General features: G+C 56.2%; 100 protein-coding genes and 1 rRNA gene (1 of these 101 cut by a window edge). 68 read left to right on the forward strand and 33 right to left on the reverse strand.

Features of this window, described 5'->3' with window-relative positions:
- Positions 1 to 235: 235 nt before the first annotated feature.
- The 3 genes from rrf (at position 236) to SK62_RS04975 (ending at position 2,392) form a co-directional block, all read left to right on the forward strand.
- A 5S ribosomal RNA gene (gene rrf / locus SK62_RS04965) occupies positions 236 to 351 on the forward strand.
- Positions 352 to 480: 129 nt separating this feature from the next.
- Positions 481 to 933, forward strand: coding sequence for a DUF4385 domain-containing protein (locus tag SK62_RS04970; RefSeq protein ID WP_039270055.1), 453 nt, complete (start codon positions 481 to 483; stop codon positions 931 to 933).
- Positions 934 to 1,045: 112 nt separating this feature from the next.
- On the forward strand, positions 1,046 to 2,392 hold the full coding sequence (locus tag SK62_RS04975; RefSeq protein WP_047718868.1) for an MFS family transporter: 1,347 nt from the start codon (positions 1,046 to 1,048) through the stop codon (positions 2,390 to 2,392).
- Here the strand turns inward: SK62_RS04975 and SK62_RS04980 are convergent.
- The 5 genes from SK62_RS04980 to trxC form a co-directional block, all read right to left on the reverse strand.
- Positions 2,389 to 2,712: a YfiM family lipoprotein gene (locus tag SK62_RS04980; protein ID WP_003860739.1), complete on the reverse strand. Its 324-nt coding sequence runs from the start codon at positions 2,710 to 2,712 to the stop codon at positions 2,389 to 2,391. The two genes, SK62_RS04975 and SK62_RS04980, sit on opposite strands and share 4 nt — an antisense overlap.
- A gap of 45 nt (positions 2,713 to 2,757) precedes the next feature.
- Positions 2,758 to 4,113 carry a CDP-diacylglycerol--serine O-phosphatidyltransferase gene (pssA, locus tag SK62_RS04985; protein ID WP_026094276.1) on the reverse strand — a complete coding sequence of 452 codons (1,356 nt, stop codon included), beginning with the start codon at positions 4,111 to 4,113 and terminating at the stop codon, positions 2,758 to 2,760.
- Between the two features lie 109 nt (positions 4,114 to 4,222).
- Positions 4,223 to 6,886, reverse strand: coding sequence for a bifunctional acetate--CoA ligase family protein/GNAT family N-acetyltransferase (pat, locus tag SK62_RS04990; protein WP_017692865.1), 2,664 nt, complete (start codon positions 6,884 to 6,886; stop codon positions 4,223 to 4,225).
- Positions 6,887 to 6,921: 35 nt separating this feature from the next.
- A complete protein-coding gene (gene tapT / locus SK62_RS04995; protein ID WP_047718866.1) occupies positions 6,922 to 7,620 on the reverse strand; it encodes a tRNA-uridine aminocarboxypropyltransferase in 699 nt (232 codons plus the stop codon).
- 70 nt (positions 7,621 to 7,690) lie between these two features.
- A complete protein-coding gene (trxC, locus tag SK62_RS05000; protein ID WP_032649129.1) occupies positions 7,691 to 8,110 on the reverse strand; it encodes a thioredoxin TrxC in 420 nt (139 codons plus the stop codon).
- A 204-nt stretch (positions 8,111 to 8,314) separates the two neighbouring features.
- Here trxC and SK62_RS05005 point away from each other — a divergent pair, with 204 nt between their 5' ends.
- A complete protein-coding gene (locus SK62_RS05005) occupies positions 8,315 to 9,400 on the forward strand; it encodes a tRNA/rRNA methyltransferase (RefSeq protein WP_017383555.1) in 1,086 nt (361 codons plus the stop codon).
- Positions 9,401 to 9,439: 39 nt separating this feature from the next.
- On the opposite strand, the gene ung is transcribed toward SK62_RS05005, so the two are convergent.
- Positions 9,440 to 10,129 carry a uracil-DNA glycosylase gene (gene ung / locus SK62_RS05010; RefSeq protein WP_045347547.1) on the reverse strand — a complete coding sequence of 230 codons (690 nt, stop codon included), beginning with the start codon at positions 10,127 to 10,129 and terminating at the stop codon, positions 9,440 to 9,442.
- Positions 10,130 to 10,444: 315 nt separating this feature from the next.
- Between ung and grcA the strand changes: the two genes are divergently transcribed.
- Positions 10,445 to 10,828 (forward strand): autonomous glycyl radical cofactor GrcA, encoded by a 384-nt coding sequence (gene grcA / locus SK62_RS05015; RefSeq protein ID WP_003860727.1) that lies wholly within the window; start codon positions 10,445 to 10,447, stop codon positions 10,826 to 10,828.
- 51 nt (positions 10,829 to 10,879) lie between these two features.
- Here grcA and srmB read toward each other — a convergent pair whose 3' ends face one another.
- Positions 10,880 to 12,208 carry an ATP-dependent RNA helicase SrmB gene (gene srmB / locus SK62_RS05020; protein WP_017383554.1) on the reverse strand — a complete coding sequence of 443 codons (1,329 nt, stop codon included), beginning with the start codon at positions 12,206 to 12,208 and terminating at the stop codon, positions 10,880 to 10,882.
- 132 nt (positions 12,209 to 12,340) lie between these two features.
- Between srmB and SK62_RS05025 the strand changes: the two genes are divergently transcribed.
- Entirely contained in the window at positions 12,341 to 13,078 is a 738-nt protein-coding gene (locus SK62_RS05025; RefSeq protein ID WP_032649123.1) for a tRNA(1)(Val) (adenine(37)-N(6))-methyltransferase TrmN, read from the forward strand.
- Here SK62_RS05025 and nadB read toward each other — a convergent pair.
- Entirely contained in the window at positions 13,063 to 14,682 is a 1,620-nt protein-coding gene (gene nadB / locus SK62_RS05030; RefSeq protein ID WP_017692868.1) for an L-aspartate oxidase, read from the reverse strand. The genes SK62_RS05025 and nadB overlap by 16 nt on opposite strands.
- A 425-nt stretch (positions 14,683 to 15,107) precedes the next feature.
- On the opposite strand from nadB, the gene rpoE reads away from it, so the two are divergent.
- The 11 genes from rpoE (at position 15,108) to acpS (ending at position 24,490) form a co-directional block, all read left to right on the forward strand.
- On the forward strand, positions 15,108 to 15,683 hold the full coding sequence (gene rpoE, locus SK62_RS05035; RefSeq protein ID WP_006176728.1) for an RNA polymerase sigma factor RpoE: 576 nt from the start codon (positions 15,108 to 15,110) through the stop codon (positions 15,681 to 15,683).
- Positions 15,684 to 15,714: 31 nt separating this feature from the next.
- A complete protein-coding gene (gene rseA, locus SK62_RS05040; protein WP_015572138.1) occupies positions 15,715 to 16,365 on the forward strand; it encodes an anti-sigma-E factor RseA in 651 nt (216 codons plus the stop codon).
- The gene (rseB, locus tag SK62_RS05045) at positions 16,365 to 17,318 is read left to right on the forward strand and encodes a sigma-E factor regulatory protein RseB (RefSeq protein ID WP_003860717.1); all 954 of its coding nucleotides are present in this window, start codon (positions 16,365 to 16,367) and stop codon (positions 17,316 to 17,318) included. Before rseA ends, rseB begins: the two co-directional genes overlap by 1 nt.
- The gene (rseC, locus tag SK62_RS05050; RefSeq protein WP_015572140.1) at positions 17,315 to 17,791 is read left to right on the forward strand and encodes a SoxR-reducing system protein RseC; all 477 of its coding nucleotides are present in this window, start codon (positions 17,315 to 17,317) and stop codon (positions 17,789 to 17,791) included. Before rseB ends, rseC begins: the two co-directional genes overlap by 4 nt.
- Positions 17,792 to 17,976: 185 nt before the next feature.
- The gene (gene lepA, locus SK62_RS05055) at positions 17,977 to 19,782 is read left to right on the forward strand and encodes a translation elongation factor 4 (RefSeq protein ID WP_003860714.1); all 1,806 of its coding nucleotides are present in this window, start codon (positions 17,977 to 17,979) and stop codon (positions 19,780 to 19,782) included.
- Between the two features lie 15 nt (positions 19,783 to 19,797).
- Positions 19,798 to 20,772, forward strand: coding sequence for a signal peptidase I (lepB, locus tag SK62_RS05060; RefSeq protein ID WP_006811565.1), 975 nt, complete (start codon positions 19,798 to 19,800; stop codon positions 20,770 to 20,772).
- A gap of 223 nt (positions 20,773 to 20,995) precedes the next feature.
- Positions 20,996 to 21,676, forward strand: coding sequence for a ribonuclease III (gene rnc / locus SK62_RS05065; RefSeq protein ID WP_003860711.1), 681 nt, complete (start codon positions 20,996 to 20,998; stop codon positions 21,674 to 21,676).
- Positions 21,673 to 22,578 carry a GTPase Era gene (era, locus tag SK62_RS05070; protein ID WP_003860709.1) on the forward strand — a complete coding sequence of 302 codons (906 nt, stop codon included), beginning with the start codon at positions 21,673 to 21,675 and terminating at the stop codon, positions 22,576 to 22,578. The genes rnc and era overlap by 4 nt, the downstream gene beginning before the upstream one ends.
- Positions 22,579 to 22,595: 17 nt before the next feature.
- Positions 22,596 to 23,303 (forward strand): DNA repair protein RecO, encoded by a 708-nt coding sequence (gene recO, locus SK62_RS05075; RefSeq protein ID WP_015572142.1) that lies wholly within the window; start codon positions 22,596 to 22,598, stop codon positions 23,301 to 23,303.
- A gap of 75 nt (positions 23,304 to 23,378) precedes the next feature.
- A complete protein-coding gene (gene pdxJ, locus SK62_RS05080) occupies positions 23,379 to 24,110 on the forward strand; it encodes a pyridoxine 5'-phosphate synthase (RefSeq protein ID WP_015572143.1) in 732 nt (243 codons plus the stop codon).
- A complete protein-coding gene (acpS, locus tag SK62_RS05085; protein WP_015572144.1) occupies positions 24,110 to 24,490 on the forward strand; it encodes a holo-ACP synthase in 381 nt (126 codons plus the stop codon). The genes pdxJ and acpS overlap by 1 nt, the downstream gene beginning before the upstream one ends.
- Here acpS and SK62_RS05090 read toward each other — a convergent pair.
- Positions 24,487 to 24,747 (reverse strand): YfhL family 4Fe-4S dicluster ferredoxin, encoded by a 261-nt coding sequence (locus SK62_RS05090; RefSeq protein ID WP_003860704.1) that lies wholly within the window; start codon positions 24,745 to 24,747, stop codon positions 24,487 to 24,489. The genes acpS and SK62_RS05090 overlap by 4 nt on opposite strands.
- 56 nt (positions 24,748 to 24,803) lie before the next feature.
- Positions 24,804 to 25,652, reverse strand: coding sequence for a MurR/RpiR family transcriptional regulator (locus tag SK62_RS05095; RefSeq protein WP_003860702.1), 849 nt, complete (start codon positions 25,650 to 25,652; stop codon positions 24,804 to 24,806).
- A gap of 118 nt (positions 25,653 to 25,770) precedes the next feature.
- On the opposite strand from SK62_RS05095, the gene murQ reads away from it, so the two are divergent.
- From murQ to tadA, 4 genes are read left to right on the forward strand one after another with little or no spacing between them, the layout of a single operon-like run.
- Positions 25,771 to 26,667 carry an N-acetylmuramic acid 6-phosphate etherase gene (gene murQ / locus SK62_RS05100; RefSeq protein ID WP_015572145.1) on the forward strand — a complete coding sequence of 299 codons (897 nt, stop codon included), beginning with the start codon at positions 25,771 to 25,773 and terminating at the stop codon, positions 26,665 to 26,667.
- Between the two features lie 9 nt (positions 26,668 to 26,676).
- Positions 26,677 to 28,041 (forward strand): PTS transporter subunit EIIC, encoded by a 1,365-nt coding sequence (locus SK62_RS05105; protein ID WP_015572146.1) that lies wholly within the window; start codon positions 26,677 to 26,679, stop codon positions 28,039 to 28,041.
- Positions 28,042 to 28,044: 3 nt separating this feature from the next.
- Complete coding sequence (gene yfhb, locus SK62_RS05110; RefSeq protein ID WP_017383550.1) at positions 28,045 to 28,680, forward strand: phosphatidylglycerophosphatase C; 636 nt, start codon at positions 28,045 to 28,047, stop codon at positions 28,678 to 28,680.
- A gap of 24 nt (positions 28,681 to 28,704) precedes the next feature.
- Entirely contained in the window at positions 28,705 to 29,244 is a 540-nt protein-coding gene (gene tadA / locus SK62_RS05115; protein ID WP_022649032.1) for a tRNA adenosine(34) deaminase TadA, read from the forward strand.
- Here tadA and mltF read toward each other — a convergent pair.
- Positions 29,132 to 30,682, reverse strand: coding sequence for a membrane-bound lytic murein transglycosylase MltF (mltF, locus tag SK62_RS05120; RefSeq protein ID WP_017383549.1), 1,551 nt, complete (start codon positions 30,680 to 30,682; stop codon positions 29,132 to 29,134). The two genes, tadA and mltF, sit on opposite strands and share 113 nt — an antisense overlap.
- 267 nt (positions 30,683 to 30,949) lie before the next feature.
- Between mltF and purL the strand changes: the two genes are divergently transcribed.
- From purL to glnB, 5 genes are all read left to right on the forward strand, one after another.
- The gene (purL, locus tag SK62_RS05125) at positions 30,950 to 34,837 is read left to right on the forward strand and encodes a phosphoribosylformylglycinamidine synthase (RefSeq protein WP_023295163.1); all 3,888 of its coding nucleotides are present in this window, start codon (positions 30,950 to 30,952) and stop codon (positions 34,835 to 34,837) included.
- A gap of 532 nt (positions 34,838 to 35,369) precedes the next feature.
- Positions 35,370 to 36,803 (forward strand): two component system sensor histidine kinase QseE/GlrK, encoded by a 1,434-nt coding sequence (gene qseE, locus SK62_RS05130; RefSeq protein WP_032672084.1) that lies wholly within the window; start codon positions 35,370 to 35,372, stop codon positions 36,801 to 36,803.
- Positions 36,800 to 37,552, forward strand: a complete 753-nt coding sequence (gene qseG / locus SK62_RS05135) for a two-component system QseEF-associated lipoprotein QseG (protein ID WP_015572149.1) — start codon at positions 36,800 to 36,802, stop codon at positions 37,550 to 37,552. Before qseE ends, qseG begins: the two co-directional genes overlap by 4 nt.
- Positions 37,549 to 38,886, forward strand: coding sequence for a two-component system response regulator GlrR (gene glrR / locus SK62_RS05140; protein ID WP_015572150.1), 1,338 nt, complete (start codon positions 37,549 to 37,551; stop codon positions 38,884 to 38,886). Before qseG ends, glrR begins: the two co-directional genes overlap by 4 nt.
- An 80-nt stretch (positions 38,887 to 38,966) precedes the next feature.
- Positions 38,967 to 39,305 (forward strand): nitrogen regulatory protein P-II, encoded by a 339-nt coding sequence (gene glnB, locus SK62_RS05145; protein ID WP_003860685.1) that lies wholly within the window; start codon positions 38,967 to 38,969, stop codon positions 39,303 to 39,305.
- 80 nt (positions 39,306 to 39,385) lie between these two features.
- Here glnB and hmpA read toward each other — a convergent pair whose 3' ends face one another.
- The gene (gene hmpA / locus SK62_RS05150) at positions 39,386 to 40,576 is read right to left on the reverse strand and encodes an NO-inducible flavohemoprotein (RefSeq protein ID WP_023304225.1); all 1,191 of its coding nucleotides are present in this window, start codon (positions 40,574 to 40,576) and stop codon (positions 39,386 to 39,388) included.
- Between the two features lie 304 nt (positions 40,577 to 40,880).
- Here hmpA and glyA point away from each other — a divergent pair, with 304 nt between their 5' ends.
- Positions 40,881 to 42,134 carry a serine hydroxymethyltransferase gene (gene glyA / locus SK62_RS05155; protein WP_003860678.1) on the forward strand — a complete coding sequence of 418 codons (1,254 nt, stop codon included), beginning with the start codon at positions 40,881 to 40,883 and terminating at the stop codon, positions 42,132 to 42,134.
- A 53-nt stretch (positions 42,135 to 42,187) separates the two neighbouring features.
- On the opposite strand, the gene SK62_RS05160 is transcribed toward glyA, so the two are convergent.
- The gene (locus tag SK62_RS05160; protein WP_015572152.1) at positions 42,188 to 42,610 is read right to left on the reverse strand and encodes a DoxX family protein; all 423 of its coding nucleotides are present in this window, start codon (positions 42,608 to 42,610) and stop codon (positions 42,188 to 42,190) included.
- A 172-nt stretch (positions 42,611 to 42,782) separates the two neighbouring features.
- Here SK62_RS05160 and SK62_RS05165 point away from each other — a divergent pair, with 172 nt between their 5' ends.
- A complete protein-coding gene (locus tag SK62_RS05165; protein WP_032669382.1) occupies positions 42,783 to 43,922 on the forward strand; it encodes a 3-phenylpropionate MFS transporter in 1,140 nt (379 codons plus the stop codon).
- On the opposite strand, the gene csiE is transcribed toward SK62_RS05165, so the two are convergent.
- Positions 43,923 to 45,200 carry a stationary phase inducible protein CsiE gene (gene csiE / locus SK62_RS05170; RefSeq protein WP_032649100.1) on the reverse strand — a complete coding sequence of 426 codons (1,278 nt, stop codon included), beginning with the start codon at positions 45,198 to 45,200 and terminating at the stop codon, positions 43,923 to 43,925.
- Between the two features lie 125 nt (positions 45,201 to 45,325).
- On the opposite strand from csiE, the gene SK62_RS05175 reads away from it, so the two are divergent.
- Positions 45,326 to 45,964: a DUF1007 family protein gene (locus tag SK62_RS05175; RefSeq protein ID WP_047050318.1), complete on the forward strand. Its 639-nt coding sequence runs from the start codon at positions 45,326 to 45,328 to the stop codon at positions 45,962 to 45,964.
- A complete protein-coding gene (locus tag SK62_RS05180) occupies positions 45,955 to 46,935 on the forward strand; it encodes a nickel/cobalt transporter (protein WP_047719326.1) in 981 nt (326 codons plus the stop codon). Before SK62_RS05175 ends, SK62_RS05180 begins: the two co-directional genes overlap by 10 nt.
- A 61-nt stretch (positions 46,936 to 46,996) precedes the next feature.
- Here the strand turns inward: SK62_RS05180 and suhB are convergent, their stop codons facing one another.
- Positions 46,997 to 47,800 carry an inositol-1-monophosphatase gene (suhB, locus tag SK62_RS05185; protein WP_003860668.1) on the reverse strand — a complete coding sequence of 268 codons (804 nt, stop codon included), beginning with the start codon at positions 47,798 to 47,800 and terminating at the stop codon, positions 46,997 to 46,999.
- A 132-nt stretch (positions 47,801 to 47,932) separates the two neighbouring features.
- Here suhB and trmJ point away from each other — a divergent pair, with 132 nt between their 5' ends.
- The 11 genes from trmJ to sseB all read left to right on the forward strand — a co-directional run bounded on the left by trmJ (position 47,933) and on the right by sseB (position 56,698).
- Positions 47,933 to 48,658: a tRNA (cytosine(32)/uridine(32)-2'-O)-methyltransferase TrmJ gene (trmJ, locus tag SK62_RS05190; protein ID WP_047719331.1), complete on the forward strand. Its 726-nt coding sequence runs from the start codon at positions 47,933 to 47,935 to the stop codon at positions 48,656 to 48,658.
- Between the two features lie 234 nt (positions 48,659 to 48,892).
- A complete protein-coding gene (gene iscR, locus SK62_RS05195) occupies positions 48,893 to 49,384 on the forward strand; it encodes a Fe-S cluster assembly transcriptional regulator IscR (protein ID WP_015572158.1) in 492 nt (163 codons plus the stop codon).
- A gap of 119 nt (positions 49,385 to 49,503) precedes the next feature.
- Entirely contained in the window at positions 49,504 to 50,718 is a 1,215-nt protein-coding gene (gene iscS, locus SK62_RS05200; protein WP_003860663.1) for a cysteine desulfurase, read from the forward strand.
- Between the two features lie 24 nt (positions 50,719 to 50,742).
- Positions 50,743 to 51,129, forward strand: a complete 387-nt coding sequence (gene iscU, locus SK62_RS05205; protein WP_003860661.1) for a Fe-S cluster assembly scaffold IscU — start codon at positions 50,743 to 50,745, stop codon at positions 51,127 to 51,129.
- Positions 51,130 to 51,142: 13 nt separating this feature from the next.
- The gene (gene iscA / locus SK62_RS05210; protein WP_003860659.1) at positions 51,143 to 51,466 is read left to right on the forward strand and encodes an iron-sulfur cluster assembly protein IscA; all 324 of its coding nucleotides are present in this window, start codon (positions 51,143 to 51,145) and stop codon (positions 51,464 to 51,466) included.
- Between the two features lie 76 nt (positions 51,467 to 51,542).
- On the forward strand, positions 51,543 to 52,058 hold the full coding sequence (gene hscB, locus SK62_RS05215; RefSeq protein ID WP_003860657.1) for a co-chaperone HscB: 516 nt from the start codon (positions 51,543 to 51,545) through the stop codon (positions 52,056 to 52,058).
- A gap of 14 nt (positions 52,059 to 52,072) precedes the next feature.
- Positions 52,073 to 53,923: a Fe-S protein assembly chaperone HscA gene (hscA, locus tag SK62_RS05220; RefSeq protein ID WP_047719325.1), complete on the forward strand. Its 1,851-nt coding sequence runs from the start codon at positions 52,073 to 52,075 to the stop codon at positions 53,921 to 53,923.
- Between the two features lies 1 nt (position 53,924).
- Positions 53,925 to 54,260, forward strand: coding sequence for an ISC system 2Fe-2S type ferredoxin (gene fdx, locus SK62_RS05225; protein WP_003860652.1), 336 nt, complete (start codon positions 53,925 to 53,927; stop codon positions 54,258 to 54,260).
- Between the two features lies 1 nt (position 54,261).
- Positions 54,262 to 54,462 carry a Fe-S cluster assembly protein IscX gene (gene iscX, locus SK62_RS05230; protein ID WP_003860650.1) on the forward strand — a complete coding sequence of 67 codons (201 nt, stop codon included), beginning with the start codon at positions 54,262 to 54,264 and terminating at the stop codon, positions 54,460 to 54,462.
- Between the two features lie 61 nt (positions 54,463 to 54,523).
- Complete coding sequence (gene pepB / locus SK62_RS05235; RefSeq protein WP_047719324.1) at positions 54,524 to 55,810, forward strand: aminopeptidase PepB; 1,287 nt, start codon at positions 54,524 to 54,526, stop codon at positions 55,808 to 55,810.
- A gap of 111 nt (positions 55,811 to 55,921) precedes the next feature.
- Complete coding sequence (sseB, locus tag SK62_RS05240) at positions 55,922 to 56,698, forward strand: enhanced serine sensitivity protein SseB (protein ID WP_023325069.1); 777 nt, start codon at positions 55,922 to 55,924, stop codon at positions 56,696 to 56,698.
- 17 nt (positions 56,699 to 56,715) lie between these two features.
- On the opposite strand, the gene SK62_RS05245 is transcribed toward sseB, so the two are convergent.
- The 4 genes from SK62_RS05245 to SK62_RS05260 all read right to left on the reverse strand — a co-directional run bounded on the left by SK62_RS05245 (position 56,716) and on the right by SK62_RS05260 (position 61,345).
- Complete coding sequence (locus tag SK62_RS05245) at positions 56,716 to 57,486, reverse strand: MurR/RpiR family transcriptional regulator (RefSeq protein WP_048249334.1); 771 nt, start codon at positions 57,484 to 57,486, stop codon at positions 56,716 to 56,718.
- Positions 57,486 to 58,331: a 3-mercaptopyruvate sulfurtransferase gene (sseA, locus tag SK62_RS05250; protein ID WP_017383536.1), complete on the reverse strand. Its 846-nt coding sequence runs from the start codon at positions 58,329 to 58,331 to the stop codon at positions 57,486 to 57,488. Before sseA ends, SK62_RS05245 begins: the two co-directional genes overlap by 1 nt.
- A gap of 89 nt (positions 58,332 to 58,420) precedes the next feature.
- A complete protein-coding gene (locus SK62_RS05255; protein WP_015572163.1) occupies positions 58,421 to 59,788 on the reverse strand; it encodes a 6-phospho-alpha-glucosidase in 1,368 nt (455 codons plus the stop codon).
- A gap of 12 nt (positions 59,789 to 59,800) precedes the next feature.
- Positions 59,801 to 61,345 (reverse strand): PTS transporter subunit EIIC, encoded by a 1,545-nt coding sequence (locus SK62_RS05260; protein ID WP_032671865.1) that lies wholly within the window; start codon positions 61,343 to 61,345, stop codon positions 59,801 to 59,803.
- A 286-nt stretch (positions 61,346 to 61,631) separates the two neighbouring features.
- Between SK62_RS05260 and SK62_RS05265 the strand changes: the two genes are divergently transcribed.
- The 17 genes from SK62_RS05265 (at position 61,632) to SK62_RS05345 (ending at position 85,942) form a co-directional block, all read left to right on the forward strand.
- The gene (locus tag SK62_RS05265) at positions 61,632 to 66,584 is read left to right on the forward strand and encodes an alpha-2-macroglobulin family protein (protein WP_045911321.1); all 4,953 of its coding nucleotides are present in this window, start codon (positions 61,632 to 61,634) and stop codon (positions 66,582 to 66,584) included.
- Position 66,585: 1 nt separating this feature from the next.
- Complete coding sequence (gene pbpC / locus SK62_RS05270; RefSeq protein ID WP_047719323.1) at positions 66,586 to 68,913, forward strand: peptidoglycan glycosyltransferase PbpC; 2,328 nt, start codon at positions 66,586 to 66,588, stop codon at positions 68,911 to 68,913.
- 87 nt (positions 68,914 to 69,000) lie between these two features.
- Positions 69,001 to 71,379 (forward strand): DMSO/selenate family reductase complex A subunit, encoded by a 2,379-nt coding sequence (locus SK62_RS05275; protein ID WP_047719322.1) that lies wholly within the window; start codon positions 69,001 to 69,003, stop codon positions 71,377 to 71,379.
- Complete coding sequence (locus tag SK62_RS05280) at positions 71,376 to 72,005, forward strand: DMSO/selenate family reductase complex B subunit (RefSeq protein WP_015572168.1); 630 nt, start codon at positions 71,376 to 71,378, stop codon at positions 72,003 to 72,005. Before SK62_RS05275 ends, SK62_RS05280 begins: the two co-directional genes overlap by 4 nt.
- Positions 71,998 to 72,777 (forward strand): dimethyl sulfoxide reductase anchor subunit family protein, encoded by a 780-nt coding sequence (locus SK62_RS05285; RefSeq protein WP_017692924.1) that lies wholly within the window; start codon positions 71,998 to 72,000, stop codon positions 72,775 to 72,777. Before SK62_RS05280 ends, SK62_RS05285 begins: the two co-directional genes overlap by 8 nt.
- A complete protein-coding gene (locus tag SK62_RS05290; RefSeq protein ID WP_047719321.1) occupies positions 72,777 to 73,652 on the forward strand; it encodes a 4Fe-4S binding protein in 876 nt (291 codons plus the stop codon). The genes SK62_RS05285 and SK62_RS05290 overlap by 1 nt, the downstream gene beginning before the upstream one ends.
- 124 nt (positions 73,653 to 73,776) lie before the next feature.
- Positions 73,777 to 74,208: a nucleoside-diphosphate kinase gene (gene ndk, locus SK62_RS05295; protein WP_003860625.1), complete on the forward strand. Its 432-nt coding sequence runs from the start codon at positions 73,777 to 73,779 to the stop codon at positions 74,206 to 74,208.
- Between the two features lie 147 nt (positions 74,209 to 74,355).
- Positions 74,356 to 75,522 (forward strand): dual-specificity RNA methyltransferase RlmN, encoded by a 1,167-nt coding sequence (locus SK62_RS05300; RefSeq protein WP_003860623.1) that lies wholly within the window; start codon positions 74,356 to 74,358, stop codon positions 75,520 to 75,522.
- Between the two features lie 291 nt (positions 75,523 to 75,813).
- A complete protein-coding gene (gene rodZ, locus SK62_RS05305) occupies positions 75,814 to 76,824 on the forward strand; it encodes a cytoskeleton protein RodZ (protein ID WP_032649072.1) in 1,011 nt (336 codons plus the stop codon).
- Positions 76,825 to 76,850: 26 nt separating this feature from the next.
- The gene (gene ispG, locus SK62_RS05310; RefSeq protein ID WP_017383528.1) at positions 76,851 to 77,969 is read left to right on the forward strand and encodes a flavodoxin-dependent (E)-4-hydroxy-3-methylbut-2-enyl-diphosphate synthase; all 1,119 of its coding nucleotides are present in this window, start codon (positions 76,851 to 76,853) and stop codon (positions 77,967 to 77,969) included.
- 81 nt (positions 77,970 to 78,050) lie between these two features.
- Entirely contained in the window at positions 78,051 to 79,325 is a 1,275-nt protein-coding gene (gene hisS, locus SK62_RS05315; protein WP_022649001.1) for a histidine--tRNA ligase, read from the forward strand.
- 13 nt (positions 79,326 to 79,338) lie between these two features.
- Positions 79,339 to 79,959, forward strand: coding sequence for a YfgM family protein (locus tag SK62_RS05320; RefSeq protein ID WP_017383526.1), 621 nt, complete (start codon positions 79,339 to 79,341; stop codon positions 79,957 to 79,959).
- A 10-nt stretch (positions 79,960 to 79,969) separates the two neighbouring features.
- Entirely contained in the window at positions 79,970 to 81,148 is a 1,179-nt protein-coding gene (gene bamB, locus SK62_RS05325) for an outer membrane protein assembly factor BamB (RefSeq protein WP_017383525.1), read from the forward strand.
- Positions 81,149 to 81,260: 112 nt separating this feature from the next.
- Positions 81,261 to 82,733 (forward strand): ribosome biogenesis GTPase Der, encoded by a 1,473-nt coding sequence (der, locus tag SK62_RS05330; RefSeq protein ID WP_022648998.1) that lies wholly within the window; start codon positions 81,261 to 81,263, stop codon positions 82,731 to 82,733.
- 299 nt (positions 82,734 to 83,032) lie between these two features.
- Positions 83,033 to 84,574 carry a peptide MFS transporter gene (locus SK62_RS05335; protein ID WP_047719320.1) on the forward strand — a complete coding sequence of 514 codons (1,542 nt, stop codon included), beginning with the start codon at positions 83,033 to 83,035 and terminating at the stop codon, positions 84,572 to 84,574.
- Positions 84,575 to 84,635: 61 nt separating this feature from the next.
- Complete coding sequence (locus SK62_RS05340; protein ID WP_047719319.1) at positions 84,636 to 85,670, forward strand: Gfo/Idh/MocA family oxidoreductase; 1,035 nt, start codon at positions 84,636 to 84,638, stop codon at positions 85,668 to 85,670.
- A gap of 50 nt (positions 85,671 to 85,720) precedes the next feature.
- On the forward strand, positions 85,721 to 85,942 hold the full coding sequence (locus SK62_RS05345) for a zinc ribbon domain-containing protein (protein ID WP_017692930.1): 222 nt from the start codon (positions 85,721 to 85,723) through the stop codon (positions 85,940 to 85,942).
- On the opposite strand, the gene SK62_RS05350 is transcribed toward SK62_RS05345, so the two are convergent.
- Genes SK62_RS05350 through xseA form a run of 3 tightly spaced genes read right to left on the reverse strand, consistent with a single transcriptional unit; the run spans position 85,939 to position 88,741 of the window.
- Positions 85,939 to 86,289: a protealysin inhibitor emfourin gene (locus SK62_RS05350; RefSeq protein ID WP_033487447.1), complete on the reverse strand. Its 351-nt coding sequence runs from the start codon at positions 86,287 to 86,289 to the stop codon at positions 85,939 to 85,941. The genes SK62_RS05345 and SK62_RS05350 overlap by 4 nt on opposite strands.
- A complete protein-coding gene (locus SK62_RS05355; RefSeq protein WP_017383522.1) occupies positions 86,290 to 87,309 on the reverse strand; it encodes a M4 family metallopeptidase in 1,020 nt (339 codons plus the stop codon). It abuts the gene before it with no gap.
- A 58-nt stretch (positions 87,310 to 87,367) separates the two neighbouring features.
- Positions 87,368 to 88,741 carry an exodeoxyribonuclease VII large subunit gene (gene xseA, locus SK62_RS05360; protein WP_017383521.1) on the reverse strand — a complete coding sequence of 458 codons (1,374 nt, stop codon included), beginning with the start codon at positions 88,739 to 88,741 and terminating at the stop codon, positions 87,368 to 87,370.
- Positions 88,742 to 88,900: 159 nt separating this feature from the next.
- Between xseA and guaB the strand changes: the two genes are divergently transcribed.
- On the forward strand, positions 88,901 to 90,367 hold the full coding sequence (gene guaB / locus SK62_RS05365; RefSeq protein WP_003860601.1) for an IMP dehydrogenase: 1,467 nt from the start codon (positions 88,901 to 88,903) through the stop codon (positions 90,365 to 90,367).
- A 67-nt stretch (positions 90,368 to 90,434) separates the two neighbouring features.
- Positions 90,435 to 92,012, forward strand: a complete 1,578-nt coding sequence (gene guaA / locus SK62_RS05370) for a glutamine-hydrolyzing GMP synthase (protein WP_006811514.1) — start codon at positions 90,435 to 90,437, stop codon at positions 92,010 to 92,012.
- Between the two features lie 101 nt (positions 92,013 to 92,113).
- Here guaA and SK62_RS05375 read toward each other — a convergent pair whose 3' ends face one another.
- Positions 92,114 to 92,467, reverse strand: coding sequence for a helix-turn-helix domain-containing protein (locus SK62_RS05375; protein WP_015572178.1), 354 nt, complete (start codon positions 92,465 to 92,467; stop codon positions 92,114 to 92,116).
- Positions 92,468 to 92,804: 337 nt separating this feature from the next.
- On the opposite strand from SK62_RS05375, the gene SK62_RS05380 reads away from it, so the two are divergent.
- Positions 92,805 to 93,980, forward strand: a complete 1,176-nt coding sequence (locus SK62_RS05380) for an efflux RND transporter periplasmic adaptor subunit (protein ID WP_023295135.1) — start codon at positions 92,805 to 92,807, stop codon at positions 93,978 to 93,980.
- 23 nt (positions 93,981 to 94,003) lie between these two features.
- Positions 94,004 to 97,156: a multidrug efflux RND transporter permease subunit OqxB gene (gene oqxB, locus SK62_RS05385; RefSeq protein WP_017692935.1), complete on the forward strand. Its 3,153-nt coding sequence runs from the start codon at positions 94,004 to 94,006 to the stop codon at positions 97,154 to 97,156.
- 66 nt (positions 97,157 to 97,222) lie between these two features.
- Here oqxB and SK62_RS05390 read toward each other — a convergent pair whose 3' ends face one another.
- The 3 genes from SK62_RS05390 to SK62_RS05400 all read right to left on the reverse strand — a co-directional run bounded on the left by SK62_RS05390 (position 97,223) and on the right by SK62_RS05400 (position 99,935).
- Positions 97,223 to 97,702, reverse strand: coding sequence for an RrF2 family transcriptional regulator (locus tag SK62_RS05390; protein WP_003860591.1), 480 nt, complete (start codon positions 97,700 to 97,702; stop codon positions 97,223 to 97,225).
- 167 nt (positions 97,703 to 97,869) lie between these two features.
- The gene (locus SK62_RS05395; protein WP_023295133.1) at positions 97,870 to 99,258 is read right to left on the reverse strand and encodes a sensor histidine kinase; all 1,389 of its coding nucleotides are present in this window, start codon (positions 99,256 to 99,258) and stop codon (positions 97,870 to 97,872) included.
- Positions 99,258 to 99,935 (reverse strand): response regulator, encoded by a 678-nt coding sequence (locus tag SK62_RS05400; protein ID WP_017383516.1) that lies wholly within the window; start codon positions 99,933 to 99,935, stop codon positions 99,258 to 99,260. Before SK62_RS05400 ends, SK62_RS05395 begins: the two co-directional genes overlap by 1 nt.
- A 203-nt stretch (positions 99,936 to 100,138) precedes the next feature.
- On the opposite strand from SK62_RS05400, the gene SK62_RS05405 reads away from it, so the two are divergent.
- Entirely contained in the window at positions 100,139 to 100,975 is an 837-nt protein-coding gene (locus SK62_RS05405) for a MipA/OmpV family protein (protein WP_047719318.1), read from the forward strand.
- Positions 100,976 to 101,104: 129 nt separating this feature from the next.
- Here the strand turns inward: SK62_RS05405 and SK62_RS05410 are convergent, their stop codons facing one another.
- The 3 genes from SK62_RS05410 to SK62_RS22085 form a co-directional block, all read right to left on the reverse strand.
- Positions 101,105 to 101,851, reverse strand: a complete 747-nt coding sequence (locus tag SK62_RS05410) for an alpha/beta fold hydrolase (RefSeq protein ID WP_017383514.1) — start codon at positions 101,849 to 101,851, stop codon at positions 101,105 to 101,107.
- Positions 101,852 to 101,861: 10 nt separating this feature from the next.
- Entirely contained in the window at positions 101,862 to 102,329 is a 468-nt protein-coding gene (locus SK62_RS05415) for a DUF6130 family protein (protein ID WP_015572184.1), read from the reverse strand.
- 156 nt (positions 102,330 to 102,485) lie between these two features.
- Complete coding sequence (locus SK62_RS22085) at positions 102,486 to 102,656, reverse strand: YfgG family protein (protein ID WP_017383512.1); 171 nt, start codon at positions 102,654 to 102,656, stop codon at positions 102,486 to 102,488.
- A gap of 368 nt (positions 102,657 to 103,024) precedes the next feature.
- Here SK62_RS22085 and SK62_RS05425 point away from each other — a divergent pair, with 368 nt between their 5' ends.
- Positions 103,025 to 105,265, forward strand: coding sequence for an EAL domain-containing protein (locus SK62_RS05425; RefSeq protein ID WP_017692941.1), 2,241 nt, complete (start codon positions 103,025 to 103,027; stop codon positions 105,263 to 105,265).
- A gap of 4 nt (positions 105,266 to 105,269) precedes the next feature.
- Here the strand turns inward: SK62_RS05425 and ppx are convergent, their stop codons facing one another.
- The 4 genes from ppx to purM all read right to left on the reverse strand — a co-directional run bounded on the left by ppx (position 105,270) and on the right by purM (position 110,776).
- Positions 105,270 to 106,808: an exopolyphosphatase gene (gene ppx / locus SK62_RS05430; RefSeq protein ID WP_047719317.1), complete on the reverse strand. Its 1,539-nt coding sequence runs from the start codon at positions 106,806 to 106,808 to the stop codon at positions 105,270 to 105,272.
- Between the two features lie 3 nt (positions 106,809 to 106,811).
- On the reverse strand, positions 106,812 to 108,872 hold the full coding sequence (gene ppk1 / locus SK62_RS05435) for a polyphosphate kinase 1 (RefSeq protein ID WP_017692942.1): 2,061 nt from the start codon (positions 108,870 to 108,872) through the stop codon (positions 106,812 to 106,814).
- Positions 108,873 to 109,100: 228 nt separating this feature from the next.
- Positions 109,101 to 109,742: a phosphoribosylglycinamide formyltransferase gene (gene purN / locus SK62_RS05440; protein WP_039270209.1), complete on the reverse strand. Its 642-nt coding sequence runs from the start codon at positions 109,740 to 109,742 to the stop codon at positions 109,101 to 109,103.
- Positions 109,739 to 110,776, reverse strand: a complete 1,038-nt coding sequence (gene purM / locus SK62_RS05445; RefSeq protein ID WP_017383509.1) for a phosphoribosylformylglycinamidine cyclo-ligase — start codon at positions 110,774 to 110,776, stop codon at positions 109,739 to 109,741. The genes purN and purM overlap by 4 nt, the downstream gene beginning before the upstream one ends.
- A gap of 266 nt (positions 110,777 to 111,042) precedes the next feature.
- Between purM and SK62_RS05450 the strand changes: the two genes are divergently transcribed.
- The 4 genes from SK62_RS05450 to SK62_RS05465 form a co-directional block, all read left to right on the forward strand.
- Positions 111,043 to 112,473: a 6-phospho-beta-glucosidase gene (locus SK62_RS05450; protein WP_048249337.1), complete on the forward strand. Its 1,431-nt coding sequence runs from the start codon at positions 111,043 to 111,045 to the stop codon at positions 112,471 to 112,473.
- A gap of 226 nt (positions 112,474 to 112,699) precedes the next feature.
- The gene (gene upp, locus SK62_RS05455) at positions 112,700 to 113,326 is read left to right on the forward strand and encodes a uracil phosphoribosyltransferase (RefSeq protein WP_003860560.1); all 627 of its coding nucleotides are present in this window, start codon (positions 112,700 to 112,702) and stop codon (positions 113,324 to 113,326) included.
- 82 nt (positions 113,327 to 113,408) lie between these two features.
- Entirely contained in the window at positions 113,409 to 114,698 is a 1,290-nt protein-coding gene (uraA, locus tag SK62_RS05460; protein WP_003860558.1) for a uracil permease, read from the forward strand.
- A gap of 96 nt (positions 114,699 to 114,794) precedes the next feature.
- Positions 114,795 to 115,343, forward strand: the 5' portion of a protein-coding gene (locus SK62_RS05465; RefSeq protein ID WP_166792068.1) for a DnaA inactivator Hda. 153 nt of this gene lie beyond the right edge of the window; 549 of the gene's 702 nt are visible here — the first part of the coding sequence; the start codon lies at positions 114,795 to 114,797; its stop codon lies off the right edge, out of view.

Genomic DNA, 115,343 nt, shown 5'->3' on the forward strand with positions numbered 1-115,343 from the left:
GAGATAAGTGCTGAAAGCATCTAAGCACGAAACTTGCCCCGAGATGAGTTCTCCCTGAGACTTTAAGTCTCCTGAAGGAACGTTGAAGACGACGACGTTGATAGGTCGGGTGTGTAAGCGCAGCGATGCGTTGAGCTAACCGATACTAATGAACCGTGAGGCTTAACCTTACAACGCCGAAGGTGTTTTGGCGAAGAGACGAAATTTTCAGCCTGATACAGATTAACAGAATTTGCCTGGCAGCTTTAGCGCGGTGGTCCCACCTGACCCCATGCCGAACTCAGAAGTGAAACGCCGTAGCGCCGATGGTAGTGTGGGGTCTCCCCATGTGAGAGTAGGGAACTGCCAGGCATCAATCAAGAAGAACCCCGTACCGTAAGGTGCGGGGTTTTTTGCTTTGTACATGGGAAAACATGGCGGATGGCGGCTTCCCCTTATCCGGCCTACAATTGTTAAAACAATTTTAACAATGGTGCCGCTTTGACTCGTCCCTTTGATTATCAACAAGATTTTGCCAATATTAATTTTCGCGAACATCCCGAATGGTATCAGGTTGGCCGGGGTGAGCAGGGCGTATTGATGGTCGAGCCTTATAAAAGCGAAATCCTGCCGCACTGGCGTTATAAAAATGCTGAAGTCGCAGCGCGTTCGGCAGAAGAGATCTACGCCCTTTTTGAAGAATACCGCAGGAAAAACGATTTTGTCGGCATGGATATGGCGCGTAAATTCATACAGATGGGATACACCCGTGCCCGGCGATACGCCAATCATAAAGGCGGTAAAAAGTATGATGAGAAGCGCCAGGTCAAACCCCTCGATCACGATCCAGTAAAAGCAGAAGCCGCTGCGGTGTTCAAAACGTGGTGGGATAAAATTCGTGCTGATGAAGATTATTTGCAGCGAAAAAAGGCTCACCAGCAAGCGTGGGGATAATTACTACGTCCGCTAATAATTCGATACCTGATCGAGTTCACAAAATCCAATGAAACATATTGGAAACATTTTATTTACCTAACGATTCGTTTTAAATCCGGTTTTACTGTTTGTGGGCAATGGCCCGCAATGTGAGACAGGGGATTTTAAAAAGACAGAAACCGTAGCCAGTGCAGATACGGATAACACAAGTTTAGCAGGCAAGGATACTCGCCGTCGGGTTTGGGCAATCGTTGGAGCTTCATCGGGGAACCTTGTAGAGTGGTTTGATTTTTACGTCTATTCATTTTGTTCACTCTACTTTGCACATATCTTCTTCCCGTCAGGGAACACCACAACGCAGCTTCTGCAAACCGCAGGCGTTTTTGCCGCCGGGTTCCTGATGCGTCCCATTGGCGGATGGCTGTTCGGCAGGATCGCGGACAGGAAAGGGCGCAAGACATCCATGCTCATCTCCGTGTGCATGATGTGCGTCGGCTCGCTGGTGATTGCCTGCCTTCCCGGATATGACACTATCGGAACATGGGCACCGGCGTTGTTGCTGCTGGCACGCCTGTTCCAGGGGCTGTCAGTGGGTGGCGAATATGGCACCAGCGCGACATACATGAGCGAAGTAGCTGTTGAAGGGCGCAAAGGTTTCTATGCATCATTCCAGTATGTAACCCTCATTGGCGGTCAGCTGCTGGCGTTACTGGTTGTGGTGATCCTTCAACAAATCCTTAGCGATGAAGATTTACGCGCCTGGGGCTGGCGCATCCCGTTTGCCCTGGGGGCTGCCCTGGCGGTTGTGGCGCTGTGGTTACGCCGTCAGCTTGATGAAACCTCCCAGCAGGAGGTCAGGGCGCTGAAAGAAGCCGGTTCGATGAAAGGGCTGTGGCGAAACCGCAAAGCGTTTTTGATGGTATTAGGCTTTACCGCCGCAGGCTCGCTAAGCTTCTATACCTTCACCACCTATATGCAAAAATATCTGGTCAACACCACGGGCATGCATGCTAACGTTGCGAGTGTCGTCATGACGGTGGCGTTACTGGTCTTTATGCTCATCCAGCCGATTGTTGGCGCGCTGTCGGACAAAATAGGTCGCCGCACCTCCATGCTGATCTTTGGTGGCATGCTCACCCTGGGGACTGTTCCGCTTTTGACGGCGCTACAGCATACAACCTCTCCGTATGCCGCTTTCGCTTTGATTATGGTGGCACTTATTATTATTAGTTTTTACACGGCAATCAGTGGCATTTTGAAAGCGGAAATGTTTCCCGCACAGGTGAGGGCGCTGGGCGTAGGCCTCTCTTATGCGGTCGCTAACGCCCTGTTCGGCGGTTCGGCAGAGTATGTCGCGCTATCCCTTAAGTCATGGGGCAGTGAATCGACCTTTTTCTGGTATGTCACCATCATGGGGGCGCTGGCGTTTATTGTCTCCCTGATGCTGCATCGTAAAGGAAAAGGGATCCGCCTTTAATAATGCGCCATCTGCCAGACGGCGTAGCCGGTTGTTGCCCCGGCTACGTCCCAGGCAAAATCTTTCCAGCTCCAGCCGCTTCCCGAGGGGCGGCTATCCCAAAGTTCTTTTGATGCCCCCAGGCTGATGGAGAACATCAGCCCCATTGTGGCACTTCGATCCCGGCTATAACCCTGGTGCAGCGCATATTCATTACCCGCAGCGGACAACATTGCAGACGCCAGAAAGTGTTGAGCTTTATCCTGACCCGACCAGTTATCATTAGCCATATGGCTGCAACCGGTCAGGAAAAGAGGGATTATCAGGAAAGGCGTACGCATTAACAGACTCCATAAAAAAGCCCCGTCGATGACAGGGCTCGTGTATTACAGAATGCGGCTGATGAGGCGGTCGATACGGATCCGACGTAGACGGCGAATCAGCTTGCGAACTTTCACCGGATAATCAGCGATGCTTTGCAGATCGCGATAATGACGAACCACTGTAGTATGCGTGCGTATAAGCTCCAGCTCACGATCGCGTTTCGCGGCTAACGCATGCTGAGGATCGTGAATAAGGATGGCGTTTTCCAGATCCAGACGCCAGGCGCGTGGGTTGAGATTATTACCGGTCAGCAGCATCCACTCATCATCCACCCACATTCCTTTGAGGTGATAGCTGTTGTCTTCATCTTTCCAGAGACGCACAACCAGCTGGTCCGTGTTTACATAGTACTGTAAACGGCTCAGGAAGCGGCGCAGGTTAATCTCATAGAGATAAGGCAGTGCGCCGATGATCTTGAAAGGCTGATCTTCCGGAATGAAAAAGTCATTTGCCGTTTTATCCCCGACAATAATTTCCACCTTTTTACCATCACGCAGCAGCTGAATGATATTACGCACCAGAACGGCGGGAAGGTTGAAGTACGGGGTACAGATGGTGAGCTTATGCTCCGCGCACGGCATCAAATGGAAGATGGTCTTGTTCAGCAGGCTGGATTTTCCCAGGCCTACCAGAGGCGTAACGGACAGTTCTTCATTACTGGCATCCCCCTGAAAACGATAAACCGCATCGCGCAGTTCCTGGCGGAAGGAGCGAACGTCGTTTTTGATTTCCGGGCTTTTCGGACGATGAGGATCGTCAAGACGGTGCACACCCCGGCCATGAACCAGGTTTTTATCAACCCAGTTGAACATGATGTCGGCCATCTGCGGATTGCGGATCAGATGGTAGCGATCGTAACGGTATTTATCGAGCTGATGGAGATACACATCATTCAGGCTGGCACCGCTATAAAGGACGCTGTCATCAATGATAAATCCTTTAAAATGAAGAACGCCAAGCGCTTCACGGGTATTCACCGGTACGCCATACACCGGGATATCAATACCCGGATTTTCCTGGGCCGTGCGGCAATACCAGTCAGCATTGGTATTCGAGGCAGCCGCACCAATACGGCCACGCTGAGCACGGTGCCAGTCAACCAGCACGCGAACATCCAGTTCCGGACGCTGACGTTTCGCTTCATAGAGCGCGTTAAGGATCGCACGCCCACCTTCATCTTGTTCAAGATAGAGCGCCACAATGCAAATACGTCGCGTAGCGCTGGCAATCTTTTCAAGAAGCGTCTCCCGGAAATGAGCGGGAGCATAAAAGAACTCTACATCATCAACTGACTGAGAAATCTTCGGTAGTTGAGCAAGGTGTTGTTGATGTTTATTACGCTTAAATTTTGACAACATCACAGTGCGTTTCTTCTCTGTTCATTGAAGGGTTGTCTGTACCAGGCAAACAACATAAGCGGACAATGATACCCCAGTGCCGCGAAAAGTGGGTAACATTTCCAGCAGCTTACTCTTGTTTATCCGTCGAAATCAGGCTGAGGGACAGAGAGACAATGCCTTCATCCAGCTGGATATCAACGTCAAAACCGAGCTTCCGCGCCAGGGTCACCATACCCCGATTGTTTGGCATAGTAATGCCATTCAGGCGTGACAATCCGTGATCGCGCGTATAACCAATGAGTTTTTCGAGCAGCCGTCTGCCCAACCCCAAACCCTTAAGATCGGAACGCACCAGTACGGCAAACTCCGCATCCACGTTATCCGGGTCGGAAATGGCACGCGTCACGCCGAGGATCTCCTCTCCCGCTCCGGAACGGCGGACCGCCACAATCGCCATTTCTCGATCGTAGTCGATCTGGGTCATATTGGCTAAATCGTCGTGGGTAAATTCATTGATTTCGCTGAAATAGCGATAGTACAAATCTTCCTTCGTCACCTGCGAGATGAACGCCCGCAGCAGCGGCTCGTCTTCCGGCAGGATAGGGCGAAACAGCGCCCGTTCCCCATTTTTCATCTCCACCCACTCTTCCAGATGAAGAGGATAAGGACGAATGGCGAGACGGCTTTCCCGATCACCGATAAAGGGCGCAATATCCAGCGTCACGTCCAGCGCGGTAAATTCATTTCCGGAGGCAAGAAGGGGGTGGATATCCAGGCGCTGGATCTCCGCACAGTCAACAATGAGGTTGGAAACCTTCACCAGAAACTGGCTTAATCCGGCGATATCAAGCGGCCGCAGAGCGCTTCTCCCGCGGATTTTTTTGCTTTTGATGGCCTGAATAATCAAATAACGCGCCAGGTTCATGTTTAGAGGAGGAAGCGCGACAACCGCCTGTTCTTCTGGCCGCCACTCAACGCCGCCTTCACCCAGCATAATGAGCGGACCAAAAACCGGATCGTGTTCGACAACCACGCGCAGCTCCTGTGCACCCGCACGGTTGGCCATGCTCTGCACCAGCAGGCCGTGGATCCGGGCCTGTGGCCACGTCATTTTTACGCGATCGATAATGGCATCCGCGGCCTGTTGCACTTCTGTCGCGGTGCGCAGATACAGCATGACGCCCTGCACATCCGATTTGTGCGGAATATCGGGAGAGCGCAGCTTCAGCGCGACCGGATAACCAATCTGCTCAGCGATATGTACCGCCTCAGCGCTGTCGCCGGCAATCCAGGTGGGCAGGGTTTGCATTCCATAACTGCCAAGAATGGGTTGTACCTCATGTGTATCAAGAGAAGTGGCGCCCTCTTCGATGGCCTGCTGCAAAAGCCTGTGCACATCCACCGAATTTGCGGTGAGATTGCCCGGCAGGGCAGGCGTTTCACGCAGCTGCTTCTGGTTGCGGCGGTATTCAACCATATGCATAAACGCGGTAATGGTGCCCTCCGGGGTACGGTAGGTTGGCAACCCGGCTTCACTAAACAGACGCCGTGCCTCCTGGGAGGAGAACTCGCCGCACCAGTTGGTCAGCAGGGTAACGTATTTGCCGCGGGGATGGTTTCGGACTGCCTCAATCAGCGCACGCGCACTTTCGCTGCCTGGAGCAACCGCGCTGGGCGAATGGATAATCATCAGCGCATCAAAGTCCTGGCTATCGAGCAAAATCGTGATCGCCTTAATGTAACGATCGCTGCTGGCATCATCGCGCAAATCGAGGGGATTATCGGGAACAACGCTTCCCGGTAACGCGTCCCGCAGGCGCTGTAGCGTCTCTTCACCCAGCGTGGCCAGCTTGCCGTTGCGTAGCCAGAGCTCGTCCAGCGCCAGGGCGGCGGGAGCGGCACCGTTGCTGACAATCATCAGCTTTTCACCGCGCAGGGGGCGCATGTGGCTTAACGTTTCGACGGCGGAAAAAAGCTCGTGCGTATCCTGTACCCGCAGTAAACCGGCGCGCTGGATCGCTGCATCCCATGCGGGATCCATCCCGGAACGGGAATGTAGCAGGCGCTGAGCCGCGGGGCTGCGCCCGCTTTTGATGACCAGTATCGGTTTATTTCGCGATGCGCTACGCGACGCCGACACAAAACGACGGGCGTCGCTCAGGTGTTCAAGGTAGAGCAGGATAGCGCTGGTTTTGCTGTCACGCGCCAGGAAATCCAGCAGCTCATCGACGTCAATGTCCAGGCTGTCGCCCAAAGCGATGAAGTAGGAAAAACCCATCTCACGCTGCTGCGCCCAGTCGAGGATGGTATTGGATACCGCAGCCGACTGCGAAATAAAGGCCAGTTTGCCTTTGCGGATCGGAACCGGGGAAAAACTGGCATTCAGCCCTTGCCAGGGCGCAAGCAGGCCGAGGCTGTTTGGACCTAGAATGCGCATCTGGTAGCGGCTGGCGCAGGCCAGCAGTTCGGGCTGCTGTTCAGGAGGCGAGGAAAGAATAATGCAGGTTTTACAGCCTTTCTGACCGAGCGACTCAAGCAGTTCGAGGTTTCGTTTCGCATGCGTACAGAGCACGGCGAGGTCGGGAACGAAAGGCAGGCTCTGCACATCCGGCCACGCCAGTACTCCCTGTACCGCTTTATAAGCGGGCGTAACGGGCATGACCGGGCCGTTAAACCCGCCAGCCAGCAGGTTACGCATCATCAGATACCCTGCGCGGTCCGGTTTCATCGAGGCGCCAATAACGGCAATGGATTTCGGACGGAGTAGCGCTTCTAACCCTCTCTGGCTCATGCAGGCCTCCCGTGAATGCAAGCGACCTGATGATTTTAAACGCTTTCTGTCTCTGTTGCTGTGACGCTACCCTTATGAACGGTTTTTCCCGCAAGATAACGTTCACGGAAGCAGGAGAAGTGGGAGCCCAGCGCGCCGGCTGCCTGGGTATCGCCCGCCAGATCCAGTAGCGCAATAGCGACTTCAGCGGTGCAATATTGACCGTCGGCATGCGCTTCACGCAAGCGATAGGCCGAAACGCGCGACAGATCGACGGAAATCACCGGCAGCGCATCAAGGTAAGGGCTTTTGCGAAACATCTTTCTCGCTTCGGTCCAGGTGCCGTCGAGCATAATAAACAGCGGCGGCTTACCAGATGGTGGCGCCGTAAGCACCTGACGTTGTTCGCCTGCATATGATGCCGGGAAAACGACCATAGGCTGATAGTCCGGGCTTGCCACCAGGTCGAGCAGAGCCTTAGGTGGCTCAGTGCGCGACCACTGAAACGCTGCGGTGTTAGGCAGAATATCGGCGATCAAACGCCCCGTGTTGCTGGGCTTCATCGGTTCGGTATCGAACATGACCAGACAAAAGCGGCTTTTCGCCTCGCTCGGTACAAGCGTTTCGCACAGACACACTTTCAGCGGTAAAAGGCAGCGCTGGCAGCGGCGAATACGATTGCCTCGGGCCAGAAAAGGGCGGGTGGCGCGCGCAAGGCGCTCGGCGCGTAATTGGAGTACAGCGTTATCAGTCATGGGCGAAAAGGCAGGAAAAACCCCATTTTCGCAGAGGAGAGAACGGGGCACAAGATATGCCCCGCGAATGTTACAGGGATTCGTTTAACCAGCTGTCGAAAGGCGCTTTCGGTACTGCGCCATTGAGCATGTCGATCACTTCACCATTTTTGAAAATCATAATGGTTGGAATGCTGCGAATGCGAAAACGGGCGCTGAGTTCACGTTCCGCTTCGGTATTCACTTTGACAAAACGCATTTTTCCGCTGCGCTCTTCAGCCACGTCTTCGAAGATGGGCGCAAAGTTACGGCAGGGGCCGCACCACGGTGCCCAGAAATCGACCACAACAGGCAGATCGTCCTTGAGGAGTTTGTCCAGCGTAGCACCCGTCGCGTTAATGACATCGCCATCAAATAATTCGTGGCCACAACGCCCGCATTTCGCACCGTCATCCATCCGATCGTCCGGAATGCGGTTTACAGCCTGACAGTTGGCACATACGGTATTCATAACTAACCTCTGATAGAGCCGTGGAACAACGGCAGAACGCCGATAATGTTTCTGATATGTTACATATTATCAGTGAGCCTGTATGAAACGACAACGCGTTTTATTCAATGGGAACAATAGTCACAGGCTTTTGTACGAAATTATGGCTATGAGCTTGCACATCGGGTAATCTGCGCGCTTCGCGCAGCGCTGGTGGAGAAAAGCATGAACGACGAAATGAAAAACAAAAGCGGCAAGGTCAAAGTGATGTATGTCCGCAGTGATGATGACTCTGATAAACGCACCCAAAATCCGCGTACCGGAAAAGGTGGCGGGCGTCCGGCGTCTTCTCGTGCAGACGGTGGCCGTCGCCCCGCCCGCGATGACAGAAATAACCGCGGCGATGACCGCAAACGTGATGACCGTAAGCGTGACGATCGCAAACGCGATGATGTTGTCCGTGACGGTGGATCGCCATGGCGTACCGTTTCTCGCGCGCCCGGTGAAGAGGCGACCGAAAAAGCCGATCACGGCGGTATCAGCGGAAAAAGCTTTATCGATCCGGAAGTGTTGCGTCGTCAGCGTGCGGAAGAGACCCGTGTCTACGGTGAGAACGCCTGTCAGGCCCTGTTCCAGAGCCGCCCGGAGTGTATCGTTCGTGCATGGTTTATTCAGAGCGTGACCCCGCGCTTCAAAGAAGCGCTGCGCTGGATGGCGGCGAACCGTAAAGCCTATCACGTGGTTGACGATGCCGAGCTGACAAAAGCGTCCGGGACTGAACACCACGGCGGCGTCTGCTTCCTGATCAAAAAACGTAACGGCACTACCGTGCAGCAGTGGGTCAGCCAGGCGGATGCCGATGACTGCGTGCTGGCGCTGGAAGATGTGGGTAACCCGCATAACCTGGGCGCTATGATGCGTAGCTGCGCGCACTTTGGCGTGAAAGGCGTTCTGTTGCAGGATGCCGCGCTGCTGGAATCCGGTGCGGCGATTCGTACTGCGGAAGGCGGTGCAGAGCATGTTCAGCCTATCACCGGCGACAGCGTGCTGGAAGCCCTGGAGCAATTCCGTAAAGCGGGCTACACCATTGTCACCACCTCAAGCCGTGCCGCTACGCCGCTGTTTAAAGCGACGTTGCCGCGCAAAATGGTGCTGGTGTTAGGTCAGGAGCGTGATGGTCTGTCTGATGCGGCACTCTCCAGCGCTGACCTGAGCGTCTCTATCGACGGCACTGGCAACGTTGAAAGCCTGAACGTATCCGTTGCGACCGGCGTGCTGCTGGCGGAATGGTGGCGTCAGAACAAGGCATAAGCCTTTTATGTGCCGGGCCTGACCCGGCACATTCAAACCCTACTCGCTCTCTGCCGGTAACACAGGCATCCAGTCAATCGGCTTTTCGCCACGCTTTTCCAGCCACTCATTCGTCAGAACAAAATGATTACTGCCAAAGAAACCGCGATGCGCAGACAGCGGCGACGGGTGCGGTGCCTTCAGCACGTAATGACGCTGACGATCGATAATCGCCCCTTTCTTTTGGGCATGCGAACCCCAGAGTAAAAACACGACGCCTTCACGATGCTCATTGATCAGGCTGATAACCTTATCGGTAAAGGTTTCCCATCCCAGACTGGCGTGGGAGTGTGCCTGGCCCGCCCGGACGGTTAATACGGTATTCAGCAACAGCACGCCCTGGCGCGCCCAGCTTTCCAGATAACCGTGATCAGGGCGGGTAAAACCCGGAATCGTTCCTTCCAGCTCTTTATACATATTTAGCAGAGAAGGGGGGATGGCCACGCCCGGACGCACGGAAAATGCCAGTCCGTGAGCCTGCCCGGGGCCGTGGTACGGATCCTGCCCCAGGATAACCACCTTTACATCACTCAGTTCGGTGTAGCGGAAGGCGTTAAACACATCTTTCTGCGGCGGATAAATTGTCTGGCCGGCCTGCCGTTCAGCCGCAACGGTACTGAGGGTGTTAATAAAATAGGGCTGCTGCTTCTCTTCTGCCAGCACGTCATGCCAGGTTAAAGGTGTTGTCATCTCGCTCTCCTGCGAATCTCATTCTGTGTCTAGCTTACCTGTTAAACACCAATGAGCAAAATTACCCGCGGAAAACCAAGCTAAGTGACTCAATTTATGTTGAAAACCAGGCTGGATAAGTTGAATTGGTAAACTTTTAAAATTGATCTAAAACAAAAAATACAGACCACACTCTTTGTGTGGTTGGTGGTTTTGTTGATTTAAATCAATAAATCACCCGGGTCTGAATGTTATATATACACACAACAAACAATGGTTTTACCAATTGGCCGCAAAAGGCCAGCATCAGTTAATGTAGCCTAAGGGAGGCAACACATGATTACAGGTATCCAGATTACTAAAGCTGCAAATGACGATCTGCTGAACTCTTTCTGGCTGCTGGACAGCGAGAAAAACGAAGCGCGCTGTGTAGTAGCGAAAGCAGGTTTTGCGGAAGACGAAATCGTTCCGGTGAGCAAACTGGGCGAAATTGAATACCGTGAAATTCCAATGCAAGTGCAGCCAGAAGTACGCGTGGAAGGTGGTCAGCACCTGAACGTTAACGTCCTGCGTCGCGAAACGCTGATGGATGCCGTTGAGCACCCGGAAAAATACCCGCAGCTGACCATCCGTGTGTCTGGCTATGCGGTGCGTTTCAACTCTCTGACCCCGGAACAGCAGCGCGACGTTATCGCGCGTACCTTTACTGAAAGCCTGTAAAGTTCAGCTTCGGGGGTGGAATAAAAAAGCCGGGAATGTCCCGGCTTTTTTTTACTCTTCCGTTTTTGTCTCTGGCGCAGCAGAACTTGGCTTACGGCGCTTACCAATATTTTTGGTATCGCGGTGGCGCTGTTTAACGCGCGGCTTCTCTTTTTCTTTCTCTTTTCTCTCAGCACGTTTCGCGAGCGCTTTCTTGGACGGTTTACCCGTCATTTTTTCACTCGGCGCACGTGTGGTCGGACGAAGCCCGTCAATCACGCGAGCTTTCAGCGGCTCCTCAACGTAGCGGCCAATTTTCTGTAGCAGCAGATGGTCGTGCGCTTCTACCAGAGAGATAGCAATACCTTTGCGGCCCGCACGGCCGGTACGACCAATACGGTGCAGGTAAGTATCACCGCTGCGCGGCATATCAAAGTTGATTACGTGGCTCACGTCCGGGATGTCGATCCCACGCGCGGCAACATCGGTGGCAACCAGCACATTCACGCGGCCATCGGTCAGGCGCTTAATCCCTTCGGTTCGCTTAACCTGCGCCATTTCACCTTCGAGATAGCAGTTGTTAATGCCGGCGTTGCGCAGCATTTCTGCCAGCTCATGCACGCGCTCACGTTTGCGTACGAAGACGATGGTACGGGTTGCCTCTTCCTGCTTCAGCAGGTGTTTCAACAACTCAACCTTATGCTCAAGGTTATCTGCGCGGTAGTACCACTGGTGGATCTTCTTACGCTCACGGGTCGATGGCGTAGCGGACACTTCCACCGGATCTTCCAGCAGACGTTCGGCGAAATCTTTAATGGCATCCCCTTCAAGGGTTGCCGAGAACAGCATTGTCTGATTACGCCAGCGCGTTTCACCCGCGATGTGTTCGATATCCTGGGCAAAGCCCATGTCCAGCATGCGGTCAGCTTCATCGAGAATCAGCGTTTCCACCGCGCGGCAGTCGAAGTTCTCTTCTTTTATGTATTGCAGCAGACGGCCCGTCGTCGCGACAACGATATCCTGGTTTTCGCTGAACACTTCGGCGTGGTTCATATACGCTACGCCGCCGGTGATGGTCGCGATATCCAGATGGGTGTTCGCCGCCAGCTCACGCGCGTGTTCGGCAACCTGCATCGCCAGTTCACGGGTCGGGGTCAGGATCAAAATGCGCGGTGGGCCTGATTTTTTACGCGGAAAGTCGAGCAAATGCTGCAACACAGGCAGCAAGTAGGCTGCTGTCTTCCCCGTGCCGGTTGGCGCAGAACCGAGCACATCGCGGCCCTCAAGCGCAGGCGGAATGGCCGCGGCCTGAATGGCGGTCGGGCGTGTAAAGCCTTTGCTCTCAAGGGCATTGAGCAGGCTTTCATCGAGTTCAAGTTCGGAAAAAGTCGTTACAGTCATGTTCTACCTCTGTGTGGGGCGCTGATTATAGACGTTACGGCTGTAATCTTCATCTGTTTGTATGGATATCGCTTTTCGACCACTTCGCTTTCCCCTATGCTACTCCAGTTTCACTCAGAAGGTTGCCCTGACATGTCTCAACTCAAAGCGCAGTTGCGCCGCGATGGTTTTACGTTTAAACAGTTTTTTGTGGCGCACGATCGTTGTGCGATGAAAGTCGGTACAGACGGTATTTTACTGGGTGCATGGGCGCCTGTCGCAGGTGTAAAACGCATTCTGGATATTGGTACGGGCAGCGGACTTCAGGCGCTGATGCTGGCGCAGCGAACGGAAGAACACGTCACGATCGACGCCGTTGAGCTTGATCCTCAGGCGTCCCGGCAGGCAAGTGAAAACGCTGCCGACTCTCCGTGGGCAGATCGCATCAGGGTAGAATGCGCCGATGTCCTGACCTGGGCGCCGGAGCAAACCGCGCGTTACGATTTGATTGTCAGCAATCCGCCGTATTTCACGCCAGGTGTGGAATGTGGAACGCCAGAACGCGAGCAGGCACGTTACACCGGCTCGCTCGATCACAAGGCGCTACTGACCAGTGCGGCGGAGCTTATCTCGGAAGAGGGATTTTTCTGCGTGGTCTTGCCTGAAAGCACGGGTAATACCTTCATTGAGATCGCACGGGGGATCGGCTGGAATCTGCGTCTTCGTACCGATATTTCGGATACGGAAGGACGCTTACCGCACCGCGTGTTGCTGGCGCTCTCGCCGAAAGAGGGGGAATGCTTTATCGACAGGATGGTTATTCGTGGGCCAGACCAGCGTTATTCCGAAGATTACACTGCCCTGACCCAGGCCTTTTATCTGTTTATGTGAACCTGCGGCGTCAACACCGACGGGCCGGACATTTCAAGCGGTTCGGGATAGTCCAGCGTATAATGCAGGCCACGGCTCTCTTTGCGCATCATCGCACAGCGCACAATCAGCTCGGCAACCTGCACAAGGTTGCGCAGCTCCAGCAGATTATTAGAAACGCGGAAGTTGGCGTAATATTCATCAATTTCCTGCTGCAACATCATGATGCGGCGTAACGCGCGTTCCAGACGCTTCGTTGTGCGTACAATCCCGACATAATCCCACATGAAAAGCCGCAGCTCGTGCCAGTTATGCTGGATAACCACCAGTTCGTCCGGGTTTTCTACCCGACTTTCATCCCATGCCGGCAAGTGTGTTGTCGGACGTGCATAGGGCATGCGTTTGGTAATATCTTCCGCAGCCGACCACCCATACACCAGACACTCCAGCAGCGAGTTTGAGGCCATGCGATTCGCACCATGCAGGCCGGTGTAGCTGACCTCGCCGATCGCATACAAACCATCCACGTCGGTACGACCATGATCGTCAACCATCACCCCGCCACAGGTATAGTGTGCGGCAGGTACAATCGGCACCGGATCGCGGGTTAAATCAATACCCAGACTCAGCAGCTTTTCATAAATCATCGGGAAGTGCTGGCGAATAAAGTCTTCCGGTTTATGGCTAATGTCCAGATACATACAGTCGACGCCAAGCCGCTTCATCTCGTGGTCAATGGCGCGGGCCACGATATCCCGCGGGGCAAGTTCACCTCGGGGGTCGAAGTCCGGCATAAACCGGGAACCGTCCGGACGCTTCAGATACGCGCCTTCGCCGCGCAACGCTTCAGTTAACAGGAAGTTACGTGCCTGCGGGTGGAACAGGGCGGTAGGATGGAATTGATTAAACTCCATATTCGCCACGCGGCAGCCTGCGCGCCAGGCCATGGCGATACCGTCTCCGGAGGCGATATCCGGGTTAGTCGTGTACTGGTAAACCTTGGAGGCGCCGCCAGTCGCCAGCACAACGGCTTTTGCCTGGCAGGTTTCCACCTTCTCTTTATTCCGATTCCACACCCATGCGCCGACAACACGGCGCGTGCCGGGCAGGCCAATCTTATCGGAAATAATCAGGTCGACGGCGTTGCTGCGCTCCAGCACCCGAATATTAGGATGGCTGAGGGCTTTGCTGACCAGCGTGGTTTCAACCGCTTTTCCGGTTGCATCAGCAGCGTGCAGAATACGGCGGTGGCTGTGCCCGCCTTCACGGGTCAGGTGATAGCTCTCTTCACCATTAGGCTGAACATGCGTATCAAACAGCACGCCCTGATCGATAAGCCATTGCACGCAGTGGCGGGCATTGCTGGCGACAAACTCTGCCGCATGCTCATCCACGATCCCGGCGCCGGCAATCAGGGTGTCTTCTACGTGCGAGGCTATACTATCCGTTTCATCAAACACGGCGGCAATACCGCCTTGTGCATAGAAGGTGGAACCTTCGCTCATCGGCCCTTTACTCAGCACGATTACGTTCTGATGTTCCGCCAGGCGCAGTGCGAGGGATAGGCCGGCAGCACCGCTGCCGATGATCAGTACATCACAATGAAGTTCAGGCGTCGTGTTCATGATGTTTGTTTAATTTACTAAACATGGTGTGGGGAGAATAGCATTGTGATGCGAGATATCGCACGTTTTTTTTGTTGTGTGTTGCAATGACTAAACGGAAGGCCAGAAGTTAAATCTGCGCTAAATGGCCGGAAATATTTTGCGAAGCAGATCGTTAGCTTCAGATTTTGTGGTGAAATAAAGCCTGTGTTGCGTTACTCTTCTGACGATAAAGTTGATGATTCTTGTCAGAAAGCGGGTGCGTATCGTGAACAGACTTATAATGAGAGAAAATGAACGGTCTGCGGCGCGATGAACAAAAACAAAGGCGTTACGGAACTTATTGAAGAACAGACACTCTAATTCGGTGCTTGCTCAAAGCGCAATGTTGTTAGAGTGGCGTTTCGATAACGCGTGGAATTTGGTTTGGGGAGACATTACCTCGGATGAGCGAGCAGTTAACGGACCAGGTCCTGGTTGAACGGGTCCAGAAGGGAGATCAGAAAGCTTTTAACCTACTGGTGGTGCGCTACCAGCATAAGGTAGCGAGTCTGGTTTCCCGCTATGTACCGTCAGGCGATGTTCCTGATGTGGTGCAAGAGTCTTTTATTAAGGCCTATCGCGCGCTGGATTCATTCCGGGGGGATAGTGCTTTTTATACCTGGCTGTATCGTATTGCAGTCAATACGGCTAAGAATTATTTGGTTGCTCAGGGCCGTCGTCCGCCTTCAAGTGACGTTGACGCTATCGACGCAGAAAACTTCGAAAGTGGCGGCGCGCTGAAAGAAATTTCGAACCCTGAGAACTTAATGTTGTCAGAAGAACTGAGACAAATCGTTTTTCGCACGATCGAGTCGCTCCCGGAAGATTTACGCATGGCAATTACGTTACGGGAGCTGGATGGCCTAAGCTATGAAGAGATAGCCGCCATCATGGATTGTCCGGTCGGCACGGTTCGTTCACGAATTTTCCGTGCGCGAGAAGCCATTGATAATAAAGTTCAACCGCTTATCAGGCGTTGACGATAGCGGGATACTGGAAAAGGTATTAGGCATGCAGAAAGAAAAACTTTCCGCTTTAATGGATGGTGAAACGCTGGATAATGAGCTGCTTGATGAGTTGTCTCATTCTCCCGAAATGCAACAGACCTGGGAGAGCTATCATCTTATCCGCGACTCTCTGCGCGGTGATACCAGCGAGGTTCTCCATTTCGATATCTCAGCACGCGTTATGGCGGCCATTGAGAACGAACCTGTTCATCAGACCACGCCGCTGATTCCTGAAGCGCAGCCTGCACCTCACCAATGGCAGAAAATGCCGTTCTGGCACAAGGTGCGTCCATGGGCCAGCCAGCTCACCCAAATGGGGGTCGCTGCGTGCGTATCGCTTGCAGTTATCGTTGGGGTCCAGCACTATAATACTCAGTCTGAAGCCAATCAGCAGCCTGAAGCGCCAGTGTTCAATACGCTGCCGATGATGGGTAAAGCCAGCCCGGTTAGCCTGGGCGTACCGGCAGATGCCTCCGCAAGCGGCGGACAGCAACAGCAGGTACAGGAGCAGCGCCGTCGCATTAATGCGATGTTGCAGGATTACGAGTTGCAGCGCCGTCTGCACTCCGAGCAGCTTCAGTTTGAGCAGGCCCAAACCCAGCAGGCTGCTGTGCAGGTGCCAGGAAACCAAACTTTAGGAACGCAATCGCAGTAATGAAGCAACTTTGGTTCGCCATGTCTTTGATGGCGGGTAGCCTGTTCTTCTCTGCTAACGCCTCGGCTGATGTTTCATCCGGGGCGTTGTTGCAGCAAATGAACCTGGCCAGCCAGTCACTCAATTACGAGTTGGCATTTATCAGCATCAATAAGCAGGGTGTCGAATCGTTACGCTATCGCCACGCCCGCCTTGATAACCAGCCGCTCGCCCAGCTTTTACAGATGGATGGTCCGCGTCGGGAAGTGGTCCAGCGTGGGAACGAAATCAGCTATTTCGAGCCTGGCCTTGAGCCGTTTACGCTCAATGGTGACTACATCGTTGACTCCCTGCCGTCGCTCATTTACACCGATTTTAAACGTCTCGCCCCCTACTATGATTTTATCTCGGTGGGGCGAACGCGTATTGCCGACAGGCTGTGCGAAGTGATCCGCGTTGTTGCGCGGGATGGGACACGTTACAGCTATATCGTCTGGATTGACGCAGAGACGAAGCTGCCGATGCGCGTTGATCTGCTCGATCGCGACGGTGAGACGCTGGAGCAGTTCCGCGTGATCTCCTTCGATGTGAACAGTCAGGTTGGCAACAGCATGCAGAATCTGGCCAAAGCCAGCCTGCCTCCTTTGCTTTCCGTGCCTGCCGGCGATTCTGTCAATTTTAACTGGGTACCATCCTGGATCCCGCAAGGGTTCAGCGAAGTTTCCAGCAGCCGTCGCCAGCTCCCAACCATCGAAACACCGGTTGAGTCGCGACTCTATTCCGATGGGCTGTTTAGCTTCTCGGTGAATATCAATCGCGCTACGGCGAACAGTTCCGAACAGATGCTCCGTACCGGTCGCCGGACGGTCAGCACGACGGTGCGCGATAATGCGGAAATTACCATTGTCGGTGAATTACCGCCGCCAACGGCAAAACGTATTTCAGACAGCATTAAATTCAGGGCTGCGCAATGATTAAAGAGTGGGCCACGGTCGTATCCTGGCAGGATGGCGTAGCGCTTGTCAGCTGTGACGTTAAAGCATCATGCAGCAGCTGCGCTTCGCGAGCCGGTTGCGGCAGCCGCGTGTTGAATAAGCTGGGGCCGCAAACGTCGCACACTATTGCTGTGCCGAGCGATCAGCCGCTGGTGGCAGGGCAAAAAGTGGAGCTGGGCATCGCTGAAGGTAGCCTGCTCACTTCCGCCATGCTGGTTTACCTTTCTCCGCTGGCAGGTCTGTTCGTGATGGGCGGGGTTTTCCAGATGCTGTTCGGCACAGATTTGGCCGCCTTGTGCGGTGCCGCGTTGGGCGGGGTGGGCGGGTTCTGGCTTGCTAAAGGCGTTTCCCCAAGGCTTGCCGCCCGGGAAGCGTGGCAGCCCGTTATCCTCAGCGTTGCACTGGCACCCGACCAACTTCGTGTTGAGACGCTCTCTTCTGAGGCCCGGTAATCTGCCGGGCTTTATTATTATTTACATCGCAATAAAGAAAACGCCGTCTCTTCGCGCTATACCTGGCTCTAAGTGCATTTCCAGCTGACGAGGATGTAGTGTAGAATGCTGCGTTTTCGCACTGAAAAACGTCAGGCTAAGAACAGCGGCCTCCAGGAATTCGTAAGGCATAATTATTTAACTATATGAAGAACATACGTAACTTTTCGATCATTGCTCACATTGACCACGGTAAGTCGACGCTGTCTGACCGTATTATCCAGATTTGCGGTGGCCTGTCTGATCGTGAAATGGCAGCCCAGGTTCTGGACTCCATGGACCTGGAACGCGAACGCGGTATTACCATCAAAGCGCAGAGCGTGACGCTCGACTATAAAGCTTCCGATGGTGAAACCTATCAGCTGAACTTTATCGACACCCCAGGGCACGTTGACTTCTCTTATGAAGTGTCACGCTCGCTGGCGGCCTGCGAAGGCGCGCTGCTGGTGGTGGATGCCGGGCAGGGCGTAGAGGCCCAGACGCTGGCAAACTGCTACACCGCCATGGAAATGGATCTTGAAGTGGTGCCGGTTCTGAATAAAATCGACCTGCCAGCCGCCGATCCTGAGCGCGTAGCGGAAGAGATTGAAGACATCGTCGGTATTGATGCGACCGATGCAGTGCGCTGCTCGGCGAAAACCGGTGTCGGTGTTCCGGACGTACTGGAACGTCTGGTGCGTGATATTCCGCCGCCGGAAGGCGACCCGGATGCGCCGCTACAGGCGCTGATCATCGACTCCTGGTTTGATAACTACCTCGGCGTTGTCTCGCTGGTGCGTATTAAAAACGGCACCATGCGTAAAGGCGACAAAATCAAGGTCATGAGCACCGGCCAGGTCTACAACGCTGACCGTCTGGGCATCTTCACGCCAAAACAGGTTGACCGTACCGAGCTGAAATGCGGCGAAGTGGGCTGGCTGGTCTGTGCCATTAAAGACATCCTCGGCGCGCCGGTGGGTGATACCCTGACCGGTGCACGTAACCCGGCAGATAAAGCGCTGCCAGGCTTCAAAAAGGTGAAACCGCAGGTTTATGCGGGTCTGTTCCCGGTCAGCTCTGACGATTACGAAAACTTCCGCGATGCGCTCGGAAAGCTGAGCCTCAATGATGCCTCCCTGTTCTACGAGCCAGAAAGCTCAACGGCGCTGGGCTTTGGCTTCCGCTGTGGCTTCCTCGGTCTGCTGCACATGGAGATCATTCAGGAACGTCTGGAGCGTGAATACGATCTGGATCTGATCACCACCGCCCCGACGGTTGTCTACGAAGTAGAAACCACATCGAAAGAGGTGATCTACGTCGACAGCCCGTCCAAGCTCCCGCCGCTGAATAATATTCAGGAACTGCGCGAGCCAATCGCAGAGTGTCACATGCTGCTGCCGCAGGAGTTCCTCGGTAACGTGATCACCCTGTGTATTGAGAAGCGTGGCGTGCAGACCAACATGGTTTACCACGGTAACCAGGTGGCGCTGACCTATGAAATTCCGATGGCAGAAGTGGTGCTCGACTTCTTCGACCGTCTGAAGTCTACCTCCCGTGGCTATGCGTCGCTGGACTACAACTTCAAACGCTTCCAGGCCTCGAACATGGTTCGTGTGGACGTGCTGATCAACGGTGAGCGTGTGGATGCGCTGGCGCTGATCACCCACAACGATAACGCACCGTACCGTGGTCGTGAGCTGGTTGAGAAGATGAAAGATCTGATCCCGCGTCAGCAGTTTGACATTGCGATTCAGGCGGCCATTGGTAACCACATCATTGCCCGTTCAACCGTGAAGCAGCTGCGTAAAAACGTTCTGGCTAAGTGCTACGGCGGCGACGTCAGCCGTAAGAAAAAGCTGTTGCAGAAGCAGAAAGAAGGTAAGAAGCGTATGAAGCAGGTCGGTAACGTTGAGCTGCCGCAGGAAGCATTCCTTGCCATCCTTCATGTTGGTAAAGACGGTAACGGTAAATAACCTTAAGGAGTTGGCATGGCGAACATGTTTGCCCTGATCCTGGTCATCGCTACCCTGGTGACAGGTCTGTTGTGGTGCCTGGATAAGTTTATCTTCGCCCCAAAACGCCGTGAACGTCAGGCTGCCGCGCAGGCAGCCACGGGCGATGCGCTGGACGCGAAAACCCTGAAAAAAGTCGGCCCAAAACCGGGATGGCTGGAGACAGGGGCATCGGTATTCCCGGTGCTGGCGATTGTGCTGGTGGTGCGTTCATTTATCTATGAACCGTTCCAGATCCCGTCAGGATCGATGATGCCAACGCTGCTGATCGGTGATTTCATTCTGGTTGAAAAGTTTGCCTATGGCATCAAAGATCCGATCTACCAGAAAACGCTGATCGAAACGGGTCATCCGAAACGTGGCGACATCGTGGTGTTTAAATATCCGGAAGATCCGCGGCTGGATTATATTAAACGCGCGGTAGGTCTGCCGGGCGATAAAGTGACCTACGATCCGGTGGCGAAAGAGGTGACCATTCAGCCAGGCTGTAGCTCTGGCACCGCATGTGAAAATGCGCTGCCAGTCACTTACTCCAACGTTGAGCCAGCTGATTTTGTGCAGACCTTCGCCCGCCGTAACGGCGGTGAAGCGACCAGCGGATTCTTCCAGGTGCCAAAAGGTGAAACCAAAGAGAATGGCATTCGTCTGGTTGAACGCAAAGAGACGCTGGGCGATGTTACTCACCGCATTCTGACCGTGCCCATCGCACAGGATCAGCTGGCAATGTACTACCAGCAGCCAGGCCAACAGCTGGCGACCTGGATTGTGCCGCCGGGACACTACTTCATGATGGGTGACAACCGCGATAACTCTGCGGACAGCCGTTACTGGGGCTTTGTGCCGGAAGCGAATCTGGTCGGTAAAGCAACCGCTATCTGGATGAGTTTTGAGAAGCAGGAAGGCGAGTGGCCGACCGGCGTTCGCCTGAATCGTATTGGCGGAATTCATTAATTTTCGCCAAAAATAACACGTAGCGGCTTTTATTCGCCGCTACGTGAATTATTTCAGCGATAAATCTCTTTGAACTAACGACATCCCCTGTCGTTGTGTATAGAATATTCCCCCGAAGTTTAAGGTTGGCCCTGCAAGGGTGCCACGGCACACGAAACCGCGTTGGTTTTCTCAGGTCGGTTTCGTGTGCTGCATTTTTGACGCATTCATTTATTGGTATCGCATGAACCCCATCGTAATTAATCGGCTTCAACGGAAGCTGGGCTACACTTTTCATCATCAGGAGTTGTTGCAACAGGCATTAACCCATCGCAGTGCCAGCAGCAAACATAATGAGCGTCTCGAGTTTTTAGGCGACTCTATTTTAAGTTTCGTGATTGCAAATGCGCTTTATCATCGTTTTCCGCGCGTGGACGAAGGTGATATGAGCCGCATGCGCGCCACGCTGGTGCGCGGCAATACCCTCGCTGAAATCGCACGCGAATTTGAGCTGGGTGAATGCCTGCGTCTGGGGCCAGGTGAGCTGAAAAGTGGTGGTTTCCGTCGTGAATCCATCCTTGCCGATACGGTCGAGGCATTGATCGGTGGCGTGTTCCTGGACAGCGATATCCAGACCGTAGAAAAGCTGATCCTTAACTGGTATCAGACCCGCCTGGACGAAATCAGCCCGGGCGATAAACAAAAAGATCCTAAAACGCGTCTGCAAGAATATTTGCAGGGTCGTCATCTGCCGCTGCCATCCTATCTGGTGGTGCAGGTGCGTGGCGAAGCCCACGATCAGGAATTTACCATCCATTGCCAGGTCAGTGGCCTGAGTGAACCGGTGGTCGGCACGGGTTCAAGCCGTCGTAAGGCTGAACAGGCTGCCGCCGAACAGGCGTTAAAAATGCTGGAGCTGGAATGAGCATCGACAAAACCTATTGCGGATTTATTGCCATCGTCGGACGTCCGAACGTTGGCAAATCCACCCTGCTGAATAATCTGCTTGGGCAGAAGATTTCTATCACCTCGCGTAAGGCGCAGACCACGCGTCACCGCATCGTCGGTATCCATACTGAAGGCGCGTATCAGGCGATCTACGTCGATACACCGGGCCTGCACATGGAAGAGAAGCGCGCCATCAACCGTCTGATGAACAAGGCGGCGAGCAGCTCCATTGGCGACGTAGAGCTGGTGATTTTCGTTGTGGAAGGCACCCGCTGGACGCCGGACGACGAAATGGTCCTGAACAAGCTGCGCGACGGCAAAACGCCGGTGATCCTCGCAGTCAATAAAGTGGACAACGTGCAGGAAAAAGCCGATCTGCTGCCGCACCTGCAATGGCTGGGCAGCCAGATGAACTTCCTGGACATCGTCCCGCTGTCTGCGGAAACGGGTCTGAACGTTGATACCATCGCGGGTATCGTGCGCAAGCATCTGCCGGAAGCGACTCATCACTTCCCGGAAGACTACATCACCGATCGCTCTCAGCGTTTTATGGCGTCTGAAATCATCCGTGAGAAGCTGATGCGTTTCCTGGGCGCTGAACTGCCGTACTCTGTGACGGTGGAGATCGAGCGTTTCCAGAGCAACGAGCGTGGCGGCTACGATATTAACGGTCTGATCCTCGTTGAGCGTGAAGGGCAGAAGAAGATGGTGATCGGCAATAAAGGCGCCAAGATCAAAACTATCGGAATCGAAGCCCGTAAAGACATGCAGGACATGTTTGAAGCACCGGTTCACCTGGAACTGTGGGTGAAAGTGAAATCTGGCTGGGCCGATGATGAGCGTGCGCTGCGCAGCCTCGGTTACGGCGAAGATCAGTAACCTAAGACGACGAGCATATGGATGGATGGCAGCGCGCCTTTGTCCTGCATAGTCGTCCCTGGAGCGAAACCAGCCTGATGCTGGACGTCTTCACGGAAGAGTCCGGTCGCGTGCGCCTTGTTGCCAAAGGCGCACGTTCCAGACGTTCTAATCTGAAAGGTGCCTTGCAGCCTTTCACCCCGCTGCTGGTCCGCTTTGGCGGGCGAGGGGAAGTCAAAACCCTGCGCAGTGCTGAAGCCGTCTCCCTGGCGCTTCCTCTTTCTGGTATCACGCTCTACAGCGGTTTGTATGTTAACGAACTCATCTCACGGGTTCTTGAACATGAGACCCGCTTCTCTGAACTTTTCTTTGATTACCTGCACTGTATTCAGGCACTTGCTGGCGCAACCGGCACCCCTGAGCCTGTGCTGCGTCGTTTCGAACTGGCGCTGCTCGGACACCTTGGTTACGGCGTTGATTTTCTGCACTGTGCGGGAAGCGGAGACGAGGTAGAAGACACCATGACCTATCGCTATCGTGAGGAAAAGGGCTTTATTGCCAGTGTCGTCGTCGATAACAGCACCTTTACCGGGCGCCAGCTCAGAGCACTGTATGAACGCGAGTTCCCGGACGCCGACACTCTGCGTGCGGCAAAACGCTTTACCCGAATTGCGCTCAAGCCGTATCTTGGGGGCAAACCTTTAAAGAGCCGCGAATTATTCAGGCAGTTTATGCCGAAACGCTAATGTTTTACCCCTCACCCCAGCCCTCTCCCGGAGGGGGAGGGAGAAGGTAAATGAACAAAAATACCGAGGATTGTCATGGCTGAATTACTGTTAGGCGTCAACATCGATCACATCGCCACGTTACGTAATGCACGCGGTACCGCGTATCCCGATCCGGTTCAGGCGGCGTTTATCGCTGAGCAGGCTGGCGCCGACGGCATTACCGTTCACCTGCGTGAAGATCGTCGCCACATCACCGACCGGGACGTGCGCATCCTGCGTCAGACGCTGGACACCCGCATGAATCTGGAGATGGCGGTCACCGAAGAGATGCTGGCGATTGCCTGCGAGACCAAACCGCATTTCTGCTGCCTGGTGCCGGAAAAGCGTCAGGAAGTGACCACCGAAGGCGGTCTGGATGTGGCCGGGCAGCTCGACAAAATGCGCGATGCCTGCAAACGCCTGGCGGATGCCGGTATCCTGGTTTCTCTGTTTATCGACGCCGATTTCACCCAGATTAAAGCCGCTGCCGACGTGGGTGCGCCGTATATTGAAATTCACACCGGCTGCTATGCCGATGCCGAAAACGATGCAGCGCAGGCGAAAGAGCTGGAGCGAATCGCCAAAGCGGCAACCTACGCCGCGAGCCTGGGACTGAAGGTTAACGCCGGTCACGGCCTGACCTATCACAACGTAAAAGCCATCGCTGCCCTGCCGGAAATGCACGAGCTGAACATCGGCCACGCCATCATTGGCCGCGCGGTGATGAGCGGTCTTAAAGAAGCGGTTTCCGAGATGAAGCGCCTGATGCTGGAAGCGCGTCAGTAATGGCTATTCTGGGCTTAGGCACCGACATCGTTGAAATAGCCCGCATTGAAGCGGTGATCGCCCGGAGCGGCGATCGCCTCGCAAGACGCGTGCTGAGCGATAACGAATGGGCTATCTGGGAGGCGCATCAACAGCCGGTGCGCTTTCTGGCAAAGCGTTTCGCGGTAAAAGAGGCGGCGGCGAAAGCGTTCGGCACGGGCATTCGTAACGGCCTGGCGTTTAACCAGTTTGAAGTGTTTAACGATGAGCTGGGTAAGCCACGTCTACGTTTATGGGGCGAGGCGCTTAAGCTGGCGGAAAAGCTGGGCGTGGCGCACATGCACGTAACGCTTGCCGATGAACGCCACTACGCCTGTGCGACGGTGATCATCGAGAGTTAAATTTTGTCCGCATGGTGCATCAGGACAAACTTATCCCACAGCTGTTCTTCGTTCTCGACGTGTGCCGGGTCTTTTAAGATCGTATTGGGAATGGGGCACACCTTCTGGCAGGTCGGCGTCTCATAGTGGCCGATGCATTCGGTGCAGCGGTCGCTGTTAATCTCATAAATGCTGTCGCCCATCGAAATCGCCTCGTTCGGGCATTCGGGTTCGCACATATCGCAGTTGATGCATTTTTTGGTGATTAACAGCGCCATCAGGAAATTCTCAGAAACATCACAAACAGGGCGGGCATTATACGCTCATTCGTTGTTCAGACCAGTTTTTTTACCAGCTCTTCGCTGTGACGAATACGCTCTGGCGCACGCTCCAGATCCTGCTGAACCAGCGCCATAAACAGCAGGTCCGTCAGCATCATCTGCGCACTCGTCGACGAAATCGCCGCACTGCGAGTGGCCTGTTCCTCGGCAATGGTATACAGACAGCGGGTGGCCCGTTGCTGGAGCGCATTCGGGCTGAAGCCAGTAATCGCCAGAATTTTTCCTCCTACGCGCAGGGCTTCGTCGGTAGCCATATTAATTTCACGACGCTCGCCGGAATAGGAGATGGCCAGCAGTAAATCGTCAGGATCCATGGCCTGCACGGTCGCCAGCAGCGCGTGCATATCCTGTTCAACGATGGCGTTATAGCCGATTTTTGTCAGCTTCCAGCCAAAGTTACGCGCAACCAGTCCGGAGGCGCCGATCCCGGTCAATACAATACGCCGCGCGTCGCGAAGCATGGCTACGCTTTCCAGCAGCTTCTCTTCCGTGTTCACATCCAGCGTGGCATGCATTGCCGCCACGTTCTCTTTGATCAGCTTTTCGCCGACCAGACGCATCGGATCGTCGCCGCGGATCTGGTTATGCACCGGCATTGACTGCGGATTAGGGTTGCTTACCAGTGCTTCACTGATCGCCAGTTTTAGCGCCGGAAAGCCTTTATAGCCTATCTTCTGGGCAAATTTCACCACGCTCGACTGGCTCACCCCGGCTTCGCCTGCCAGCTGCTGGGAGCTGAGGTGTCGCGCGCGATCGGGCTGGGAAAGTAAATAATCCGCCAGCTTTTTGTCACTCTGGGCAAACCCTGCGTAGCGCTGGCGAATACGAATTAAACAGTTCATACGGTCTCCTGGCGAAAATGTGATTACCCGCGCAAATACGAATTTTGCTCGCCTGAATGAATTTTATATTCCATTATAGTGCGTTTATTATGAATTAAAAATTCCAGAGGTAAATAACATGAATCTAGGCTCTCTTGTTTCTGAAACGCGTAACCCGCAAACCATGGATCTTGATGCACTGTCCACGCTGGAGCTGGTAAACCGCTTTAATCAACAGGATACCCTCGTCGCGCTGGCAGTCAAAGAGACATTGCCCGAGGTGGCGAAAGCCGTAGACGCCGCTGCCGACGCTCTGAAAGCAGGAGGACGCATTATTTACATGGGGGCGGGTACCAGTGGGCGACTCGGTGTGCTGGATGCCTCAGAATGTCCCCCGACCTTTGGCGTTCCGCACGGTCTGGTCGTTGGCCTGATTGCCGGTGGCCCCGGCGCGCTGCTGAAAGCGGTGGAAGGGGCAGAAGACAATAAACAGCTTGGGGAAGACGATCTCAGGGCGCTGAACCTGACCGCGCAGGATCTGGTCGTCGGGCTGGCGGCTTCTGGTCGTACGCCGTACGTCATTGGTGGGCTGGAATACGCCAGACAGACGGGATGTACCACGGTGGCCATCTCTTGTAACCCGGGTTCGCCGATTGCGCAGGTGGCCGCCATTGCCATCTCTCCGGTCGTCGGGCCGGAAGCGCTCACCGGCTCCACGCGCCTGAAATCGGGAACCGCGCAGAAGCTGGTGCTCAATATGATCTCCACCGGCGCGATGGTGAAATTCGGCAAGGTCTACCAAAACCTGATGGTGGATATGCAGGCCACCAACGTCAAGTTGGTGGACAGAGCCTGCCGCATGGTGATAGAGGCGACAGGGGCAGGTCGGGAAGAGGCGGAAGCGGTACTCAAACAGACCGATTACGACGTCAAACCCGCCATTCTGATGATATTAACCGGGCTGGATGCAGCCGCGGCCAGAGCCAGGCTCGAAGCCCATCACGGGTTTTTACGGGCGGCATTAGAACACCAATAAGAGGCGTGTATGGACAAAACAGCAGCGCTCGCCAGCGACATCCTGCTTGGGATCGGTGGGGAAAAAAATATTCAGCGTCTGGAAAACTGCATGACGCGTGTACGCGTCGAGGTGCACAACGACGAAAAGCTTGATTTAACGCGCCTGAAGCAGCTCCCCGGCGTGAGCGGGTACGTTAAACAGGGGCAACAGCACCAGCTGATTGTCGGTCCGGGCAAAGCGGCGCAGGTGGTTGATGCCATGCGCGCCCTGATGACGGGCAGTGAAACGGCTCCCGCCTTTGACGACGCGGAACGCACCAAAGCGCAGGCGAAAGCCAAATACAAAGCCCCCATGAGCGATGCGCTGCGCCAGCTGGCAAACGTCTTTATTCCTCTGATCCCGGCGTTTATCGCATCGGGGCTGATCACCGGGATTATCAATATCCTCAAGCGTCCGGATATTGTCGGGAATTTCGCCACCCAGTATCCGAACCTGCTGGGTATTCTGGCGATTTTCGGCAGCGCGGTGTTTGCCATCATGAACATTCTGGTGGGGGTAAACACGGCCAAAGTGTTCGGCGGCTCGCTGGCGATGGGCGGCGTAATGGCGGGTATCCTCTCCAGCCCGCAGCTGGCGCAGATTACGCTGTTTGGCGAGGCGCTTCAGCCAGGCCGCGGTGGGGTGATTGCCGTGCTGCTGGTGGTCATTCTGATGTGCTGGATCGAGAAAAAGCTGCGCGCGTTGCTGCCAGGCTCGATTGAGCTGATCCTCAACCCGCTGCTGACCACATTGATTACCGGGAGCGTGGCGATTGTGGCGCTGCAACCGTTAGGCGGCGCGATCTCTGAAGCCATCGCCCACGGCGCGTCTCTGGCGATCGATCGCGGCGGGCTGCTGGTGGGGGCCGTGCTGTCCGGGACCTTCCTGCCGTTAGTGCTGACCGGTCTGCATCAGGGGCTGGTGCCGATCCACGTCGAACTGGTACAGGCGCACGGCTATAACGCACTGCTGCCGATCCTGTCGATGGCGGGCGTTGGGCAGGTCGGCGCGGCCATCGCGGTGCTGATGAAAACCCGCAACGCGCGTCTGAAAAAGGTCATTAAAGGGGCGCTGCCGGTCGGGTTACTCGGTATCGGCGAACCGTTGATTTTCGGCGTGACCTTGCCGCTGGGTAAGCCGTTCCTGGCCGCCTGCCTCGGTGGCGCGGTGGGCGGGGCGTTAATCAGCTACTGGAAAGTGGCGACCGTCATTACCTTCGGGATCTCCGGTTTACCGCTGGCATTAACCATCGTGACCGGAAAAGTGATGCTCTATCTGTTAGGCTATCTGGTAGCGGTGATCGCCGGGTTCCTGTTTACCTGGCTGTTAGGATTCAACGACCCAGAGGAGTAAGGTTTGGCCAGTCACGAGCGTCGCGTTGTCTTTTTTGATCTGGATGGAACGCTGCATCAGCAGGATATGTTCGGCACCTTTATGCGCTACCTGCTGCGGCGCCAGCCCCTTAACGCGTTGCTGGTATTACCCCTGTTACCCGTTATTGGTATCGCGCTGCTGGTGAAAGGCCGTGCAGCGCGCTGGCCGATGAGCCTGCTGCTCTGGGGATGCACGTTTGGTCATAGCGAAGCGCGCCTTAAGCAGCTCGAACAGGATTTTGCGCACTGGTTTCGCGGGCACGTCGCCGCGTTTCCCGTGGTACAGGCGCGCCTGACCAGCTATCTCGACGCCAACGATGCCGATATCTGGCTGATTACCGGCTCCCCGCAGACGCTGGTGGAGCATGTCTATTTTGATACGCCCTGGCTGCCGCGCGTGAATCTTATCGCGACACAAATCGCGCGCGGCTACGGCGGCTGGGTGCTGACTATGCGCTGCCTCGGACATGAAAAAGTGGTGCAGCTGGAGAAACGCATCGGTACGCCGCTGCGTCTGTACAGCGGCTACAGCGACAGCAAGCAGGACAACCCGCTGCTCTATTTTTGCCAGCACCGCTGGCGCGTCACGCCTCTGGGCGAACTTCAGCAACTCGAATAGTCTTATCTGTACCGGCTGTGTATAATGCCGCCCGCTTTTCGACTGGAGTATCAGCCCTTGTCCAACCCTGAACACAATCATGAATACTGGATGCGCCATGCGCTGGCGCTGGCTCAGCGCGCCTGGGAAGAGGGCGAAGTGCCCGTGGGCGCGGTACTGGTCCATAACAATCAGGTGATTGGGGAAGGGTGGAACCGTCCGATTGGCCGTCACGATCCTACCGCGCATGCTGAAATTATGGCGCTGCGTCAGGGCGGACTGGTGCTGCAAAACTATCGTCTGCTTGATACCACCCTGTATGTCACCCTTGAGCCGTGCGTAATGTGCTCCGGGGCGATGGTGCACAGCCGAATCGGTACGCTGGTGTTTGGCGCGCGGGATGAAAAGACGGGCGCTGCTGGTTCACTGATGGACGTACTTGGGCATCCGGGGATGAACCACCAGGTGAAAACTATCGGCGGGGTACTTGCACCAGAATGTTCGGGTCTGTTAAGTGACTTTTTTCGAATGCGTCGGCAGCAGAAAAAGCAACAAAAGGCAGAATTGAAACCGCAGGATGATTAAGCTCGTCCGGTGCGACCACCGGATAGCTTTCAGCCAGCTGTTGCGCCTCGGCCGCCTCTTTTTCTTTCTCCAGCAGATATCCCACCAGGCTTATCTGGTACTTACGAATATTTTCCACGTAGGCATACGCTTCATGCCCGCGCGCATAGCCGTACGTCAGCTTCTGGTACCACTGTTTCTGGCTAAGCAGCGGCAGGCGCTGTTTTACATCTGACCAGCTGTCCGGATTACCTTTAGTTTTCGCCGTCAGCGCCCGCGCGTCGAGCATGTGCGCATAACCCATGTTATAGGCGGCCAGCGCAAACCAGATACGCTCCCCTTCCGGGACCGTCTCCGGCACTTTCGCCATCATATCCTGTAAATACTGCGCGCCGCCGCTGATGCTCTGTTCCGCATCGGTCCGGTCGCTGATGCCGAGGCTCTGGGCGGTATTTTTGGTCAGCATCATCAACCCGCGCACGCCCGTGGGTGAGGTGGCCTGAGCATCCCAGTGCGATTCCTGGTAGGAAATTGCCGCCAGCAGCTTCCAGTCAATCTCCTCGGCGTACTTCTCAAACAGCGGTTGCAGGTCCGGCAGCACACTGTCCACCGCGCGCAGGAAAGTGCGGGTGTCAACGTAATCAAAATCGTCCCCGTGACCGAGATATTTCTCTTCCAGGCGCGCCAGGGTGCCGTCTTCATTGATGGAATTAAAGAAATCGAGCATAGCCGCAGAGACGGTTTGATCGTCATCCAGCTGGGTAAACCAGGTCACCGGCTGTTCGTCGGTCACATCCAGCGCCACGGCGATTTCAGGATGAACGCGCTGGAAAAGGCTAATCGCCACCGAATCAGCAATGGTATAGGCCAGCTTTTTATCTTTAACCTGCTCCAGCAATTCGGTCGTGCCGAGTTTAGGATCGACCGTCCAGCTGAGGTTAGGGTATTTTTTCTCTTTCAACGCTCGCAGATCGTCAATCACCACATGGCCTGGCGCAATGGTCAATTGCTGGTCGGTGATGTCGGCCAGTGAGCGCGGACGCAGGCTACCCACACGATAAACCACCTGCTGCGACACGGAGTAATAGGTCGGGCCCGGCTGATAGTTTTTGCTGCGTTCGCTGTTGTACACCAGACCTGCGGCGAGAATATCGGCACGGTCATGGTCCAAATCATCAAACAGCTGGTTGATGTTCTGCCGCACGGTAACTTTCAGCTTCACGCCCAGATAGTCTGCAAACAGCTGTGCCAGTTCGTAATCAAGACCGATGGTTTTACCGTTGATATCATCGTAAATAAGCGGGGAGGAGAGGGTACTGACGCGCAACTCCCCCCGCTCCTGAATGGCGGCGATACGGTTTTCGGCCTTGCCGAACCAGGGGATAGACGGCCAGAGGGCCACTGCCAGCAGCAACGTAACAATGCCGATGAGCAGATAATTAATCTTTAATTTTTTCAATTAGTTAATTCTCTGCGACGCCGGTTGCCTCAGTGTGCTGTAGTCATGTTAAGAGTAGAGTTTGCCATTGATTGAGCGGCATTTTGCGCAAAGTAGCGCCAGTTGGCAACCAATTAGAGAGACAGGTCACATCTATTGTTAAACATAAAGGATGATTTTATTTCGACGCAAACGGTTTCGTCGGCGCTCAGGATTCTCTATAATGACGCCCGTTTTCCCCCCTTGCGCACACTGTAAGCGCCCCGGCGCTTCGAAGACGAGAGACTTATGATGGAAATTCTGCGTGGTTCGCCTGCACTGTCTGCCTTCCGTATTAACAAACTGCTGGCACGTTTTCAGGCGGCCGACCTTCCGGTAAGCAATATTTACGCTGAGTATGTCCATTTTGCTGACCTGAACGCCCCCCTGAATGCAGAGGAGCGCGTACAGCTGGAACGCCTGCTTAAATATGGCCCAAGCCTGAGCAGCCATACGCCGACCGGCAAATTAATCCTCGCCACGCCACGCCCTGGCACCATCTCCCCCTGGTCTTCCAAAGCCACCGACATCGCTCACAACTGCGGCCTGAGCCAGATTAACCGTCTGGAGCGCGGTGTGGCGTACTATGTGGAAGCGTCAACCCTGAGCGACGCGCAGTGGCAGGTGGTTGCCGCAGAGCTGCACGACCGCATGATGGAGAGCGTGTTTGATTCTCTGGATGATGCGCAGAAACTGTTCTCCCACCATCAGCCTGCGCCGGTACAGAGCGTGGATTTGCTGGGGCAGGGGCGTCAGGCGCTGATCGACGCAAACCTGCGTCTTGGTCTGGCGCTCGCAGAAGATGAAATCGACTACCTTCAGGATGCATTCGTTAAGCTGAATCGCAACCCGAACGACATCGAACTGTATATGTTCGCGCAGGCCAACTCCGAGCACTGCCGCCACAAGATTTTCAACGCCGACTGGATTATCGACGGCGAACAGCAGCCGAAGTCGCTGTTCAAAATGATCAAAAACACCATGGAGCAAACCCCTGACCACGTGCTGTCTGCCTATAAAGACAACGCCGCGGTGATGGAAGGTTCCGAGGTGGGCCGCTTCTTCGCCGACCGCGAAGCGGGGCGCTATGACTTCCACCAGGAGCCTGCGCATATCCTGATGAAAGTGGAAACCCACAACCACCCGACGGCGATCTCCCCGTGGCCGGGTGCAGCGACCGGCTCCGGCGGTGAAATCCGTGACGAAGGTGCGACCGGTCGCGGCGCGAAACCAAAAGCGGGTCTGGTCGGTTTCTCCGTTTCCAACCTGCGTATTCCGGGCTTTGAGCAGCCGTGGGAAGAAGACTTCGGCAAGCCAGAGCGCATTGTCACCGCGCTGGATATCATGACCGAAGGCCCGCTGGGCGGCGCGGCGTTCAACAACGAATTTGGTCGTCCGGCGCTGAACGGTTACTTCCGTACCTACGAAGAGAAAGTGGACAGCCACAACGGCGAAGAGCTGCGCGGCTACCACAAACCGATCATGCTGGCGGGCGGGATCGGCAACATTCGCGCCGATCATGTGCAGAAAGGCGAGATCGTCGTCGGCGCGAAGCTGATCGTGCTCGGCGGCCCGGCAATGAACATCGGTCTGGGCGGCGGGGCAGCCTCGTCTATGGCTTCCGGCCAGTCTGATGCGGATCTCGACTTCGCGTCCGTGCAGCGCGACAACCCGGAAATGGAGCGCCGTTGTCAGGAAGTGATCGACCGCTGCTGGCAGCTCGGCGATGCCAACCCGATTCTGTTCATCCACGACGTGGGCGCGGGTGGACTCTCTAACGCCATGCCTGAGCTGGTGAGCGACGGCGGTCGCGGCGGACGCTTCAACCTGCGCGATATCCTGAGCGATGAGCCGGGCATGAGCCCGCTGGAGATCTGGTGTAACGAATCCCAGGAGCGATATGTGCTGGCGGTTGCCGCCGATCAGCTGCCGCTGTTTGACGAGCTGTGCCGCCGCGAGCGCGCGCCGTATGCCGTCATCGGTGAAGCGACCGAAGAGCAGCACCTTTCCTTAAGCGACACCCATTTTGACAACCAGCCGATCGATCTGCCGCTGGACGTGCTGCTCGGCAAAACGCCGAAGATGACCCGCGACGTGCAGACTCGCAAAGCGGCGGGCAAAGCGCTGGATCGCCAGGGCATCACCGTGGCAGAAGCGGTTAACCGCGTGCTGCACCTGCCTGCCGTGGCAGAGAAAACCTTCCTGGTCACCATCGGCGACCGTACCGTGACCGGTATGGTGTCGCGCGATCAGATGGTCGGCCCGTGGCAGATCCCGGTCGCTAACTGCGCCGTGACCACCGCGAGCCTCGACAGCTACTACGGCGAAGCGATGGCCCTGGGCGAACGCACGCCAGTGGCGCTGCTGGACTTCGCCGCTTCTGCCCGTCTGGCGGTCGGTGAAGCGCTGACCAACATCGCCGCGACGCAGATTGGCGATATCAAACGCATCAAACTTTCCGCGAACTGGATGGCCGCTGCCGGTCACCCGGGCGAAGATGCCGGCCTGTACGAAGCGGTGAAAGCGGTGGGTGAAGAGCTGTGTCCTGCGCTCGGCCTGACCATTCCGGTGGGTAAAGACTCCATGTCGATGAAAACCCGCTGGCAGGAAGGTAACGAGCAGCGCGAGATGACCTCTCCGCTGTCGCTGGTGATCACCGCGTTTGCGCGCGTGGAAGACGTGCGTCATACCGTTACGCCGCAGCTTTCCACTGAAGATAACGCCCTGCTGTTGATTGACCTCGGCAAAGGCCATAACGCGCTGGGCGCCACCGCGCTGGCGCAGGTTTACCGCCAGCTCGGCGATAAGCCAGCCGACGTGCGCGATGTCGCCCAGCTGAAAGGCTTCTACGACGCAATTCAGGCGCTGGTGGCGCAGCGTAAGCTGCTGGCCTACCACGACCGTTCCGATGGTGGCCTGCTGGTGACGCTGGCAGAGATGGCCTTCACCGGTCATTGCGGCGTTGAAGCAAACATTGCCACGCTTGGCGAAGACCGCCTGGCAGCGCTGTTTAACGAAGAGCTTGGCGCGGTCATTCAGGTACGCGCCGCAGATCGCGACGCGGTGGAAGCGATTCTGGCGCAGCACGGTCTGGCAGACTGCGTACACTATCTCGGTAAAGCGGTGCAGGGCGACCGCTTCGTGATTGAAGCCGACGGCCACGCGGTGTTCAGCGAAAGCCGCACCACGCTGCGTATGTGGTGGGCGGAAACCACCTGGCAGATGCAGCGCCTGCGTGACAATCCGGAATGCGCCGATCAGGAACACAACGCGAAGGCGAACGACAACGATCCTGGCCTGAACGTGAAGCTCAGCTTCGACATTAACGAAGACATTGCCGCGCCGTACATTGCGACCGGTGCGCGTCCGAAAGTAGCCGTGCTGCGCGAGCAGGGCGTTAACTCCCACGTTGAGATGGCGGCGGCCTTCCACCGGGCGGGCTTTGACGCCATCGACGTCCACATGAGCGACCTGCTGGCCGGGCGTACCGGGCTGGATGATTTCCAGGCGCTGGTCGCCTGCGGCGGTTTCTCCTACGGCGACGTGCTGGGCGCGGGCGAAGGCTGGGCGAAGTCTATTCTGTTCAACAGCCGCGTGCGTGACGAGTTCGAAACCTTCTTCCATCGTCCGCAGACGCTGGCGCTGGGCGTGTGTAACGGCTGTCAGATGATGTCTAACCTGCGCGAGCTGATCCCGGGCAGCGAAGCCTGGCCGCGCTTTGTGCGTAACCAGTCTGACCGCTTCGAAGCGCGCTTCAGCCTGGTAGAAGTGACCCAAAGCCCGTCTCTGCTGTTGCAGGGAATGGTCGGTTCACAGATGCCAATCGCGGTTTCGCACGGTGAAGGTCAGGTTGAAGTGCGTGATGCGGCGCACCTGGCTCAGCTTGAAAGCAAAGGACTGGTGGCGCTGCGCTTTGTTGATAACTTCGGCAAGGTCACCGAAACCTATCCGGCTAACCCGAACGGTTCGGCAAATGGCATTACCGCCGTCACCAGCGAAAGCGGTCGGGTGACGATCATGATGCCGCACCCGGAACGTGTCTTCCGTACCGTGAGCAACTCCTGGCACCCGGAAAACTGGGGCGAGGACAGCCCGTGGATGCGCATTTTCCGCAACGCGCGTAAACAACTGGGTTAAGTTTCAACGCCCTGACTGTAGGCCCGGTAAGCGCGAGCGCCACCGGGCTTTTTTGTACCTGTCGCAAAATCGCGACAATCCTCTGGGTTGAGTGTCTCCAATAAGAGACATTTAACTTATTGATTTATATATGTCAGGACGGGTTCCCGTTAAGGTGTTGCTTAATAGCGACACTTAGCCTGGAAATCATTCACCTGACAATCAATGCATTTTAATAATAAAACAATTATTAATCATAAGGATAGTATCAATTTTTGCAATCTGGCACGCGCGTTGCATAATAGTAACCAGTGGCTCATTCACCTTCTTATGTCAGCCCCTTCGGGACGTGCTACATAAACTTCGAATGACGCACAAAAAGGTGCCTGCCGTCCAACTACTGATTATTGCAATGCTTTATCAGGCCAGGGCGAAACGTCGAGTTAGGCACCGCCTTATTCCATGACAAAGCCGGGTTTTTACCCGGCTTTGTTGTATCTGAAGGGCAGACTCAGTTACGCTCTCCTCAAACCCGGATGATGAGAGTAATGTGTTGAAACGCTGGCCCGCTTTCCCTCGCTCCCTGCGACAGCTCGTTATGATGGCCTTCCTGCTGATCCTGCTACCTTTGCTGGTTCTGGCGTGGCAGGCATGGCAAAGCCTGAATGCGTTAAGTGCCCAGGCGGCCCTGACTAACCGCACCACGCTTATTGATGCCCGCCGTAGCGAGGCAATGACCAACGCCGCGCTGGAGATGGAGCGTAGCTATCGCCAGTACTGCGTGCTGGACGACCGCACGCTGGAGAGGGTCTATCAGAACCAGCGTAAACGCTACAGCGAAATGCTGGATGCCCATGCCGGGGTCTTGCCGGATGACAAACTCTATCAGGCGCTGCGTCAGGATCTGAACGATCTGGCGCAGCTCCAGTGCAAAAACAGCGGTCCTGATGCCGCCGCCGCCGCCCGACTTGAAGCCTTCGCGAACGCCAATACGGAGATGGTGCAGTCCACCCGTACGGTTATCTTTTCCCGTGGGCAGCAACTCCAGCAGGAGATTGCCGAGCGCGGCCAGTTCTTCGGCTGGCAGGCGCTGGTGCTGTTCCTCGTCAGCCTTGGGCTGGTACTGCTCTTTACCCGCATGATTATCGGCCCCGTAAAGGGGATCCAGCGGATGATTAACCGCCTGGGGGAGGGCAAATCTCTCGGGGATACGGTTGTTTTTAAAGGCCCGCGCGAGCTGCGCTCGGTCGGTCAGCGTATCATCTGGCTTTCTGAACGCCTGGCGTGGCTGGAATCGCAGCGTCATCAGTTCCTGCGCCATATCTCACACGAACTCAAAACACCGCTGGCCAGTATGCGTGAAGGCACGGAGCTGCTGGCAGACGAAGTAGCGGGGCCGTTAACCCCTGAGCAAAAAGAGATCGTGGCGATTCTGGATGCCAGTAGCCGCAATTTACAAAAACTTATTGAACAACTGCTGGACTATAACCGCAAGCTGGCGGATGGTGCTGTGGTGCTTGAAAGCGTTGAGATTGAACCGCTGGTGGACATGGTGATCTCCGCCCATAGCCTGCCAGCAAGAGCTAAAATGATGCATACCCAGGTGGATCTCAATGCACCTTCCTGCCTGGCAGAGCCGATGTTGTTAATGAGCGTACTGGATAATCTTTATTCCAATGCGGTGCACTATGGTACTGAATCCGGTACCATTTATATCAGAAGCAATAACAACGGTTCGCGGGTATGTATTGACGTAGCGAATACGGGAAGCCCGATTCCGGATGATGAAAAAACGATGATCTTTGAGCCCTTCTTCCAGGGGAGTCATCAGCGAAAAGGTGCGGTAAAAGGAAGTGGTCTGGGGCTGAGTATTGCCCGCGACTGCATACGACGCATGCAGGGTGAGCTTAACATCGTGAGTGATGAACGCGCCGATGTCTGTTTTCGTATCGAACTGCCTCTTGAGCCGGAAAAATCAATGAAATGAATAACAACCTGGTGAGTATGTCACACGTCTTTTACCGCGCACTGCGCGCGGTGTTTTCCAGCAAAAATGTGCGCCTGAGCCTGCCCTGCTTACTGCTGGCCGGCTGTGTAACCCATGCGCCGAAAAGTGCAATTAGCCACAAACAGGAAGATAAATGGCCGCAAAAACAGCTGGCCGATTTCCTTTCAACACGTTGCGATGATATCTGGAACCTGTCGGGGCGTGATGTTGAATCCAATCCGCTGTTCTGGCTGCGCGGAATAGACTGCGCCCAGCGGCTGGCGCCCGCCGAGGCCCGTGCCCAGGCGGCGATGCTGGTGGACGATACCTGGCAGGACGCGTTTAAACGTGGGATCGTGATGGCGGATGCCAGAATCACGCCTGTCGAACGCCGCGCCAACGTGACGCGGCTGGATACTTACGTGATCAATATTCCCCCGCAGGTGCGCCCGGTCTATCAGCTCTGGCGGGATGGACAAACCCTGCAATTACAGCTGTCTGAAGAGCGTTTCCGCTACAGCAAATTGCAGCAGTCGAGCGACAGCGAGCTTGATGCGCTTCGCCAGCAGCAGGAGTCGCTGCGCGAGCAGCTGGAAACCACCACCCGCAAGCTCGAAAATCTGACCGATATCGAAAGACAGCTCTCGACGCGTAAGCCGGCAGGCAGCTATCTGCCCGATGGGTCGAAAGGCAACTCTGCCACGACGCCAGACAGTGAGACGCCGAAACAAGAGGATGTGAAGCCATGACAAGCCGTAAACCTGCCCATCTGTTACTGGTGGATGACGATCCCGGGCTGTTAAAGCTGCTGGGAATGCGTCTGGTCAGCGAAGGCTACAGCGTGGTCACCGCTGAAAGCGGGCAGGAGGGGCTGAAAGTGCTCAGCCGCGAGAAAATCGATCTGGTGATCAGTGATTTGCGCATGGATGAAATGGATGGCCTGCAACTGTTCACGGAGATCCAGAAGCAGCAGCCCGGGATGCCGGTGATTATCCTCACCGCTCACGGATCTATTCCTGATGCGGTGGCCGCAACGCAGCAGGGGGTATTCAGCTTCCTCACCAAACCGGTGGATAAAGACGCCCTCTATAAAGCGATCGACAGCGCCCTTGAGCACGCGGCGCCATCCGGCGACGACGCCTGGCGTGAATCCATCGTGACGCGTAGCCCTGTGATGCTGCGCCTGCTGGAACAGGCGCGGATGGTGGCGCAATCCGACGTTAGCGTGCTGATCAACGGCCAGAGCGGGACCGGGAAAGAGATCCTGGCCCAGGCGATCCACAACGCCAGCCCACGCAGTAAAAATGCCTTTATTGCCATCAACTGTGGCGCGCTGCCGGAACAGCTGCTTGAGTCTGAGCTCTTCGGCCATGCCCGCGGCGCCTTTACCGGCGCGGTGAGCAGCCGTGAAGGGCTGTTCCAGGCGGCTGAGGGGGGCACGCTGTTTCTTGATGAAATTGGCGATATGCCCGCGCCGTTGCAGGTCAAACTGCTGCGCGTGTTGCAGGAGCGAAAAGTGCGTCCGCTTGGCAGCAACCGCGATATCGATATCAACGTGCGTATTATTTCCGCTACCCATCGCGATTTACCCAAGGTGATGGCGCGCAACGAGTTCCGTGAAGATCTTTACTATCGACTGAATGTCGTCAACCTGAAAATCCCGGCGCTGGCCGAGCGTGCGGAAGATATCCCGCTGCTGGCAAATCACCTTTTGCGCCAGGCCGCTGACCGCCACAAACCCTTCGTGCGCGCGTTCTCCACCGATGCGATGAAACGTCTGATGACCGCAAGCTGGCCGGGCAACGTACGTCAGCTGGTGAACGTGATTGAGCAGTGCGTGGCGCTGACGTCATCGCCGGTGATCAGCGATGCGCTGGTGGAGCAGGCCCTCGAGGGGGAAAACACGGCCTTGCCGACTTTTGCGGAAGCGCGAAACCAGTTCGAGCTGAACTATCTGCGCAAGCTGCTGCAAATCACCAAAGGCAACGTAACCCATGCGGCGCGCATGGCCGGGCGTAACCGTACCGAGTTTTATAAATTGCTCTCACGCCACGAGCTGGAAGCGAACGATTTTAAAGAGTAATACCGCAAAATTCGCCTGAATATGATACTGTGAGCAACCGATTACGAGGCTGCTTACTGGCAAGAGTTTAAGGACCCACCATGAAAAAGATTGATGCGATTATTAAACCTTTCAAACTGGATGATGTACGTGAAGCGCTGGCAGAAGTAGGCATCACCGGGATGACCGTAACTGAAGTAAAAGGTTTTGGTCGTCAGAAGGGCCACACCGAGCTATACCGTGGCGCAGAGTACATGGTGGACTTTCTGCCGAAAGTGAAAATCGAGATCGTGGTGAGCGATGATATCGTCGATACCTGTGTGGACACCATCATCCGCACGGCGCAGACCGGCAAAATTGGCGACGGGAAAATCTTCGTCTTTGACGTGGCGCGTGTGATCCGTATCCGTACCGGCGAAGAAGACGACGCGGCGATTTAACATTCTTGCCGGGTGGCGCTGCGCGTACCCGGCCTACAAAACCCTTCGTAGGCCCGTGCAAGCGCAGCGCCGCCGGGCGATTACAGCACTTTATGCGGGCCGAAACATTCGTAATGAATGTTGTCTTTATTCACGCCCAGGTCTACCAGCTGCTTCGCGGCATACTGCATAAACGCTACTGGCCCACAAACGTAGAACTGCATCCCCGGTGCGCTGAACGCCCCTTCATGCTGCCCTAAATTCATCAGGCCTTCGCTGTCGAAACGAGCCGCTGCGCGGTCTGCCTCCGTCGGCAGGCGATACCAGGTATGCGCGGTGAAACGCGGCAGGGTCGCTCCGAGCGCTTTGACTTCATCCGCAAAGGCGTGCACATCACCGTTCTCCGCCGCGTGGAACCAGTTAACCTGCGCGCTGTGGTTTGCTTTCGCCAGCGTATCCAGCATTGCCAGCATTGGCGTCTGACCTACGCCTGCGGAGATCAACGTCACCGGGGTATTCGTTTCAACGGCCATAAAGAAATCGCCCGCCGGTGCCGCCAGATGGACCACGTCGCCCACGCTGGCTTCGTTATGCAGCCAGTTGGATACCTGACCGCCTTCCTCACGTTTAACCGCAATGCGATAGCCTTTGCCGTCTGGCTTGCGGGTCAGGGAGTACTGGCGAATCTCCTGGTGCGGGAAGCCTTCAGGCTTCAGCCAGACGCCCAGATACTGGCCCGGCTGGTAATCGGCAACCGGCTGACCGTCCACTGGCTCAAACTCAAAGCTGGTGATCAGTGCGCTGCGCGGGGTTTTCTCAACGATGCGGAAGGCGCGCGTGCCTTCCCAGCCGCCATTCTTGCTGGCGTTTTCGCTGTAGATCTGCGCTTCACGGTTGATGAATACGTTTGCCAGTACGCCATAGGCCTTACCCCAGGCATCCAGTACTTCCTGGCCCGGGCTGAACATTTCGTCCAGGGTTGCCAGCAGATGACTGCCGACGATGTTGTACTGCTCAGGTTTGATCTGGAAGCTGGTGTGCTTCTGGGCGATTTTTTCCACCGCAGGCAGCAGAGCCGCCAGGTTTTCGATGTTGCTGGCATAGGCGGCAATAGCGTTAAACAGCGCTTCGCGCTGATCGCCGTTACGCTGGTTGCTCATGTTGAAAATCTCTTTGAGCTCCGGGTTATGCGCGAACATGCGATCGTAGAAATGGGCGGTCAGTTTAGGACCCGTTTCAACCAGCAGGGGGATTGTGGCTTTCACGGTAGCGATGGTTTGGGCGTCGAGCATAGCAGCTTCCTTCTGATGTTACTTTAATGATGTATTTTATATGCATCTTATAAAAATACCCCTGCAATGTAAATGGTTCTTTGCATCGTGAAAAATATGCATCACAAAGCTGAAAAGAAATCCGTTGAAAATGGCGAGAGCTTTATTGCTCAAACCCTTGCGTGGCGTGGAGGTAAACGTTTGCGTAAAATCGTTTGTCAAGACCTGTTATCGCAGAACTATTCAGTTATACTGTTGCCCGTCGTCCAACAGGACTGCCTTTTCAGGCCAAAAATTTACTTGTTAGCTGAGTCAGGAGATGCGGATGTTAAAGCGTGAAATGAACATTGCCGATTATGATGCCGAACTGTGGCAGGCTATGGAGCAGGAAAAAGTACGTCAGGAAGAGCACATCGAACTGATCGCCTCCGAAAACTACACCAGCCCGCGCGTAATGCAGGCGCAGGGTTCTCAGCTGACCAACAAATATGCTGAAGGTTATCCGGGCAAGCGCTACTACGGCGGTTGCGAATACGTTGATATCGTTGAGCAGCTGGCGATTGACCGTGCGAAAGAACTCTTTGGCGCTGACTACGCGAACGTCCAGCCGCACTCTGGCTCTCAGGCTAACTTCGCTGTTTACACCGCGCTGTTGCAGCCGGGCGATACTGTTCTGGGTATGAACCTGGCGCAGGGCGGCCACCTGACTCACGGCTCCCCGGTTAACTTCTCTGGCAAACTGTACAACATCATCCCTTACGGTATTGATGAGTCCGGTAAAATTGACTATGAAGACATGGCGAAGCAGGCCAAAGAGCACAAGCCGAAGATGATCATCGGTGGCTTCTCTGCTTACTCCGGCATCGTTGACTGGGCAAAAATGCGTGAAATCGCTGACAGCATCGGTGCGTACCTGTTCGTCGACATGGCGCACGTTGCCGGTCTGATTGCGGCAGGCGTTTACCCGAACCCGGTTCCACATGCGCACGTTGTGACCACCACTACCCACAAAACCCTGGCGGGTCCACGCGGTGGTCTGATCCTGGCGAAAGGCGGTGACGAAGAGCTGTACAAAAAGCTGAACTCCGCCGTGTTCCCAAGCGCCCAGGGCGGCCCGCTGATGCACGTTATTGCCGCGAAAGCCGTCGCGCTGAAAGAAGCGATGGAGCCAGAGTTCAAGGTTTATCAGCAGCAGGTTGCTAAAAACGCCAAAGCGATGGTGGAAGTGTTCCTGAACCGTGGCTACAAAGTGGTCTCTGGCGGGACTGAAAACCACCTGTTCCTGCTGGACCTGGTTGATAAGAACCTGACCGGTAAAGAAGCTGACGCAGCCCTCGGTCGCGCCAACATTACCGTCAACAAAAACAGCGTGCCAAACGATCCGAAGAGCCCGTTCGTGACTTCCGGTATCCGTATCGGTTCTCCGGCCGTAACTCGCCGTGGCTTTAAAGAAGCGGAAGTGAAAGAGCTGGCGGGCTGGATGTGTGACGTTCTGGACAACATCAATGACGACGCGGTTATCGAGCGCGTTAAAGGTAAAGTTCTGGACATCTGCGCACGCTTCCCGGTGTACGCATAATTCTCTGCGTCGCAGAACTGAAAAAGGCCGCTCATGCGGCCTTTTTTTATGGGCTAACGTCGGTCGAGGGAGATGGCCCCCGGCCCGGTAATCGCCAGCAAAATAAAGCCGCCAGCGATACTTACATTTTTGTAGAAGTTAATCATATTTGGCAGAACCGCATCGCCCGTCATATCCCAGTAGTGGTGACCAATCACCGCTGTTCCCAGCGTATAGAAGACAAAGATCACCGCGAGGGGGCGGGTGAAAAAGCCCAGCACGATCAGAATCGCGGCGGGGACTTCCATCACCACCGCAACAATGGCGGCCAGCATGGGCATGGGGGCGCCGAGCGACGTCATATACTGAACGGTGCCGCTAAACCCCGTCAGCTTGGGATAACCGAAAATAATAAACAGGACCACAATAGCAATGCGGGCAATTAAAAGCAGGAAAGAACGAGAGGAGCCGAAATCGAAATAACGTAAGTTGTTCATGGCAAACGACCTCTTCAGGCGATGTTCTTTAAACGTAATACAATTTTGCCGCTCTCGCCATACGCCGACCGGCTGTCCATGATGTTAATTTATCGTTAATTTATAGCGCGCTAACGACTTGCTAAAGTCAGGGATTAACGCCAGACTATCGCCTCCATTTCGGGAGGGATTCATGGTCTTGCATTCCACGCGCTGGCTGGCGCTCAGCTATTTCACCTATTTCTTTAGTTACGGTATTTTTTTGCCTTTCTGGAGCGTCTGGCTCAAGGGAATTGGTCTGACGCCTGAGACCATTGGCATCCTGCTGGGCGCGGGGCTGGTGGCACGTTTCCTGGGTAGCCTGCTGATTGCGCCCCGCGTCAGCGATCCCTCCTTACTGATTAAAGCGGTGCGAATTCTGGCCCTGCTGACGCTGGTCTTTGCGGCCTGCTTCTGGGTCAGCCATCAGTTTGCCTGGCTGATGGTGGTAATGGTTGGCTTTAATCTGTTCTTCTCCCCGCTAGTGCCGCTGACGGATGCCCTGGCGAACACCTGGCAAAAGCAGATCACCATGGACTATGGCCGCGTGCGCTTGTGGGGATCGATTGCCTTCGTGATCGGCTCTGCGCTGGTCGGGAAACTGGTCAGCCTCTATGACTATCGTGCCATTCTGGCGCTGTTAACGCTCGGCATCGCCTCGATGCTGCTCGGTATGTTGCTGCGTCCGTCGGTAATGCCGCAGGGCGAAAGCCGCCATCAGGAGAGCGCCGGCTGGCCCGCCTGGCGCTCGCTGGTGGCGCAAAGCTGGCGTTTCCTGGCCTGCGTCTGTCTGCTCCAGGGGGCACATGCGGCCTATTACGGCTTCAGCGCCATCTACTGGCAGGGGGCGGGCTACTCGGCTTCTGCGGTAGGCTACCTGTGGTCGCTCGGCGTGGTGGCGGAGGTCATTATCTTCGCGCTGAGCCAAAAACTTTTCCGTCGTTTCGGGGCGCGTGACCTGCTGCTGCTTTCCGCCGTTTGCGGCGTGGTGCGCTGGGGCATCATGGGCTGGACGACGGAGCTGCCGTGGCTGATTGTGGCGCAAATTCTGCACTGCGGAACCTTCACCGTGTGCCATCTGGCGGCGATGCGCTACATTGCGGCGCGAGAGGGTGGGGACGTTATCCGTCTTCAGGCGGTCTATTCAGCGGTGGCGATGGGCGGCAGTATTGCGGTGATGACCGTATTTGCCGGTTTCCTCTATCAGCACCTGGGGCACGGTGTGTTCTGGGTGATGGCGCTGGTCGCTTTACCTGCCATCGTCATCCGCCCAAAGGTGGCTGCTCGCTCGTAACTATGATTCGAGCATAACGCGAATATGTTCCTGCTGCTGCGTGTTCAGGGCCTCAACGGCATGAATGAGCGGCGGCGAGAACAGCGGCAGGGCGGTTGGATAAGGCGTAATGACCAGCGCCGCCTCGCGGGGGGCGCCCTCCTTCTTAAACGCCTCCAGGCTAAGATAACGAATATTGAGCGGCAGCAGCGTCAGCTCGCGAAGCTGCTGCTCAATTAACGCTTCGCAGGCTTTATCTTCCCCCGTTAACAGGACCACCTGTTTTTCATGCAGGTCGGTCTCCTGCATCAGCCAGGCACCAAAAATCACCGCCACCAGAGCCATCTCTTCACCGGAGAATCGCAGACCAAATTCGGCTTCCAGCTCAAACAGCGCCTCTTTAGTGGTGCGCAGCAGCCGGGGGTATAAACGGTGGATCTCTTCCGGCAGACTGTTGTCGATGCCGATGTCAAATAAGGAGCGGTCCAGCGCCTGAGCCAGATGAATATAAAGCTGATCGGTCAGCCCCTGCTCATCGCTGAAGTTCATCCCGGTTTGCGCCCGGAAGCGGGCAATCATACGCACGATAGCGCGACGCAGGCGCTGATCCTGCTGGTGTTTATCCATCACCGGGTCGGGTGTGCGAAGCATCATAAACAGCAGGGCCAGGAACAGCTGTTCATCGCTGTGCGTTCCCTGTGGGACGCGCCGTTTCCAGTGGCGGACAATTTCCTGCGCCGTAAAGTATTCCCCTCGGGACTGCGTCCAGCTGCGCTGAACGGGCGAAAACTCTGGCGTATTGCCCAGATGATGCTGAATCAGACAATATTGCAGATAAAGCTGTAAAAACTGTACGTCGCGGGACTCAAACTGGCGCTGAAGCTTGCGCGCACAAAAGTTGATAAGCGCCCGAAGGTTCGCATCGTCATAAAGCGGGCGGGCAATGCCGTGCTGTTTAAGCGCGGTTTTTAAGGCAGGGGTAAACTGTTGGGCAACAAAATGTGGACAGAGCCGAAGCGCCCTGCGCAGCCAGTGCAGCAGGCACAAACGTTGATTAAGGGCGGAACCCTCAATTCGGTAGCAGCCATCATGGTGCGTGACGATATCAAGGCGATGATAGCGCTGGATTTCATCGCGCGTCTCGGCTATATCTTGCCGTGCCATGACGTCGTCCACGCCGTTGGCAGCGATTATGCTCTGTGCGGTGACGGCAGCATCGGGCAGGTAAAGCATCAAAAGCACCTGGCAGCGGCGCTGCGAACTGGAAAGCACAGATGGAATTTCAAGCGTCGTCATCATCTGTCGGGTATCCAGTGTGAATGTTTGATAAGAATAGCTAAAGGATGGGCGCTGAAAAGCGCACCGGCAGGCATTTCACTCAGGATTGCTGGCGAACATCACAGAATTTTTGACGTGAGGAACAGATGCAAATAGTTAAACAAAGCGCGGTAGCGTTATTTTTGGCGGTTTTCACTTTCGCCGCCGGCGCACATCCTCACAGTTTTATCAGCCTGAAAACCGAACTGGTGACGGACGGCACGCAGCTCAGTGGCCTGAAGATGCGCTGGACGATGGATGAAATCACCTCCGCCGACCTGCTGTACGATGCCGGAAACGCAAAGCCCGGCGATGAGATCTGGAAAAAGCTGGCGGCGGAAGTGATGGCCAACGTGCTGGGTCAGCACTACTTCACCGAGTTCTGGCACAACGGACAAAAGGTTAAATTTCTTAACCGTCCCACGGAGTACGGCATGACCCGCGACGGTCATCAGGCGGTGCTGACCTTTATCCTTCCGCTGGCGCACCCTCAACCGCTGGCCGGGCAGAAGTACACGTTTTCCACGTTTGACCCAACCTACTATGTCGACATGCGCTATGACAATGACAGCGACGTACGGCTGCCGGACGCGCTGCAAAAAAGCTGCAAAATTGCCGTGCACACCCCGAAACCCAGCGAAGAGATGCTGAACTTTGCCGTTTCTCTTGATAAAGACGATGCGCCCCCTGAAGACATGGAGTTAGGTAAACAGTTTGCGCAGGAGGTGACGTTACAATGTCAGTGATCTCCTCTCCCGTCAGTAAGCCGCGTCGCTGGCTGCACCTCTGGCCTCTGGCGCTTTTTTTGTTGTTAGCGGTTGGCGGCGCGCTCTGGCTGTGGCAGGCATGGCCGCAGGTGATGGTGAAAAGCATCCTCTGGCAGCGGGAAGTTAATCAGCAGATGAGCGGTCTGCTGAAAGCCGTGGCGGAAAATCCGACCAAAGCGGGCGGCGCTCTTCTGGCGTTCAGCTTTATCTATGGCGTGCTGCATGCCCTGGGACCGGGGCACGGCAAAATCGTTATCACGACCTGGCTTGCCACGCATCCGTCGAAGCTGAAATCGAGTATCGGCCTGACGCTGGCTTCTTCTTTACTTCAGGGCGGTGTGGCGATTGCGCTGGTCGTGGTCGTCCTTTCGCTGCTACAGCTGCCGGCCCGCCAGCTGCATATGAGCAGCTTCTGGCTGGAGAAGGGAAGTTACGCGCTGGTAGGCGTGCTGGGGCTGATCCTCTGCTGGCGGGCGCTGAAAAAATTGCGCGCGTTGCTGCAAAAACCACAATTCAAAGCCTTTACGCCGCATCACGTTCACCATGAAAACTGCGGGTGCGGGCATCAGCACCTGCCGACGCAGGAGCAATTACAGAACGGTGACGACTGGCGTGCGCGCCTGATGATTGTTCTCTCAATGGGGATGCGTCCGTGCTCGGGTGCGATCATGGTTCTGCTGTTCAGTAAGGTCATTGGCGTGTTTGGCTGGGGCATGCTGTCCGCGCTGGCGATGGCGGCAGGAACGTCTCTCACCATTTCGTCTTTAGCGTTGCTGGTACACAGCTTCCGTCAGCTGGCGGTCAAACTCAGCGGCAATAAAACGCCGGTGCTGTGGCGACAGGTGGGCTGGACGACGCTGGCGCTGGCGGGTGGGGTGATTCTGCTGGTAGCTGCGGTCACGATGTGGATGAGCGCGGTGCCGGTGGGAAGGGGGTTGCGGCCTTTCTAGCCGTACCTGAGGCGTGTTGTAAGCCCGGTAAACGTAGCGCCACCGGGCTTAACAGACTGAATTAACGCTTCAGCGCATCGCTCAGTTCATCACGCATGTTTGCCAGCATGGCTTTAACAACGCGCGGGTTACCTGCAACGATGTTGCCGGTAGACATATAGTTATGGCCGCCGGTGAAGTCGCAAACAATCGCGCCAGCTTCACGAGCGATCAGCTCGCCCGCCGCAAAGTCCCACGGCTTCAGTGACAGCTCAAAGTAACCGTCAACGCGGCCGGTCGCCACGTAGGCCAGATCCAGTGCAGCAGAGCCGGTGCGACGGAAGTCCGCGCATTCGGTGAACAGCTTGCCCAGGATATTCATATAAGTGGTTGCGTGCTGCTTCGCCTTGAACGGGAAGCCGGTCGCCAGAATCGTGCCGTCCAGATCGCGTGCATTGCTGCAACGCAGACGGTAGCCGTTCAGCTGCGCGCCCTGACCGCGGGTTGCGGTGAACAGTTCGTTACGCATTGGATCGTAAACAACGGCGACTTCAGTACGGCCTTTGATGCGTACTGCGATAGACACAGAGAAGTGTGGCAGGCGTTTGACGAAGTTGGTGGTGCCATCCAGTGGATCGATAACCCATTGAACATCCTGATCGGTACCTTCATGTTCACCGCTTTCTTCGGTGATGATGGTGTGCTGCGGGTAAGATTTGCGGATCGTTTCGATAATAATCGCTTCTGCGGCTTTATCTACGTTCGTCACGAAATCATTGCTGCCTTTCTGGCTGGTTTCTACGGAGTCTGGGGTTTCGTAGTGTTTGGCAATTACATTACCCGCCTTGCGCGCTGCGCGCACGGCGATGGTCAGCATCGGATGCATCGGTCTCTCTCACTGGATGTTAAAGAACAGGAAAATCGGCGCAGAGTATAGCAGCGGGATCGGATTATGTCTCTCGTTTATGATAATATGCCCGAATATTCTTCAGACACTGAATCCAGACATCTAAAAATTATGCTGCAAAACATTCGAATCGTGCTGGTCGAAACATCGCACACCGGCAACATGGGCTCTGTGGCCCGCGCTATGAAAACCATGGGCTTAACGAACCTGTGGCTGGTGAATCCGCTGGTGAAACCAGACTCTCAGGCTATTGCTCTGGCGGCCGGCGCCAGCGACGTGATCGGGAATGCGCAGATCGTGGACACTCTGGATGAAGCCCTGGCCGGTTGCAGCCTGGTGGTGGGGACCAGCGCGCGCTCCCGTACGCTGCCCTGGCCGATGCTGGACCCGCGCGAATGCGGCCTGAAAAGCATCTCAGAAGCGGAACAGGCGCCGGTTGCGCTGGTGTTTGGCCGTGAACGCGTTGGCCTGACCAACGAGGAATTACAGAAGTGTCACTATCATGTGGCGATTGCCGCCAACCCGGAATACAGCTCGCTGAATCTGGCGATGGCGGTGCAGGTGCTCGCCTACGAAGTGCGCATGGCATGGCTGGCGACGCAGGAGAAACCGGTGGAACCTAAAGAAGAGACGGCCTACCCGCTGGTGGACGACCTCGAGCGCTTCTACGGTCATCTGGAGCAGACGCTGCTCTCAACCGGCTTTATCCGTGAAGGCCACCCGGGTCAGGTGATGAACAAGCTGCGCCGTATGTTCACCCGCGCGCGTCCGGAAAGCCAGGAGCTGAACATCCTGCGCGGGATTCTGGCGTCGATTGAGCAGAAGAATAAAGAGTAGTGCAGTGTGTTCGCCGGGTGGCGCTGCGCTTACCCGGCCTACAAAGCCCGTAGGCCCGTGCAAGCGCAGCGCCGCCGGGCAAAATACGGCACAGAAGGTTAAATACCTGACTAAAACAGTCAAGTAAATAGTTGACCAATTTAGTCAGGAATGTCAGACTTGGCCCTGCTATGCAATACCCCCATTTTACAATAAAAAACCCCGGGCAGGGGCGAGTTTGAGGTTAAGTAAGACATGAGACTGACATCTAAAGGGCGTTATGCCGTGACCGCGATGCTGGACGTTGCGCTCAACTCCGAAGCGGGCCCGGTTCCGTTGGCTGATATTTCTGAACGACAAGGGATCTCCCTCTCTTACCTGGAACAGCTGTTCTCCAGACTGCGTAAAAACGGACTGGTGTCCAGCGTTCGTGGCCCGGGCGGCGGTTATCTGCTGGGTAAAGACGCAGGCAGTATTGCGGTTGGCGAAGTGATTAGCGCGGTTGACGAATCCGTCGACGCGACCCGTTGCCAGGGTAAAGGCGGCTGTCAGGGCGGCGATAAATGCCTGACCCACGCGCTGTGGCGCGATCTGAGTGACCGTCTGACCGGCTTCCTGAACAACATCACCCTGGGTGAACTGGTGAATAACCAGGAAGTTCTGGACGTGTCGGGTCGTCAGCAAAGCCATGAATCACAGCGCAGCACCCGTTCGCAGGACGCAATCGACGTTAAACTGCGCGCGTAATAAAAAGATAAGTATTTCAGAATCAGGCCGGGGCGTTAGCTCGCCCCGTGTACTCGGTCGTACATCCAGCCGGTTGCCTGATTCCTTGCATTGAAGCGATGTACGGAGTTTATAGAGCAATGAAATTACCGATTTATCTCGATTACTCCGCAACCACGCCGGTGGACCCGCGTGTTGCCGAGAAAATGATGCAGTGTCTGACCCTGGACGGAAACTTTGGTAACCCAGCTTCCCGTTCTCACCGTTTTGGCTGGCATGCTGAAGAGGCGGTTGATATCGCCCGTAATCAGATTGCTGACCTGGTCGGTGCCGACCCGCGTGAAATTGTTTTCACCTCCGGCGCGACCGAATCCGACAACCTGGCGATCAAAGGTGCTGCCAACTTTTATCAGAAAAAAGGCAAGCACATCATCACCAGCAAAACCGAACACAAAGCCGTGCTGGACACCTGCCGTCAGCTGGAGCGTGAAGGGTTCGAAGTGACTTACCTGGCGCCGCAGAGCAACGGGATCATCGACCTGAAAGAGCTCGAAGCGGCCATGCGTGATGACACCATTCTGGTTTCCATCATGCACGTTAACAACGAAATCGGCGTTGTGCAGGACATCGCAACCATCGGCGAAATGTGCCGTGCGCGCGGCATCATCTACCACGTGGATGCGACCCAGAGCGTGGGCAAACTGCCTATCGACCTGAGCCAGCTGAAAGTGGACCTGATGTCCTTCTCCGGTCACAAAATCTATGGTCCGAAAGGTATCGGCGCGCTGTACGTTCGTCGTAAGCCACGTATCCGCATCGAAGCACAGATGCACGGCGGTGGTCACGAGCGCGGCATGCGTTCCGGTACGCTGCCTGTTCACCAAATCGTGGGCATGGGCGAAGCGTATCGCATCGCGAAAGAAGAGATGGAAACCGAGATGGCACGCCTGCGTACGCTGCGTAACCGTCTGTGGGACGGCGTGAAAGATATGGAAGAAGTGTATCTGAACGGCGATCTCGAGCAGGGCGCGCCAAACATCCTCAACGTCAGCTTCAACTATGTTGAAGGCGAGTCGCTGATCATGGCGCTGAAAGACCTGGCCGTTTCTTCCGGTTCTGCCTGTACGTCTGCAAGCCTGGAGCCATCCTACGTGCTGCGCGCGCTGGGTATGACTGACGAGCTGGCACACAGCTCTATCCGTTTCTCTTTAGGTCGTTTTACTACCGAAGAAGAGATTGACTACACCATCAAACTGGTTCGTAACTCCATTGGCCGTCTGCGCGACCTTTCTCCACTGTGGGAAATGTTCAAGCAGGGCGTGGATCTGAACAGCATTGAATGGTCACATCACTAATCGGTACATAAGGAGAATTCAATCATGGCATACAGCGAAAAAGTTATCGATCATTACGAGAACCCGCGCAACGTTGGCTCTTTTGACAACAGCGATGAATCTGTCGGTAGCGGTATGGTTGGCGCGCCAGCGTGTGGCGACGTGATGAAGTTGCAGATTAAAGTCAACAATGAAGGTATCATTGAAGACGCGCGCTTCAAGACCTACGGCTGCGGTTCTGCTATCGCTTCCAGCTCCCTGGTCACCGAATGGGTGAAGGGCAAGTCTCTGGACGAAGCACAGGCAATCAAGAACACGGATATTGCTGAAGAACTCGAACTGCCGCCGGTAAAAATTCACTGCTCAATTCTGGCAGAAGACGCGATCAAAGCCGCCATTGCGGATTACAAAAGCAAACGTGAAGCAAAATAATTGAGGTTTGAGTATGTCGATTACCCTTAGCGACAGCGCTGCCGCGCGAGTAAGCTCTTTTCTGGCGAACCGTGGTAAAGGCTTTGGCCTGCGACTGGGCGTACGTACCTCCGGCTGTTCTGGTATGGCTTACGTACTGGAGTTTGTTGACGAACCGGCGTCTGATGACACCGTGTTTGAAGACAAGGGCGTGAAGGTGGTGGTCGATGGCAAAAGCCTGCAATTCCTCAACGGCACTCAGCTGGACTTCGTAAAAGAAGGCCTGAACGAAGGGTTCAAATTCACGAACCCGAACGTCAAAGACGAGTGTGGTTGCGGCGAAAGCTTCCACGTTTAACCGCGCGTCATCCGAAACCCCACCGTGGCTTTGCTACGCGTGGGGTTTGTTCTAACAGGCTACCCCTGAGATTGTTATGGATTACTTCACTCTCTTCGGACTACCCGCTCAATACCCGATCGATCTCCAGGCGCTGACGGTCCGTTTTCAGGATCTCCAACGTCAGTACCATCCGGATAAATTCGCCAGCGGGACGCAGGCAGAGCAGCTGGCTGCGGTATCACACTCCGCAACCATCAACCAGGCCTGGCAAACGCTGCGTCATCCGCTGGCGCGTGCAGAATATCTGCTCTCGCTCCACGGTTTCGATCTGGCGAGCGAACAGCATACCGTGCGCGACACCGCCTTTCTGATGGAACAGCTGGAGCTGCGCGAAGAGCTGGATGAAATTGAACAGGCTAAAGACGAAGCGCGCCTGGAAAGCTTTATCACGCGCGTAAAGGGCATGTTCGATACCCGCCATCAGCAGATGGTGGAGCAACTGAACAACGAGACCTGGGACGTGGCGGCAGACACTGTGCGCAAACTCCGTTTTCTCGATAAACTGCGAAGCAGTGCTGAACAACTCGAAGAAAAGCTGCTCGATTTTTAATTTCGGAAGCAATTATGGCCTTATTACAAATTAGTGAGCCAGGCTTAAGCGCCGCACCGCACCAGCGTCGTCTGGCCGTCGGTATTGACCTGGGCACCACCAATTCCCTCGTGGCGACCGTGCGCAGCGGCCAGGCGGAAACGCTGGCTGACGAGCAGGGCCGCCATCTGCTGCCTTCCGTGGTCCACTACCGGCAGCAGGGTCACGCGGTCGGGTTTGATGCCCGCGCTAACGCCGCGCGCGATCCGGCCAATACCATCAGCTCGGTTAAGCGCATGATGGGCCGCTCGCTGGCTGATATCCAGACCCGTTACCCGCATCTGCCGTATCAGCTACAGGCCAGCGAAAACGGCCTGCCGATGATCGCGACGTCTGCCGGTCTGCTGAACCCGATTCGCGTTTCCGCTGACATCCTCAAAGCGCTGGCGGCGCGCGCCACGGCGACGCTCGGCGGCGATCTCGACGGCGTGGTAATCACCGTTCCGGCCTACTTCGACGATGCACAGCGTCAGGGCACCAAAGACGCCGCGCGTCTGGCGGGCCTGCATGTGCTGCGTCTGCTGAACGAACCGACGGCGGCGGCCATTGCCTACGGCCTCGATTCCGGTCAGGAAGGGGTGATTGCGGTTTACGATCTCGGCGGCGGGACGTTTGATATCTCAATCCTGCGCCTGAGCCGCGGCGTGTTCGAAGTGCTGGCGACCGGCGGGGATTCCGCGCTCGGCGGCGATGACTTCGACCATCTGCTGGCAGACTACATCCGCGAGCAGGCGGGCATCAGCGATCGCAGCGATGCGCGCGTACAGCGTGAACTGCTGGATGCGGCCATCGACGCCAAAATCGCCCTGAGCGACGCGCAATCGGTCACGGTTAACGTTGCGGGCTGGCAGGGTGAGATCACCCGCAATCAGTTCAGCGAACTGATCGCGCCTCTGGTTAAGCGTACCCTGCTGGCCTGCCGTCGCGCATTGAAAGATGCGGGCGTGGAGGCCAGCGAGGTGCTGGAAGTGGTCATGGTTGGCGGCTCAACCCGCGTGCCGCTGGTGCGCGAGCGCGTGGGCGAATTCTTTGGCCGCACGCCGTTGACCTCTATCGACCCGGACAAAGTAGTTGCCGTGGGCGCCGCTATCCAGGCCGATATCCTGGTCGGCAACAAGCCGGACAGCGAAATGCTGCTGCTGGACGTCATCCCGCTGTCTCTGGGTTTAGAAACCATGGGCGGCCTGGTGGAGAAAGTCATTCCGCGTAACACCACCATTCCGGTGGCGCGCGCGCAGGAGTTTACTACCTTCAAAGACGGCCAGACCGCGATGTCCATCCACGTGATGCAGGGCGAGCGCGAGCTGGTGCAGGACTGCCGCTCTCTGGCGCGCTTTGCGCTGCGCGGAATTCCGGCGCTGCCGGCGGGCGGGGCGCATATTCGCGTTACCTTCCAGGTGGATGCGGACGGCCTGCTGAGCGTCACGGCGATGGAAAAATCGACCGGCGTGGAATCGTCCATCCAGGTGAAGCCGTCCTACGGCCTGACCGATGGCGAAATCGCCTCCATGATTCAGGACTCAATGAGCTACGCCGAGCAGGATGTGAAGGCGCGTATGCTGGCTGAACAAAAAGTTGAAGCCGCACGCGTGCTGGAAAGCCTGAACGGCGCGCTCGCTGCCGATGCCGCGCTGTTAAGCGCCGCTGAGCGTCAGGTGATTGACGATGCTGCCGCGCGCTTGAGCGCAGTGGCCGAAGGCAATGACGCTGACGCAATAGAAGAAGCCATTAAAAACGTTGATAAACAAACCCAGGACTTCGCTGCTCGCCGCATGGACAAATCTGTCCGCGTCGCGCTGAAAGGCCAGTCCGTGGACGAGGTTTAATATGCCAAAGATTGTAATTTTGCCTCATGCGGACCTCTGTCCGGATGGCGCTGTTCTGGAAGCGAAGACCGGTGAAACCATTCTCGATGTTGCCCTGCGTGCAGGTATCGAAGTGGAACACGCCTGTGAAAAATCCTGTGCCTGCACCACCTGCCACTGCATCGTGCGTGAAGGTTTCGACTCTCTCGCCGAGAGCACCGAAGACGAAGACGACATGCTGGACAAAGCATGGGGTCTGGAGCCCGACAGCCGCTTAAGCTGCCAGGCCGCGGTGACCGATGAAGATCTGGTCGTGGAGTTCCCACGTTACACCATCAACCACGCACGCGAGCATTGATATGGGACTGAAGTGGACAGACAGCCGTGAAATCGGCGAGGCGCTCTACGACGCGAACCCGGATCTCGATCCGAAGACCGTACGATTCACTGATATGCATCAGTGGATTTGCGATCTGGAAGATTTTGACGACGATCCAAACGCATCCAATGAAAAAATTCTGGAGGCGATTCTGTTAGTCTGGTTAGATGAAGCAGAATAGATAACATAAACGGGCTGCCTTCAGGCGGCCCGTTTGCTAGTTGCTAATAAGGATAAATAAAATGACCGAAGCGATGAAGATTACGCTCTCCACGCAGCCAGCCGACTCACGCTGGGGCGAAAAAGCCACCTACAGCATCAACAACGACGGTATTACCCTGCACCTGACGGGCAATGATGATTTGGGCCTGATCCAGCGCGCCGCGCGTAAAATTGACGGCCTGGGCATTAAGCATGTGTCGCTGGAAGGCGAAGGGTGGGACACCGACCGCTGCTGGGCGTTCTGCGCAGGCTACAAAGGCCCGAAAGGCACCCGCAAAATCGAGTGGGCGACCCTCGACGAAGCCGGTCAGAAAGAGCTGGAAAGCCGCCTGCAAATCATCGACTGGGTGCGCGACACCATCAACGCCCCGGCGGAAGAGTTAGGCCCTGAGCAGCTGGCGCAGCGCGCCGTCGACCTGCTGTGCGGCGTGGCGGGCGACAAGATGTCTTACCGCATCACCAAAGGTGAAGACCTGCGCGAGCAGAACTACATGGGCATCCACACCGTGGGCCGTGGCTCCGAGCGTCCTCCGGTCCTGCTGGCGCTGGATTACAACCCAACCGGCGATAAAGAAGCGCCGGTCTTTGCCTGTCTGGTCGGAAAAGGCATCACCTTCGACACCGGCGGCTACAGCCTGAAGCAGAGCGCGTTCATGGATTCCATGAAGTCCGACATGGGCGGTGCGGCCACCATTACCGGCGCGCTGGCGTTCGCCATCACCCGCGGTCTGAACAAGCGCGTGAAGCTCTACCTGTGCTGCGCGGACAACATGGTGAGCGGCAACGCCTTCAAGCTGGGCGACATCATTCGCTACCGCAACGGTAAAAACGTTGAGGTGATGAACACCGACGCCGAAGGCCGTCTGGTGCTGGCCGATGGCCTGATCGACGCCTCTGCGCAGAAGCCGGAGCTGATTATCGACATGGCAACCCTGACCGGCGCGGCGAAAACGGCGCTGGGTAACGACTATCACGCCCTGTTCAGCTTCGACGACAAGCTGGCCGCTCGCCTGCTGGCCAGCGCGGCGGCGGAAAACGAACCGTTCTGGCGTCTGCCGCTGGCCGAGTTCCACCGCAGCCAGCTGCCGTCCAACTTCGCCGAGCTGAACAACACCGCGAACGCAGCGTACCCGGCGGGGGCAAGCACCGCAGCAGGCTTCCTGTCTCACTTCGTTGAGAACTACCATGAAGGCTGGCTGCACATTGACTGCTCCGCAACCTACCGTAAAGCGGCGGTTGAGCAGTGGTCTGCGGGTGCGACCGGTCTGGGCGTGCGTACCGTGGCGAACCTGCTGACGGCTGAGTAATCTTTTTTGCCCTCACCCTAACCCTCTCCCACAGGGAGAGGGGATGGTTTGCTCCCTCTCCCTTGAGGGAGAGGGCCGGGGTGAGGGGGAAATGCATCATCTGGAATTGTTATGTCCGAAACCAAAAACGAATTAGAAACCCTGCTGGAGCAGGCGGCGACCGAACCCGCCCACCGTCCGGCCTTTTTCCGCACGCTGCTGGAATCCACCGTCTGGGTGCCGGGCACCGCGGCGGAAGGGGAGCAGGTTGTCGAAGACAGCGCGCTGGATCTGCTGCACTGGGAGAAAGACGACGGCACCTCGGTGATCCCGTTCTTTACTTCGCTCGAGGCCTTGCAGGAAGCGGTAGAAGACGAACAGGCGTTCGTGGTGATGCCGGTGCGCACGTTGTTCGAAATGACCCTGGGGCAGACGCTGTTCCTCAACGCCAAACTGCCGACCGGGAAAGAGTTTACTCCGCGCGAAATCAGCCACCTGATTGGTGACGAGGGCAACCCGCTCAGCACTCAGGAGGTGCTGGAAGGGGGCGAAACGCTGCTGCTGTCTGAAGTGGCCGAGCCGCCCGCGCAGATGATTGACTCCCTGACCACGCTGTTTAAAACCATCAAGCCGGTAAAACGCGCGTTTCTCTGCTCCATCAAAGAGAGCGCTGACGAAAAGCCTGTTCTGCTGATAGGGATTGAGGCCGACGGCGATATCGACGAGATCATCCAGGCAGCGGGAAGCGTGGCAACCGACACCCTGCCGGGCGATGAGCCGATTGATATCTGTCAGGTGAAGAAAGGTGAGAAGGGGATCAGCCACTTTATTACCGAGCACATCACCCCGTTCTACGAGCGTCGCTGGGGCGGCTTCCTGCGCGATCTCAAGACCAACCGCATTATCTGATTACGGCGGGGTGACCTTCACCCCGTTGCTTCCAGCAGCAGTAAATCCATCAGCAGCACCAGATTCGACTCAAACGACGTTACCCCTGCGGCTTCGGCGGCGAAATGTACCGCTTCGTCATAGAGGGCAAAATGCACGTCCGCCATACCCGCCAGCGTATTGGCCGACGCGCGGGTAAACGCGACGATCGTCATGCCGACGTTTTTGGCGATCCGCGCTTTATCCAGTACCTGCTCCGTTTCGCCGCTGCGTGAAACGGCAATAAACACCTGATAGCGCGCGGCGTTGCTGAGAAAAATATTCCGGCTGTCTCCCGGCCCGGAGATGAACACCGTTTTTCCCAGCACCTGCAACTTCTTGGTCAGGTACTCGGCAAAAAGGTACGAAAACCCGGCGCCGTAGAGAAAGAAGCTCTCTTTCTGGCGCAGCAGGCTGGCAAACTGCTGGCGTTTGTCCTGAGTGACCCACTGGAAGGTCTGCTGATAGTTGGCAACGAACCGGGTAAAAAGCCCGGGCATTTCCGCATGTTGCTCAGGCTGTACGGTGATATGCGGCGTGTCAGAAAGCAACTGCTTGCAGTGCCAGATAAACTCGCTAAAGCCGCTAAACCCCAGCTTCTGACACAGCCGCATAATCGTCGCGGTAGAGACAAATGTCGCCTGCGCCAGCTCGCGCACCGTGATGTTGCCCACCAGCAATGGATGCTCAGTGAGGTGGGCGAGGACGCGATACTCCGCGCGGGTCAGCGACGATCCGCGCGTTAACAGCGTTGCCAGGCGGTTATCCATTATTTCGCCGGTTCAACCGGCAGATCGTCCCGTGCACCCCATTCACTCCAGGCGCCGTCGTACAGAGTCACGTCATTCGCGCCAAGGGTTGCCAGCGCCAGGATCACCACGCAGGCCGTCACGCCGGAGCCGCAGCTGGCAATAACCGGACGATGCAAATCCACGCCCTGACGTTCAAAAATGGCACGCAATTCATCGGTGGTTTTCAGCTCGCCTTCAAACACCAGATCGCCCCACGGTACGTTCAGCGCCCCCGGGATATGTCCGCGTTTCAGTCCCGGACGCGGCTCGTCCGCTTCTGCGTTGAAACGTGGAGCGGGACGCGCATCGACGATTTGCGCCGTGTTTTCGTGGCTCACGACCAGCACGTCGGTCAGGCGCTTGACCACGTTAGCGTCAAACGTGGCATCAAATTCCCCTTCCGGCAGCGTGACGTCACCCTGCTGAAGCGGTAGTTCGTCGCGCTTCCAGCCTGCAAGTCCGCCCGCCAGAATCGATACCTTTTCCACGCCGAAGTTTTTCAGCATCCACCACGCTCGCGGCGCGGAAAACAGATTACCTTCATCGTAAACAACAAGATGTTTATCTTTGCTGATGCCCAGCTCGCGCATCGCCACGGAAAACGCTTCCGGGCGAGGCAGCATGTGCGGCAGGGGAGAGGTGTGATCGGAGAGGGCTTCGATATCAAAAAATACCGCGCCAGGCAGGTGCCCTGCACGGTATTCAGCGGGAACGTCACGATGCTCCTGGCCCGGAGGGGCCATGCGCGCGTCGATAATCTGAACTTCCGGGTCGTCGCCGTGCTCAATCAGCCAGTCGGCAGCGACAAAATATGAGGTGGACATGGTTGCCTCCATTCTTTTCCGTAAAAAAGGATTGTCGGTGTTTTTTCTGACACCGACAAGCTAACCACGTTCAACTCGCGAGCAAGCCCCTATTTTTTCACCGCTTCACCGTCCAGCCAGGCCTTTTGCAGCGCAGGCCAGTAGTCGCGGTTGGCTTCGATCATCTCATCCAGAATCGCTTTCGCGTGCTCCATGGTCGGCACGGTGCGGTTCAGAGTGAACGCCTGCAACGCTTTCTCGTAGCTGCCTTCGATGGTTGCCTCAACCAGCAGCTGTTCAGAGGCCAGCTGCTGTTGCAGGAGCGTCTGGTGGAACAGCGGTACCTGACCCACGCGGACAGGCTCCGGCCCTTCGGAGGTGATATAGGCAGGCACTTCCACCACCGCATCGTACGGCAGGTTGGTAATCGCCCCGCGGTTTTCCACCATCACCAGATGGCGTTGGCGCAGGTTGAACGCCAGTGAGCAGGCGACATCGACGATAAATTCGCCGTGAACACCTACGTGGAAGGCGTCCGGTAAAATTCCGGTGCGCTGGTACTCTTCGGCGGCGGCAAACAGCTTTTTCTCACGCCCGTTCATCACTTCGTTGGCGCGGGTATAGTCCGGGTTCTGATGCTCCACAATCTGGTTTGGCATCAGGTAGTACTGTAGATACGGGTTCGGCAGGTACTCCGGGAAGTTATCCATAATCGGCTTGATGTTGCGCCAGGTTTTCACCCACGACGGATCCGAGTGCTGCGGGTCGGTTTTCGCGGCATCTTCCGTCAGCAGGCCAAACTTCGCGATATGTTTACGCAGCTCCGGCAGCTTGTCCTCGCCGTCCACCCGCACGCGAGTAAACCAGCCGAAATGGTTGAGGCCAAAATAGTCCACCTCCAGTTTATGGCGATCCACGCCCAGAATGGCACCCATATTGCGCATCGCGGCAACCGGCATATCGCAGATGTTCAGCACGCGTGCGTTGGGGCGCAGGCGACGCACGCCTTCAGCGACAATCGCCGCCGGGTTGGAGTAGTTCACGATCCACGCCTTTTCGTGCGCGTAGCGTTCCACCCGATCGATCAGCTCTACCATCGGCAGGATAGTACGCAGGCCATATGCCAGCCCGCCGGGTCCGCAGGTTTCCTGGCCGACCACCCCGTGGCGCAGCGGGATCTTTTCATCCTGCTCGCGCATTTTGTACTGTCCGACGCGCATCTGGGCAAAAACAAAATGCGCGCCGCTGAAGGCCACTTCCGGGTCGCTGGTGACGGTGAATTTGATGCTCTGGCTGTGGTCGCGAATAACCTTCTCCACCACGGGCGCAATGGTGTTCTGGCGCGCCTCGTCAATGTCATACAGGCGGATCTCTGCCAGAGGGAAATCATGCAGACGTACCATCAGGCTTTTCACAATACCTGGCGTGTAGGTGCTACCGCCGCCGGCAATCGACAGAATAAATGGGGGTGTAAACATCTTTAGCTCCTTTCAGAGAAACGTCTCAACGGCTTCTCGCATTTTTTTGACATGCAGCCCGTAGACCACCTGAACGTTGTTACCTTGTTTGATAACCCCTTTCGCGCCGGTCGCTTTCAGGCGCGGTTCGTCGATGATGTCGACGTCCTTCACCGTGACGCGTAAGCGGGTGTAGCAGTTATCCACTACCTCTATATTTTCCCGACCGCCCAGACCCACCACGATGGATTCGCCCAGCTCGTCGTTATTGCCCTTCGCCTGGTACTCCTGCTTGCTGTAAAGACGTGTCTCCTGGTCCTCATCTTCACGCCCCGGCGTTTTCATGTTGAAGCGCAGGATCAGGAAGCGGAATACCACGAAATAAAGGGCGAACATGATCAGCCCGACCACGATGTACATGGGCCAGTTGGACTTCTCCGTGCCGAGCGGCAGGTTGTAGAGGATGAAATCGATAATCCCGTTGGCGCCGATGGCGTGAACGCCAAACAGCGAGAACAGCATCATGCCGATGCCGGTCAGCACCGCATGCACCACGAACAGCAGCGGGGCGACGAACAGGAAGGAGAATTCAATCGGCTCGGTTACGCCGACCAGCAGCGAGGTCAGCGCCGCCGGGATCAGAATCGCTTTCGCAATCGCTTTACGCTCTGGCTTCGCGGTCATGTACATCGCCAGCGCGGCGGCAGGAAGGCCGAACATCTTGCTGATGCCGCGCGCATCCCACACCACGGTACTGCTGAGCTGCTTCACGTCCGGGCAGGCCATCTCGGCGAAGTAGATATTGCGCGCGCCCTGATAGGTTGCGCCACACACCTCCTGCGTACCGCCCAGTTCGGTATACAGGAACGGCGTATAGACCAGATGATGCAGGCCCGTCGGCACCAGAATGCGTTCAAGGAAACCGTAGATCGCCACGCCAAACGGACCGGACCCTTTGATCGCCAGCGCCAGAGCGCTTATTCCATGCTGTGCGTACGGCCAGAGTTCGCTCATGACCACGCCGAGCAGCATAGAGACAGGCAGCATCACAATCGCGACAAAGCAGTGACCGGAGTAAATCGCCATCGCGCCGTTAAACTGGACACCGGAATATTTGTTGTACAGATAACCGGAGAGCGCCCCGGTCAGGATCCCGGCGAAAACGCCCATCTCCAGCACCTGGACGCCCAGCACCATGCTTTGTCCGGCGGCTTTCATCTGTTCCGCAGGGGCCAGTTCTCCCTGAAGCTGTAACGTCACGTTCATCGCGTTAATGAATACGATAAAGGTCACCAGCCCAATCAACGCCGCGTAGCCTTTGTCTCGTGTTGCCAGTCCAATGGGGATCCCGACGGCAAATACCAGCGCCAGGTTGACCAGCACCGACACGGCAGATTTGGCGATCAGCTGGCCGACACTCTGGATCAGCGGGTGGCCGAGAAACGGCAGGTACTCGGCCAGATTGCCGTTACCCAGTACATTCCCGAAGGCGATAAACAGGCCGACGATGGGTAAGATAAGTACAGGTCCGTACAATGATTTTCCGAAATTTTGTAGGGCGTTCACGGCTCGTTTCATGGCTTTCTCTCTTATTGAACCGCGCACTCGGGGTGCGTCATGGTCATAAAACTAGCAGGCCTGATGCGAGCTTATCCAGCTATCTTCTTGTTTTAAAAACAAATGACGCGAAAGGTAACATGTGACGTTATGCGCTGTGATCGCCGTTCCATCACGGTTTGGCTGCGTGATGCCATTCTGCGAGGTGCTTTCCAGATTATAAAATTGGACTTTTTGTATTAACGAAACTTGCGGATAATACTTATCCGGACGATGACCAACAGGCCCCTCAGGCCAGGGACACAGGATGAAACCGTTTCGCTTAGCTGCGATCTCTCTCGCGCTGCTCACCACCTTTACGCTTGTCGGCTGTGATAACAGCGACGACAAACCTCAGGCCGCTGCCCCCGCAGCGTCTACTGCATCAGAACAGAAAACCCCGGCAAAACCGGATCCTGAAAAGCTGGCTAAGCTGGCCGCGCAGAGTCAGGGCAAGGCGTTGACGCTGCTGGATGCCTCTGAAGTGCAACTCGACGGCGCTGCGACGCTGGTTCTGACCTTCTCTGTACCGCTGGATCCCAGCCAGGATTTTGCGAAAACGGTGCATGTGGTGGATAAAAAAAGCGGCAAAGTGGACGGCGCCTGGGAACTGGCCCCCAATCTGAAAGAGCTGCGCCTGCGCCATCTGGAGCCGAATCGTAATCTGGTCGTCACCGTCGAACGTAATTTGCTGGCGCTGAACAAAGCGACATTCGGCATCGACTATGAAAAAGCGATCACCACCCGGGATGTTGAACCGACGGTCGGATTCGCCAGCCGCGGATCGCTGCTGCCGGGTAAGGTGGTGGAAGGGTTGCCGGTGATGGCGCTCAACGTCAACAATGTGGATGTGAACTTCTATCGCGTGAAGCCGGAGTCGCTGGCCTCGTTTGTCAGCCAGTGGGAGTACCGTAACTCGCTGACCAACTGGGAATCTGACAACCTGCTGAAGATGGCGGAACTGGTCTACACCGGCCGTTTCGACCTCAACCCGGCGCGCAATACGCGTGAAAAACTGCTCCTGCCGCTCAAAGATATTAAGCCGCTCCAGCAGTCTGGCGTCTATATCGCCGTGATGAATCAGGCTGGTCACTATAACTACAGTAACGCCGCGACGCTCTTTACCTTAAGTGATATTGGGCTGTCCGCTCACCGTTATCATAACCGCCTGGACATCTTCACCCAGAGTCTTGAAAACGGTGCGGCGCAGTCAGGTGTGGCCATTACCCTTCTGAACGATAAAGGGCAGACCCTGGCCGAGGCGAACAGCGACGCCGATGGTCATGCGAAACTGGAAACCGATAAAGAAGCCGCGCTGATCCTGGCCAGTAAAGATGGCCAGACCACGCTTCTCGACCTCAAACTTCCGGCGCTGGATCTGGCGGAGTTTGATATCGCCGGTAACCCGGGTTACAGCAAACAATTCTTTATGTTTGGCCCGCGCGATATCTATCGTCCGGGTGAAACGGTGATCCTGAACGGCCTGCTTCGCGACAGCGATGGCAAACCGCTTCCCGATCAGCCGGTAAAACTTGACGTGCTGCGCCCGGACGGACAGGTGGCGCGTACGGTCGTTGTGCAACCTGAGAACGGCCTTTATCGCTTCAACTATCCGCTCGATAGCGGCGCCCAGACCGGCATGTGGCATATTCGCGCGAATACGGGCGATAACCAGCAGCGCATGTGGGATTTCCACGTCGAAGATTTTATGCCTGAGCGTATGGCGCTGAATCTGACCGGGCAAAAAACGCCAGTTTCCCCGCAGGATAATGTCGACTTTAACGTTGCTGGCTATTACCTGTATGGCGCGCCGGCTAACGGTAATTCTCTGCAAGGCCAGCTTTTCCTGCGTCCGCTACGTGACGCGGTGCCTGCGCTGCCTGGCTTCCAGTTCGGTGATATTGCCGAGGAGAACCTGAGCCGCAGCCTGGATGAAGTGCAGCTTACGCTGGACGAACAGGGGCGTGGGCAGGTTACCACCGAAAGCCAGTGGAAAGAGGCGCACTCGCCGCTGCAACTGATTTTGCAGGCCAGCCTGCTGGAATCAGGTGGGCGTCCGGTAACGCGACGCGCCGAGCAGGCTATCTGGCCTGCGGCTGAACTTCCGGGGATCCGCCCACAGTTCGCCAGCAAGGCCGTTTACGACTACCGTACCGATACCACCGTCAATCAGCCGATTGTCGATGAAAACGGCAACGCCAGCTTTGACATCGTCTATGCCGATGCCAGCGGGACGAAAAAAGCGGTATCTGGTTTGCAGGTGCGTCTGATCCGTGAGCGTCGCGACTACTTCTGGAACTGGTCCGAGAGTGAGGGCTGGCAGTCCCAGTTTGATCAAAAAGATCTGGTTGAGGGCGAGCAGGAGCTAAACCTCAAGGCCGATGAAACCGGTAAAGTCACCTTCCCGGTGGAGTGGGGCTCATACCGTCTGGAAGTGAAAGCCCCTGATGACATGGTCAGCAGCGTGCGCTTCTGGGCGGGGTACAGCTGGCAGGATAACAGCGATGGCACGGGCGCTGCTCGCCCGGATCGTGTGACGCTGAAACTGGACAAGCCATCCTATCAGCCAGGCGATACCATCAACCTGCATATTGCAGCGCCGGCCGCAGGCAAGGGCTATGCAATGATCGAATCCAGCGAAGGACCGCTGTGGTGGAAAGAGATCGACGTGCCAGCAAACGGTCTGGATCTCGCCATTCCGGTGGATAAGGACTGGAAACGTCACGATCTCTACCTCAGCACGCTGGTGGTTCGTCCTGGCGATAAATCCAAATCCGCCACGCCAAAACGGGCGGTTGGCCTGCTGCATCTGCCAATGGGGGACGAAAATCGTCGCCTGAACATCGCACTGGATAACCCGCAAAAAATGCGTCCGAACCAGACGCTTTCTGTGAAAGTGAAAGCCAGCGTAAAAGAGGGGACTGTGCCACAGAAGGTGAACGTACTGGTCTCGGCTGTCGATAGCGGCGTGCTGAACATTACCGACTACGTCACGCCGGATCCGTGGGAAGCTTTCTTCGGTCAGAAGCGCTATGGCGCGGACATCTATGATGTTTACGGCCAGGTGATTGAAGGTCAGGGACGTCTGGCCGCACTGCGCTTTGGCGGAGACGGCGATGAACTGAAACGCGGCGGTAAGCCACCGGTGAACCATGTCACCATAATTGCCCAGCAGGCGCAGCCGGTTACGCTTGATGCCAACGGCGAAGGCACCATCACGCTGCCGATTGGCGATTTCAACGGCGAACTGCGTCTGATGGCGCAGGCCTGGACGGAAGACGATTTCGGCAGCAGCGAAAGCAAAATCATTGTGGCGGCTCCGATTATCACCGAGCTTAACACGCCGCGATTCCTCGCCAGTGGCGATACCTCCCGCCTGACGCTGGACCTGACTAACCTGACGGACCAGCCGCAAACGCTGAACATTGCGTTAACCGCAACCGGTAAGTTGTCGCTCGAAGGCGCTCAGCCAGAGCCGGTTAAGCTGCCGCCTGGCGCACGTAGCACCCTGTTTATTCCGGTGCGCGCCCTGGAAGGCTATGGTGATGGTGAAGTGACTGCTCAGGTGTCGGGGCTTCAGCTCCCTGGTGAGACGTTTGCGCCGCAGCAGAAGAGCTGGAAAATTGGCGTGCGTCCCGCATTCCCGGCGCAAACGGTGAATACGGGCACGATGCTGAACCCTGGCGAATCCTGGAGTGCCCCAGCACAGCATATCAACGGTTTCTCGCCTGCCACGCTACAGGGGCAACTGTTGCTCAGTGGTAAACCACCTTTAAATCTGGCACGCTACATTCGTGAACTTCAGGCTTATCCATACGGATGTCTTGAGCAGACCACCAGCGGCCTGTTCCCGTCGCTTTACACCAACGCGGCACAACTTAAGGCTCTGGGTATTAAAGGCGATACCGACGATAAACGCCGTGCGGCCATTGATATCGGGATCTCCCGTCTGCTGCAAATGCAGCGTGACGATGGCGGTTTTGCCTTGTGGGATAAAAACGGCCCGGAAGAGTACTGGCTGACCGCCTATGTCACGGACTTCCTGGTGCGGGCAGGGGAGCAGGGTTACAGCGTGCCTGCCGAGGCAGTGAATAACGCCAACAGCCGACTGCTGCGCTATTTACAGGATCCGGGGATGATGTCCATCCGCTACAGCGACGACACCCAGGCCAGCAAATTTGCTGTTCAGGCGTACGCTTCGCTGGTGCTGGCTCGTCAGCAAAAAGCGCCGCTCGGTGCGCTGCGTGAAATCTGGGAGCGCCACGCTCAGGCTGCTTCCGGGCTTCCGTTGATGCAGCTGGGCATGGCACTCAAACTGATGGGGGATGCACCGCGCAGCCAGCAGGCGCTGGATCTGGCTCTCAAAACTCCCCGTAACGACAGCCGAAACTGGATGGCGGATTACGGCAGCCAACTGCGTGATAATGCCCTGATGCTCTCCCTGCTGGAAGAGTACAAGCTGATGCCGGATGCGCAAAACAGGCTGCTGAACACGTTATCTGAAGACGCGTTCAGCCAGCGCTGGCTGTCTACTCAGGAGAGCAATGCGCTGTTCCTGGCCGGACGTTCACTGCAAACCTTGTCAGGCGCGTGGCAGGCGACGACCACCCTCTCTGAACAGACCCAGAGCAGTGATAAAGCGCAGGTAGAAAACCTGAACAGCGCTCAGCTTGGTGCGTTGCAGGTGACGAATACCGGCACTACGCCGCTGTGGGTACGACTGGACACGACTGGCTATCCGGAGTATGCGCCTCAGCCATCCTCTAATGTCTTGCAGATTGAACGTCATATCCTGGCGACAGACGGCAGCAGCAAGTCGCTCTCTTCTCTGAAGAGCGGTGAGCTGGTTCTGGTGTGGCTGGAGGTGAAGGCCAGCCAGAACGTGCCGGATGCGCTGGTGGTGGATCTGCTCCCGGCAGGTCTGGAGCTGGAAAACCAGAATCTGGCGAGCAGCAGCGCCAGCTTGCAGGACAGCGGCAGTGAAGTGCAAAACCTGCTGAATCAGATGCAACAGTCTGATATTCAGCACATGGAATTCCGCGACGATCGCTTTGTGGCCGCGGTGCCGGTCAATGAAGGTCAGCCGGTCACGCTGGTTTACCTGGCCCGTGCCGTTACGCCGGGAACCTATCGGGTGCCTGTTCCGATGGTCGAGTCCATGTATGTTCCGCAGTGGCGGGCAACGGGGGCGGCCAGTGGCCCGCTGATCGTTGTTCCGTAAGATGCGGATAGCACGCCTGATTCGCTCCCGCTGGCTGTGGCTGGCGGGAGCGCTTCTCGTTTCAGGGGGGCTGATTGTCGTCGCTGACCGCGTGTGGCCGTTGCCCCTGAAAGAGGTCAACCCAGCGCGAGTGGTGGTGGATGAGCAGGGTGTTCCGCTGTGGCGTTTTGCCGACAGCGAAGGCATCTGGCGCTATCCGGTTACCATTGAAGAGGTTTCCCCACGCTATCTTGAGGCGCTGATCCAGTATGAAGATCGCTGGTTCTGGGATCACCCGGGCGTCAATCCGCTTTCTGTACTGCGTGCCGCCTGGCAGGATCTCACCTCCGGGAGAGTGGTTTCCGGCGGGAGCACGCTTACCATGCAGGTGGCGCGCCTGCTGGATCCGCATCCGCGTACCTTTGGCGGTAAAATTCGTCAGCTGTGGCGGGCGATGCAGCTGGAGTGGCATCTCTCCAAGCGTGAAATCCTGACGCTGTATCTTAACCGTGCCCCGTTTGGCGGCACGTTGCAGGGCGTGGGCGCGGCAAGCTGGACTTACCTGGGCAAACCGCCGTCTCAGCTGAGCTATTCCGACGCGGCGCTGCTGGCAGTGCTGCCGCAGGCACCCAGCCGTCTGCGCCCGGATCGCTGGCCGGAACGTGCCGAAGCGGCGCGGAACAAAGTGCTCGACCGCATGCGGACTCAGGGCGTCTGGTCTGAGAAGCAGGTGAAAGAGTCCCGTGAAGAGCCGGTCTGGCTGGCTCCCCGGCAGATGCCGCAGCTGGCGCCGCTCTTTTCCCGCATGATGCTGAGTAAAAGTCGTGACACAAAAATAGTCACCACGCTGGATGCAGCTTTGCAACGACAGCTTGAAGAGCTGGCAATGAACTGGAAATCACGCCTGCCTGCCCGCAGTTCGCTGGCGATGATCGTCGTGGATCATACATCCATGAAAGTGCGTGGCTGGGTAGGCTCGGTAGATATCAATGATGACAGCCGTTTCAGCCACGTGGATATGGTCAATGCGATCCGATCGCCGGGATCGGTCCTCAAGCCATTCATCTATGGCATGGCGCTGGACGATGGTCTGATCCATCCCGCTTCGTTATTGCAGGATGTGCCAAGAAAAACGGGGGATTATCGTCCGGGCAACTTTGACAGCGGCTTCCATGGGCCGGTCAGTATGAGCGAAGCCCTGGTGCGTTCCCTCAACCTGCCTGCGGTGCAGGTTCTGGAAGCGTACGGCCCAAAACGTTTTGCCGGAATGCTGAGCAACGCGGGATTACCGCTCATTCTGCCTGCGGGGGCACAGCCCAACCTCTCTCTGATCCTGGGGGGCGCAGGCGCACGCCTGGCTGATATCGCTGCCGCCTATAGCGCCTTTGCGCGTCAGGGTAAGGCGGGCCGGCTGCGTTTACAGCCGGGCGATCCGCTGATCGAACGTCCGCTGTTATCGCAGGGGGCGGCGTGGATCATTCGTCGCATTCTCGCTAATGAAGCACAGCCCCTGCCGGACAGTGCGCTGCCCCAGGTTGCGCCGCTGGCGTGGAAAACGGGCACCAGCTATGGCTACCGGGATGCCTGGGCCATTGGGCTGAACGCCCGGTATATCATTGGAATCTGGACCGGACGCCCGGACGGCACGCCCGTTGCCGGTCAGTTTGGTTTCGCCAGCGCGGTACCGCTCCTCAATCAGGTCAATAATATGCTTCAGTCCCGCTCGATGGTGGATGAAGCGCGCCTGCCGCGCGATCCGCGTCCCGCAAGCGTAGGACGGGGCGTGATTTGCTGGCCGGGCGGCCAGTCCCTGCCTGAAGGGAGCGAAAACTGTCGGCGTCGGCTGTCAACCTGGCTGCTGGAAGGCAGTGAACCGCCTACGCTGCTGCTGCCGGATCAGGAAGGTATTCGCGGGATCCGTTTCCCGGTCTGGCTGGATAAAGAAGGCAAGCGCGTTGCGGCGGATTGTCCTGATGCGAAAGAAAAAGTGCTGGATGTCTGGCCGCTGCCGCTGGAGCCCTGGCTGCCTGCTGCCGAAAAACGGGCTGCTCGTCTCCCCGCCCGTTCAGCGGTTTGCCCTCCGCTGGATAACCATAATGCGGCGCCGCTGATGTTGTCAGGCGTCAGAGAAGGGGCGGTAATTAAACGTCTTCCAGGTGAGAAAAATATGACCCTTAACGTTTCAACCAGCGGCGGAGAGGGGCAACGATGGTGGTTTTTGAATGGCGAACCGCTGGACAGGCATCAGAAAAATTATTCACTGCAATTATATTTACCGGGTAAATATCAATTAATTGTATTGGATGAAACAGGACAAACGGCGACGGTGAATTTTGAATTAGATCGCTAAGTGTTACTCCTCAAGAGTTAGCTTGATAATTATCAATATTCGTTCCTGAAAAAAACGAGAATGCGTTTTTATTTGAAGGAACGAGCAATGAAAAAAAATAAACATCAGGGAGAAGGGCTTATTCCCGCCATATCCCGGCGTCAGTTTATTCAGGCAGGGTCGGCGCTCGCCGCCCTGCCGTTTGTCGTCAAAACCGGCAAAGCACAGGCACAGGGCGCGGCGGTTTCAGACGCTACGCCTGAAGAAAAAGTGGTGCAAACCTGTAGTACGTTTGACTGCGGCGGCAAGTGTGATATTCGTGCTCACGTCAGTGATGGCGTTGTGACCCGAATTTCAACGCGTCCGGATAACGCGCTGGATCCGCAGATGCCAGTAATGCGCGCCTGCGTTCGTGGTCGGGCTTATCGGAAATTTGTTTATCACCCCGATCGACTGAAATATCCAATGAAACGCGTAGGTAAACGTGGCGAAGGAAAATTCGAGCGTATTACCTGGGATGAAGCCACCACCCTCATTGCGAATCAATTAAAAACTATTACGCAAAAATACGGTGCTGCGTCACGCTATGTTCATGTGGGCACCGCGGTGTCCGGCGGGACCTTTTCCGGCGATAAAATGGTTCGTCGTCTGCTCAACTTAACCGGCGGCTATCTCGAAAGCTATCACTCGGTCAGTATGGGTAACACGGCGGCGGCAACGCCGTATACCTATGGCACCGCCGCCAGCGGCAGCTCTCTGGACACGCTGCTGGATACCAAACTGGTCATTCTCTGGGGGCATAACCCGACGGAAACCATCTTCGGGCACAGCAACCACTTCTACCAGAAGATGAAGCAAAACGGCACGCGCTTCATTGTTGTCGACCCACGCTATTCCGATACGGTTTCCTCCCTTGCCGATCAGTGGATCCCATTGCTTCCTGCCACGGACAACGCCCTGATGGACGCGATGATGTATGTGATCGTCACGGAGAATCTGCACGATCGCGACTTTATTCAGCGCTACACCCTGGGCTTTGACGAAGACGCCATGCCAGAGGGCGTTCCGGCCAATGAATCTTTGATGGCTTACCTGAGCGGTGCAAAGGATGGCGTGGCGAAAACGCCCGAGTGGGCAGAGAAAATCACCCACGTGCCTGCACAAACTATTCGTCAGCTGGCGCGCGACTACGCAACCACCAAACCCGCCGCGCTGATCCAGGGCTGGGGACCGCAGCGTCACAACTGCGGCGAGCGCACCGCGCGCGGCTCGACGATACTGGCCACGCTAACGGGTAACGTCGGGGTGAAAGGCGGCTGGGCAGCAGGCTATGGCGGCTGCGCAAACCGCAAATTTGCGGCCGGGCCAGAGATGCCGGACAACCCGGTCAACGCCAAAATTTCGGTCATGAACTGGGTGCAGGCCGCGGATGATGCTTCTAAGGTAACCGCGGAAGATGGCCTGAAGGATGCTGAGAAGCTGGACAGCAATATCCGCATCCTGTTCTCGCTGGCGGGCAATTATCTGGCTAACCAGAACCCGGATCTTCATCAGGCAACCCGTGTCCTGGAAGACGAGTCGAAAATCGAGTTTATCGTCGCAAGCGATCTGTTTATGACGCCGAGCGCCAGATACGCCGACCTGCTTTTGCCGGAAACCAGCTTCATGGAACGCTGGAATATCGGCGAAACCTGGGGCACGGCAAGCTATCTGATCCTGTCAGAAAAGCTGATTGAACCTGAATTTGAACGCCGTTCAGACTACGACTGGCTACGGGAGGTCGCTGCTAAGCTTGGCGTCGAGCCAGCGTTCAGCGAGGGCCGTGACGAAAAAGCGTGGAGTGAGCACATCTGGGAGCAGACGCGGCTGTCCATGCCGGATGAAAACCTGCCGGACTTCGCGACGCTACAGAAGACGCGTCAGCATCTTTTCAAAAGCGCGCCGTACGTTGCCTTTGAAGACAACATTCGCGATCCGCAGAATCATCCGTTCCCGACGCCGTCCGGAAAAATTGAGATCTTCTCGAAGCGTCTGTACGACATGCATCACCCGGAAATTCCGGCGCTGTCGCACTACGTGCCTGCCCATGAAGGGCCGGAAGACGAGCTGGTCAAAACCTTCCCGCTCCAGCTGATCACCTGGAAAGGGAAAAACCGCGCTAACTCCACCCAGTACGCCAACCCGTGGTTAATTGAGGCGCAGCAGCAAAAGCTGTGGATCAACCCGCAGGATGCGCAAAAGCGCGGCATTGCGCAGGGGGATACCGTGCGTATTCATAACGCGCGCGGCATTTGCGAGATCCCGGCGGAGGTCACGCCGCGCATCATTCCAGGCGTGGTGGCCATGCAGGCAGGCGCCTGGTGGCAGCCGGACGCGCAGGGTATCGATAAAGGCGGCTGCGCGAACGTGCTCAGTTCCGCCCGTATTACCGCGCTTGCGAAAGGGAATTCCCATCAAACCATGCTGGTGGAGGTAGCTAAAGCATGAGTCAGTTTAAACATTACGCACCGGTGAGCGACAAACAGCTGGGTTTTTATATCGACTCTTCTCGCTGCTCGGGCTGCAAGGCATGCCAGGTGGCGTGCAAAGATAAAAACAACCTTGAGGTCGGACGTCGTTTCCGTCGCGTTTATGAAGTCAACGGCGGGAGTTTTATCCCGACCGGGCAGGGCGGCGTCAGCAACAACGTTTTTGCCTACACGCTCTCTATTTCCTGTAACCACTGCGCAGACCCTGTCTGCACCAAAAATTGTCCGACCACAGCGATGCATAAGCGTCCGGGGGACGGCATTGTGCGCGTTGATACTGATAAGTGCGTCGGCTGCGGCTACTGCGCATGGTCTTGCCCTTACGGCGCGCCACAGCTCAACGAGCAGACCGGGCAGATGTCCAAATGTGATTTCTGCGTGGATCTCCAGGCGAAGGGAGAGCAGCCCGTCTGTGTGGCAACCTGTCCACTCGAAGCGATTAAATTCGGGCCGATTGATGAACTGCGGGCGAAGTATGGTGCGGTCTGTGATGTGAAAGGCTTGCCTGATTCCTCCATCACCAAACCAAACCTGGTGATCAAAGCGCATCAGGGCGCAGAGAAAGAGGGGAAACGTCATGCATGAGTTACCGCTGCTGATTTTTACGCTGTTCCTGCAAGGATCGGTGGGCGTTACGCTGTGGCTGGCGTTCGGAAGCACGCAACGCAGCGCGCTGCTGCCGGCAGCCGGAGCGTTTGTGCTGGCGAGTCTGGGGCTGCTCGCCTCCGCGCTGCACATGGGCTATCCGCTTAATGCTCTTAACGCGCTGCGCCACGTATCCAGCTCCTGGCTGAGTCGTGAGATTATCTTTGCCAGTCTTTATCTTGCGGCGCTTGGCTTCGCAACGCTGCTGATGTTTGTCAAAAAGCCAGGCTGGAAGCCACTGTTGGTTGTGGCAGGTCTGGTTGGTTTAGTCGACGTGTTCTGCATGGCGCAGATCTACATGCACGCATCCGTGGTGACATGGCAGCACGTAAACACGCTGGTGCTGTTTATCGGTTCGGTGGGGATTATCGGCTCAGCCTGCATGGCCGTTTGGACGCGTACTCAGACAACCGTGCGTGCGGCGGTTGTCATTATTACGCTGGTGGTGCTTGTGCGTCTGGTGATGCAGCCCGTCTGGCTGGCAGATATTACGGCTATGGACAACACCGTGGTGACGTTCCCTCACGCACCGCTACAGATGCTGGAGCAACTGCGAACCGTTCATCTGCTGAGCTGGTGCGTATCCGTTGCGGGTATGCTGTGCTTTGCTGCGGGCGGTCTGAAAGCGGCGCGATCTCCCATGCTGCTGGGAAGCGCATTGCTGATTGTCGGTGAGCTGATGCTGCGCTTCGTTTTCTTCAGTATTGGCTGATGGGCGGATTGACCTTTGCCCCGGCGATGGACGTGACGCATGCGTGCGTCCGTCGCCGTTTTCGCCACGCTTCCTGCCTCGCCTGCGCGGACGTCTGTCCTGTGCAGGCTTTTACTTTTACCGACTCAAGCGTCTCGGTTGATGACAGCCGCTGTATTGAATGCGGTGACTGCCTGTTCGTCTGCCCCGCTGAGGCCATCACCGGCATCACGCCGCGAAAACGCTTTCTGTGTGGCGATACGCTTGTTGGGCCGTTTACTGACCGTGCGCCAGGGGTGAATGAGCTTCTGCTGTGGCACGCGCAGCACCACGTTCGTTTTATCAGTATCGACGCGGAGCAGAATCCTGACTGGTTGCTGGCGATTGCCCGGCTGAATCTGGCGCTTCGTCGGCGCGGTGAAGCGGCGTGGGCGTTTAAACATATACCCGTCAACGAGGTTAATACCGCCCGGCGTGCGCTGATGCACGTTCCCCGTGAGGATGTCCGGGCCTGTAGCGTCGTGCCCGGTCAGCGTAAACTGCGCAGGGCGTTTTCTGCGTTTAGCGAGGCAGAGATAACTCTCGATGCCAAATCCTGCATACTGTGCGGCGCGTGCTGGCGAAGTTGTACGGAAAACGCGATTCGGTTTGAGAACGCTGAACTGGTCGTGGAAACCGGACGCTGTACGGGGTGCGGCGGCTGCGAAGCGGTATGCCAGCATGCGGCGATAAACGTGACGCAAACAGAAGGAACAGCGAAAAGCGTGACCATACCTGCATATGAAGCCGTTTGCCTGACGTGCCACCGTCATTTCTGGTCATTTACGTCTGATGAAAAGCAGTGTCCGCTCTGTTTTCATCATCAACACGGTATGCGAAATACGAGCTGTTGCTAATCTTCGTCTCATTTTAAAAAAATGTTATGCATAACCATAGGCAATGGCGCTATTGCTCTTTATAATCCGCGCCACACCATACTCAGGTATGCAAAAACAACAGAACATTTTACAGAGGTTATCAATGGCTATTGAACGTACTTTTTCCATCATCAAACCAAACGCGGTGGCAAAAAACGTTATTGGCAGCATCTTCGCTCGCTTTGAATCAGCAGGGTTTAAGATCGTTGGCACCAAAATGCTGCACCTGACCGTTGAGCAGGCTCGCGGTTTTTACGCTGAGCACGAAGGTCGCCCATTCTTTGATGGTCTGGTCGAGTTCATGACCTCTGGCCCAATCGTGGTATCCGTACTGGAAGGCGAAAACGCGGTACAGCGTCACCGCGATCTGCTGGGTGCAACCAACCCGGACAACGCGCTGGCAGGTACTCTGCGCGCCGACTATGCAGACAGCTTCACCGAGAACGGCACCCACGGTTCCGACTCTGTTGAATCTGCTGCGCGCGAAATCGCGTTCTTCTTCGCTGAAGGCGAAGTGTGCCCGCGCACTCGCTAATAATTTCGTAAATGCCGCGTGCAAACGTGGCATCCCTGCGCCAGACTTTGTACAATGCAACGCCCCGGACGAGCAGACTGCTTACCGGGGCGTTTCTTTTCAACCCACCAAGGGCCACAACGTGTAACAACGAGGCCGGAAAAAATTATGTCTGAATTAGTGAATACCTCCGAAGTCGCCATTCCTGCGGTTCCCAATAAAAATGGAAAAATTAACCTGCTGGACCTGAACCGTCAGCAGATGCGCGAGTTCTTTAAAGAGATGGGCGAGAAGCCATTTCGTGCCGATCAGGTCATGAAATGGATGTACCACTATTGCAGCGACAACTTTGATGACATGACGGACATCAACAAAGTGCTGCGCAATAAGCTTAAAGAAGTGGCGGAAATCCGCGCACCGGAAGTGGTGGAAGAGCAGCGCTCTTCAGATGGCACCATCAAGTGGGCCATTGCCGTTGGCGATCAGCGCGTTGAAACCGTGTATATCCCGGAAGACGATCGCGCCACGCTGTGCGTCTCTTCTCAGGTGGGCTGTGCGCTGGAGTGCAAATTCTGCTCTACGGCGCAGCAGGGCTTTAACCGTAACCTGCGCGTGTCGGAAATCATCGGCCAGGTCTGGCGTGCCGCGAAAATCGTGGGCGCGGCGAAAGTCACCGGTACACGTCCAATCACCAACGTGGTGATGATGGGGATGGGTGAACCGCTGCTCAACCTGACCAACGTCGTTCCGGCGATGGAAATCATGCTCGACGATTTCGGTTTTGGTCTGTCCAAGCGCCGCGTTACGCTCTCTACTTCCGGCGTTGTGCCTGCGCTGGACAAACTGGGCGACATGATTGACGTTGCGCTGGCCATCTCCCTTCACGCGCCAAACGACGCCATCCGTGACGAAATTGTGCCGATCAACAAAAAGTACAATATCGAAACCTTCCTGGCTGGCGTGCGCCGTTATCTGGAGAAATCTAACGCGAACCAGGGCCGCGTGACCATTGAGTACGTGATGCTGGATCATGTTAACGACGGTACCGAACATGCACATGAGCTGGCTGAACTGCTGAAAGATACGCCATGTAAGATCAACCTGATCCCATGGAACCCGTTCCCGGGCGCGCCGTATGGCCGTAGCTCGAACAGCCGTATCGATCGCTTCTCAAAAGTGCTGATGGAGTATGGTTTCACCACCATCGTTCGTAAAACGCGTGGCGATGATATCGACGCAGCCTGTGGTCAGCTGGCGGGTGACGTTATTGACCGTACCAAACGTACGCTGCGTAAGCGCATGCAGGGTGAGTCAATCGCGGTCAAAACCGTTTGATTATTATGCAGACACGGCGCGTTTTTTGCGCCGTGAAGCATTAATTTACTGAATATTCAGTCACAATCATTATGACTGATTAATAATTACGGTGCGTTTCATACGACTTTCGGGCAGTATGTAACGACGTAACAACAGTTTAGCGTGAAGGCCTGCCAGCGCTGTCATCTGCGGCCCGACAGTCTTATACTGTTTGTTCCAGGTTAACTGACCTAAAGTTTCGCGGTGCGGGTGGCATTGTGACTCACCGGCACCTGAACCCTTATTTTCACGTACCAGTAGTTGTAGCGAATGAATACTGAAGCCACTCACGATCAAAATGCAGCACTCTCCACTGGCGTTCGTCTTCGCAACGCCCGTGAACAACTCGGACTCAGCCAGCAAGCCGTTGCAGAACGCCTGTGCCTGAAGGTTTCCACCGTTCGCGATATTGAAGAAGATAAGGCACCCGCCGATCTGGCTTCAACGTTTCTGCGCGGTTATATCCGTTCTTACGCCAAACTGGTTCATATCCCTGAAGACGAATTACTGCCGATGATGGAGAAGCAGGCGCCTGTGCGTGCGGCAAAAGTTGCGCCGATGCAGAGCTTCTCTCTGGGTAAACGTCGTAAAAAACGCGATGGCTGGCTGATGAGCTTTACCTGGCTGGTCCTGTTCGTGGTTGTCGGCCTGACGGGCGCATGGTGGTGGCAAAACCACAAAGCGCAGCAGGAAGAGATCACGACGATGGCCGATCAGTCCTCCGCTGAGCTCAATCAGTCTGGTAATAACGGCGCGCAAAGCGTGCCGCTGAGCACCGAAGGAGCTGCGACCTCCAGCGAACCTCAAGCGGCAGCAAGCAGCACGCCTGCAACCGAGCCAGCGACGACGCCAGAAGCGACGGCGAATACCGCACCAGCCACCCAGGCCCAGGATCAGAACGCGGTCGTATCACCTTCACAGGCCAATGTTGATACCGCCCCTGCGGCAACGGCACCGGCAGATAACACCGCGGCGTCACTGCCAACTGACCCGGCGGGTACGGCGGCACCTGCCGTTGACCCGAATGCGCTGGTGATGAATTTCACGGCGGATTGCTGGCTGGAAGTGACTGATGCGACAGGTAAAAAGCTGTTCAGCGGCCTGCAACGTAAAGATGGCACGTTAAATCTAACGGGCCAGGCACCTTACAAGCTTAAAATCGGCGCACCGGCAGCGGTACAGATCCAGTATCAAGGAAAACCTGTCGATCTGAGCCGCTTTATCAGAACTAACCAGGTTGCGCGTCTTACCGTTAATGCCGAACAATCAGCAGCACAGTAACAGACGGGCAATGCGGGAGATTTTACATGCATAACCAGGCTCCTATTCAACGTAGAAAATCGAAACGGATTTACGTTGGGAACGTGCCAGTCGGCGATGGGGCGCCTATCGCCGTCCAGTCGATGACCAATACGCGTACTACGGATGTAGAAGCGACGGTCAATCAAATCAAAGCATTAGAACGCGTAGGCGCGGACATTGTTCGCGTCTCTGTACCGACCATGGATGCCGCCGAGGCGTTCAAACTGATCAAGCAGCAGGTGAGCGTTCCGCTGGTTGCCGATATTCACTTCGATTACCGTATCGCGCTGAAAGTCGCTGAATATGGTGTCGATTGCCTGCGTATTAACCCAGGCAACATCGGCAACGAAGAGCGCATTCGCATGGTGGTTGACTGCGCCCGCGACAAAAACATTCCAATCCGTATCGGCGTGAACGCTGGCTCTCTGGAAAAAGATCTCCAGGAAAAGTACGGTGAGCCGACGCCGCAGGCGCTGCTCGAATCCGCAATGCGTCACGTCGATCATCTGGATCGCCTTAACTTTGATCAGTTTAAAGTGAGCGTGAAAGCGTCTGACGTCTTCCTGGCCGTTGAATCGTATCGTCTGCTGGCAAAACAGATCGATCAGCCGCTCCACCTTGGGATCACCGAGGCGGGCGGTCTGCGCAGCGGTTCGGTAAAATCGGCGATTGGTCTCGGCCTGCTGCTCTCTGAAGGCATCGGCGACACGTTACGCGTCTCCCTGGCCGCCGATCCGGTGGAAGAGATCAAAGTCGGTTTCGACATCCTGAAATCACTGCGTATCCGCGCGCGTGGGATCAACTTCATTGCCTGCCCAACCTGTTCACGTCAGGAGTTTGACGTGATCGGCACCGTGAATGCTCTGGAGCAGCGCCTGGAAGACATCATCACCCCGATGGACGTTTCCATCATCGGCTGCGTGGTGAACGGTCCGGGTGAAGCGCTGGTGTCCACGCTGGGCGTTACCGGCGGTAACAAGAAAAGTGGTCTCTATGAAGATGGCGTTCGTAAAGATCGTCTGGATAATAGTGATATGATCGACCAGCTCGAAGCCCGGATTCGCGCGAAAGCGACGATGATGGACGAAGCGAAGCGCATCAGCGTTCAGCAGGTTGAAAAATAACGTGATGGGAAGCAGGCTGCTTCCCATGTATGATTGAACCCATTCTTTGGGTTCTTTTTTGTATATAGAAAGAGAATAAACGTGGCAAAAAACATTCAAGCCATCCGCGGCATGAACGATTATCTGCCTGGCGAAACCGCCATCTGGCAGCGCATTGAAGGCACACTGAAGCAGGTGCTCGGCAGCTACGGTTACAGCGAAATTCGTTTGCCGATTGTAGAGCAGACCCCGTTATTCAAACGCGCGATCGGCGAAGTAACCGACGTGGTTGAAAAAGAGATGTACACCTTTGAGGACCGCAACGGCGACAGCCTGACTCTGCGTCCTGAGGGGACGGCGGGTTGCGTACGCGCTGGCATCGAACATGGTCTCCTGTACAATCAGGAGCAGCGCCTGTGGTATATCGGCCCGATGTTCCGCCACGAACGTCCGCAAAAAGGCCGCTACCGTCAGTTCAACCAGCTTGGCGTGGAAGTGTTTGGTCTGCAAGGACCAGATATCGATGCTGAGCTGATTATGCTTACTGCCCGCTGGTGGCGTGCGCTCGGTATTTCTGAGCACGTTTCCCTGGAGCTGAACTCTATCGGTTCTCTGGAAGCGCGTGCGAACTATCGCGATGCGCTGGTGGCGTTCCTGGAACAGCACAAAGAGAAGCTCGACGAAGACTGTAAGCGTCGTATGTACAGCAACCCGCTGCGCGTACTCGATTCCAAAAATCCTGACGTACAGGCGCTGCTGAACGATGCGCCAGCGTTGGGTGACTACCTGGATGAGGATTCCCGCGAACACTTTGCCGGCCTGTGCAAGCTGCTTGAAGCGGCGGGCATTGCTTATACCGTTAACCAGCGTCTGGTGCGCGGTCTGGACTACTACAACCGCACCGTATTTGAGTGGGTCACCACCAGCCTCGGTTCGCAGGGCACCGTCTGTGCCGGCGGTCGTTATGACGGTCTGGTCGAACAACTGGGTGGTCGCGCAGCACCGGCTGTAGGCTTCGCGATGGGCCTTGAGCGACTTGTTTTGCTGGTTCAGGCAGTTAATCCGGAATTTAAAGCCGATCCTGTTGTCGATATATACCTGGTGGCCTCAGGTGCGGATACGCAGTCTGCGGCGATGCAGCTTGCCGAACGCGTGCGCGATGCGCTGCCGGACGTTAAGCTGATGACCAACCACGGCGGCGGCAACTTTAAAAAACAGTTTGCTCGTGCCGATAAGTGGGGCGCAAGTATCGCACTGGTGCTGGGTGAGTCCGAAGTGGCCAACGGCGAAGTGGTAGTCAAAGACCTGCGCTCTGGTGAGCAAACTACGGTAACGCAGGATGGCGTTGCGGCGCACTTGCGCACTCTATTGGGCTAAGGAGAAGGACTGCGTGGAAATTTACGAGAACGAACACGACCAGGTTGATGCGGTTAAGCGCTTCTTTGCTGAAAACGGCAAGGCACTGGTTGTAGGGGTTATTTTAGGTGTTGGTGCGCTGGTAGGCTGGCGTTACTGGAACAATCATCAGGCTGACTCTGCTCGCGGTTCGTCCCTGAACTACGAAAATACCGTTAGCGCAATCCGTGCCGATCAGCCGCAAACGTTGACGGCTGCGGAGAAATTTGCCGCTGACAACAAAAACACCTACGGCGCGCTGGCTGCGCTGGAAGTGGCTCAGCAGTATGTTGATAAAAACGAACTGGACAAAGCCGCTGCGCAACTGTCTCAGGGGCTTGCTGCTGCCAGTGACGAAAATCTGAAAGCGGTGATCAATCTGCGTCTGGCGCGTATCCAGGTTCAGCAGAAAAAAGCCGACGACGCGCTGAAAACGCTTGATACCATCAAAGGCGAAGGCTTTGCCGCTATTGTTGCCGATCTTCGCGGTGAAGCACTGCTGAGTAAAGGTGATAAAGCGGGCGCGCGTAAAGCGTGGCAAGCTGGCGTGGATAGTAAAGCTTCACCTGCGCTGAGCGAAATGATGCAGATGAAAATAAATAATTTGTCCGTCTGAGAGGGACCCAATGCAATTGCGTAAATTACTTCTGCCAGGACTGCTTTCTGTTACGTTATTGAGTGGTTGTTCACTGTTCAGTGGCGAAGAAGACGTTGTTAAAATGTCCCCGCTGCCGACGGTTGAAAACCAGTTCACCCCATCCACCGCCTGGGACACCTCTGTGGGAGATGGTATTGGCGATTTTTATTCCAACCTGCACCCGGCATTTGCTGACGGCGTTGTCTATGCGGCCGATCGCAAAGGCACCGTTAAAGCGCTGAACGCTGATGACGGAAAAGAAGTGTGGTCCATTAACCTGGCGGAAAAAGACGGCTGGTTCTCCCGTAAACCTGCACTGCTTTCTGGCGGCCTGACCGTTGCTGGCGGTCACGTGTATGTGGGCAGCGAAAAAGCGCAGGTTTACGCGCTGAATGCCAGCGACGGTTCGGTTGCATGGCAGACCACCGTTGCCGGTGAATCCTTGTCGCGTCCGGTTGTCAGCGACGGCCTGGTGCTGATCCATACCAGCAACGGCCAGTTGCAGGCGCTGAACGAAGCCGATGGTCTGGTAAAATGGACGGTTAACCTGGATATGCCAGCGCTGTCTCTGCGTGGCGAATCTGCTCCGGCGACCGCCTTTGGCGCCGCCATTGTGGGCGGTGACAACGGCCGTGTCAGCGCGGTACTGATGCAGCAGGGCCAGATGATCTGGCAGCAGCGTATTTCCCAGGCGACCGGTTCAACTGAAATTGACCGTCTGAGTGACGTGGACACCACGCCAGTTATCGTCGACGGTGTGGTTTACGCGCTGGCATACAACGGCAACCTGACGGCGCTGGACCTGCGTAGCGGCCAGATCATGTGGAAACGTGAGCTGGGTTCCGTGAACGATTTCATCGTCGACGGCAACCGTATTTATATGGTGGATCAGAACGACCGTCTGCTGGCGCTGAGCACCGAAGGTGGCGTGACGCTGTGGACGCAGAGCGATCTGCTGCACCGTCTGCTGACCGCACCGGCACTGTATAACGGCAGCCTGGTGGTGGGCGACAGCGAAGGCTATATGCACTGGATCGATCCAGAGAATGGTCGCTTCGTGGCACAGCAGAAAGTGGATAGCTCAGGCTTCCTGACGGAGCCCGTTGTGGCTGACGGCAAACTGCTGATTCAGGCAAAAGACGGCACGCTGTACGCGATCACGCGTTAATTACACGGCGGTTGTAGTATACTAAACGGCTCCTGTTCACTCAGGAGCCGTTTTGACATTTTTAAAAACGCTGCGAAAGCGACGTTATTTTGAATTTTATGAGGCTTCAAACATGGTACCTGTGGTCGCGCTTGTCGGGCGCCCTAACGTTGGAAAATCCACTCTTTTTAACCGTTTAACACGCACCCGTGATGCGCTGGTTGCGGATTTCCCGGGGCTGACGCGTGACCGTAAGTACGGTCGTGCAGAGGTGGAAGGACGCGAGTTCATCTGTATCGATACCGGGGGTATTGACGGTACGGAAGACGGCGTAGAAACCCGCATGGCAGAGCAATCTCTGCTGGCTATCGAAGAAGCGGATGTGGTTCTGTTTATGGTGGATGCTCGCGCTGGCCTGATGCCCGCGGATTCTGCTATTGCTAAACATCTGCGTTCACGCGAAAAGCCTACCTTCCTGGTGGCGAACAAAACTGACGGCATCGATGCCGATCAGGCTGTTGCGGATTTCTGGTCTTTAGGCCTGGGCGATATTTATCCTATCGCGGCCTCGCATGGTCGTGGCGTCACCAGCCTGCTGGAAACCGTTCTGCTGCCGTGGGTAGATGAAGTGAACCCGCCGGAAGAGGTGGACGAGGACGCTGAATACTGGGCGCAGTTTGAAGCCGGAGAGGAAGGCGAGGAAGAGCCGGAAGACGACTTCAACCCGCAGGATCTGCCTATCAAGCTGGCTATCGTGGGTCGCCCAAACGTAGGTAAGTCTACGCTTACTAACCGTATTCTCGGTGAAGAGCGCGTGGTGGTTTACGACATGCCAGGCACAACGCGTGACAGCATTTACATTCCAATGCAGCGCGATGAACGTGAGTACGTACTTATCGACACCGCAGGGGTGCGTAAGCGTGGGAAAATCACCGATGTGGTGGAAAAATTCTCGGTGATCAAAACCCTTCAGGCGATTGAAGACGCCAACGTGGTGCTGCTGGTCATCGACGCACGTGAAGGTATCTCCGATCAGGATCTCTCTCTGCTCGGCTTTATCCTCAATAGTGGGCGCTCGCTGGTTATCGTCGTCAACAAGTGGGACGGTTTGAGCAATGAAGTGCGCGAGCAGGTGAAAGAGACGCTGGACTTCCGTCTGGGCTTTATCGACTTTGCCCGCGTTCACTTCATCTCTGCCCTGCACGGGAGTGGTGTTGGCAACCTGTTCGAATCCGTTCGTGAAGCCTATGACAGCTCTACCCGCCGTCAGAGCACGGCGATGCTGACCCGTATCATGAACATGGCTGCTGAAGACCACCAACCGCCGCTGGTGCGTGGTCGTCGCGTGAAGCTGAAATATGCTCACGCCGGGGGGTATAACCCGCCTATCGTGGTGATCCACGGTAACCAGGTGAAGGATCTGCCGGACTCCTACAAACGCTACCTGATGAACTACTTCCGCAAGTCGCTGGACGTGATGGGTACGCCTATCCGTATTCAGTTCAAGGAAGGGGAGAACCCGTTTGCGAATAAACGCAACACCCTGACGCCGAACCAGATGCGTAAGCGTAAGCGTTTGATTAAGCACATTAAGAAAAGCAAATAATTCTTACCGAACTCACTAAAACCCGCGCCTGTCGCGGGTTTTTTTCGCCCATTCAAAAGGCCTGCCTTCCCTGTGTGATGTCAATCACTATTCGCTTTTAACCATGTTTATATCTAAGAAAGTAGACAATCATCGAATTTTCGTCTTAAAGTCCAGGGTTCGGTACTAGACAAAACTAGCGCCTGGTTATCAAATGGTTAACCAACATTTCGCCGCATGTAAAAAATCGATCGGATACGTAACCGTTCGGCGTACATGCTGGTGTTTACAAGCACGACACATACCTTTTCGGGAGAATTATGCAATCCTCTGTTAATCAAAAAGAGAGCCGAACCTTCTTCGGCCATCCTTATCCGCTCGGTTCGCTGTTCTTCACCGAGATGTGGGAGCGTTTTTCGTTTTACGGTATTCGCCCGCTACTGATTCTGTTTATGGCCGCCACCGTCTATGACGGCGGGATGGGCCTGGCGCGTGAAAACGCCTCGGCGATTGTCGGCATCTTTGCCGGCACCATGTACCTCGCTGCGCTGCCGGGCGGCTGGCTGGCGGATAACTGGCTCGGCCAGCAGCGGGCCGTCTGGTACGGTTCGATTTTGATTGCGCTCGGGCACCTGTCGATCGCCCTGTCGGCCATCATGGGCGACAACCTGTTCTTCATCGGCCTGATGTTTATCGTGCTCGGCTCCGGCCTGTTCAAGACCTGTATCTCGGTCATGGTCGGCACCCTGTATAAAAAAGGCGATGCGCGTCGTGACGGCGGTTTCTCGCTGTTCTATATGGGCATCAACATGGGCTCGTTCATTGCCCCTCTGATTTCCGGCTGGCTGATTAAAACCCACGGCTGGCACTGGGGCTTTGGTATCGGTGGTATCGGGATGCTGGTCGCCCTGATTATCTTCCGCGTGTTTGCCGTTCCGGCCATGAAGCGCTACGACAGTGAAGTCGGTCTGGACTCCACCTGGAACAGTCCGGTAGTGAAACGTAACGGCGTGGGTGCCTGGCTGCTGGCGCTGGCTGTGGGTGTTGCACTCATCGTAACGTTGATTGCCCAGGGCGTGATTGTGATTAATCCGGTCGCGGTCGCCAGCGTGCTGGTGTATGTGATTGCCGCCTCCGTCGCGCTCTACTTCATCTATCTGTTCATCTTCGCCGGGCTGAATCGCAAAGAGCGCGCAAGGCTGCTGGTGTGCTTTATTCTGCTGGTCTCCGCCGCGTTCTTCTGGTCCGCGTTCGAGCAGAAGCCAACCTCCTTCAACCTGTTCGCCAACGACTACACTAACCGCATGATCGGTGATTTTGAGATCCCGGCGGTGTGGTTCCAGTCGATCAATGCCCTGTTCATCATTCTGCTGGCCCCGGTATTTAGCTGGGCATGGCCGAAGCTGGCGAGCAAAAACATTCGTCCGAGCAGCATCACCAAGTTCGTGATCGGCATTCTGTGCGCGGCGGCGGGCTTTGGCCTGATGATGCTGGCGGCGCAGAACGTGCTGAGCAACGGTGGGGCAGGGGTTTCTCCGTTCTGGCTGGTGGGCAGTATCCTGATGCTGACGCTCGGGGAACTGTGCCTGAGTCCGATTGGTCTGGCGACCATGACCCTGCTGGCGCCGGAGAGAATGCGCGGCCAGATGATGGGCCTGTGGTTCTGCGCCAGTGCGCTGGGTAACCTGGCTGCGGGGCTGATTGGTGGTCACGTGAAGGCCGACCAGCTGGATATGCTGCCAGACCTCTTTGCCCGTTGCTCCATTGCGCTGCTGATTTGTGCTGCGGTGCTGATCGTCCTCATTGTTCCGGTGCGCCGCATGCTGGAAAATGCGCAGACTAAACCGGCCGCTAACGCCTGATAAACCTCGACCTTGCCGGGGTGGCGTTATGCCCCGGCAATTGACTTAACGAGGTAAGAACATGCTGTTAGGGTTTGTTGGGCTTGGTGCTGTGGTTGAAACGGCTTACTTACCGGCAATACGAAATCTTTTTCCTGATACTCCGCGCTGTTTAGGTTTTGATATTCATCCCGAGAAGCAGCCTGAAGGGGTCACACGTTGCGCGTCGCTCGGTGAACTTCTTTCCCACCCGCTGGATACCCTGTTTATCACCACTTCCTCCCTGTACCACCTCGAGGTACTTGAGCAGGCGCTGGCCTCACCCGCGTCGCGTATTGTGGTAGAAAAACCGATTGTCGCCACGCTGCCCCAAATTGAAAAACTGAAAGCGCTGCTGGCTCAACCGGGAGCCGCCGACCGCGTGCTGGCGCTCGATCACTGGATGGCGCGTCTCGATAGCGTAAAGCAATCACTGGTCTCTCATGTTTCTGACATCGTCAAAATCGAAGGTTTTTTGCAGGAGCCAAGCGGGTATAACGCCGAAGGAGAGCCCATTGCGCTCAACTTCGCCACCGGCGAGCCAGACGCGCGAACGCTTCGCCATCCAGATGGTGTGATTCTGGATATCGGTACGCACGTGCTGGCGATGCTGCGTGAAACGATGCTTTACCTGGGCGGCAGTGACGATATGACGTTGCAGGTGGTGACAGCAAAAGACCGCCTGGGCCGCGAAATCGCAATGGGCGATCTGACCACGGCGGAAGGCGAGGCGCATTTGCAGGGAAGCATCAGCGGCGTGCCGGTGGACATCTGGCTTAACAAATACGCGGGGCCTGCGGGCGGGCAAAAGGGATTACGCTTCTATTTGCGCGACGGGCGCATCGTCAGCCACGACCGACGCGGCGCAGAAGATGTGCTGGAGCTGATTAAGGGTAAAGAAATTCAGCGCTGGCATATTCCCGGTACGATCTACGAGCATTGCCTTGCGGAGCATATTCTGGGGGCAAAAAGTCTCTTTGAACGGGATCCGCACCAGGTGAGCCGCACGACGCGCCGCAGGGTCGAGGAGGTGACGCTGCTGCTGACCTTACAGCAACAGTTGCGTGGCCCGCACTGAACGCGACGTGGTAAAATTATCGCAGACCTGAACGCTTTGAAGGAGTCACCATGACGATTACCTGCCCGGATTGCCAGACACCGCTGGAGCCCCTGAACGGGGTAGCGCACTGCGAAAATTGTAATAAAGATATCGCGCTCGAAGCCCGCTGCCCGGAGTGTCATCAGCCACTCCAGGTACTAAAAGCCTGCGGTGCGGTGGACTATTTTTGCCAGAACGGCCACGGTCTTATCTCTAAAAAACGCGTGGAGTTTGTTCGGGCTGAAGGTTAATCGCACACGCAGCCTTCACCTTTCTGCCACAGTTCCACCAGCGACTCGGGTGCTTCCTGCTCGGGTACCAGCACGATGATATCGGCGTAGTGCGCCTGATTTTGGCCGGTCCAGATAATCTGGATGCGGAAATAGCGCTGGTCACCACTGCCGGGGGAAGAGGCTTTCCCGGGCGGCTGGCCGCGCGGGAAAGCCTGCTCAAGAATGCTCACCAGGCGCTGGCGCTGGGCCTCATTAAGCGAGGAGAGCGCAATGGTGCGCTGGCCGCTCAGCTTAGGGATAAAAGCGACGCCGCCTTCCCGGGCCAGCTCAACCACGGCGTCATCCGTCAGTTCCGGAACCTGCATTTACAGCACTCCTACCTGTTCCCAGGCTTGTTTTATAGCCGCCCCAACGTCGCTACCGGAGCGTTTCTCGCCGTGCGCGATCGTCAGTTTTGCGAAAGCGTCAAAATCCGCATCCTGCGCCAGGTTGCGATCGCAAACCGTGTCGTACCAGGCATAACCCGCTTTTTCCCAGGCGTAGCCACCGATCGCCGTTGCGGCCAGGTAAAACGCGCGGTTGGGGATGCCGGAGTTAAGATGCACGCCGCCGTTATCCTCGCGCGTTTTGATGAAATCTTTCATGTGCGCGGGCTGCGGGTCTTTGCCGAGGAGGGGATCGTCGTAGGCGGTACCGGGTTCAGACATGGAACGTAGCCCTTTGCCGTTAATCCCCGCTGCCAGCAGACCCTCGCCAATCAGCCAGTCTGCTTTATCGGCGGTTTGCTTAAGATGGTATTGCTTCACCAGCGAGCCAAACACGTCTGACAGCGACTCGTTCAGCGCGCCCGACTGTTCAAAATAAATCAGCCCGGCTTCGGTCTCGGTCACGCCGTGGCTCAGCTCATGCGCCACCACGTCGATGGCAATGGTGAAGCGGTTGAAGATTTCTCCGTCACCGTCGCCAAAGACCATCTGCTGGCCGTTCCAGAAGGCGTTCTGATATTCCCGACCATAATGCACGGTGCCGGTGAGGATCAGCCCTTTGTTATCGAGCGAATCGCGCTGATATTCTTTCCAGAAGAAATCATGGGTGATACCCAGATAATCGTACGCTTCATCCACCGCCACATCGCCGTTGGAGGGCTGGCCTTCATAGCGCACCTGGCTACCCGGCAGCTCCTGGGTCTGTTTCGCATCGTAGATGTCACGCTCAAGCTGACCGGCTTTATTCACATGCGGCGCGGCGGGTTTACCCGGCATATGGGCCATCAGCGTCTGGACGTGGGTTAAGGTCTGACGGGCGCAGCGCTGCTGCGGCTCAGAACCGCTTTCGATAATTCGACGAAGAATATACGGAGGGATGACGCTATGAAGATGGGGCATGCTGCTCTCCTTATTAAAAAAGGCAATAGCAGCAGTATAGTTTGTAACCGGCGAAGATTTATCCGCTTTTACGCTGGCGCGTTTTTTTCACCGGTTTGATCTCTTTCACCTCACTCTCGACCCAGCCGTCAGAAAGCCGGGTGGTGAGCACATCCCCGGCTTTAACCTGTTTCGTTTGTTTCAGCACTTTGCCGTCCGTCGCGGTGGTCACACTATAGCCGCGAGCCAGCGTGGAGAGCGGGCTGACGGCTTCCAGATGGGTGACCGCATTGCCGAAACGCTCGCGCGTGGTGCTCAGGCGTGAGCGGATATTTTCCGCGAGGCGGAACTCAAGCTGCTGGATACGCGTTTGTGCGCGATAAATCTTCGGCTGCGGGTTTTGCTGGTTCAGACGCTGCGTGACGCGCTGCTGGCGAGCTACCGCCCGCTTAAGCTGGTTATCCAGCGCGAAGTTCATCCGCTGACGCAGACGTTCCAGCACGGTTTGCTGACGCGCCAGACGCAATTGCGGATGCTGCTGTTGCAGACGATGGTGAAGCTGGGTAAAGCGGCGGGTACGGTTGGCGAGGAAGTAGTCCATCGCCATCTCCAGGCGCTGCTGCCCGTTCTGGATCTGACGCAGCAGCTCCAGCTGGTTACGGCTGACTACCTCTGCCGCCGCGGACGGCGTGGGCGCGCGTAAATCCGCGACAAAATCCGCAATCGTTACATCCGTTTCGTGACCGACGGCACTTACCACCGGGATAAGGCTGGCAAAGATTGCCCGCGCCACGCGCTCGTCGTTAAAGCTCCAAAGGTCTTCCAGCGAGCCGCCGCCGCGCCCAACGATTAATACATCACACTCCTGACGGGCATTTGCCAGTTCAATCGCGCGCACGATCTGCCCCGGCGCATCGTCACCCTGAACGGCAGTTGGGTAAATAATGACGGGCAGGGAAGGATCACGGCGCTTCAGAACGTGCAAAATATCGTGCAGGGCCGCACCGGTTTTCGAGGTAATGACCCCAACGCAGTGAGCGGGTGAGGGCAGGGGCTTTTTAAACTGCTGGTCGAACAATCCCTCAGCCGAAAGCATGGCTTTGAGCTGCTCGTACTTCTGTTGCAGCAAGCCTTCGCCCGCGGGCTGCATGCTCTCGACGATAATCTGATAATCGCCGCGCGGCTCATACAGGGTAATGTTGGCGCGAACCAGAACCTGCTGGCCATGCTGAGGACGGAACGTCACGCGACGGTTGCTGTTGCGGAACATCGCGCAGCGCACCTGAGCGGTGTCGTCTTTCAGCGTAAAGTACCAGTGACCGGAAGCAGGCTGCGTGAAGTTAGAGATTTCACCGCTGATCCAGACCTGTCCCATTTCCTGCTCAAGCAGCAAACGTACCGTCTGATTAAGGCGGCTGACAGTATAAATTGAGGGGGATTGAGAGGATAACATGTGAGCGGGATCAAATTCTAAATCAGCAAGTTATTCAGTCGATAGTAACCTGCTGAGAGGTGAGCGCAAGCATTTTTTTCAAAAAAGTGTGGATGCAATCGGTTACGCTCTGTATAATGCCACGGCAATATTTAACCACCCAGGTCAGAGATATTGCCCATGCTACGTATCGCTAAAGAAGCACTGACGTTTGACGACGTCCTCCTCGTTCCCGCTCACTCCACCGTTCTGCCGAATACTGCCGACCTCAGCACGCAGTTGACGAAAACCATTCGTCTGAACATTCCTATGCTCTCCGCAGCAATGGACACCGTGACTGAAGCGCGTCTGGCTATCGCCCTGGCACAGGAAGGCGGCATTGGCTTTATCCACAAAAACATGTCTATCGAGCGTCAGGCGGAAGAAGTTCGCCGCGTGAAGAAGCATGAATCCGGTATCGTGTCCGATCCTCAGACCGTTCTGCCAACCACCACGCTGCACGAAGTGAAAGCCCTGACCGAGCGTAACGGCTTTGCAGGCTATCCGGTAGTCACTGAAGACAACGAACTGGTGGGTATCATTACCGGTCGTGACGTGCGTTTCGTGACTGACCTGAACCAGCCTGTCAGCGTCTACATGACGCCAAAAGAGCGTCTGGTGACCGTGCGTGAAGGCGAAACCCGCGACGTGGTGCTGGCGAAAATGCACGAAAAACGCGTTGAGAAAGCGCTGGTTGTGGACGCGAACTTCCACCTGCGCGGCATGATCACCGTTAAAGATTTCCAGAAAGCAGAACGTAAACCGAACGCCTGTAAAGACGAGCATGGCCGTCTGCGCGTCGGCGCTGCGGTTGGCGCAGGTGCGGGTAACGAAGAGCGCGTTGACGCGCTGGTTGCTGCGGGCGTTGACGTGCTGCTGATTGACTCCTCCCACGGCCACTCCGAAGGCGTTCTGCAACGTATTCGTGAAACCCGTGCTAAATACCCGGATCTCCAGATCATCGGCGGTAACGTAGCAACCGGCGCAGGCGCTCGCGCGCTGGCGGAAGCGGGTTGCAGCGCGGTGAAAGTGGGTATCGGTCCTGGCTCTATCTGTACCACCCGTATCGTCACCGGCGTAGGCGTGCCGCAGATCACCGCGGTTTCTGACGCGGTTGAAGCGCTGGAAGGTACCGGTATTCCGGTAATCGCGGACGGCGGTATCCGTTTCTCTGGCGACATCGCCAAAGCGATCGCCGCAGGTGCCGCAGCCGTGATGGTGGGCTCCATGCTGGCCGGTACCGAAGAATCCCCGGGTGAAATCGAACTCTACCAGGGGCGTTCTTATAAATCCTACCGCGGTATGGGCTCCCTGGGCGCGATGTCTAAAGGTTCCTCTGACCGTTACTTCCAGACCGATAACGCTGCTGACAAACTGGTGCCGGAAGGTATTGAAGGCCGCGTGGCGTATAAAGGCCGCCTGAAAGAGATCATTCACCAGCAGATGGGCGGCCTGCGCTCCTGTATGGGTCTGACCGGCTGTGGTACCATTGACCTGCTGCGTACCAAAGCGGAATTCGTACGCATCAGCGGTGCGGGTATCCAGGAGAGCCACGTTCACGACGTGACGATCACCAAAGAGTCCCCGAACTACCGTCTGGGCTCCTGATAAATTTCCGCGCCCGGCTCAATGCCGGGCGCTTTGTTTTGTTTCACTTGCCTCGGAATTAGCGTCAATGACGGAAAACATTCATAAACATCGCATTCTCATCCTGGACTTTGGTTCTCAGTACACTCAGCTGGTGGCGCGCCGCGTGCGTGAGCTGGGCGTTTACTGTGAGCTGTGGGCGTGGGATGTCACGGAAGCACAGATTCGCGAGTTCAATCCAAGCGGCATCATCCTGTCCGGCGGCCCGGAAAGCACCACCGAAGAGAACAGCCCGCGTGCGCCGCAGTACGTGTTCGAAGCGGGCGTACCGGTGTTCGGCGTTTGCTACGGCATGCAGACCATGGCGATGCAGCTGGGCGGCCACGTAGAAGGCTCTAACGAGCGTGAGTTCGGCTACGCACAGGTTGAAGTCGTCACCGACAGCGCGCTGGTGCGCGGTATCGAAGACTCCCTGACCGCAGACGGCAAACCGCTGCTGGACGTGTGGATGAGCCACGGCGACAAAGTCACCGCTATCCCGTCTGACTTCGTGACCGTTGCCAGCACTGAAAGCTGCCCGTTCGCCATCATGGCGAACGAAGAAAAACGTTTCTACGGCGTGCAGTTCCACCCGGAAGTGACCCACACCCGTCAGGGTATGCGCATGCTGGAGCGCTTCGTGCGTGACATCTGCCAGTGTGAAGCCCTGTGGACCCCGGCAAAAATCATCGACGATGCCGTGGAGCGTATCCGCCAGCAGGTTGGTGATGACAAAGTGATCCTCGGCCTCTCCGGCGGCGTGGACTCCTCCGTGACCGCGATGCTGCTGCACCGCGCCATCGGCAAAAACCTGACCTGCGTCTTCGTGGACAATGGTCTGCTGCGTCTGAACGAAGCCCAGCAGGTAATGGACATGTTCGGTGACCACTTCGGTCTGAACATCGTTCACGTGGAAGGCGAGCAGCGCTTCCTGGACGCGCTGAAAGGCGAGAACGATCCGGAAGCGAAACGTAAAATCATCGGTCGCGTGTTCGTGGAAGTGTTCGACGAAGAAGCGCTGAAGCTGGAAGATGTGAAATGGCTGGCGCAGGGCACCATCTACCCTGACGTGATCGAGTCTGCGGCCTCCGCTACCGGTAAAGCGCACGTCATCAAATCTCACCACAACGTGGGCGGACTGCCGAAAGAGATGAAGATGGGCCTGGTTGAGCCATTGCGTGAGCTGTTCAAAGACGAAGTGCGTAAGATCGGCCTGGAGCTGGGTCTGCCGTACGACATGCTCTACCGTCACCCGTTCCCGGGCCCGGGTCTCGGCGTACGCGTGCTGGGCGAAGTGAAGAAAGAGTACTGCGACCTGCTGCGTCGCGCGGACGCGATCTTCATCGAAGAGCTGCACAAAGCTGACCTGTACAACAAAGTGAGCCAGGCGTTCACCGTGTTCCTGCCGGTGCGCTCGGTCGGCGTGATGGGCGATGGCCGTAAGTACGACTGGGTAGTCTCCCTGCGTGCGGTGGAAACCATCGACTTCATGACCGCGCACTGGGCGCACCTGCCGTATGACTTCTTAGGCCGCGTGTCTAACCGCATCATCAACGAAGTGAACGGCATTTCCCGCGTGGTGTATGACATCAGCGGCAAGCCACCGGCGACGATCGAGTGGGAGTAAGCCCATAACCTTTCCTGCGAAGTTATAAGCAGGTAAGACTGATAAAACCCTCTGTTTACAGAGGGTTTTTCTTTTTGGCCGATATCCGGCCCGGCGGTGAACTACTGGCTCATCTGCCGCGATTCACGGCAGCCGATACTGCGTCGCCATGCGCCGGGTGCCTGACCATACTGACGCTTAAAGCTGCGGTTGAAGGACTGCTGAGAGTCAAAGCCCAGCGCGATCGCCACGTTCAGAATCGGTTCATCGCTGTGGGCCAGGCGCTCAACCGATTTTTGCAGCTTTTGCGCGCGAATATATTCGGCGAGAGGGGAGCCGGTATGTTCTTTGAAAAGCCGCTGGAGGTGCCATTTCGAATAGCCGGCTCGCCTGGAGACGGTTTCAATGTCCAGACGGCTATCGAGGTTGTTGTCGATCCAGTCGAGTAAATCGTGAATGAATGCACCCGTGTTCATTTTGCTTCCCCCTACGCCACGCATTAAAAAGCATCTTTGTTTGTTGCACTTAAAGGTGACCCGTTTTTACATTAATTGCAAGTTTTATTGTTGCATTTAAATCCCTTCTCAAAACGCGTGATTTATCTTCGCCGCAAATAGCACATAAAGTGCAACAATTATTCTTGCACTTAATTAAGCGCCTTCCTACAATCGCCGCGATAGTGTATTCGCAACTGTTACAGTTTTGTGGCGATGAACGACACAAATGGCCTTCAGCCAGCTACCGGACAAAGGAAGTGGCGCGGCGCCTCCCGCTGCGTCTTGCCCGGCGGCTACAATAACCGGAATAAAAATAATGAGCCTGCAAAAAACCTGGGGTAACTTTCATCTGAGCGCGATGGGGGTGGTTTTACTCTCCGCGCTTCTCGTCGGGTGCGATGACAGCGTCGCGCAAAATGCCGCGCCGCAAGCGCCCGTTGTCAGCGCTGCTGACGTGGTGGTGAAATCCATTAGCCAGTGGGACAGCTTTAACGGTCGCATTGAAGCGGTGGAAAGCGTTCAGCTGCGTCCGCGCGTCTCCGGCTACATTGAGAAAGTGAATTACACCGACGGCCAGGAGGTGAAAAAGGGCGAGGTGCTGTTCACGATTGATGACCGAACCTATCGCGCCGCGCTGGAACAGGCGCAGGCGAACCTGGCGAGAGCCAAAACGCAGGCCAGTCTGGCGCGAAGCGAGGCTAACCGTACCGATAAATTAGTCAATACCAACGTGGTGTCCCGCGAAGAGTGGGAGCAGCGCCGTTCCGCCGCTACCCAGGCGCAGGCCGATATTCGCGCCGCGCAGGCGGCGGTAGACGCTGCGCAACTTAACCTCGACTTCACCAAAGTGACCGCGCCTATCGACGGTCGCGCCAGCCGGGCGCTGATCACCAGCGGTAACCTGGTGACGGCGGGCGACAGCGCCAGCGTGCTCACCACCCTGGTCTCGCAGAAAACGGTTTATGTCTACTTCGACGTGGACGAGTCAACCTACCTTCACTATCAGAACCTGGCCCGCAGCGGGCAGCGGGTGTCTGGCGATCATGCGGCGCTGCCGGTGGAGATTGGCCTGACGGGCGAGGAGGGCTATCCCCATCAGGGCAAAGTGGATTTCCTGGATAACCAGCTCACGCCGGGTACCGGAACGATCCGCATGCGCGCGCTGCTGGATAACTCACAGCGTCAGTTCACGCCTGGACTCTTTGCCCGCGTGCGTCTGCCGGGCAGTGCGGAATTTAAAGCCACGCTTGTTGACGATAAGGCGGTGCTGACCGATCAGGATCGTAAATATGTCTATATCGTGGATAAAGACGGGAAAGCGCAGCGCCGCGACATTACGCCCGGGCGTCTGGCCGACGGTTTACGTATCGTACAGCAGGGGCTGAATCCCGGGGATAAAGTCATCGTCGATGGTTTACAAAAAGTGTTTATGCCGGGTATGCCGGTTAACGCGAAAACCGTTGCCATGACCGCCAGCGCCGCCCTCAACTGATCCCTTACCTGAGAATCCAATCCATGGACTTTTCCCGTTTTTTCATCGACAGGCCGATTTTTGCCGCCGTACTGTCGATTCTGATTTTTATCACAGGATTAATCGCCATCCCGCTGCTGCCGGTGAGCGAATACCCTGACGTCGTGCCGCCAAGCGTGCAGGTGCGCGCCGAGTACCCGGGCGCCAACCCGAAAGTGATTGCCGAGACCGTGGCAACGCCGCTGGAAGAGGCGATCAACGGCGTTGAGAACATGATGTACATGAAATCCGTCGCGGGCTCCGACGGCGTGCTGGTGACTACCGTCACCTTCCGTCCGGGCACCGACCCGGATCAGGCGCAGGTTCAGGTGCAAAACCGCGTCGCGCAGGCCGAAGCGCGTCTGCCGGAAGACGTGCGGCGTCTGGGCATCACGACTCAGAAACAGTCGCCAACGCTGACGCTGGTGGTGCATCTGTTTTCGCCTGGCGGTAAGTACGATTCACTGTATATGCGTAACTACGCCACGCTGAAGGTGAAGGACGAGCTGGCGCGTCTGCCCGGTGTGGGGCAGATTCAGATTTTCGGCTCGGGTGAATACGCGATGCGCGTCTGGCTGGACCCGAACAAGGTCGCGGCCCGCGGGCTGACCGCTTCGGACGTGGTCACGGCGATGCAGGAGCAGAACGTGCAGGTGTCCGCCGGGCAGCTTGGCGCCGAGCCGCTGCCGAAAGAGAGCGATTTCCTGATCTCCATTAACGCCCAGGGCCGCCTGCATACCGAAGACGAGTTCGGCAACATTGTCCTGAAAACCACGCAGGATGGTACGGTCGTCCGACTGCGCGACGTGGCGCGTGTCGAGATGGGGTCCGGCAGCTACGCGCTGCGCTCCCAGTTGAACAATAAAGACGCGGTCGGGATTGGTATCTTCCAGTCGCCGGGGGCAAACGCCATCGATCTGTCTAACGCGGTACGCGCCAAAATGGACGAACTGTCCACACGATTCCCGGACGATATGAAATGGGCGGCGCCTTACGACCCGACGGTGTTTGTACGCGACTCGATCCGCGCTGTGGTGCAAACGCTGCTGGAAGCGGTGGTGCTGGTCGTGCTGGTGGTGATCCTGTTCCTGCAAACCTGGCGCGCGTCGATAATCCCGCTGATTGCGGTGCCGGTATCGGTAGTGGGCACGTTCAGTATTCTCTACCTGCTGGGCTTTTCGCTGAATACCCTGAGCCTGTTCGGGCTGGTGCTGGCGATTGGTATCGTGGTGGACGATGCCATCGTGGTGGTGGAAAACGTCGAACGAAATATCGAAGAGGGGCTCGCCCCACTTGCGGCAGCGCATCAGGCGATGCGTGAAGTGTCCGGACCGATTATTGCCATTGCGCTGGTGCTGTGTGCGGTATTCGTTCCGATGGCGTTCCTCTCCGGCGTGACCGGTCAGTTCTACAAGCAGTTTGCGGTAACGATAGCCATTTCCACGGTGATTTCCGCGATCAACTCGCTGACGCTCTCGCCAGCGCTGGCCGCGCTGCTGTTGAAGCCGCATGGCGCCCCGAAAGATTTCCCGACCCGGCTTATCGATCGTCTGTTCGGCTGGATTTTCCGTCCGTTTAACCGCTTTTTCCACCGCAGCTCGACTGGCTATCAGGGGCTGGTGGGCAAAACGCTCGGCCGACGCGGGGCAGTGTTCGTGGTTTATTTGCTGCTGCTTTGCGCTGCGGGCGTGATGTTTAAAGCCGTTCCCGGCGGGTTTATTCCGACGCAGGATAAGCTGTACCTGATCGGCGGCGTGAAAATGCCGGAAGGCTCGTCGCTGGCGCGCACCGATGCGGTGATCCGCAAAATGAGCGAAATCGGGATGAATACCGAAGGCGTGGATTATGCGGTCGCGTTTCCTGGCCTGAATGCGCTCCAGTTCACCAATACGCCGAACACCGGGACGGTCTTCTTTGGCCTGAAGCCTTTCGACCAGCGTAAACATACTGCGGCGGAAATAAACGCGGAGATCAACGCGAAAATCGCGCAAATCCAGCAGGGCTTTGGCTTCTCGATTCTGCCGCCGCCGATTTTAGGTCTGGGCCAGGGATCGGGCTATTCGCTGTATATTCAGGATCGTGCTGGTCTGGGCTATGGCGCGCTGCAAAACGCGGTGAACACCATGTCCGGGGCGATTATGCAGACGCCGGGGATGCATTTCCCTATCTCAACCTACCAGGCAAACGTTCCGCAGCTGGATGTACAGGTTGACCGTGATAAGGCGAAAGCGCAGGGCGTGTCGCTCACCGATCTCTTCGGGACGCTGCAAACCTATCTGGGCTCGTCTTATGTGAATGACTTCAACCAGTTCGGTCGCACCTGGCGCGTAATGGCACAGGCCGACGGGCAGTTCCGCGACAGCGTGGAAGATATCGCGAATTTACGCACCCGTAATAGCCAGGGTGAAATGGTGCCGATTGGCAGTATGGTGAAAATCACGACCACCTACGGTCCGGACCCGGTGATCCGCTACAACGGCTACCCGGCGGCGGATCTGATTGGCGATGCCGACCCGCGCGTGCTCTCTTCCGCGCAGGCGATGACGCAGCTGGACGGTATGTCTAAGCAGATCCTGCCGAACGGGATGAATATTGAATGGACGGACCTGAGCTTCCAGCAGGCCACCCAGGGCAACACGGCGCTGATCGTCTTCCCGGTCGCGGTGCTGCTGGCGTTCCTGGTGCTGGCGGCGCTGTATGAAAGCTGGACGCTGCCCCTGGCGGTGATCCTCATCGTGCCGATGACGATGCTCTCCGCGCTGTTCGGCGTCTGGCTGACCGGGGGCGATAACAACGTCTTCGTGCAGGTAGGGCTGGTGGTTCTGATGGGGCTGGCCTGTAAAAACGCGATTCTTATCGTGGAGTTTGCCCGCGAGCTGGAAATTCAGGGCAAAGGCATTATGGAGGCCGCGCTGGAAGCGTGCCGCCTGCGTTTACGCCCGATTGTAATGACCTCTATCGCCTTTATTGCCGGGACCATTCCACTGATCCTTGGTCACGGGGCAGGGGCAGAAGTGCGCGGCGTCACCGGGATCACCGTGTTCGCCGGGATGCTGGGTGTGACGCTGTTTGGTCTGTTCCTGACGCCGGTCTTTTACGTGACGCTGCGTAAGTTCGTGACGCGCGGTAAAGCGGAAAGAGAGGTGTTGCCTGCGTAGGACGTAGCAGATAGCAAAAAGCCGCCTTCACAATGAAGGCGGCTTTTTTTTCGCAGTCTGTCAGGATTAGGGCGCTTTTTTATGCTGTGTGCAGAGTTCCGGCACCGGATCGCACCCGCTGGTATCGGCTTTTTTCACCTCTTCCAGCGCGCTGGCGACGGTATGGCGCGCTAAAACCGCTAACGAAGCCTGCTCCGCTTCATCAGCGATTGATTTGAAGTACCAGCAGGCGTTGGCGCTGACCACGCAGCGGGCCGGGACGTCAGGACGGGACGCCCACAGCTTTTTATCTTCAGTGACGGAAAGGTAGATATCACGCAGGGTAATCTCTTCCGCCGGGCGGCCAAGGTGAATAGAGCCGTTGCGGCCAAGCGTGGAGACGATAATGCCGTCGCGGGCGAGAGGAACCATTAATTTGCGGATAAAGCTCGGATTCGCTTCCAGGCCGTAAGCCAGGATTGCACTCGTCGAACGTTCACCCGATTGCTCCGCCATCGCTACGCTGAGAACCATCTGCAAAGCTGTCGGGAAGCGATAATCTAACATTTTTCTGTCCTGGGTTGCGGTGAATCTTGTTCTTTTTGGCACCGCAGAGGTGAATAATCAGTAAGTAACAATATAACAAATACGGTAATTTTATTGAAGCAATCTGCGGCATACGTGAAGTAACGCTGCGCTGACACATGTCAGGACGTGTAGCGCCGCGTTTACGTTCATGCGAACGCCGGATTCGGGAAATCAACGGTCACCATAAGACCGCCTTCGGCTGACGTACTCAGATTGACCCTGCCGTTGTGTTGTTGCGTAACGGCTTTGACGATGGCAAGCCCCAGTCCGCTCCCGCTTTGGGTCTGATTAGGATCGCGGAAGAACCTGTCGAACACACGCTCCCGCAATTCAACCGGAATGCCGGGACCCGCGTCTGAGACGCGCAGCTGAGCGGACTTATCACGCGATTGCAGTTGTACCTCAATGCGTCCACCCTCAGGGCTGTACTTCACGGCATTCTCAATTAAATTGTCGATCAGCGATACCAGACGTTCCCGAATGCCTGTGATATGGATTTCATCATCGGCGATGAATTCAAACTCAATTCTGCGCCCGGACGCCAGCGGTTCCAGGGCAGCCATTCGCTCCTGAATAAGCGTCGTCAGCGGCACAGGCGACATCACCGTGCTGATGTGCGCTTCGCTGTGCATCATCAGCAGAAGCTGATTGACGAGACGCGCAGCACGGCTATTGCTGCGAACAATGCCCGCAAGCAGCTCCTGCTGGCTTTCGCTGATGACCCAGGACTGCAACGCCTCGACGTTGATCCGCATCGCGGCCAGAGGCGTACGCAGTTCGTGTGCGGCATCGGCAATAAACATTCTTTCCCTTTCGGCGCTTTCCCGCACCCTGGCCAGAAAGTCATTAATCGCGTCGACTGTCTGGCGAAGCTCCCTGTGTCTGGGGACGGCTTTTAAAGGCGAGAGATCGTCCGGAGTGCGCAATGAAATTTCATTCACCACCTTGTTCCAGGGGCGCATCGCGATGCGGATGGACAGCCACGCGGGGAACAGAAGAAAAGGGATGCATATCATCAGCGGCATGACGTAGTAGCCGCGCGAGTTCAGATAGATAAAGAAATTCCAGCTACCGGCAGGGGTAAAAAGGGTGACTTCCACGTCGGAGTGCGCGGATTTGAGGGTACGGCTCGTCCATGTATGGTCCTCACTCTGGACATGCTGCATGACCCCCAGACGGCTATTTTTTACCCCCGTCGGCGCACCATCCGAAGAAAAAATAATCTCGTTATTCTTGCGAACAATGAGGTTGATGGACAGCTCCGGATCTTCGCCGCCGCCATAGCCCTCCCGCAGAGCCTTGCTGAACGCTGCCAGCACAGCATCACGCGCCTGCGGACGATCGTCCATACTCTCCACCAGGGAAAAAACGGTTTCATAAGTCTCACTGCCCGTCAGTATGGGAGGGCTACGCAGGTCTTCCAGCAAAATGAAGGTTAAAAAGAGACACCAGAGCAACGTAAGCAGCAGCATCTGGGCGACCAGCATTCGCCTGACCAGCGTGGGAAGCCGGAGGTGGTGCCAAAAATTACGCATCAACCTGCCGCCTTCTGAACGGGTACGGTATCGATGACATACCCAACGCCTCTTACCGTTCGCACAAAGCCATCGCCAATTTTTCGCCGCAGGTTACCCATATGCACGTCAAGCGCGTTGCTGAGGTTTTCTTTCGTGCCAAATATCCTTTCTTCCAGATACCGTCGCGTAAGCACGCGATCGGCGCGTAGCATTAACGTTTCAAGCAGCGCATATTCGCTTGCCGTCAGCTCAACGTGGCGTGCGCTCACCGTTACGCGACGCGTCGGAATATGAAGCGACAAACCGCGAATTTCTATTGCCTCATTTTCAAAACCGTAACTGCGCCGCGCAAGGGCTCTCACGCGCGCCAGCAGTTCGGCGAGAACAAAAGGTTTGACCAGATAATCGTCTGCACCTGCATCCAGCCCGCACAGGCGGTCCTGTAGCGTGCCTCGCGCCGTCAGGATGATGACGGGGACGCCCTTAAGCTGTTGACGCAGGCGCGTCATCAGGCTCATGCCATCGCCATCGGGCAGCCCCAGGTCGAGCAAAATAAGTTCCGGCACGCAGATCCCAAGCTGATGCAGCGCATCCTCTTTGCGGCGTACCCATATGACATCAAATCCTTGATCTGCAAGGGCGATACGCACGCCATTGCCGAGATCCAGGTCGTCTTCAATTAGTAGAATTTTCACATTGGTAACTGTATCAACAGTGCATGAAGAACAACTGAAGAAAAAACGGTAACAGGAATTCTTCAGGGGTTACAGAACCTTCACGTGCTTCAGCATTTCTTCATTTACGGCTCATAAGAACCTTAGGGTGAGTATTCAGAATGGGCGCTCTGGCGTTTAACACCGCTTGTATCGCAATTATCTGAATCCAAAGGGCTTCTTTAATGAGAAACATCAAACTGCGTCATAGTTTCCCCCATTCACGCATCGGTCGCAGCATGAAAAGCATCTTGCCGGGGGCCGTCCTGGCGTTACTGGCTACCCCGACCCTGGCGGCAGATCAGCCTCAGGGCAACGTGTTAACCCTGGGAGGCGGCGTGGATGTTGCGCCACGCTATTCCGGTTCGGACAAGAGCCGGGTCTCTGCGGCTCAGGTGGTTGATTACGCGATGGCCAATGGTTTTTTTGTCAGCACCACGCGGGGGATCGGCTACGGCAACAGCTTTGGTAACCTGGACTACAACGCAGCGCTGAGCTATCGCGCAGGACGTAAGGATCGCGACGTAAGCAGCGATTCGATCGCCTCCGGCAGCGACGACCTGCGAGGAATGGGTGACATTAAAGGCTCAGCTATCGTTGTGCCAGGGCTGGGATACAGGGTGACTGACTGGCTGACCGTGCAGTTGCAGGCAGAGGTCCCGGTTTCTGAGAGAGACAATGGTGAAGCTGTGCATTTCGGCATTGCCAGCCCGCTCTATACATCTCCGAAAAATGCGTTAACGCTGGCGCTGACCGGTAGCTGGGGATCCAGTAAGTATGTGCAAACCTACTACGGGGTGAATGCCGCCCAGTCGGCCGCATCGGGTTTTGCCCGACACGATGCCGGATCGGGAATATATGCGTATTCGCTGAGCCTGGACTGGACCCATAAGCTTACCTCCCGCTGGAGCCTGCTTGCCGCAGCTGGCGTTACGCAGCTGACGGGGGAGGCCGGCGATAGCCCCATTGTTCAGCGAAAAACGTCTCCTGTGGGAAGTTTGAAGGTGACGTACAGCTTCTGATGGTTCAGCGAGGGGGAAGGCGCGTTTGTGACAAAACCGCACATAACCCCGTTGCAGGAGCCGGAAGTGCATAAAGCCCGCAGGATGGCGTGGCCCGAAGTCGGACCGTTCATCATGCGGGCTTTTTTATCACTGTTGACCCGATAACGCCTGTTCAATCGTACGGGTAATGACGTCCGGCTGGCTGACCATCGATACATGGCTTGCCGCTACCTCCGTGGTGTTGGCGTTGATTTTCTTCGCCATTGCGCGCTCTAGCTCAGGATTGATCATCCGGTCATTTTTGCTGACCACATACCAGCTCGGTTTGTCATGCCAGGCGGCATGCGCGATTTTCTCCCCAAACGCATCGGCCTTAATGGGGCCCTGCGTCGTGGCAATCACGCTGCGCTCAACGTCCTTCACGTCAGGGGCAAAATTCTCGCTGACCGCTTTTGTCGGCAGATATAAATACCCCTCTGTGGTTTTAGCGAGGCTGGCGGTCCCTGGCGGAGCAGGGTAGCTATTTGCCAGATCTGCCGTCGACTGGCCGGAATCCGGCGCAAAAGCGGCAACGTAAACCAGTGACTTCACGCGGGCATTGTTTCCCGCCTCGCTGATTACCGTCCCGCCCCAGGAGTGACCGACCAGCACCACATCCCCATGAGCCCGGGCGATAGCACGCTGCGTGGCGGCGACATCATCTTTCAGAGACGTGAGCGGAAGTTGTACCGCAATGACCTCGGTATGGTGTTTTTGCAGCCGGGTAATCACCTTATTCCAGCTGCTGCCGTCGGCAAACGCCCCGTGCACCAGCACCACGCTGGCTTTCGTCTCTGCCAGCGCGCTGGTGGAAACCGCCAGCACCATCGCTGTTAATACAGACAATGCTTTCATAACAGGCTCCTTAAAAGTGATGAACCGCGGCGTGTGGCGGCACGGTGAATTCAACGGTTTTATGGTCGATGGGTTTATGCGTCGGGTCGGCAACGACGATCGTCACTTTGTGCTTTCCTGCGGGCAGCCCGACCAGGATCACCGGCTCGCCGCTGGTATCAGCCCAGTGCCAGGGCGCGTCATCCACCACAACGTGAATATGGCCGATACGCGGAGTGACTTTCAGCGCGTCGGGTCCAAATACAGGTTCAATGCGCAGGTTTTCGACACGGTACTGAATAAAGACCGCACCTTTACTTAGCGGTCCCGCCAGCGGCGGATCGACAATCAGTTTTGCTGGCGGCTGGGGGTGTTCAGGCGGGGCGACGGCGGCTGGACCGTTGACATCAGCGGCGCTCAGACCATCCAACGGTGCGGCCATTGCGCCAGCAAAGGACGTCAGCGCAAATACAGGAAGCAGGAAATATCGACGAATCATCTGTGTCTCTCCTCATCAGTTTATTATGGCGAGGGATACAGAAGACCATTTTTATGTATCGGGGATGTTTGCTTTTGCGGGCGTGTTGTACCGGTTTGTCAGCGTAGCGCTCGGGATACAGTGCGATACAGTTTGTCTTCCGGGAGCGAACACGCTTTAGCGCTCGGGCGAATCCACCACAAGACCTGATTGCTGTGACTGAATTTTGTCCTGATGGTGATACCAGGCGCCAATGGAGGAATAAACAAAGCGGCCAAAGAAAAACAGGAAACTGATGAGCAGTATGATGCGGGTCATCCGGGTGTTAAATCGATGTCGTTTTCGCATACGCGTAGCCTGACTCACTTTCTTTTCCTGAGTATACCCTTTTGGGCGATACGGCTATTAAGGCACAGCCGCAAGTCAGGGTCAATTCGGCGAAATGTAAAATAGCGTCAATGCTTACATTAATTTATGTTATTAAAAACAACGCTTTTATTTATCGCATTGATAATTACAGGAAAAATATTCAAAAAAAACGTAAGAAAGGTTTATTCAGATAAATTAATTTGATTTAGGTCAACCGCATCCCGTCGTTGATATTTAAAATCCCTCCTCCACTGTGCTTGCCAGGAATTTTCCAGGCAACGTGTACGTCAGGTTGGATGCCTGTCTTCATTTACCCTCTGGAGCGCAAGGGTTGTAAACGAGCATCTATGAATATTCACCACATCCTGAAGCAAAATAAAGACCGCTGGTGGGCACTTCCTCTTATTTTGCCCGTCGTGTTACTCCCGGTGCTTAGTGTGGCTAATACCTTAACGCAGTTGGGCGACGGTATCGTTGCGCTCTATTATCTCCCGCTCTCCTTTTTGCTGACGCTGATGTTATTCTTTGGCCTGGAAGCCCTCCCCGGGGTGGTGGTGTCGCTGTTTTTACGTTATTACCCCTCCGTTGGGTTATTTGAAGCCATGGCCGGCATTCTGCATTTTATCGTTCCTCTGGTGCTCAGCTGGGGCGGTTATCGCGTGTTTGCGCCCCGGCGCAATATGACCGCTTACGGTGACATACGCCTGATGGGGCAGCGTATTTTCTGGCAGGTGTTTTGCCCGGCAACGCTATTTCTGCTGCTGTTTCAGTTTGCGGTCTATCTCGGCGTCTATGAGAGCCGCCAGAGCCTCGCAGGACTGAATCCCCTCAATATTCGGACCCTTATTAACTATCAGGGGCTGCTGGTGAGCGGGCTGACGGGCGTGCCGCTAAGCTACCTGCTGATCCGCCTGATACGTCATCCGCGCTATATCAAGGGACTGATGTCCCAGCTCCGCGCGCAAATAGACAAAAAGGTGACGGCCTTTGAGTTTGTGGTGTGGTTTTTAGCCCTGGGCGGGTTGCTGGTCATGCTGCTGCTGCCTATGAATGCAAACAGTTCCATTTTCAGTACCAACTACACCTTGTCCCTGCTGATGCCCGTGATGCTCTGGGGGGCGATGCGCTTTGGCTACAAGCTGATGTCACTCATCTGGACGCCGGTCCTGCTGGTGTCGATTCACTTTTTTTATCACTACATTCCGGTGCAAGAGGGTTATGGCATTCAGCTGGCGATCACCTCATCCAGCTATCTGGTCTTTTCCTTCGTTGTGACGTACATGTCGATGCTGGCGACACGCCAGCGGGCCATCAATATTCGCTCCCGCAGTCAGGCTTTTCTCGATCCGGTGGTGCATATGCCCAACCTGCGGGCGCTGTCGCGCGAGCTGGCCAGTCATCCGTGGTCAGCGCTCTGTTTACTGCGCGTGCCCGAGCTGGAGGTGCTGGGACGCAATTACGGCGTGATGCTGCGGATCCAGTATAAACAGCAGCTGGCGCAATGGATAAACGGCACCCTTCAGCCCAATGAGCGAGTCTATCACCTCACCGGGTATGACATGGCGGTGCGTCTGGAGGCGGAGTCGCATCAACAGCGCATTGAAACGCTGGACGAGCATATCAAGCAGTTTGTTTTTATCTGGGATGGTATGCCGGTACAGCCTCAGGTCGGCGTGAGCTATTGCTATGTACGCTCACCCGTCAATCATCTCTATCTGGTGCTGGGGGAACTGGGCATCGTGGCCGATCTCTCCCTTTCTACCAACCACCCGGAAAATCTTCAGCAGCGCGGGGCTGTTCATTTGCAGCGTAGCCTGAAAGATAAGGTCGCGATGATGAGTCGTTTGCAGGCCGCGCTGGAGCAGGACGCTTTTACCCTGCTGGTTCAGCCTGTTCGCGGGCTGCGCGGTGATTGTTATCACGAGGTGCTGCTGCGAATGCGTGATGATAACGGGGCACTGATCTTTCCCGAGCAGTTCCTGCCCATTGCACAGGAGTTTGGTTTATCGTCGCGTGTTGATTTATGGGTACTGGAGCGTACGTTGAGTTTTCTGGCACAGCACCGCCAGCGTTTGCCGGGCCAGCGCTTTGCGATCAACCTCGCACCTTCTACCGCCTACAGGGCGCAGTTCCCGCTTGAAGTGAGCCGCCTGTTAGCCAAATACGCCGTTGAAGCGTGGCAGCTGATCTTTGAAGTGACCGAAAGCAGCGCCTTTGGTCATGCGGATCTGGCGGCGTCGACCCTCAGGAAATTACAAAAAATGGGCATCCGGATCGCCATTGATGATTTTGGCACGGGCTACGCCAGCTATGCGCGGTTAAAAAGCGTGGACGCAGACATTCTCAAAATCGATGGCGGTTTTATTCGCAATATTGTCAGCAACAGCCTGGATTACCAGATTGTGGCTTCCATTTGCCATCTGGCCCGGATGAAGAAAATGCTGGTGGTGGCGGAATATGTGGAAACGGAAGAGATACGTAGCGCGGTGCACGCGCTAGGTATCGATTATGTGCAGGGCTATTTGATTGGGTTGCCGACTGAGCTTGATACGTTGCTCAACACGCAGCCTTCTCAGGAGAGCGCCTGAGCCGTTACGCTGCCGCCTCAGAACTCTCTTCTTCAATCTTCAACAGCCAGCCGGTGACCGCTTCCCAGTACTGCTGCTCTTTTTCCAGATCCAGCAGCACCAGCGCGTTCTGGCTAAACCAGTCGTGCGGGAAGCTCAGCGTCCAGTGATAGTCATCCGTTTTTAGCTTCAGCGTCGGCGGCGTGGTGGTTGCCTGTCGCTGATTATTGAGCAACACGCCCAGGCGCAACAGCTGAATGAGCGGCAGGAACTGCTTTTTCTTAAATAACGTAAAGCGCGGCAGATCGTCGAGCTTGATGGCTTTGCGGTGATAGCGCACCAGCGTCGCCATCATGGATTGCTGCTCCTGGTTGAAGCCAGGCAGATCGCTGTTTTGCAGAATATAGGCCGAATGGCGATGCATTCCGCTGTGGTTAATGTTCAGCCCCACCTCGTGCAACATGGCAGCCCATTTCAACAGCGCGGCCAGCTGCGGATGCGCCAGCTTCGGATTCTGCTCCTCCCACTGCTCGTACATCTGAACCGTGGTTTCCAGCACCCGTTTCGCCTGTTCGCGGTCGATGTTGTACTGGTTGGCCAGGCTCTGCGCGGTGCGGCTGCGAATATCCTGATGACGGAAACGGCCTTCCATCTCATACAGCACACCTTCACGCAGGGCGCCGTCAGAGAGGCGCAGCTCTTTGATCGCCAGCGCGTCAAACACGCCGCAGAGGATCGCCAGCCCCGGTACGAACACGGCTTTACGTTCGTCGGACAGACCCGGCAAACTCAGGGCGTCGAAGCTCTTATGCTTAAGCACCTCTTCGGTGAGTTTCACCAGGCGCTCAGGCGTAATAAACCCGTCTTTTTCACCCATTGCCAGCAGCACTTCATGGGCCGCTTTAATCGACCCCGACGCGCCCAGCGCCACGTTCCAGCCCTGAATACGGTATTGCCAGGCCAGATTTTCCATTTTTTGTACGGCGGCCATGCGCGCGCGCTGGAAGTTTTCGCGGGTGATGACGCCGCCCGGGAAATACATCTGCGCGAAGCTGACGCAGCCCATACGGCGGCTTTCCACCAGACGCGGCTCGAAGTCTTCACCAATCACCAGTTCCGTGGAGCCACCGCCGATATCAATCACCAGCTTGCGGCCTTTTTCCGGCTGCGTATGCTCCACGCCCATAAAAATCAGGCGCGCTTCTTCGTTACCGGAGATGATCTCGATCGGGTAGGGGATAACCTTTTCCGCGCGCTTAAGAAACTCCGGCGCGTTCAGCGCCTGGCGTAGCGTATGCGTCCCGACGATGCAGACGCTGGACGGCGAAAAGCCTTGCAGACGTTCTGCGAACAGCGACAGGCAGTTCAGCCCGCGCTCCATGGCCTCTTCACTCAGCATGTTACGCGCGTCGAGACCATCGGCCAGATGCACACGCTGCTTCAGACGACCGATGATCTGCATCGCGCCATCCACCTCGCGGGCGATGACCATATGGAAACTGTTTGAGCCAAGATCGACCGCGGCGAACTCCTGCGGGCGTGGGGTATTATCGTTTATTGGCATAGGTTAATCGGATTGCTCAAGTGATTTAATGTAATCGTAAATCGCCAGCTGCGAGCGCACTTTACGGCGATTGCCGCGCGGTACATAGCGATTACTGAGTTCTTTGTCGATATAACGTGCTTTCACCGTATCGCTGAACAGGATCTCGATAATGTCCAGGATACGCTGCTTAAGGCGAGGATCCAGCAGCGGTGCCGCCACTTCAATACGGTAATCAATGTTACGCGTCATCCAGTCGGCGGACGAGAGGTATACGCGCTTATCACCGGCGTTATCGAAAATATAGACGCGATCGTGTTCAAGATAGCGATCCACAATGCTGATCACGCGGATATTGTCGCTGATGCCTTCCAGTTCCGGAATGAGCGAGCACATGCCGCGAATGAGCAGATTTACCGGAACGCCGGAGCTGGAGGCCGCGTACAGGCGGTCCACCAGCCCTTTGTCCACCAGATTGTTGAGCTTCAGCGTGATGCCGGACGACAAGCCGTTCTGCGCATTGGCAATCTCTTTATCGATCATATCGTACAGCAGGCGCCGTGAGTTCTGCGGTGACACCAGCAGATAATCGAAGCTCACCGGGCGGTACGGGTTCTCAATGAAGTTGAACACCCGACGCACTTCGTTGGTGATGCGGGCATCGGCAGTCAGCAGCGAATAGTCGGTGTAGATTCTCGCGGTTTTCTCGTTAAAGTTCCCGGTACCGATATGGGCGTAGCGCACCACGTCGTCGCCCTCTTTACGGGAGATCAGGAACAGCTTGGCGTGAATTTTCAGCCCTGGCGCGGAGAAGATGACGTGTACGCCCGCTTCCGTCAGTCGGCGCGCCCAGTGGATGTTGGCCTCCTCGTCGAAGCGAGCCTGGAGCTCAACCACCACGGTCACTTTCTTGCCGTTGTGCGCCGCGTGGATCATCGCATCGATGATACGGGAATCTTTCGCCACGCGATAAATGTTGATTTTGATCGCCAGCACGTTCGGATCGAACGAGGCCTGACGCAGCAATTCCAGCACGTGTTCAAAGGTGTGATACGGATAGTAGAGCAGCACATCCCGTTCGCGGATGGCGTCGAACCCGTTGCGGAACTTATCGAACCAGATATGGCGCAGGCGCGGCAGCGGTTTGTTCACCAGATTGGCCTTGCCGACGTTCGGGAAGCCAATGAAATCTTTGAAGTTGTGGTAACGCCCACCGGGGATAATGGAGTCGTAGCGGGAGATGGTCAGCTTATCGCGCAGCATCTCCACCATCGCGTCCGGCATATCGCGTTGATAGACAAACCGCACCGGCTCCGCCGTCAGGCGCTGCTTGAGGCTGGAAGACATCAGCTCCATCAGGCTGGCCTCCATCTCATGCACCAGATCGTACTCGGCGTCACGGGTCATCTTCATCGAGTAGGCGTTGAGCGCGTCGTAATCGAAGAAGCCTTTGAAGATATCGTCCAGGCAGTAGCGCAGGATGTTATCCAGCAGGATCATCGGCTTACGCCGGCGCGGGGTTTCCGGCGGCAGGTTTACAAAGCGTGGGACTTTATCAGACGGTATTTCCAGCAACGCGTAGTTAATGGTCTCACCACGAATGATTTCTACCGCCAGATAGGTGTAATCATCTTTCAGGAACTGCACCAGATCGGTTTCACGGTTGATCAGAATCGGGGTAATGTGCTGGCGCAGATAATGTTTGAAATAGTGGCGCAGCCAGTTTTGCTGATTCGCGGAGAGCTGGCGTTCGTTGATCAGGAAGATTTGGTTGCGTGCCATTTCCAGCAGCAGCTCGTTATAGAGGCCATCAAATTCCTGATCGGCTTTCATGACGCGAGACTGGATTTTTCCAAGCAGATGCCGCGAGTGGGAGTTTAAGCCCTGTTCTTCGCTGATGATGATTCGGCGTTTCAGTTCGGCGAAGCGAACCTTGTAGAACTCATCCAGATTGTTGGAATAGATGCCTAAAAAACGCATACGTTCAATCAGCGGGTTGCTTTTATCGGCCGCTTCCTGAAGTACACGTTCGTTGAATGCTAACCAGCTTAGCTCTTTCTCGATGTATAACTTTTCCTGACCCATTACAGCTCACACTCCAGTTCAATCACAGGACGTGGTAAATCCGTCTCGTCCTTATTATGGCGAGCATTTCCACGATATGTCCAACAGTGCCAGAAAAGTATGACAGTTATTTTTTTGTTGGGGAATTTAGAGGGTTGGGGGAGGGGGGGTCGGGTGGCGCTGCGCTTACCACGACCTACGGGACCGTAGGCCCGTGCAAGCGAAGCGCCGCCGGGCAATTCAAACAGACTACTCTTCAGCCGCATAACCCTGCGGGGGCAACTTCACGCCGTCCAGCCAGGCTGCGCCGTTGCGCATCTCCAGACGTCCATCGACAAACCAGCTTACCACCAGCGGATAAATGGCGTGTTCCTGCGTCTGCACACGTTCGGTCACGTCGTCTTCGTTGTCGCCGTCAAAGACCGGTACTTTTGCCTGCAAAATGACCGGACCGCCGTCCAGCTCGTCGGTGACGAAATGCACGGAGGTACCATGCTCCTCATCGCCGTTTTCCAGCACCTGACGATGGGTGTGCAGGCCGGGATATTTCGGCAGAAGAGAAGGGTGAATATTGAGCAGTCGTCCGGCGAAGTGTTCGACAAATGCCGGGCTCAGGATACGCATGTAACCCGCCAGCACCACCACGTCAGGTGCGTAGGCGTCAATCTCCTGCACCAGCTCACGGTCAAAGGCTTCACGCCCGGCGAACTGGCTGGCTTCCAGCGCGTGCGCAGGAATGTTCGCTTCCCGCGCGCGCTCAAGGCCGAATGCATCGGCCTTGTTGCTGAATACTGCCCGAATGGTGCCATTGATTTTCTTCTGTTTGCAGGCGTCTATGATTGCCTGCAAATTGCTTCCGTTGCCGGAAATGAGCACCACGATGTTTTTCATTCAATGACCACACGCTGTTCGGAATCGGAAGCTTTAATCGTACCGATTTTCCACGCGTTTTCACCTTTTTCTGTCAGCAGCTTAACCGCTTTATCCGCTTCGCTGGCGGGCAGGGCGATAACCATGCCCACGCCGCAGTTAAAGGTGCGGTACATTTCGTGAGAGCTCACGTTGCCTGCGGTTTGCAGCCAGTTGAAGACGGACGGCCACTGCCATGAGGATGCGTCGATCACCGCCTGGGTATTGTCCGGCAGCACGCGCGGAATGTTTTCCCAGAAGCCGCCGCCGGTGAGGTGAGCGATGGCGTGCACGTCAACGTTCTCAATCAGCTCCAGCACGTTTTTCACGTAGATGCGGGTCGGGGCCAGCAGGTGATCGGCCAGCGGTTTGCCGTCCAGCTCGGTGGTCAGCGGGTCGCAACCGCTCACTTCGAGGATTTTACGCACCAGAGAGTAGCCGTTGGAGTGCGGACCGCTGGAAGCCAGCGCAACCAGCACATCGCCGTCAGCCACTTTGCTGCCGTCGATAATTTCTGATTTTTCTACCACGCCGACGCAGAAGCCTGCGACGTCATAATCTTCCCCGTGATACATGCCAGGCATTTCCGCGGTTTCACCGCCGACCAGCGCACAGCCGGATTGCAGGCAGCCTTCGGCGATACCGTTAATGACGCTGGCTGCGGTATCCACGTCCAGCTTGCCGGTCGCGTAGTAATCGAGGAAGAACAGCGGCTCGGCGCCCTGTACCACCAGGTCGTTGACGCACATCGCCACCAGATCGATACCAATCGTATCGTGACGCTTAAGATCCATCGCCAGGCGCAGTTTTGTACCGACACCATCCGTACCCGAGACCAGCACAGGTTCACGATATTTTTGCGGCAGCGCGCACAGTGCGCCGAATCCACCCAGGCCACCCATCACTTCCGGGCGGCGGGTTTTTTTCACCACACCTTTGATTCGGTCAACCAGCGCATTACCTGCGTCAATATCAACACCGGCATCTTTGTAGCTGAGAGAAGTTTTGTTGGTCACGGCTTAAATCCCCACGCGATTGCATAGCTAGTAAGAAAAATCGGCGCAATTCTAACAGTCCAGGCAAACGTTTGCGAGCCTATTCTCGGCGAGAGGATCTTTTTTTCTGTGCGGGCTGTCCAGGGCAACAAACTTGACTCTGTTCACGAAAATGAAACCGGTTTCGGCGATCTGCTTGCAACGGCTATCCCCTTTGCACATCATCAAACTGAAACCGGTTTCTGTAACTGTTTTTGCAGAAAATAACGCAGAATGAGGGATAGCGAATGTCAGGATTTAAAGCAGGTTTTCTGTGGGGTGGGGCCGTTGCGGCGCACCAGCTCGAAGGCGGCTGGAAAGAGGGCGGCAAGGGCGTGAGCGTTGCCGATGTCATGACGGCAGGCGCCCACGGGGTACCGCGTGAAATCACCAACGGCGTGCTGGAGGGGAAAAATTACCCAAACCACGAAGCCATCGACTTTTATCACCGCTATAAAGAAGACATCAAACTCTTTGCCGAGATGGGGTTCAAATGCTTCCGCACCTCCATCGCCTGGACGCGTATCTTCCCGAAAGGCGACGAGCTGGAGCCGAACGAAGCGGGACTCAAATTCTATGACGATCTTTTTGACGAGTGCCTGAAGCACGGCATCGAGCCGGTGATCACGCTTTCCCACTTCGAGATGCCTTTCCACCTGGTGACGGAATACGGCGGCTGGCGCAACCGTAAGCTGAGCGACTTCTTTGTTCGCTTCGCGAAGGTCGTTTTTGAGCGCTACCAGCATAAAGTGAAGTACTGGATGACCTTTAACGAGATCAACAACCAGGCCAACTTCCACGAAGACTTTGCGCCGTTTACCAACTCCGGGCTGAAATATGCGCCGGGAGAAGATCGCGAGCCGGTGATGTTCCAGGCGGCGCACTATGAGCTGGTGGCCAGTGCCCTGGCGGTGAAGGCGGGGCGCGAGATCAACCCGTCGCTGCAAATCGGCTGCATGATTGCCATGTGCCCCATCTATCCGCTGACCTGTGCCCCGGACGATATGATGATGGCGATGAACGCCATGCATCGTCGCTACTGGTTCACCGACGTTCACGTGCGCGGCAAGTATCCGCAGCATCTGCTCAACTACTTTGAACGTCGCGGCTTCGCGCTGGATATCACCGAAGAAGATAAAGTGGCGCTGACGCAGGGCTGCGTGGATTACATCGGGTTCAGCTACTACATGTCTTTTGCCACCAAAGCGACCGCGGACAACCCGCAGCTGGACTACGACGAGAGCAAGAGCCTGGTCTCTAACCCGTACGTGCAGAAATCGGACTGGGGCTGGCAGATTGACCCGGTGGGGCTTCGCTACTCCCTCAACTGGTTCTGGGATCACTTCCAGCTGCCGCTGTTTATCGTTGAGAACGGCTTTGGCGCGATCGACGTGCAGGAGAGCGACGGCACGGTGAACGACCAGTACCGCATCGACTACCTTTCCGCGCATATCCGCGAGATGAAAAAAGCGGTGGTGGAGGATGGCGTAGACCTGATGGGCTATACCCCGTGGGGCTGTATCGACCTGGTCTCGGCCGGCACCGGCGAGATGAAAAAACGCTACGGCTTTATCTTTGTCGATAAAGATAACGAAGGTAACGGCACGCTGAACCGCAGCAAGAAGAAATCGTTCGACTGGTATAAGCAGGTGATTGCCAGCAACGGAGAGCAGCTATAATTGCCCGGTGGCGCTGCGCTTACCGGGCCTACGGGATGTGTAGGCCGGGTAAGCGTTAGCGCCACCCGGCAGAATCCCGCACCCAAGCCGGAGCTTCGCCTCCGGTTTTTTTGTCTCTAAATCACTTTGATTGATATACGTCAAGCAAGATGGGTATGGCGCAATCCGAAAAAAGCGGTATAATCCCGCGATTTTTTTGCGGATGCCACCTCAGAGGAGAAAGAGAATGAAGATTGTGGAAGTGAAACACCCACTCGTTAAACACAAGTTGGGCCTGATGCGTGAGCATGACATCAGCACGAAGCGTTTTCGCGAACTGGCTTCTGAAGTGGGTAGCCTGCTGACCTACGAAGCGACCTCTGATCTGGAAACGGAAAAAGTGACCATCGAAGGCTGGAACGGTCCGGTACAGGTTGAGCAGATCAAAGGTAAAAAAATTACCGTGGTGCCAATCCTGCGTGCGGGTCTGGGCATGATGGAAGGCGTGCTGGAGCACGTCCCAAGCGCGCGTATCAGCGTGGTGGGTATCTACCGTAACGAAGAGACGCTTGAGCCGGTCCCGTACTTCCAGAAGCTGGTCTCTAACATCGACGAGCGTATGGCGCTGGTGGTTGACCCGATGCTGGCGACCGGCGGTTCGATGATCGCCACCATCGACCTGCTGAAAAAAGCGGGATGCAGCAGCATCAAAGTGCTGGTGCTGGTTGCGGCGCCGGAAGGTATCGCGGCGCTGGAAAAAGCGCACCCGGACGTTGAACTCTATACCGCGTCTGTCGACCAGGGACTGAACGAGCACGGGTACATCATCCCGGGGCTCGGCGATGCCGGCGATAAGATTTTTGGTACTAAATAATCGAATAACGATAAAGAAGCCGACTTTGATAGTCGGCTTTTTTTTGAATAAAAACCAACAATGACACTCAGAGGAAAACACTATGACGCGCCGTGCTATCGGGGTGAGTGAAAGACCGCCGCTTTTACAGACAATCCCGCTTAGTTTGCAGCACCTGTTCGCCATGTTTGGCGCAACCGTGCTGGTGCCAATCCTGTTTCACATTAACCCGGCTACCGTGCTGCTGTTTAACGGCATCGGTACGCTACTTTACCTCTTCATCTGTAAAGGCAAAATCCCGGCCTATCTCGGGTCGAGCTTCGCGTTTATCTCCCCGGTTCTGCTGTTGCTGCCGCTGGGTTATGAGGTCGCGCTGGGCGGCTTTATCATGTGCGGCGTGCTGTTCTGCCTGGTCTCCTTCATCGTGAAGAAAGCCGGTACCGGCTGGCTGGACGTGATGTTCCCGCCTGCGGCAATGGGGGCCATCGTTGCCGTCATCGGCCTGGAGCTGGCGGGCGTGGCGGCGAACATGGCCGGGCTGCTGCCTGCGGACGGTCAGTCACCGGATTCTAAAACCATTATTATTTCGCTGGTGACGCTGGGCGTGACGGTATTCGGTTCCGTCCTCTTCCGCGGCTTTATGGCGATTATCCCGATCCTGATCGGCGTGCTGGCGGGTTACGCGCTCTCCTTCGTGATGGGCGTTGTGGATACCACCCCGATTGCCGAGGCGCACTGGTTCGCGTTGCCAACCTTTTACACCCCGCGCTTTGAATGGTTCGCCATTTTCACCATTCTGCCTGCCGCGCTGGTGGTGATTGCTGAGCACGTCGGCCACCTGGTGGTGACGGCGAACATCGTGAAGCGCGACCTGATCCGCGACCCGGGCCTGCATCGCTCCATGTTTGCCAACGGTTTCTCCACCATCATCTCTGGTTTCTTCGGCTCCACGCCAAACACGACTTACGGTGAGAATATCGGCGTAATGGCGATCACCCGCGTCTACAGCACCTGGGTTATCGGCGGCGCGGCGATCATCGCCATTCTGCTCTCCTGCGTTGGTAAACTGGCGGCGGCGATCCAGATTATCCCGGTTCCGGTGATGGGCGGCGTTTCTCTGCTGCTGTACGGGGTGATCGGTGCCTCCGGTATTCGCGTGCTGATTGAATCCAAAGTGGATTACAGCAAGGCGCAGAACCTGATCCTCACTTCCGTTATCCTGATTATCGGCGTGAGCGGCGCGAAGGTGCACATCGGCGCGGCAGAGCTGAAGGGGATGGCGCTGGCGACCATCGTCGGCGTCGGCCTGAGCCTGATTTTCAAGCTGATCTCGGTGATCCGCCCGGAAGAGGTAGTGCTGGACGCGGACGACAGCGAAAAAGCGCCACATTGATCGTCATGCCGGGCGAAGGATCGCCCGGTTCTCTCCTTGCAGGTTCCGTGTTAAACTCCATTCCGATTTTATGTAAGATCTCTGGTTGAGGTATTTCTGAACGGACCGGCACAGCTCTCTCTGCCACTTTATCTCCCTGACGACGAAACTTTCGCGAGTTTCTGGCCGGGTGATAACCCCTCTTTACTGGCTGCACTGCAAAACGTGCTGCGCCAGGAACACAGCGGATACATCTATATCTGGTCACGCGAAGGCGCGGGACGCAGCCACCTGCTGCATGCCGCCTGTGCGGAGCTTTCGGCGCGCGGTGACGCGGTAGGCTATGTGCCGCTGGATAAACGCACCTGGTTTGTGCCTGAGGTGCTGGAGGGCATGGAACATCTCTCCCTGGTCTGCATCGATAATATCGAATGCGTGGCGGGTGATGAGCCGTGGGAAATGGCGATCTTTAACCTCTACAACCGCATTCTGGAGTCGGGCAAAACCCGGCTGCTGATCACCGGCGATCGTCCGCCGCGTCAGCTCAATCTGGGGCTGCCGGATCTGGCGTCTCGTCTGGACTGGGGACAAATCTACAAGCTGCAACCGCTGTCGGATGAAGACAAACTCCAGGCACTTCAGCTGCGCGCTAAGCAGCGTGGGTTT

Source organism: Enterobacter sp. BIDMC109 (genome assembly GCF_001037885.1).
Taxonomy (GTDB): domain Bacteria; phylum Pseudomonadota; class Gammaproteobacteria; order Enterobacterales; family Enterobacteriaceae; genus Enterobacter; species Enterobacter hormaechei_C.

Bases quoted from the DNA above. Each gene is read 5' to 3' on its own strand.
- rseC (WP_015572140.1), top strand. From the start codon at position 17,315: ATGATTAAAGAGTGGGCCACGGTCGTATCCTGGCAGGATGGCGTAGCG.
- SK62_RS05375 (WP_015572178.1), bottom strand. From the start codon at position 92,467: ATGAACACGGGTGCATTCATTCACGATTTACTCGACTGGATCGACAAC.
- sseA (WP_017383536.1), bottom strand. From the start codon at position 58,331: ATGTCCACCTCATATTTTGTCGCTGCCGACTGGCTGATTGAGCACGGC.
- era (WP_003860709.1), top strand. From the start codon at position 21,673: ATGAGCATCGACAAAACCTATTGCGGATTTATTGCCATCGTCGGACGT.
- nadB (WP_017692868.1), bottom strand. From the start codon at position 14,682: ATGAACACGACGCCTGAACTTCATTGTGATGTACTGATCATCGGCAGC.
- rseB (WP_003860717.1), top strand. From the start codon at position 16,365: ATGAAGCAACTTTGGTTCGCCATGTCTTTGATGGCGGGTAGCCTGTTC.
- SK62_RS05300 (WP_003860623.1), top strand. From the start codon at position 74,356: ATGTCTGAATTAGTGAATACCTCCGAAGTCGCCATTCCTGCGGTTCCC.
- xseA (WP_017383521.1), bottom strand. From the start codon at position 88,741: ATGTTATCCTCTCAATCCCCCTCAATTTATACTGTCAGCCGCCTTAAT.
- csiE (WP_032649100.1), bottom strand. From the start codon at position 45,200: ATGATGACGACGCTTGAAATTCCATCTGTGCTTTCCAGTTCGCAGCGC.
- SK62_RS05405 (WP_047719318.1), top strand. From the start codon at position 100,139: ATGAGAAACATCAAACTGCGTCATAGTTTCCCCCATTCACGCATCGGT.
- SK62_RS05245 (WP_048249334.1), bottom strand. From the start codon at position 57,486: ATGGATAACCGCCTGGCAACGCTGTTAACGCGCGGATCGTCGCTGACC.
- SK62_RS05105 (WP_015572146.1), top strand. From the start codon at position 26,677: ATGGACAAAACAGCAGCGCTCGCCAGCGACATCCTGCTTGGGATCGGT.
- rseA (WP_015572138.1), top strand. From the start codon at position 15,715: ATGCAGAAAGAAAAACTTTCCGCTTTAATGGATGGTGAAACGCTGGAT.
- rnc (WP_003860711.1), top strand. From the start codon at position 20,996: ATGAACCCCATCGTAATTAATCGGCTTCAACGGAAGCTGGGCTACACT.
- upp (WP_003860560.1), top strand. From the start codon at position 112,700: ATGAAGATTGTGGAAGTGAAACACCCACTCGTTAAACACAAGTTGGGC.
- ppk1 (WP_017692942.1), bottom strand. From the start codon at position 108,872: ATGGGTCAGGAAAAGTTATACATCGAGAAAGAGCTAAGCTGGTTAGCA.
- SK62_RS05175 (WP_047050318.1), top strand. From the start codon at position 45,326: ATGCAAATAGTTAAACAAAGCGCGGTAGCGTTATTTTTGGCGGTTTTC.
- SK62_RS05425 (WP_017692941.1), top strand. From the start codon at position 103,025: ATGAATATTCACCACATCCTGAAGCAAAATAAAGACCGCTGGTGGGCA.
- SK62_RS05095 (WP_003860702.1), bottom strand. From the start codon at position 25,652: ATGAACTGTTTAATTCGTATTCGCCAGCGCTACGCAGGGTTTGCCCAG.
- lepB (WP_006811565.1), top strand. From the start codon at position 19,798: ATGGCGAACATGTTTGCCCTGATCCTGGTCATCGCTACCCTGGTGACA.
- iscA (WP_003860659.1), top strand. From the start codon at position 51,143: ATGTCGATTACCCTTAGCGACAGCGCTGCCGCGCGAGTAAGCTCTTTT.
- SK62_RS05160 (WP_015572152.1), bottom strand. From the start codon at position 42,610: ATGAACAACTTACGTTATTTCGATTTCGGCTCCTCTCGTTCTTTCCTG.
- SK62_RS05290 (WP_047719321.1), top strand. From the start codon at position 72,777: ATGGGCGGATTGACCTTTGCCCCGGCGATGGACGTGACGCATGCGTGC.
- SK62_RS05350 (WP_033487447.1), bottom strand. From the start codon at position 86,289: ATGCAGGTTCCGGAACTGACGGATGACGCCGTGGTTGAGCTGGCCCGG.
- iscU (WP_003860661.1), top strand. From the start codon at position 50,743: ATGGCATACAGCGAAAAAGTTATCGATCATTACGAGAACCCGCGCAAC.
- glnB (WP_003860685.1), top strand. From the start codon at position 38,967: ATGAAAAAGATTGATGCGATTATTAAACCTTTCAAACTGGATGATGTA.
- ispG (WP_017383528.1), top strand. From the start codon at position 76,851: ATGCATAACCAGGCTCCTATTCAACGTAGAAAATCGAAACGGATTTAC.
- guaB (WP_003860601.1), top strand. From the start codon at position 88,901: ATGCTACGTATCGCTAAAGAAGCACTGACGTTTGACGACGTCCTCCTC.
- iscX (WP_003860650.1), top strand. From the start codon at position 54,262: ATGGGACTGAAGTGGACAGACAGCCGTGAAATCGGCGAGGCGCTCTAC.
- lepA (WP_003860714.1), top strand. From the start codon at position 17,977: ATGAAGAACATACGTAACTTTTCGATCATTGCTCACATTGACCACGGT.
- SK62_RS05090 (WP_003860704.1), bottom strand. From the start codon at position 24,747: ATGGCGCTGTTAATCACCAAAAAATGCATCAACTGCGATATGTGCGAA.
- SK62_RS05280 (WP_015572168.1), top strand. From the start codon at position 71,376: ATGAGTCAGTTTAAACATTACGCACCGGTGAGCGACAAACAGCTGGGT.
- fdx (WP_003860652.1), top strand. From the start codon at position 53,925: ATGCCAAAGATTGTAATTTTGCCTCATGCGGACCTCTGTCCGGATGGC.
- pepB (WP_047719324.1), top strand. From the start codon at position 54,524: ATGACCGAAGCGATGAAGATTACGCTCTCCACGCAGCCAGCCGACTCA.
- ppx (WP_047719317.1), bottom strand. From the start codon at position 106,808: ATGCCAATAAACGATAATACCCCACGCCCGCAGGAGTTCGCCGCGGTC.
- purL (WP_023295163.1), top strand. From the start codon at position 30,950: ATGATGGAAATTCTGCGTGGTTCGCCTGCACTGTCTGCCTTCCGTATT.
- SK62_RS05380 (WP_023295135.1), top strand. From the start codon at position 92,805: ATGAGCCTGCAAAAAACCTGGGGTAACTTTCATCTGAGCGCGATGGGG.
- SK62_RS04980 (WP_003860739.1), bottom strand. From the start codon at position 2,712: ATGCGTACGCCTTTCCTGATAATCCCTCTTTTCCTGACCGGTTGCAGC.
- guaA (WP_006811514.1), top strand. From the start codon at position 90,435: ATGACGGAAAACATTCATAAACATCGCATTCTCATCCTGGACTTTGGT.
- SK62_RS05005 (WP_017383555.1), top strand. From the start codon at position 8,315: ATGAACGACGAAATGAAAAACAAAAGCGGCAAGGTCAAAGTGATGTAT.
- pbpC (WP_047719323.1), top strand. From the start codon at position 66,586: ATGCGGATAGCACGCCTGATTCGCTCCCGCTGGCTGTGGCTGGCGGGA.
- trxC (WP_032649129.1), bottom strand. From the start codon at position 8,110: ATGAATACCGTATGTGCCAACTGTCAGGCTGTAAACCGCATTCCGGAC.
- iscS (WP_003860663.1), top strand. From the start codon at position 49,504: ATGAAATTACCGATTTATCTCGATTACTCCGCAACCACGCCGGTGGAC.
- tadA (WP_022649032.1), top strand. From the start codon at position 28,705: ATGCCGCCCGCTTTTCGACTGGAGTATCAGCCCTTGTCCAACCCTGAA.
- trmJ (WP_047719331.1), top strand. From the start codon at position 47,933: ATGCTGCAAAACATTCGAATCGTGCTGGTCGAAACATCGCACACCGGC.
- glyA (WP_003860678.1), top strand. From the start codon at position 40,881: ATGTTAAAGCGTGAAATGAACATTGCCGATTATGATGCCGAACTGTGG.
- SK62_RS05415 (WP_015572184.1), bottom strand. From the start codon at position 102,329: ATGATTCGTCGATATTTCCTGCTTCCTGTATTTGCGCTGACGTCCTTT.
- iscR (WP_015572158.1), top strand. From the start codon at position 48,893: ATGAGACTGACATCTAAAGGGCGTTATGCCGTGACCGCGATGCTGGAC.
- SK62_RS22085 (WP_017383512.1), bottom strand. From the start codon at position 102,656: ATGCGAAAACGACATCGATTTAACACCCGGATGACCCGCATCATACTG.
- rodZ (WP_032649072.1), top strand. From the start codon at position 75,814: ATGAATACTGAAGCCACTCACGATCAAAATGCAGCACTCTCCACTGGC.
- SK62_RS05345 (WP_017692930.1), top strand. From the start codon at position 85,721: ATGACGATTACCTGCCCGGATTGCCAGACACCGCTGGAGCCCCTGAAC.
- bamB (WP_017383525.1), top strand. From the start codon at position 79,970: ATGCAATTGCGTAAATTACTTCTGCCAGGACTGCTTTCTGTTACGTTA.
- der (WP_022648998.1), top strand. From the start codon at position 81,261: ATGGTACCTGTGGTCGCGCTTGTCGGGCGCCCTAACGTTGGAAAATCC.
- oqxB (WP_017692935.1), top strand. From the start codon at position 94,004: ATGGACTTTTCCCGTTTTTTCATCGACAGGCCGATTTTTGCCGCCGTA.
- pdxJ (WP_015572143.1), top strand. From the start codon at position 23,379: ATGGCTGAATTACTGTTAGGCGTCAACATCGATCACATCGCCACGTTA.
- SK62_RS05180 (WP_047719326.1), top strand. From the start codon at position 45,955: ATGTCAGTGATCTCCTCTCCCGTCAGTAAGCCGCGTCGCTGGCTGCAC.
- hscB (WP_003860657.1), top strand. From the start codon at position 51,543: ATGGATTACTTCACTCTCTTCGGACTACCCGCTCAATACCCGATCGAT.
- SK62_RS05255 (WP_015572163.1), bottom strand. From the start codon at position 59,788: ATGTTTACACCCCCATTTATTCTGTCGATTGCCGGCGGCGGTAGCACC.
- hscA (WP_047719325.1), top strand. From the start codon at position 52,073: ATGGCCTTATTACAAATTAGTGAGCCAGGCTTAAGCGCCGCACCGCAC.
- pat (WP_017692865.1), bottom strand. From the start codon at position 6,886: ATGAGCCAGAGAGGGTTAGAAGCGCTACTCCGTCCGAAATCCATTGCC.
- SK62_RS05025 (WP_032649123.1), top strand. From the start codon at position 12,341: ATGTCTCAACTCAAAGCGCAGTTGCGCCGCGATGGTTTTACGTTTAAA.
- SK62_RS05165 (WP_032669382.1), top strand. From the start codon at position 42,783: ATGGTCTTGCATTCCACGCGCTGGCTGGCGCTCAGCTATTTCACCTAT.
- SK62_RS05390 (WP_003860591.1), bottom strand. From the start codon at position 97,702: ATGTTAGATTATCGCTTCCCGACAGCTTTGCAGATGGTTCTCAGCGTA.
- SK62_RS05275 (WP_047719322.1), top strand. From the start codon at position 69,001: ATGAAAAAAAATAAACATCAGGGAGAAGGGCTTATTCCCGCCATATCC.
- SK62_RS05335 (WP_047719320.1), top strand. From the start codon at position 83,033: ATGCAATCCTCTGTTAATCAAAAAGAGAGCCGAACCTTCTTCGGCCAT.
- acpS (WP_015572144.1), top strand. From the start codon at position 24,110: ATGGCTATTCTGGGCTTAGGCACCGACATCGTTGAAATAGCCCGCATT.
- SK62_RS05285 (WP_017692924.1), top strand. From the start codon at position 71,998: ATGCATGAGTTACCGCTGCTGATTTTTACGCTGTTCCTGCAAGGATCG.
- sseB (WP_023325069.1), top strand. From the start codon at position 55,922: ATGTCCGAAACCAAAAACGAATTAGAAACCCTGCTGGAGCAGGCGGCG.
- SK62_RS05395 (WP_023295133.1), bottom strand. From the start codon at position 99,258: ATGCGTAATTTTTGGCACCACCTCCGGCTTCCCACGCTGGTCAGGCGA.
- recO (WP_015572142.1), top strand. From the start codon at position 22,596: ATGGATGGATGGCAGCGCGCCTTTGTCCTGCATAGTCGTCCCTGGAGC.
- glrR (WP_015572150.1), top strand. From the start codon at position 37,549: ATGACAAGCCGTAAACCTGCCCATCTGTTACTGGTGGATGACGATCCC.
- grcA (WP_003860727.1), top strand. From the start codon at position 10,445: ATGATTACAGGTATCCAGATTACTAAAGCTGCAAATGACGATCTGCTG.
- purN (WP_039270209.1), bottom strand. From the start codon at position 109,742: ATGAAAAACATCGTGGTGCTCATTTCCGGCAACGGAAGCAATTTGCAG.
- SK62_RS05355 (WP_017383522.1), bottom strand. From the start codon at position 87,309: ATGCCCCATCTTCATAGCGTCATCCCTCCGTATATTCTTCGTCGAATT.
- SK62_RS05260 (WP_032671865.1), bottom strand. From the start codon at position 61,345: ATGAAACGAGCCGTGAACGCCCTACAAAATTTCGGAAAATCATTGTAC.
- ndk (WP_003860625.1), top strand. From the start codon at position 73,777: ATGGCTATTGAACGTACTTTTTCCATCATCAAACCAAACGCGGTGGCA.
- suhB (WP_003860668.1), bottom strand. From the start codon at position 47,800: ATGCATCCGATGCTGACCATCGCCGTGCGCGCAGCGCGCAAGGCGGGT.
- rpoE (WP_006176728.1), top strand. From the start codon at position 15,108: ATGAGCGAGCAGTTAACGGACCAGGTCCTGGTTGAACGGGTCCAGAAG.
- uraA (WP_003860558.1), top strand. From the start codon at position 113,409: ATGACGCGCCGTGCTATCGGGGTGAGTGAAAGACCGCCGCTTTTACAG.
- pssA (WP_026094276.1), bottom strand. From the start codon at position 4,113: ATGTTGTCAAAATTTAAGCGTAATAAACATCAACAACACCTTGCTCAA.
- qseG (WP_015572149.1), top strand. From the start codon at position 36,800: ATGAATAACAACCTGGTGAGTATGTCACACGTCTTTTACCGCGCACTG.
- SK62_RS05410 (WP_017383514.1), bottom strand. From the start codon at position 101,851: ATGAAAGCATTGTCTGTATTAACAGCGATGGTGCTGGCGGTTTCCACC.
- murQ (WP_015572145.1), top strand. From the start codon at position 25,771: ATGAATCTAGGCTCTCTTGTTTCTGAAACGCGTAACCCGCAAACCATG.
- srmB (WP_017383554.1), bottom strand. From the start codon at position 12,208: ATGACTGTAACGACTTTTTCCGAACTTGAACTCGATGAAAGCCTGCTC.
- hmpA (WP_023304225.1), bottom strand. From the start codon at position 40,576: ATGCTCGACGCCCAAACCATCGCTACCGTGAAAGCCACAATCCCCCTG.
- SK62_RS05340 (WP_047719319.1), top strand. From the start codon at position 84,636: ATGCTGTTAGGGTTTGTTGGGCTTGGTGCTGTGGTTGAAACGGCTTAC.
- ung (WP_045347547.1), bottom strand. From the start codon at position 10,129: ATGACAACACCTTTAACCTGGCATGACGTGCTGGCAGAAGAGAAGCAG.
- SK62_RS05265 (WP_045911321.1), top strand. From the start codon at position 61,632: ATGAAACCGTTTCGCTTAGCTGCGATCTCTCTCGCGCTGCTCACCACC.
- tapT (WP_047718866.1), bottom strand. From the start codon at position 7,620: ATGACTGATAACGCTGTACTCCAATTACGCGCCGAGCGCCTTGCGCGC.
- SK62_RS05450 (WP_048249337.1), top strand. From the start codon at position 111,043: ATGTCAGGATTTAAAGCAGGTTTTCTGTGGGGTGGGGCCGTTGCGGCG.